General features: G+C 74.1%; 104 protein-coding genes and 1 pseudogene (1 of these 105 running past the window's edge). 59 read left to right on the top strand and 46 right to left on the bottom strand.

Going from position 1 to position 112,203, the window contains the following annotated elements; all coding sequences use genetic code 11:
* Positions 1–1,100, bottom strand: the 5' portion of a protein-coding gene (locus ACIPYS_RS03295) for a putative Ig domain-containing protein (RefSeq protein ID WP_093862542.1). It extends 451 nt beyond the left edge of the window; only the first 1,100 of its 1,551 coding nucleotides appear in the window; the start codon lies at positions 1,098–1,100; the stop codon falls past the left edge of the window.
* 226 nt (positions 1,101–1,326) lie between these two features.
* Between ACIPYS_RS03295 and ACIPYS_RS03290 the strand changes: the two are divergent.
* Positions 1,327–1,524 (top strand): annotated as a pseudogene (locus ACIPYS_RS03290) (Uma2 family endonuclease); the annotation flags it as partial.
* A gap of 55 nt (positions 1,525–1,579) precedes the next feature.
* On the opposite strand, the gene ACIPYS_RS03285 reads toward ACIPYS_RS03290, so the two are convergent.
* Complete coding sequence (locus ACIPYS_RS03285; RefSeq protein WP_400742404.1) at positions 1,580–2,389, bottom strand: hypothetical protein; 810 nt, start codon at positions 2,387–2,389, stop codon at positions 1,580–1,582.
* 224 nt (positions 2,390–2,613) lie between these two features.
* Positions 2,614–3,618 carry a hypothetical protein gene (locus ACIPYS_RS03280; RefSeq protein ID WP_159425028.1) on the bottom strand — a complete coding sequence of 335 codons (1,005 nt, stop codon included), beginning with the start codon at positions 3,616–3,618 and terminating at the stop codon, positions 2,614–2,616.
* Between the two features lie 150 nt (positions 3,619–3,768).
* Here ACIPYS_RS03280 and ACIPYS_RS03275 point away from each other — a divergent pair, with 150 nt between their 5' ends.
* Together ACIPYS_RS03275 and ACIPYS_RS03270 are read left to right on the top strand one after the other, a co-directional pair.
* A complete protein-coding gene (locus ACIPYS_RS03275; RefSeq protein ID WP_093862539.1) occupies positions 3,769–4,893 on the top strand; it encodes an esterase family protein in 1,125 nt (374 codons plus the stop codon).
* Between the two features lie 144 nt (positions 4,894–5,037).
* On the top strand, positions 5,038–7,659 hold the full coding sequence (locus ACIPYS_RS03270; protein WP_400742399.1) for an ArnT family glycosyltransferase: 2,622 nt from the start codon (positions 5,038–5,040) through the stop codon (positions 7,657–7,659).
* A 97-nt stretch (positions 7,660–7,756) separates the two neighbouring features.
* On the opposite strand, the gene ACIPYS_RS03265 is transcribed toward ACIPYS_RS03270, so the two are convergent.
* The 4 genes from ACIPYS_RS03265 to ACIPYS_RS03250 all read right to left on the bottom strand — a co-directional run bounded on the left by ACIPYS_RS03265 (position 7,757) and on the right by ACIPYS_RS03250 (position 13,079).
* Positions 7,757–9,331: an alpha/beta hydrolase gene (locus ACIPYS_RS03265; protein ID WP_400742855.1), complete on the bottom strand. Its 1,575-nt coding sequence runs from the start codon at positions 9,329–9,331 to the stop codon at positions 7,757–7,759.
* Positions 9,332–9,465: 134 nt separating this feature from the next.
* A complete protein-coding gene (locus ACIPYS_RS03260; RefSeq protein ID WP_400742396.1) occupies positions 9,466–11,124 on the bottom strand; it encodes an alpha/beta hydrolase in 1,659 nt (552 codons plus the stop codon).
* Positions 11,125–11,186: 62 nt separating this feature from the next.
* A complete protein-coding gene (locus tag ACIPYS_RS03255; protein WP_400742393.1) occupies positions 11,187–11,948 on the bottom strand; it encodes an HNH endonuclease family protein in 762 nt (253 codons plus the stop codon).
* A 216-nt stretch (positions 11,949–12,164) separates the two neighbouring features.
* Positions 12,165–13,079, bottom strand: coding sequence for an NAD-dependent epimerase/dehydratase family protein (locus ACIPYS_RS03250; protein ID WP_400742390.1), 915 nt, complete (start codon positions 13,077–13,079; stop codon positions 12,165–12,167).
* 122 nt (positions 13,080–13,201) lie between these two features.
* Between ACIPYS_RS03250 and ACIPYS_RS03245 the strand changes: the two genes are divergently transcribed.
* Positions 13,202–14,230 carry a GlxA family transcriptional regulator gene (locus tag ACIPYS_RS03245; protein ID WP_400742387.1) on the top strand — a complete coding sequence of 343 codons (1,029 nt, stop codon included), beginning with the start codon at positions 13,202–13,204 and terminating at the stop codon, positions 14,228–14,230.
* A gap of 32 nt (positions 14,231–14,262) precedes the next feature.
* On the opposite strand, the gene moaA is transcribed toward ACIPYS_RS03245, so the two are convergent.
* A complete protein-coding gene (gene moaA, locus ACIPYS_RS03240; protein ID WP_400742384.1) occupies positions 14,263–15,417 on the bottom strand; it encodes a GTP 3',8-cyclase MoaA in 1,155 nt (384 codons plus the stop codon).
* Between the two features lie 145 nt (positions 15,418–15,562).
* On the opposite strand from moaA, the gene ACIPYS_RS03235 reads away from it, so the two are divergent.
* The 5 genes from ACIPYS_RS03235 to ACIPYS_RS03215 all read left to right on the top strand — a co-directional run bounded on the left by ACIPYS_RS03235 (position 15,563) and on the right by ACIPYS_RS03215 (position 20,905).
* Positions 15,563–16,162: an NTP transferase domain-containing protein gene (locus ACIPYS_RS03235; protein ID WP_400742381.1), complete on the top strand. Its 600-nt coding sequence runs from the start codon at positions 15,563–15,565 to the stop codon at positions 16,160–16,162.
* Positions 16,163–16,419: 257 nt separating this feature from the next.
* Positions 16,420–17,292 carry a hypothetical protein gene (locus tag ACIPYS_RS03230; RefSeq protein ID WP_231977835.1) on the top strand — a complete coding sequence of 291 codons (873 nt, stop codon included), beginning with the start codon at positions 16,420–16,422 and terminating at the stop codon, positions 17,290–17,292.
* Between the two features lie 198 nt (positions 17,293–17,490).
* Complete coding sequence (locus tag ACIPYS_RS03225; protein WP_400742378.1) at positions 17,491–18,333, top strand: hypothetical protein; 843 nt, start codon at positions 17,491–17,493, stop codon at positions 18,331–18,333.
* A 215-nt stretch (positions 18,334–18,548) separates the two neighbouring features.
* Positions 18,549–19,613, top strand: coding sequence for a (2Fe-2S)-binding protein (locus ACIPYS_RS03220; protein ID WP_400742376.1), 1,065 nt, complete (start codon positions 18,549–18,551; stop codon positions 19,611–19,613).
* A 224-nt stretch (positions 19,614–19,837) separates the two neighbouring features.
* Positions 19,838–20,905, top strand: a complete 1,068-nt coding sequence (locus ACIPYS_RS03215) for a DUF2637 domain-containing protein (RefSeq protein ID WP_400742373.1) — start codon at positions 19,838–19,840, stop codon at positions 20,903–20,905.
* Positions 20,906–21,009: 104 nt separating this feature from the next.
* On the opposite strand, the gene ACIPYS_RS03210 is transcribed toward ACIPYS_RS03215, so the two are convergent.
* Together ACIPYS_RS03210 and ACIPYS_RS03205 are read right to left on the bottom strand one after the other, a co-directional pair.
* The gene (locus ACIPYS_RS03210) at positions 21,010–23,259 is read right to left on the bottom strand and encodes a SpoIIE family protein phosphatase (protein ID WP_093862531.1); all 2,250 of its coding nucleotides are present in this window, start codon (positions 23,257–23,259) and stop codon (positions 21,010–21,012) included.
* 303 nt (positions 23,260–23,562) lie between these two features.
* Positions 23,563–24,006: an ATP-binding protein gene (locus ACIPYS_RS03205; protein WP_231977833.1), complete on the bottom strand. Its 444-nt coding sequence runs from the start codon at positions 24,004–24,006 to the stop codon at positions 23,563–23,565.
* Between the two features lie 532 nt (positions 24,007–24,538).
* Here ACIPYS_RS03205 and ureA point away from each other — a divergent pair.
* Genes ureA through ACIPYS_RS03190 form a run of 3 tightly spaced genes read left to right on the top strand, consistent with a single transcriptional unit; the run spans position 24,539 to position 28,042 of the window.
* Complete coding sequence (ureA, locus tag ACIPYS_RS03200) at positions 24,539–25,249, top strand: urease subunit gamma (RefSeq protein WP_400742370.1); 711 nt, start codon at positions 24,539–24,541, stop codon at positions 25,247–25,249.
* Complete coding sequence (locus ACIPYS_RS03195; RefSeq protein ID WP_400742367.1) at positions 25,246–26,949, top strand: urease subunit alpha; 1,704 nt, start codon at positions 25,246–25,248, stop codon at positions 26,947–26,949. Before ureA ends, ACIPYS_RS03195 begins: the two co-directional genes overlap by 4 nt.
* A 49-nt stretch (positions 26,950–26,998) precedes the next feature.
* Positions 26,999–28,042, top strand: coding sequence for an agmatine/peptidylarginine deiminase (locus tag ACIPYS_RS03190; protein ID WP_093862527.1), 1,044 nt, complete (start codon positions 26,999–27,001; stop codon positions 28,040–28,042).
* Between the two features lie 195 nt (positions 28,043–28,237).
* On the opposite strand, the gene ACIPYS_RS03185 is transcribed toward ACIPYS_RS03190, so the two are convergent.
* Positions 28,238–28,735, bottom strand: a complete 498-nt coding sequence (locus tag ACIPYS_RS03185; protein ID WP_400742362.1) for a hypothetical protein — start codon at positions 28,733–28,735, stop codon at positions 28,238–28,240.
* Between the two features lie 135 nt (positions 28,736–28,870).
* Here ACIPYS_RS03185 and ACIPYS_RS03180 point away from each other — a divergent pair, with 135 nt between their 5' ends.
* From ACIPYS_RS03180 to ACIPYS_RS03170, 3 genes are all read left to right on the top strand, one after another.
* Positions 28,871–29,719, top strand: coding sequence for a helix-turn-helix transcriptional regulator (locus tag ACIPYS_RS03180; protein WP_093862525.1), 849 nt, complete (start codon positions 28,871–28,873; stop codon positions 29,717–29,719).
* An 11-nt stretch (positions 29,720–29,730) separates the two neighbouring features.
* Positions 29,731–30,306 carry a class IV adenylate cyclase gene (gene cyaB / locus ACIPYS_RS03175; RefSeq protein WP_400742358.1) on the top strand — a complete coding sequence of 192 codons (576 nt, stop codon included), beginning with the start codon at positions 29,731–29,733 and terminating at the stop codon, positions 30,304–30,306.
* 298 nt (positions 30,307–30,604) lie between these two features.
* Positions 30,605–31,213: a TetR/AcrR family transcriptional regulator gene (locus ACIPYS_RS03170; RefSeq protein WP_093862523.1), complete on the top strand. Its 609-nt coding sequence runs from the start codon at positions 30,605–30,607 to the stop codon at positions 31,211–31,213.
* A gap of 15 nt (positions 31,214–31,228) precedes the next feature.
* On the opposite strand, the gene ACIPYS_RS03165 is transcribed toward ACIPYS_RS03170, so the two are convergent.
* On the bottom strand, positions 31,229–32,926 hold the full coding sequence (locus tag ACIPYS_RS03165) for a hypothetical protein (RefSeq protein ID WP_400742354.1): 1,698 nt from the start codon (positions 32,924–32,926) through the stop codon (positions 31,229–31,231).
* Positions 32,927–33,231: 305 nt separating this feature from the next.
* Here ACIPYS_RS03165 and ACIPYS_RS03160 point away from each other — a divergent pair, with 305 nt between their 5' ends.
* From ACIPYS_RS03160 to ACIPYS_RS03150, 3 genes are all read left to right on the top strand, one after another.
* Complete coding sequence (locus tag ACIPYS_RS03160) at positions 33,232–33,780, top strand: hypothetical protein (protein ID WP_159425027.1); 549 nt, start codon at positions 33,232–33,234, stop codon at positions 33,778–33,780.
* Between the two features lie 135 nt (positions 33,781–33,915).
* The gene (locus tag ACIPYS_RS03155) at positions 33,916–34,596 is read left to right on the top strand and encodes a DUF3105 domain-containing protein (protein WP_093862520.1); all 681 of its coding nucleotides are present in this window, start codon (positions 33,916–33,918) and stop codon (positions 34,594–34,596) included.
* Complete coding sequence (locus tag ACIPYS_RS03150) at positions 34,593–35,342, top strand: DUF305 domain-containing protein (RefSeq protein ID WP_400742350.1); 750 nt, start codon at positions 34,593–34,595, stop codon at positions 35,340–35,342. The genes ACIPYS_RS03155 and ACIPYS_RS03150 overlap by 4 nt, the downstream gene beginning before the upstream one ends.
* A 144-nt stretch (positions 35,343–35,486) precedes the next feature.
* On the opposite strand, the gene ACIPYS_RS03145 is transcribed toward ACIPYS_RS03150, so the two are convergent.
* Positions 35,487–36,989 (bottom strand): MFS transporter, encoded by a 1,503-nt coding sequence (locus ACIPYS_RS03145; protein WP_400742347.1) that lies wholly within the window; start codon positions 36,987–36,989, stop codon positions 35,487–35,489.
* Positions 36,990–37,131: 142 nt separating this feature from the next.
* Between ACIPYS_RS03145 and ACIPYS_RS03140 the strand changes: the two genes are divergently transcribed.
* Together ACIPYS_RS03140 and ACIPYS_RS03135 are read left to right on the top strand one after the other, a co-directional pair.
* Positions 37,132–37,647 carry a MarR family winged helix-turn-helix transcriptional regulator gene (locus ACIPYS_RS03140; RefSeq protein WP_400742344.1) on the top strand — a complete coding sequence of 172 codons (516 nt, stop codon included), beginning with the start codon at positions 37,132–37,134 and terminating at the stop codon, positions 37,645–37,647.
* 50 nt (positions 37,648–37,697) lie between these two features.
* Positions 37,698–38,228, top strand: a complete 531-nt coding sequence (locus ACIPYS_RS03135; RefSeq protein ID WP_400742341.1) for a GNAT family N-acetyltransferase — start codon at positions 37,698–37,700, stop codon at positions 38,226–38,228.
* Between the two features lie 91 nt (positions 38,229–38,319).
* On the opposite strand, the gene ACIPYS_RS03130 is transcribed toward ACIPYS_RS03135, so the two are convergent.
* Both ACIPYS_RS03130 and ACIPYS_RS03125 read right to left on the bottom strand, forming a co-directional pair.
* Positions 38,320–38,973 carry a methylated-DNA--[protein]-cysteine S-methyltransferase gene (locus ACIPYS_RS03130; RefSeq protein WP_400742338.1) on the bottom strand — a complete coding sequence of 218 codons (654 nt, stop codon included), beginning with the start codon at positions 38,971–38,973 and terminating at the stop codon, positions 38,320–38,322.
* Entirely contained in the window at positions 38,970–40,541 is a 1,572-nt protein-coding gene (locus tag ACIPYS_RS03125) for a DNA-3-methyladenine glycosylase 2 family protein (RefSeq protein ID WP_400742335.1), read from the bottom strand. Before ACIPYS_RS03125 ends, ACIPYS_RS03130 begins: the two co-directional genes overlap by 4 nt.
* Before the next feature lie 109 nt (positions 40,542–40,650).
* Between ACIPYS_RS03125 and ACIPYS_RS03120 the strand changes: the two genes are divergently transcribed.
* Positions 40,651–41,106 carry an ASCH domain-containing protein gene (locus tag ACIPYS_RS03120; protein ID WP_231977832.1) on the top strand — a complete coding sequence of 152 codons (456 nt, stop codon included), beginning with the start codon at positions 40,651–40,653 and terminating at the stop codon, positions 41,104–41,106.
* 108 nt (positions 41,107–41,214) lie between these two features.
* Here ACIPYS_RS03120 and rsgA read toward each other — a convergent pair whose 3' ends face one another.
* Together rsgA and ACIPYS_RS03110 are read right to left on the bottom strand one after the other, a co-directional pair.
* Positions 41,215–42,375, bottom strand: coding sequence for a ribosome small subunit-dependent GTPase A (gene rsgA / locus ACIPYS_RS03115; RefSeq protein ID WP_400742331.1), 1,161 nt, complete (start codon positions 42,373–42,375; stop codon positions 41,215–41,217).
* A 397-nt stretch (positions 42,376–42,772) separates the two neighbouring features.
* Positions 42,773–44,068, bottom strand: coding sequence for a YihY/virulence factor BrkB family protein (locus ACIPYS_RS03110; protein ID WP_231977831.1), 1,296 nt, complete (start codon positions 44,066–44,068; stop codon positions 42,773–42,775).
* A gap of 298 nt (positions 44,069–44,366) precedes the next feature.
* Here ACIPYS_RS03110 and ACIPYS_RS03105 point away from each other — a divergent pair, with 298 nt between their 5' ends.
* From ACIPYS_RS03105 to ACIPYS_RS03045, 13 genes are all read left to right on the top strand, one after another.
* The gene (locus tag ACIPYS_RS03105; protein WP_310593185.1) at positions 44,367–44,450 is read left to right on the top strand and encodes a putative leader peptide; all 84 of its coding nucleotides are present in this window, start codon (positions 44,367–44,369) and stop codon (positions 44,448–44,450) included.
* A 198-nt stretch (positions 44,451–44,648) separates the two neighbouring features.
* On the top strand, positions 44,649–46,373 hold the full coding sequence (locus ACIPYS_RS03100) for a nitrite/sulfite reductase (RefSeq protein WP_093862510.1): 1,725 nt from the start codon (positions 44,649–44,651) through the stop codon (positions 46,371–46,373).
* The gene (locus tag ACIPYS_RS03095) at positions 46,370–46,549 is read left to right on the top strand and encodes a hypothetical protein (RefSeq protein WP_030391290.1); all 180 of its coding nucleotides are present in this window, start codon (positions 46,370–46,372) and stop codon (positions 46,547–46,549) included. The genes ACIPYS_RS03100 and ACIPYS_RS03095 overlap by 4 nt, the downstream gene beginning before the upstream one ends.
* Positions 46,530–47,231, top strand: coding sequence for a phosphoadenylyl-sulfate reductase (locus tag ACIPYS_RS03090; protein ID WP_400742326.1), 702 nt, complete (start codon positions 46,530–46,532; stop codon positions 47,229–47,231). Before ACIPYS_RS03095 ends, ACIPYS_RS03090 begins: the two co-directional genes overlap by 20 nt.
* A gap of 70 nt (positions 47,232–47,301) precedes the next feature.
* Positions 47,302–47,901: an adenylyl-sulfate kinase gene (gene cysC, locus ACIPYS_RS03085; protein ID WP_400742324.1), complete on the top strand. Its 600-nt coding sequence runs from the start codon at positions 47,302–47,304 to the stop codon at positions 47,899–47,901.
* Positions 47,898–48,854, top strand: a complete 957-nt coding sequence (gene cysD, locus ACIPYS_RS03080; protein WP_400742321.1) for a sulfate adenylyltransferase subunit CysD — start codon at positions 47,898–47,900, stop codon at positions 48,852–48,854. Before cysC ends, cysD begins: the two co-directional genes overlap by 4 nt.
* Complete coding sequence (locus ACIPYS_RS03075) at positions 48,854–50,200, top strand: sulfate adenylyltransferase subunit 1 (RefSeq protein ID WP_400742317.1); 1,347 nt, start codon at positions 48,854–48,856, stop codon at positions 50,198–50,200. The genes cysD and ACIPYS_RS03075 overlap by 1 nt, the downstream gene beginning before the upstream one ends.
* 254 nt (positions 50,201–50,454) lie before the next feature.
* Positions 50,455–51,636, top strand: coding sequence for an aliphatic sulfonate ABC transporter substrate-binding protein (locus ACIPYS_RS03070; protein WP_400742314.1), 1,182 nt, complete (start codon positions 50,455–50,457; stop codon positions 51,634–51,636).
* A 163-nt stretch (positions 51,637–51,799) separates the two neighbouring features.
* Positions 51,800–52,603: an ABC transporter ATP-binding protein gene (locus ACIPYS_RS03065; RefSeq protein WP_093862505.1), complete on the top strand. Its 804-nt coding sequence runs from the start codon at positions 51,800–51,802 to the stop codon at positions 52,601–52,603.
* Complete coding sequence (locus ACIPYS_RS03060) at positions 52,590–53,501, top strand: ABC transporter permease (RefSeq protein ID WP_093862504.1); 912 nt, start codon at positions 52,590–52,592, stop codon at positions 53,499–53,501. The genes ACIPYS_RS03065 and ACIPYS_RS03060 overlap by 14 nt, the downstream gene beginning before the upstream one ends.
* 10 nt (positions 53,502–53,511) lie before the next feature.
* Entirely contained in the window at positions 53,512–54,327 is an 816-nt protein-coding gene (locus ACIPYS_RS03055) for a sirohydrochlorin chelatase (protein WP_400742309.1), read from the top strand.
* A gap of 40 nt (positions 54,328–54,367) precedes the next feature.
* A complete protein-coding gene (locus ACIPYS_RS03050; RefSeq protein WP_159425026.1) occupies positions 54,368–54,595 on the top strand; it encodes a hypothetical protein in 228 nt (75 codons plus the stop codon).
* Positions 54,592–55,005 carry a type II toxin-antitoxin system VapC family toxin gene (locus ACIPYS_RS03045; protein ID WP_400742305.1) on the top strand — a complete coding sequence of 138 codons (414 nt, stop codon included), beginning with the start codon at positions 54,592–54,594 and terminating at the stop codon, positions 55,003–55,005. Before ACIPYS_RS03050 ends, ACIPYS_RS03045 begins: the two co-directional genes overlap by 4 nt.
* Before the next feature lie 35 nt (positions 55,006–55,040).
* Here the strand turns inward: ACIPYS_RS03045 and ACIPYS_RS03040 are convergent, their stop codons facing one another.
* Entirely contained in the window at positions 55,041–55,364 is a 324-nt protein-coding gene (locus tag ACIPYS_RS03040) for a DMT family transporter (RefSeq protein ID WP_400742302.1), read from the bottom strand.
* A 5-nt stretch (positions 55,365–55,369) separates the two neighbouring features.
* A complete protein-coding gene (locus ACIPYS_RS03035) occupies positions 55,370–56,038 on the bottom strand; it encodes an FMN-dependent NADH-azoreductase (protein ID WP_400742299.1) in 669 nt (222 codons plus the stop codon).
* A 145-nt stretch (positions 56,039–56,183) separates the two neighbouring features.
* Here ACIPYS_RS03035 and ACIPYS_RS03030 point away from each other — a divergent pair, with 145 nt between their 5' ends.
* Complete coding sequence (locus ACIPYS_RS03030; RefSeq protein ID WP_400742296.1) at positions 56,184–56,807, top strand: TetR/AcrR family transcriptional regulator; 624 nt, start codon at positions 56,184–56,186, stop codon at positions 56,805–56,807.
* 15 nt (positions 56,808–56,822) lie between these two features.
* Here ACIPYS_RS03030 and ACIPYS_RS03025 read toward each other — a convergent pair whose 3' ends face one another.
* The 8 genes from ACIPYS_RS03025 to ACIPYS_RS02990 all read right to left on the bottom strand — a co-directional run bounded on the left by ACIPYS_RS03025 (position 56,823) and on the right by ACIPYS_RS02990 (position 65,655).
* Complete coding sequence (locus ACIPYS_RS03025) at positions 56,823–57,581, bottom strand: ricin-type beta-trefoil lectin domain protein (RefSeq protein WP_231977829.1); 759 nt, start codon at positions 57,579–57,581, stop codon at positions 56,823–56,825.
* A gap of 54 nt (positions 57,582–57,635) precedes the next feature.
* Positions 57,636–58,394 (bottom strand): ricin-type beta-trefoil lectin domain protein, encoded by a 759-nt coding sequence (locus ACIPYS_RS03020; protein ID WP_400742292.1) that lies wholly within the window; start codon positions 58,392–58,394, stop codon positions 57,636–57,638.
* Between the two features lie 45 nt (positions 58,395–58,439).
* Positions 58,440–59,165 (bottom strand): ricin-type beta-trefoil lectin domain protein, encoded by a 726-nt coding sequence (locus ACIPYS_RS03015; protein WP_093865196.1) that lies wholly within the window; start codon positions 59,163–59,165, stop codon positions 58,440–58,442.
* Positions 59,166–59,429: 264 nt separating this feature from the next.
* Complete coding sequence (locus ACIPYS_RS03010) at positions 59,430–60,161, bottom strand: ricin-type beta-trefoil lectin domain protein (RefSeq protein ID WP_093862497.1); 732 nt, start codon at positions 60,159–60,161, stop codon at positions 59,430–59,432.
* Positions 60,162–60,338: 177 nt separating this feature from the next.
* Positions 60,339–60,887 (bottom strand): RICIN domain-containing protein, encoded by a 549-nt coding sequence (locus ACIPYS_RS03005; RefSeq protein ID WP_400742287.1) that lies wholly within the window; start codon positions 60,885–60,887, stop codon positions 60,339–60,341.
* 210 nt (positions 60,888–61,097) lie between these two features.
* Positions 61,098–62,783, bottom strand: coding sequence for a DEAD/DEAH box helicase (locus ACIPYS_RS03000; protein WP_093862495.1), 1,686 nt, complete (start codon positions 62,781–62,783; stop codon positions 61,098–61,100).
* Positions 62,784–62,940: 157 nt separating this feature from the next.
* A complete protein-coding gene (locus tag ACIPYS_RS02995; protein WP_030391310.1) occupies positions 62,941–63,147 on the bottom strand; it encodes a cold-shock protein in 207 nt (68 codons plus the stop codon).
* Between the two features lie 321 nt (positions 63,148–63,468).
* Positions 63,469–65,655 (bottom strand): MMPL family transporter, encoded by a 2,187-nt coding sequence (locus ACIPYS_RS02990; RefSeq protein WP_093862494.1) that lies wholly within the window; start codon positions 65,653–65,655, stop codon positions 63,469–63,471.
* Between the two features lie 566 nt (positions 65,656–66,221).
* Between ACIPYS_RS02990 and ACIPYS_RS02985 the strand changes: the two genes are divergently transcribed.
* The 3 genes from ACIPYS_RS02985 to ACIPYS_RS02975 all read left to right on the top strand — a co-directional run bounded on the left by ACIPYS_RS02985 (position 66,222) and on the right by ACIPYS_RS02975 (position 70,493).
* Positions 66,222–68,507: an MMPL family transporter gene (locus tag ACIPYS_RS02985; protein ID WP_400742852.1), complete on the top strand. Its 2,286-nt coding sequence runs from the start codon at positions 66,222–66,224 to the stop codon at positions 68,505–68,507.
* 134 nt (positions 68,508–68,641) lie between these two features.
* Complete coding sequence (locus tag ACIPYS_RS02980; RefSeq protein ID WP_093862493.1) at positions 68,642–69,535, top strand: phosphotransferase enzyme family protein; 894 nt, start codon at positions 68,642–68,644, stop codon at positions 69,533–69,535.
* A 97-nt stretch (positions 69,536–69,632) separates the two neighbouring features.
* Positions 69,633–70,493, top strand: a complete 861-nt coding sequence (locus ACIPYS_RS02975) for a DUF3592 domain-containing protein (protein WP_400742280.1) — start codon at positions 69,633–69,635, stop codon at positions 70,491–70,493.
* Here ACIPYS_RS02975 and ACIPYS_RS02970 read toward each other — a convergent pair.
* The 5 genes from ACIPYS_RS02970 to ACIPYS_RS02950 all read right to left on the bottom strand — a co-directional run bounded on the left by ACIPYS_RS02970 (position 70,465) and on the right by ACIPYS_RS02950 (position 75,469).
* The gene (locus ACIPYS_RS02970) at positions 70,465–71,166 is read right to left on the bottom strand and encodes an exonuclease domain-containing protein (RefSeq protein WP_400742277.1); all 702 of its coding nucleotides are present in this window, start codon (positions 71,164–71,166) and stop codon (positions 70,465–70,467) included. The genes ACIPYS_RS02975 and ACIPYS_RS02970 overlap by 29 nt on opposite strands.
* A 254-nt stretch (positions 71,167–71,420) precedes the next feature.
* The gene (locus ACIPYS_RS02965; RefSeq protein WP_400742274.1) at positions 71,421–72,053 is read right to left on the bottom strand and encodes an RICIN domain-containing protein; all 633 of its coding nucleotides are present in this window, start codon (positions 72,051–72,053) and stop codon (positions 71,421–71,423) included.
* Between the two features lie 163 nt (positions 72,054–72,216).
* Positions 72,217–73,464, bottom strand: a complete 1,248-nt coding sequence (locus tag ACIPYS_RS02960) for a Dyp-type peroxidase (protein ID WP_400742271.1) — start codon at positions 73,462–73,464, stop codon at positions 72,217–72,219.
* A 141-nt stretch (positions 73,465–73,605) separates the two neighbouring features.
* Positions 73,606–74,064, bottom strand: coding sequence for a GNAT family N-acetyltransferase (locus tag ACIPYS_RS02955; RefSeq protein ID WP_400742268.1), 459 nt, complete (start codon positions 74,062–74,064; stop codon positions 73,606–73,608).
* 124 nt (positions 74,065–74,188) lie between these two features.
* Positions 74,189–75,469, bottom strand: a complete 1,281-nt coding sequence (locus ACIPYS_RS02950; RefSeq protein ID WP_093862487.1) for an SAV2148 family HEPN domain-containing protein — start codon at positions 75,467–75,469, stop codon at positions 74,189–74,191.
* A gap of 700 nt (positions 75,470–76,169) precedes the next feature.
* Here ACIPYS_RS02950 and glgX point away from each other — a divergent pair.
* From glgX to treZ, 4 genes are all read left to right on the top strand, one after another.
* Positions 76,170–78,317 carry a glycogen debranching protein GlgX gene (glgX, locus tag ACIPYS_RS02945; RefSeq protein WP_093862486.1) on the top strand — a complete coding sequence of 716 codons (2,148 nt, stop codon included), beginning with the start codon at positions 76,170–76,172 and terminating at the stop codon, positions 78,315–78,317.
* A gap of 132 nt (positions 78,318–78,449) precedes the next feature.
* Positions 78,450–79,205, top strand: a complete 756-nt coding sequence (locus ACIPYS_RS02940) for a hypothetical protein (protein ID WP_400742263.1) — start codon at positions 78,450–78,452, stop codon at positions 79,203–79,205.
* A 99-nt stretch (positions 79,206–79,304) separates the two neighbouring features.
* Positions 79,305–81,809 (top strand): alpha-amylase family glycosyl hydrolase, encoded by a 2,505-nt coding sequence (locus ACIPYS_RS02935; RefSeq protein ID WP_400742260.1) that lies wholly within the window; start codon positions 79,305–79,307, stop codon positions 81,807–81,809.
* Positions 81,810–81,893: 84 nt separating this feature from the next.
* Positions 81,894–83,612 carry a malto-oligosyltrehalose trehalohydrolase gene (treZ, locus tag ACIPYS_RS02930; protein ID WP_400742849.1) on the top strand — a complete coding sequence of 573 codons (1,719 nt, stop codon included), beginning with the start codon at positions 81,894–81,896 and terminating at the stop codon, positions 83,610–83,612.
* A gap of 15 nt (positions 83,613–83,627) precedes the next feature.
* Here the strand turns inward: treZ and ACIPYS_RS02925 are convergent, their stop codons facing one another.
* Together ACIPYS_RS02925 and ACIPYS_RS02920 are read right to left on the bottom strand one after the other, a co-directional pair.
* Positions 83,628–84,524, bottom strand: coding sequence for a transketolase family protein (locus tag ACIPYS_RS02925; protein ID WP_093862483.1), 897 nt, complete (start codon positions 84,522–84,524; stop codon positions 83,628–83,630).
* 22 nt (positions 84,525–84,546) lie between these two features.
* The gene (locus tag ACIPYS_RS02920; RefSeq protein ID WP_093862482.1) at positions 84,547–85,251 is read right to left on the bottom strand and encodes a transketolase; all 705 of its coding nucleotides are present in this window, start codon (positions 85,249–85,251) and stop codon (positions 84,547–84,549) included.
* 55 nt (positions 85,252–85,306) lie between these two features.
* Here ACIPYS_RS02920 and soxR point away from each other — a divergent pair, with 55 nt between their 5' ends.
* From soxR to ACIPYS_RS02900, 4 genes are all read left to right on the top strand, one after another.
* Positions 85,307–85,816, top strand: coding sequence for a redox-sensitive transcriptional activator SoxR (soxR, locus tag ACIPYS_RS02915; RefSeq protein ID WP_093862481.1), 510 nt, complete (start codon positions 85,307–85,309; stop codon positions 85,814–85,816).
* 59 nt (positions 85,817–85,875) lie between these two features.
* Positions 85,876–86,745: a M23 family metallopeptidase gene (locus ACIPYS_RS02910; protein ID WP_400742256.1), complete on the top strand. Its 870-nt coding sequence runs from the start codon at positions 85,876–85,878 to the stop codon at positions 86,743–86,745.
* A gap of 40 nt (positions 86,746–86,785) precedes the next feature.
* A complete protein-coding gene (locus ACIPYS_RS02905) occupies positions 86,786–87,280 on the top strand; it encodes a cupredoxin domain-containing protein (protein WP_400742253.1) in 495 nt (164 codons plus the stop codon).
* A gap of 62 nt (positions 87,281–87,342) precedes the next feature.
* Complete coding sequence (locus tag ACIPYS_RS02900) at positions 87,343–88,080, top strand: AAA family ATPase (RefSeq protein ID WP_400742250.1); 738 nt, start codon at positions 87,343–87,345, stop codon at positions 88,078–88,080.
* 78 nt (positions 88,081–88,158) lie between these two features.
* Here the strand turns inward: ACIPYS_RS02900 and ACIPYS_RS02895 are convergent, their stop codons facing one another.
* Positions 88,159–89,010 (bottom strand): oxidoreductase, encoded by an 852-nt coding sequence (locus ACIPYS_RS02895; protein ID WP_400742247.1) that lies wholly within the window; start codon positions 89,008–89,010, stop codon positions 88,159–88,161.
* 67 nt (positions 89,011–89,077) lie between these two features.
* Between ACIPYS_RS02895 and ACIPYS_RS02890 the strand changes: the two genes are divergently transcribed.
* Positions 89,078–89,746, top strand: a complete 669-nt coding sequence (locus tag ACIPYS_RS02890) for a response regulator transcription factor (protein ID WP_093865191.1) — start codon at positions 89,078–89,080, stop codon at positions 89,744–89,746.
* A 67-nt stretch (positions 89,747–89,813) separates the two neighbouring features.
* Here the strand turns inward: ACIPYS_RS02890 and ACIPYS_RS02885 are convergent, their stop codons facing one another.
* Complete coding sequence (locus ACIPYS_RS02885) at positions 89,814–90,152, bottom strand: hypothetical protein (RefSeq protein ID WP_231977825.1); 339 nt, start codon at positions 90,150–90,152, stop codon at positions 89,814–89,816.
* Between the two features lie 263 nt (positions 90,153–90,415).
* On the bottom strand, positions 90,416–90,832 hold the full coding sequence (locus ACIPYS_RS02880; protein ID WP_093862478.1) for an ATP-binding protein: 417 nt from the start codon (positions 90,830–90,832) through the stop codon (positions 90,416–90,418).
* 225 nt (positions 90,833–91,057) lie between these two features.
* Between ACIPYS_RS02880 and ACIPYS_RS02875 the strand changes: the two genes are divergently transcribed.
* Positions 91,058–91,912 (top strand): helix-turn-helix domain-containing protein, encoded by an 855-nt coding sequence (locus ACIPYS_RS02875; RefSeq protein ID WP_400742241.1) that lies wholly within the window; start codon positions 91,058–91,060, stop codon positions 91,910–91,912.
* Positions 91,909–92,100, top strand: a complete 192-nt coding sequence (locus tag ACIPYS_RS02870; RefSeq protein ID WP_400742238.1) for a DUF397 domain-containing protein — start codon at positions 91,909–91,911, stop codon at positions 92,098–92,100. The genes ACIPYS_RS02875 and ACIPYS_RS02870 overlap by 4 nt, the downstream gene beginning before the upstream one ends.
* A gap of 131 nt (positions 92,101–92,231) precedes the next feature.
* Here ACIPYS_RS02870 and ACIPYS_RS02865 read toward each other — a convergent pair whose 3' ends face one another.
* Positions 92,232–93,131, bottom strand: coding sequence for a DUF1963 domain-containing protein (locus ACIPYS_RS02865; RefSeq protein ID WP_400742235.1), 900 nt, complete (start codon positions 93,129–93,131; stop codon positions 92,232–92,234).
* Between the two features lie 358 nt (positions 93,132–93,489).
* Positions 93,490–93,948 carry an RICIN domain-containing protein gene (locus ACIPYS_RS02860; RefSeq protein WP_093862473.1) on the bottom strand — a complete coding sequence of 153 codons (459 nt, stop codon included), beginning with the start codon at positions 93,946–93,948 and terminating at the stop codon, positions 93,490–93,492.
* Positions 93,949–94,356: 408 nt separating this feature from the next.
* Here ACIPYS_RS02860 and ACIPYS_RS02855 point away from each other — a divergent pair, with 408 nt between their 5' ends.
* Both ACIPYS_RS02855 and ACIPYS_RS02850 read left to right on the top strand, forming a co-directional pair.
* Positions 94,357–95,442, top strand: a complete 1,086-nt coding sequence (locus tag ACIPYS_RS02855; protein ID WP_400742231.1) for a DNA alkylation repair protein — start codon at positions 94,357–94,359, stop codon at positions 95,440–95,442.
* Positions 95,443–96,067: 625 nt separating this feature from the next.
* The gene (locus ACIPYS_RS02850) at positions 96,068–96,361 is read left to right on the top strand and encodes a hypothetical protein (RefSeq protein WP_400742228.1); all 294 of its coding nucleotides are present in this window, start codon (positions 96,068–96,070) and stop codon (positions 96,359–96,361) included.
* Between the two features lie 15 nt (positions 96,362–96,376).
* On the opposite strand, the gene ACIPYS_RS02845 is transcribed toward ACIPYS_RS02850, so the two are convergent.
* Positions 96,377–97,789 carry an MFS transporter gene (locus tag ACIPYS_RS02845; RefSeq protein WP_400742225.1) on the bottom strand — a complete coding sequence of 471 codons (1,413 nt, stop codon included), beginning with the start codon at positions 97,787–97,789 and terminating at the stop codon, positions 96,377–96,379.
* An 88-nt stretch (positions 97,790–97,877) separates the two neighbouring features.
* Between ACIPYS_RS02845 and ACIPYS_RS02840 the strand changes: the two genes are divergently transcribed.
* The 4 genes from ACIPYS_RS02840 to ACIPYS_RS02825 all read left to right on the top strand — a co-directional run bounded on the left by ACIPYS_RS02840 (position 97,878) and on the right by ACIPYS_RS02825 (position 101,395).
* Positions 97,878–98,273, top strand: a complete 396-nt coding sequence (locus ACIPYS_RS02840) for a MerR family transcriptional regulator (protein WP_093862469.1) — start codon at positions 97,878–97,880, stop codon at positions 98,271–98,273.
* Positions 98,274–98,545: 272 nt separating this feature from the next.
* Positions 98,546–99,280 carry a class I SAM-dependent methyltransferase gene (locus ACIPYS_RS02835; protein WP_093862468.1) on the top strand — a complete coding sequence of 245 codons (735 nt, stop codon included), beginning with the start codon at positions 98,546–98,548 and terminating at the stop codon, positions 99,278–99,280.
* A 94-nt stretch (positions 99,281–99,374) separates the two neighbouring features.
* Positions 99,375–100,391, top strand: coding sequence for a hypothetical protein (locus tag ACIPYS_RS02830; RefSeq protein ID WP_400742220.1), 1,017 nt, complete (start codon positions 99,375–99,377; stop codon positions 100,389–100,391).
* Complete coding sequence (locus ACIPYS_RS02825; protein ID WP_400742217.1) at positions 100,388–101,395, top strand: hypothetical protein; 1,008 nt, start codon at positions 100,388–100,390, stop codon at positions 101,393–101,395. Before ACIPYS_RS02830 ends, ACIPYS_RS02825 begins: the two co-directional genes overlap by 4 nt.
* Before the next feature lie 87 nt (positions 101,396–101,482).
* On the opposite strand, the gene ACIPYS_RS02820 is transcribed toward ACIPYS_RS02825, so the two are convergent.
* Positions 101,483–101,953: an SsgA family sporulation/cell division regulator gene (locus ACIPYS_RS02820; RefSeq protein WP_093862465.1), complete on the bottom strand. Its 471-nt coding sequence runs from the start codon at positions 101,951–101,953 to the stop codon at positions 101,483–101,485.
* 352 nt (positions 101,954–102,305) lie between these two features.
* Here ACIPYS_RS02820 and ACIPYS_RS02815 point away from each other — a divergent pair, with 352 nt between their 5' ends.
* Positions 102,306–103,925, top strand: a complete 1,620-nt coding sequence (locus ACIPYS_RS02815) for an alpha/beta hydrolase (RefSeq protein ID WP_093862464.1) — start codon at positions 102,306–102,308, stop codon at positions 103,923–103,925.
* Between the two features lie 186 nt (positions 103,926–104,111).
* Positions 104,112–104,519: a hypothetical protein gene (locus tag ACIPYS_RS02810; protein WP_093862463.1), complete on the top strand. Its 408-nt coding sequence runs from the start codon at positions 104,112–104,114 to the stop codon at positions 104,517–104,519.
* 4 nt (positions 104,520–104,523) lie between these two features.
* On the opposite strand, the gene ACIPYS_RS02805 is transcribed toward ACIPYS_RS02810, so the two are convergent.
* On the bottom strand, positions 104,524–105,441 hold the full coding sequence (locus ACIPYS_RS02805) for a LysR family transcriptional regulator (RefSeq protein ID WP_400742213.1): 918 nt from the start codon (positions 105,439–105,441) through the stop codon (positions 104,524–104,526).
* A 77-nt stretch (positions 105,442–105,518) separates the two neighbouring features.
* Here ACIPYS_RS02805 and ACIPYS_RS02800 point away from each other — a divergent pair, with 77 nt between their 5' ends.
* A complete protein-coding gene (locus ACIPYS_RS02800; RefSeq protein WP_400742211.1) occupies positions 105,519–106,238 on the top strand; it encodes a hypothetical protein in 720 nt (239 codons plus the stop codon).
* 39 nt (positions 106,239–106,277) lie between these two features.
* Here ACIPYS_RS02800 and coaE read toward each other — a convergent pair whose 3' ends face one another.
* Together coaE and ACIPYS_RS02790 are read right to left on the bottom strand one after the other, a co-directional pair.
* A complete protein-coding gene (gene coaE / locus ACIPYS_RS02795) occupies positions 106,278–106,871 on the bottom strand; it encodes a dephospho-CoA kinase (protein WP_400742208.1) in 594 nt (197 codons plus the stop codon).
* A 106-nt stretch (positions 106,872–106,977) separates the two neighbouring features.
* On the bottom strand, positions 106,978–107,616 hold the full coding sequence (locus tag ACIPYS_RS02790; RefSeq protein ID WP_400742205.1) for an MBL fold metallo-hydrolase: 639 nt from the start codon (positions 107,614–107,616) through the stop codon (positions 106,978–106,980).
* Between the two features lie 61 nt (positions 107,617–107,677).
* On the opposite strand from ACIPYS_RS02790, the gene ACIPYS_RS02785 reads away from it, so the two are divergent.
* A complete protein-coding gene (locus ACIPYS_RS02785) occupies positions 107,678–108,103 on the top strand; it encodes a MarR family winged helix-turn-helix transcriptional regulator (RefSeq protein ID WP_093862458.1) in 426 nt (141 codons plus the stop codon).
* Positions 108,104–108,173: 70 nt separating this feature from the next.
* Here ACIPYS_RS02785 and ACIPYS_RS02780 read toward each other — a convergent pair whose 3' ends face one another.
* Together ACIPYS_RS02780 and rpsA are read right to left on the bottom strand one after the other, a co-directional pair.
* Positions 108,174–110,405 (bottom strand): MMPL family transporter, encoded by a 2,232-nt coding sequence (locus ACIPYS_RS02780; RefSeq protein WP_159425021.1) that lies wholly within the window; start codon positions 110,403–110,405, stop codon positions 108,174–108,176.
* 267 nt (positions 110,406–110,672) lie between these two features.
* Positions 110,673–112,163 carry a 30S ribosomal protein S1 gene (gene rpsA, locus ACIPYS_RS02775; RefSeq protein WP_030307517.1) on the bottom strand — a complete coding sequence of 497 codons (1,491 nt, stop codon included), beginning with the start codon at positions 112,161–112,163 and terminating at the stop codon, positions 110,673–110,675.
* Positions 112,164–112,203 lie beyond the last annotated feature (40 nt).

Here is a 112,203-nt window from a genome sequence, read left to right as displayed (position 1 = left end):
CAGGTGCCGCCACCGCCGCCGGAGACCACCCAGGTGAAGCTGGTGCTACCGGACTTGGCCGCCGAGTCCTTCGCCGTCACGGTGACGTTGTAGGTGCCCGCGGTGCTCGCGGTGCCGCTGATGACACCGGTGGAGGCGTTGATCGACAGACCGGCCGGCAGGCCCGTCGCCGAGTAGGTGTAGGGGGTCGAACCACCGCTCGCCGTGATCCTGAGGTTCGCCGCGCCGCCCACCGCCGTCGACTGGTCGCCCGGGTTGGCGACCGAGACGGAGCCGCTGCCCGCGGGCTTCGTCAGCAGGCAGCCGCTGACGTTGAGGTCGATGACCCGGCCGCTGCCCAGGCAGGTGGTGAACCAGTAGGTCTCCTGGCCGTAGCTCTGGCCCTGGTGCACCGTGGTGGTGCCGTCGGCGGCGACCTCGCACGGGTTGTTGAGGGTGCACATCTGGCCGTCGTCGTTGCCGGTGTTGTTGATGCCGACGACCTTGCGGGTGGCGGCGTCGACGATCGGCGAACCCGAGGTGCCGTGCGTGGTGTTGCAGCCGGAGCTGTAGCGGATCGAGTCGCGCCAGCTCCAGGCGTCCTCGCGCAGGTCGGTGAAGCCGTTGACGGAGCAGTTCCAGGTCTGCTTCCAGTAGGACGACGGTATGTACATCGCCGAACCGTCGACCGGGTGGGTGTCGTTGATGGTCAGCGCGGTGGCGCCGAACTTCGAGGTGATCGACCCGAAGGTGTCGGTGAGCTGGTACAGCGCGACATCCGTGCCGGTCATCGTCGCGTACAGCACCTTGTCGGCCTGCACGGTGCCGAGCGAACCGCCGGAGGCGTTGAGCAGCGTGCCGCTGCGGCTGGCGGTCTGGTTCTGGATGACCTGGCCGGCGGGGGGCATGGTCGGCAGGCAGTGGCCGTTGGTCAGCATCAGGGCCCGGTCGGTGTCGACCGACGAGGGGTAACGCACCAGCGAGGCCGAGCAGTTGCTCAGCGCGATGGTGGACGCCAGGTCACCGGCCTGTACCGCCTGCGCGGGGGCGACTGCCACGGAGGTGAGGACCCCGGCGATGACAGCGCTCGCGGCGGACGCGGCGGCAAGTCTCTTGAGCATGGCTCTCCTTGTGGGGGATGCGGGGCGTACGACCGGTTGCGGACGCCCGCGCCGCACGAAAGTGCCATGGTCACCTCAATCGGTCAACCGATCGGGCAGAAGTCACACGCGCGAATCCACCCGAGCCACCATCAACCGGCCACCTGCAGCTCCTGGACGAATACGCACCGGGCAGCGCGATGCTCCGGGCCCACGAGGAAGGAGTGCCCCGCACGGCACACTGCCCCGGACGGCGAAGCGGCGCCGCTACTCGCAGTACGGCGCGCCGGTCCACCTCCTGGTCGACCGTCAGGAGCGGGCGTGCACACTGTTCTCCCGACCGGGTCCACTCGGGTACACGCTCGTCGAGGGGCCGCACCCGTTCGGGGTGGAGGTGCGGCTTCCGGAGCCGCTGGACGTCGTCCTGGACACCACCGAATTCTGACGGCACCGACCACGGCCCCCGAGGGCCGACCCTTCACCACCACCGCCGGGCCGGGTCAGCGCAGGTCGAGGACCGGGCGGGTGGAGAGGCAGTCGACGAGGTCCTCGCCCTCCTCGCCGTAGATGTAGGCCGCGAGGTCGGGGTGGCGGTTGGCCGTGGCGAGCGGAAGCCAGGACAGGAAGGTGCCGTAACCGCCGCAGACGGACTCGCCGCCGTCACCGCCGTGGATCAGGCCGGGCTCGGCGCTGATCTCGGACCGGTAGGTGTCGTGCGCGATGAGCAGGCCGAAGGCGTTCGGCCCGGCGTGCGGACCGGTGTCGTCGCCGTACGGGAGGCGGTCGAGCGGGCACTCGTCGCCCCAGCGGAACAGGGTTCGGGCGCCGGCGCCGCAGGCGTGCTCCCACTCGTCGGGCGTGGGCAGCCGGAGGCCCTCACGGGCGAGGAGGGCCGGCATGTCGGCGGGCGCCTCCTCGATCGGCTCGTCCTCGACGGCCATGAGCAGGGTCGGCACGGTGACCGTCCGGCGCGGGCCGAGCACCCGGGCGAGGTGGGCGTGCACGTCCGCGTCGCCGAAGCCCCGGTCGACGCTCTCCTCCCGGTAGCCCGCGAGGAGTTCGGCGGACGGCCGCCAGGACGCCGCGTCGAAGCCGAGGGTGACCCGGCCGCCCGGTATCAGCGCGAACATCCGCCCGCCCCGCTCGACCAGCACCTGGTGCAGCGGGGCCCCCAGGTGCTCGACCGTCCCGACCCGCTCGAGCCGCCCGCCCACGCCGTCGGCGGCCTGGGCGGCGATCCGGGTGGCGGCGGCGAGGTCGAGTCTGCGCCAGGCGGCGAAGGTGAGGGCGGCGAGCGGTTCGGGGGCCATGGCGGGAGTGTGGCACGGGCCACTGACAATTGACCGGGAGCGGACGGCAACCGGGCCCGCCCGCGACCGACGCCCCGCCCCCGGGGCACCGCGGCCGGGACGGACGGGCAGCGTCCGCCGGGACGGACGGGCACCCGGCGCGGGCACCGACCCGCGCGGACGTCACCCGTCGGGCCCGCCCGGGACCCGCGGGCGACGTCCGCGCGGGTCCCGGGCGGCCGGCGCTACGGCTGCGGGAAGTTCTGCTCGTCCACGTCGCTGGTCTTCGCGTTGCCGCCGACCTTCGCGGTCAGCGTGATCGACCAGATCGAGTAGGTCTTGCCGGTCTCGAAGGCCATCGTCTCGTCGAACTTGGTGTAGCTGCAGTCCTGCGTGAACATCTTCAGCGACGGGTCCCAGTCGATGCCGTCGGAGAAGAACACGTCGTACGTGCCGTCCTCGATGCCCTTGATCGAGGCCTTCTTCCCCTTGCCGACGTACAGCGAGTGGACGGCCTTGCCGGTCTTGGAGAGCGAGACGACCGAGTCGGTGGTGCCCTCGGTGTTGTCGATGTTCAGCTCGCCCTCGCCGCGCAGCCGCCCCTTGGTGACGAAGGAGCCGTTGTCGAGCGTCCGGGTCTGCGGCTGCGGGGTCTGCGGGACGGCGAAGTTGGTGGTGTAGCCGGCCGCGGTCATCTCGGCGAGGGCGCCGGGGACGGCCTTGAGGCCCTCCGAGAGGCCGACCTGGGCGAAGGCGGAACCGGTGGTGCAGTAGGTCTTCGCCTTGATGTCGGTGCGGATCTTGGTCAGGTCGGTGGCGAGCTGCGAGAACGCCGTCACCAGTTGGCGCTTGGTGGTGCCGACGCCCGCCGGGGTGTCGCTCAGCCCGAGACCGCTGCTCGCGGAGTTGGCGGCGCCGGCGGCCTCCTGGAGCGCGGCCATGAAGCCGGTCAGGTCCGCGGCGGGGTTGATCTTGCCGAGCGCGGTGCTGACCGGGTCGACGTAGCCCGCCAGGACCGGCCCGTACGGCGTGGGCGTGGGTGTGGGCGTGGGCGTCGGCGTGTACGTCGGCGCGGGCAGCGCGCTGAAGCCGTCCGACGGGCTGGACGCCGCCGAACTGCTGCCGCCGCCCGATCCGCCGTCGCTGCCCCCGGAGCACGCAGCCAGCAGCAGCGCGCTGCCGACCGCCGCGCCGACCTTGATGAAGGACCTCATGGCGTTCCCCCGGATGTTCTCTCGGTGCTCTCTCATGCACACTCCGTGCAGTCTGCTCGTCCCCGCCGACATGATCCCGACCCGACAAGAGGCGGTCAACAGGGCGCACTTGCGGCGCGTCGAAGCGTATATGGGGCGCATAAAGGAGCGCACGGAGGGGCAGCACGGGTCAACTACGATCGACGGGTGCTCAGCCTCACAGGACTCCCGCTCCAGATCGTCGCCACCGTGCTCGCGGTCGGCGTCTTCGCCGCCACGATGTGGCTCTGGCCGAAGTTCGGCGGACACGGCTGGAAGGCCTGGACGGGGCGGATCGGCGCCTTCCTCGCCACCCAGCTCGCGGTGCTCGTCGCGATGGGGCTGATCGCCAACGGCTACTTCGGCTTCTACAGCTCGTGGAGCGACCTGCTCGGCACCAACGGCAAGCCCGGCACCGTCGTCGACCACCAGCCGAACGCGGCCGCCTCCCTCTCCGTCACCGGGGAGAAGAACATGTACTCGGCGCAGGGCTCGGCCCGCGACCGCTCCGGGGTGATCCAGGAGGTCTCGGTCCGCGGTCCGCAGAGCGGCCTCAGCAGCGACGCCTTCGTCTACCTCCCGCCGCAGTACTTCCAGCCCGAGTACGCGCAGAGCAAGTTCCCGATGGCGCTGGTCCTGGCCGGGTACCCGGGCTCGGCGGAGAAGCTCATCACACTGATGCAGTACCCGGCCTCCGCCCTCACCGCCATCGAGGAGAAGAAGCTGCCGCCGACCGTCCTGGTGCTGATGCGCCCGACCCTGGTCGGCAACCGCGACACCGAGTGCATGGACGTCCCCGGCGGGCCTCAGGTCGAGACCTTCTTCACCAGCGACCTGCCCAAGGCGCTGTCCGCCGGCTACCGGATCGGCACCGACCCGGCCAACCGCGCCGTGATCGGCAACTCGACCGGCGGCTACTGCGCCCTCAAGTTCGCGCTGCGCAAGCCGGATGCGTACCGGTCCGCGATCTCGCTCTCCGGCTACTACACCGCGCCGATCGACGAGACCACCGGCGACCTGTTCGCGGGCGACGACCGGCTGAAGCAGGAGAACGACCTGGTCTGGCGGCTGCGCAACAAGCCCGCCGAGCCGGTCGCGCTGCTGCTCGCCACCAGCTACGACGAGAACAACTACGAGGGCACCCAGGCCATGGTCGGCGCGTTCAAGGCGCCGACGAAGCTGTCCACCATCACCCTCGACACCGGCGGCCACAACTTCCACACCTGGACCCGGGAGATCCCGCCCGCGCTGGAGTGGCTCGGCAAGCACCTGACGATGCCGCAGGCCGCGTAGCGGCGCACCGGTCCGGGCAACGGCACCCGGTCGGCGCAACCGCGCCGTCCCGGAGCGGCCCTCCGACCAGGGCGGGCGAGGATCACAGGCGGCTCATACCCGCGTCTCACCGTTCTCTCAGCCGGGCGCCCGAACGTAGCGCCCATGACCACGACCAGCCTCACCCCGCCGGCCGGCGAGCCCTGGCCGGAGGCCGGGGACTTCCCGCCCCCGCTGCTGCCGCCCGCCTCCGCGCCGGAGGGGGCGGCACCCGGGCGGACCGCCCACCCGCCGCTGTTCCCCGAGCTCCCGCTGCCGCCCACCGGCCCCAAGGGCCCGGCCTCCTGGGCCGGACGGCTGCGCACCCTGCCGGCCCGGGCCTGGCGGGGACGCCCGGAGGACCCGCGCTGGGTCCGGCCCTCGCTGCTCGCCCTGCTGGCCGCCACCGCCGTCCTCTACCTCTGGGGACTGTCCGCCTCCGGCTGGGCCAACTCCTTCTACTCCGCCGCCGCCCAGGCGGGCAGCCGGAGCTGGAAGGCCTTCTTCTACGGCTCCTCGGACGCCGGTAACTTCATCACCGTCGACAAGCCCCCGCTGGCCCTGTGGCCGATGGCCCTCTCGGCCCGGGTCTTCGGGCTCTCCTCCTGGTCGGTCCTGGCCCCGCAGGCGCTGATGGCCGTCGGCACGGTCGCCGCCCTGTACGCGACGGTGCGCCGGCGCTTCTCGCCGCTCGCCGGACTGCTGGCCGGCCTCGCCTTCGCGCTGACGCCGGTCGCGGCGCTGATGTTCCGCTTCAACAACCCGGACGCGCTGCTGGTCCTGCTGCTCACCCTGGCCGCCTACGGGCTGGTGCGGGCGATCGAGGCGGCGGGCACCCGGTGGCTGGTGTTCACCGGGGTGATGCTCGGTCTGGCCTTCCTCACCAAGACCCTGCAGGCGTTCCTGGTGCTGCCCGCCTTCGTCCTGGTCTACCTGGTGGTGGCGCCGACCGGGCTGTGGCGGCGGGTCCGGCAGCTGTTGGCCGGCGGACTCGCGATGGTGGTCGCAGGCGGCTGGTGGGTCGCGATCGTCGAACTGGTCCCGGCATCGGCGCGCCCGTACATCGGCGGCTCGCAGGACAACAGCTTCCTGTCCCTCACCTTCGGCTACAACGGCCTGGGCCGGCTGAACGGGGACGAGACCGGCAGTGTGGGCGGAGGCGGCCGCGGCCGGCTCCCGGCCGGGGCCGAGGCGGTCTTCGGCAACGCCCCCGGCGGTGCGCCCGCCGGAGGGCCGGGCGGCGGGATGCGCGGCGGTGGCGGCGGTGGCTGGGGCGAGACCGGCATCACCCGGCTGTTCGACGGCGACATCGGCGGGCAGATCGCCTGGCTGCTGCCCGCGGCGCTGATCCTGCTGGTGCTCGGCCTGTGGGCGACCCGTCGCCACGCCCGGACGGACACCGCGCGCGCGGCCTTCCTGGTCTGGGGCGGCTGGCTCCTGTGCACCGCGCTGACCTTCAGCTTCATGTCCGGGATCTTCCACCAGTACTACACGGTGGCGCTGGCCCCGGCGGTCGCCGCACTGGTCGGCATGGGTGCGGACGGGCTGTGGCGGGCCCGGCACCGGCTGCCGTACGCGGCGGTGCTGGCGGCGACGCTCGCCGTGACGGCGGTGTGGGCGTACGTGCTGCTCGGACGGAGCTCCGGCTTCCAGCCCTGGCTGCGGCCGACGGTGCTGGCCGGCGGGCTGCTCGCCGCGGTGGCCCTGCTGGTGGCCGGCCCGCTGGGGGCCCGGCTCGCGGCCGGCGCCCCGGCCGGAACTCCGTCGGACGCTCCGTCGGACACTGCGGCCGGTGCCGCGGCCGACGGGCGTGCCGGGGCGCGGCGGATCGCCGGACGCGTGACCGCCGTGGCGGGCCTGGTGGGCGCGGCGGCGGCGCTGGGCGGTCCGGCGGCGTACGCGCTGGAGACGGTCGGCACCCCGCACCAGGGCTCGATCGTGCTGGCCGGGCCCTCGGTGGCGGGCGGCTTCGGCCCCGGCGGCATGCGGGGGCGCGGTGCGGGCGGCGGCGCTCCGGGGCTGTGGCTCAACGGCCGGATGGTGGCACCCCCGCAGGGCGGCGGTCAGGTCGGCGGCGGCCAGGACGGTGGTCAGCCCGGCGGTGGTCAGGCCGTGCCCGGCTTCCCGCAGCAGGACGGCGGCCGGGGCACCGGCCGGGTGCCGGACGGCAACGGCGGCGGTGGCGGTGGCAACGGCGGCGGTGGCAACGGCGGCAGCGCTCAGGATCCCTCCACCGTCTTCGGCGGCCCCGGTGGTCAGGGTGGCCAGGGCGGTCAGGGTGGCCAGGGCGGTCAGGGCGGCCCCGGTGGGATGAACGGGCTGCTGAACGGTACCCGGGTGAGCGAGGAGGCGGCCGCCCTGCTGAAGCAGGACGCCGACCGGTACCGCTGGGCCGGCGCGACCTCCGGCTCGCAGAACGCCGCCAGCTACCAACTCGCCTCCGACGTCCCGGTGATGGCCCTGGGCGGCTTCAACAGCAGCGACCCCTCGCTCAGCCTGAGCGCCTTCCAGCAGTACGTGAAGGAGGGCAAGGTGCACTGGTTCATCGGCGGCGAGTCGCGCCGCACCGGCGGCGGAACCGCCGAGGCGGCGGCCGGAGCGAACGGCACGACCACCACGACCGGCCCCGGCGGCGGGTCCTCGGAGTCCATGACCGCCCAGATCGAGGAGTGGGTGGCGAGCCACTACACCGCCCGCACGGTCGGCGGGTCGACCTTCTACGACCTGACCCAGGCGCCGAGTTCCTGACGCGGCGGCTCCCGGCGGCGGGGCGTCCTCCCGGTGTCCACCGGGGAGGACGCCCCGCCGTCGCGCTACCCCGCCGTCGCGCTACCCCGCCGTCGCGCTACCCGCGGTCGCTCGCGCAGCGCGTCCCGGCGGCCGGCAGGGTGCCGTCGACGAGGTAGGCGCCCACCGCCGCCCGGACGCAGGCACTGTGCCCGTAACCGGTGTGGCCCTCGCCCTCGCGGGTGAGCAGCACCGCATTGCCCAACTGGGCCACCAGCTGCTGGGCGTTGGCGTACGAGGTCGCCGCGTCACCGGTGGAGCCGACCACCACGATCGGCGTCGCGGCCTTCGAGGCGATCGGGTGCGCCTTCTCCGCCGAACGGAACGGCCAGCTCCGGCAGTCCGGGTCGAACAGCACCGCCGCCGGCTCGTGCCGGCTGAAGAGCGGGGCCCGGGCGGCCATCCGGGCGTAGGCGTCCCGCAGTGCGTCCCCGGTCGGGACGTCGGTGGCCCCGTCGGCGCAGTAGATCGCGGTGTAGGCGTCCGTGGCGGCGCCGTAACGGCCGTCCTCGCCGCGCTTGTTGTACGAGTCGGCGTAGGCGAGCAGGTAGTCGCCGTCGCCCTGCTCCATGGCCCGGCCGATGGCCTCGGCCAGGCCGTCCCAGCCGCCCTCGTCCCCGTAGAGCACGTCCATCACGGCCGCCCAGGCGGCGGAGGAGGTGAGGACGCGGCCGCCGGTGGTGGTGAGCGGCTTCCGCTTCAGCCCGTCGAGGAAGTCGGCGGCCCGCACGGCCGCCCTGTCCTGGTCCGTCCCGAACGGGCACGACGACTGCCGGGCGCAGTGGGCGGCGAAGGCGCGCAGCGAGCGGTCGAAGCCCGCGTACTGCTCGATGTTGGTCTCAGCGATCGGCTTGGCCGGGTCGATCGCACCGTCCAGGACGAGGCGGCCGACCCGGTCGGGGAACTCCTCGGCGTAGACGCTGCCCAGATAGGTGCCGTAGGACAGGCCGAGGTAGGTGAGCTTCCGGTCGCCGAGCGCGGCGCGCAGCACGTCCATGTCGCGCGCGGTGTCGCGGGTGCCGACGTGCTCCAGCAGCTTGCCGTACTTGGCCTGGCAGGCGTCGGCGAGCAGTTTGCCGTGCTCGGGCCCGGGGGTGTCGGTGGTGACCCAGCCGTCCCGGACCTCGTCGTCCAGGCAGTTGACCGGGGCGGTGCGACCGGTGGCCCGGGGGTCGAAGCCGACGATGTCGTAGTGGTCGCGCAGCGGACCGTCGTAGTCGCGCTGTCCGCCGAGGACGGCGTCGACACCGCTGTTGCCCGGCCCGCCCGGGTTGACCAGGAGCGACCCGGCCCGCAACGCGGGCTTGGCGGCACCGACCCGGGCCACCGCCACCTCGAGGGTGGCGCCGGCCGGGTCGGCGTAGTCCAGCGGCACTTCGAGGGTCGCGCACCGTACCGACGCCGGGTCGACGCCCTCGGTCCTCGGGGCGTCCTTGCAGGCCGCCCAGGCGAGCCGCTGGCCGTAGAACGACCGGAGCGCCGGGTCCGGGGCCGACTGCGCGTCCGGCGCGGCGGCCGCCGGGGCGGGGGCGCCCGCGCCGCCGGTGGTGGTGGTACCGCCGGCGGTACAGGCCGCCAGCAGCACCACCGCGGCGACGGCGGGCAGGGCACGTCGCGAGAGCCGGGTCGTCATCGAGTCCACCGCACACGAATATCACCCGGCCATCACGCCGCTGACGGCGCCCCGCCCCTCCGTCGTCCCTCCGTCGCGTCAGTCGTGCCGGTCGCGCCGGCCGTGTCGGTCACGCCGGCCCACCGTGCGGCGGCTCACCGCGCGGCGTCGGTCGCGCAGCGCGTCCCGGCGGCCGGCACGGTGCCGTCGACGAGGTAGGCGTGCACGGCGTCCCGGACGCAGGCGCTGCGGCCGTAGCCGGTGTGGCCCTCGCCCTCGCGGGTGAGCAGCACGGCGTTGCCGAGCTGGGCGGCGAGCTTCTCGGAGTTGGCGTACGGCGTGGCCGCGTCGCCGGTGGAGCCGACCACCACGATCGGGGTCGCCGCCTTCGAGGCGATCGGGTGCGCCTTCTCCGCCGAACGGAACGGCCAGCTGCGGCAGTCCGGGTCGAACAGCGCCGCGCCCGGCTCGTGCCGGCTGATCAGCGGCGCCTTGGCGGCCATCTCGGCGTAGGCGGCGTCGAGCGCCGCCCCGGTGAGGACGTCGGTGGCCCCGTCGGCGCAGTAGATCGCCGTGTAGGCGTCGGCGGAGACGTTGTAGTGGCCGTCCTTGTCCCGCTTGTTGTACGAGTCGGTGTAGGCCAGCAGGTTGTCGCCCTTGCCCCGGACCATGGCCCAACCGATGCTGTTGGCCAGGGAGTCCCAGCCGCTCTCGTCCCCGTAGAGCCCCTCGACCACGCCGGTCCAGGCGGCCGCGGAGGTGAGCGTCCGGCCGCCGCCGGCGGCGAGCGGCTTCTGCTTCAGCCCGTCGAGGAAGTCGGCGAGCTTGCCCGCCGCCTTGTCCGGGTCCTTGCCGAGGGGGCACTGCGCCTGCTTCGCGCAGTGGGCGGCGAACGCCTGCAGCGAGCGCTCGAAGCCCGCGTACTGCTCGATGTTGTTCTGGGCGATGGGCTTGGCCGGGTCGACCGCGCCGTCCAGCACCAGCCGGCCCACCCGGTCCGGGAACTCCTCCGCGTAGACGCTGCCGAGGTAGGTGCCGTACGACAGGCCCATGTAGGTGAGCTTCTGGTCACCGAGCGCCGCGCGCAGCACGTCGACGTCCCGCACGGTGTCGCGGGTGCCGATGTGCTCCAGCAGCTTGCCGTACTTGGCCTGGCAGGCGTCGGCGAGGGCCTTGCCGTGCTCGGGGCCGAGGGCGTCCGTGGTGAGCCAGGTGTCACGGGTCTTGTCGTCCAGGCAGTTGACCGGGGCGCTGAGGCCGGAGCCGCGCGGGTCGAAGCCGACGATGTCGTAGTGGTCGCGCAGCGGGCCGTCGTAGTCCTTCTGGCCGCCCTGGACCATGGCCACCCCGCTGCCGCCCGGCCCGCCCGGGTTGACCAGGAGCGAGCCGGTCCGCTCCCCGGGCTTGGCGCCGGTGATCCGGGCCACGCCGATGTCCAGCGTCTCCCCCGACGACGGATTCGCGTAGTCCAGCGGAACCTTGAGGGTCGCGCACTGGACCGCCGACTCGTCGGTCTTCGTCGTCCGCGGGTCGTCCTTGCAGGCCGCCCAGGCGAGCTGCTGGCCGTAGAAGGACCCGAGTGCCGGGTCCGCCTGGCCGGTCGGCTTCACGGTCGGGGTCGGCGTCGGGGTGGGGGCGGCCGCCGGGGCGGTCGGGTCCGCGGACACGGTCGTAGGAGCGGCCGTAGGAGCGGCCGTCGGAGCGGTGGAGGCCGCGCCGGTGGAGCCGCCCGTGCTGCTGCAGGCGGCCAGCAGGGCGGCCGCGGCGACGGCGGGCAGGGCGCGTCGCGAGAGTCGGGTGATCGTCGAATGCACCGCACACGAATATCACCCGACCGTCATACCGCCCGACGGCACCCCTCCCCCTCGACCGGGTGTCAGCCGCCGCACTGCTGCAGCATCGCCTTCTTGTCGGCCTCCGTCACCGGCAGCTGGTACTTCAGCGACACCTGCGCGAAGCGGACCGCGTACGCGCACCGTATCTTCGGGTCGGCGGGCAGCCAGGCGGACGGGCCGGAGTCGCCCTTGGAGGCGTTCTGCGAGCCGTCGGCGGGGACGAGGTTCAGCGGATCGTTGGCGATCCGGACCCGCTTGGCCTTGTCCCACCCGCGCGCGCCCATCTGCCAGTCGTAGGACAGCGGCATCACATGGTCTATCTGGATCTTGGACGCCTGCTGCTTGCTCCAGCGCACGGTCCTGCCGGTGTACGGGTCGAGGATGGTCATCGCGGTGACCACGCACTTCGAGCCGTCCTTGTGCTCGACCGCCGAACCGTCGCGGGCCAGCAGGTCGTTGCGGGTGTCGCAGTTGTTGCCGCCGCCGGGCACGCCGTCCACGTTGTCGGTCCAGGCGGGGCCGAACTCGTTGCGGTCGTAGCCGTCCTTGGTGCCGGTCGCGGCGGTGGCGACCTTGGCGATCAGCTCCCGGCCCGCCTTCTGCTCCTCGGGCGAAGTCAGCGGCGCCAGACCGGGCTTGGTGCCGTCCGGATTGTCCAGCGGACTGGTGCCGGGGCCGACGGCGCCGGCCCCGGCGGGCACGGCCTCCTCGCTGCGCGTCCCGGCGCCGGAGCAACCGCTCAGCACCAGGGTGGATATCAGGAACACGGCGGCGGCCGACAGGGTGGGGCGACGGGTGGGCACGGTGGACTCCCCGGACGGGTGGGCGACTGACGGCGCACCAGCAGACCAGCCCGCCCGCACCCGGTCAAGCCACCACAACCCGGAGCATTTCGATCATGGCGAAGCTCACACCGGACAGCGAACGCCGTGCACCGCGCACCGGACCCGTCCCGCCCCGGTCCGTCGCACCCCGGTCACCGCCGCACCCCGCTCCGCCCCACCCCGGTCACCGCCGCACTACGGCCGCGCGCCGCCGACGATCTCCTCGAGCACCTCCTCGAACGGCGTCGCCGTCACCCCGAGCACCTCCTCCGTGCGGGTCGAGTCCAGCCGCAGCGGCCGGTCGTACAGGTAGGCCATCTCCGCCACCTCGGCGAGGACTTCGTCCCCCGACCCGGCCAGTGCGGCCGGCGCCACGGCGGTGAGCGCGGGCTCCGGCGCCCCGGCGGCCGCCGCCAGCCGCCGGGCCACCTCCCGGGCGGACGCCTCGGTGGTGCTGGGCACGTGCCAGGCCCGGCCCCAGGAGGCAGCGCTGCGGGCGGCGGCGACCAGGGTGGCGGCCACATCGCCGAGGTGGCTCCAGCTGTGCGGCGCGTCCAGGTCGGCCGGGTAGCCGACCGGCTCGCCCGCCAGCACGGCCGGTACCACCGTGAAGCCGAACAGCGAGGTGGCTCCCCGGCCGAGGAAGTCACTGGCCCTGACCTCGGTGACGCGCACCCGACCCGCCCGGTGCGCGGCGAGCGCGTCCGCCCACAGGGCCGCCCGCAGCGCGCCCTTGCGGCTGGCCGGTGCGGCGGGCAGGTCCTCGGTGAGCGGGCCGTCGACCGGCCCGTAGCCGTACACGTTGCCGAGCATGACGTAGCCCGCGCCGGTCCGTTCGGCGGCGGTCAGCAGCCCGGCGGCGAGCGGCGGGAACTCCGTGAGCCAGCGGTGGTAGGGCGGGGCGGCGCAGTTGACCAGCGAGAGCGCGCCGTCGGCCAGCGCGGTCAGGACGTCGGCGTCGGTGGCGTCGGCGGCGATCCGCTCGATGCCCGGGTGCTCGGGGCCGGTGCCGCGACGGGTGACCAGCCGGACCCGTTCGCCGGAGCCGGCGAGCAGCAGGGCGGTCGCGGTGCCGGTCGGGCCGGCGCCGGTGACGACGTGGAAGGACATGGGAGGCTCCTGGGCTGCCGTTGGGGCGGGTGGCGCCGGAGTGCCGGCGCCGTGATCAACTCTCGGTCGGGGGCCTGCCGCGCGGCAGGGCCCCGGCTGCCAAGGTTCCGGAGGTTCTGGCCATGTCCTCAGCCGTGCCGTGGTCCGACGGGGTGCCCGCCGTCCACCGGATCGCGGTCGTCGCCGTACCGCCGGTGACCGCCTTCGACCTCGCCATCCCCGACATCGTCTTCGGCTCCGCCGAGGTGGACGGCCGCCCGGCCTACCAGGTGCGGATCTGCACGGTCGAGCCGGGCCCGGTGGCGAGCACCAGCAGCCTCCACGTGATCGTCCCGCACGGCCTGGACGTGCTCGCCGGGGCCGACACCGTGCTCGTCACCGGGTCGGCCTCCCGCGCGGACGCCGACGAACGGATCCTCGCGGCGCTGCGCGCGGCGGCGGACCGGGGCGCGCGGATGGCCTCGATCTGCACCGGCGCCTTCGTACTGGCCCAGGCCGGGGTGCTGAACGGGCACAGCGCCACCACCTACTGGGTGCAGGCGGGCGCGCTGGCGCACCGCTTCCCCGAGGTCCGGGTGCTCCCCGAGGCGCTGTTCGTCGACGACGGCCCGGTACTCACCTCGGCCGGGCTGACCGCCGGCATCGACCTGTGCCTGCACATGGTGCGGACCGACCACGGCGCGGCGGTGGCCAACGCGGTGGCCCGGCTGGCGGCGGTCTCGGCGGTCCGCGAGGGCGGCCAGGGCCAGGTCCTGCCGACGCCGGTGACCGCCGCGGACGGCAGTTCGCTCGCCGCCACCCGCGCCTGGGCGCTGGCCCGGCTGGCCGAGCCGCTCACCCTGGCCGAGCTGGCCGCCCACGCGGGGGTGAGCGTGCGCACCCTCAACCGGCGCTTCCAGGCCGAGGCGGGCACCACGCCGCTGCAGTGGCTGCTCACCCAACGCCTGGAACAAGCACGGGAGTTGCTGGAGTCCACCGATCTGGCGATGGACCTGGTGGCGGCCCGGACCGGCTTCGTCACGCCCGACTCGCTGCGCCGCCACCTGCTCCAGCGGATCGGCATGACCCCGCGCGCCTACCGGGCGCACTTCGCCCGGCCGGTCCGGCCGGTCCGTCCGTCCGCCGGTCCGCGCTCCGGCACCCGTCCCTGACGCCTGCCCCCGGAGCCTCCCCCGACGTCCGGTCAGCCGCCGATGGCCGACATCGGCCGGGCGGGCCGGACGAAGTCCGCGCCACCGATGGCGTGGCCGGGCCCCTTGCGGGCGATGGTGGCCCGCCAGGCGGCCTCCACCCGGTCGTCGTCGGCGCCCTCGCGCAGCAGCGCGCGAAGGTCCGACTCCTCGGTGGCGAACAGGCAGTTGCGCAACTGCCCGTCGGCGGTGAGCCGCACCCGGTCGCACCCGCCGCAGAACGGGCGGGTGACGGAGGCGATCACCCCGACCACCGCGTCCGTCCCGGCGATCCGCCACTCCTCGGCCGGGGCGTTGCCGGACCGGCCGACCGGGTGCAGCTCGAAGCGCTCGCCGAGGCGGGCCAGGATCTCGTCCGCGGTGACCATCCGCTCGCGGTCCCAGGCGCCCTGCGCGTCCAGCGGCATCGACTCGATGAAGCGCATCCGGTAGCCGTGCCGGACGGCGAAGCCGAGCAGTTCGGCCAGTTCGTCGTCGTTGACCCCGCGTACCGGTACCGCGTTCACCTTCACCGGCGCGAGCCCGGCCGCGTGGGCGGCGGCCAGCCCGGCCAGGACGTCGGCCAGCCGGTCGCGGCGGGTGAGCGCGGCGTACCGCTCGGGGCGCAGGGTGTCCAGGCTGACGTTGACCCGGTGCAGCCCGGCCGCGCGCAGCGCCTCGGCGGTCCTGGCCAGACCGATGCCGTTGGTGGTCAGCGACACCTCCGCCCCGAGCGCGGCGATCCGCCCGACCAGGGCGGGCAGTCCGCGCCGCAGCAGCGGCTCGCCGCCGGTGAGGCGCACCGCCGTGATGCCGAGCCGGCGGACGGCGATCCGCACCAGGCGGACCACCTCGTCGTCGCTCAGCACCTCCGCCCGGGGCAGCCAGTCCAGCCCCTCGGCGGGCATGCAGTAGGTGCAGCGCAGATTGCACCGGTCGGTCAGCGACACCCGCAGATCGGTGTGCACCCGCCCGTACCGGTCCACCAGGGGGTGCGCCGCCCCGGGTCGACCCGTGACGACGCGGTCCGGCCCGACGGCGGCCGTCCCCGGCGCGGTGGTGCCCGGCGCGGTGGTGCCCGGCACGGTGGCGCCCGGCCCGGTGGCGCCCTGCACGGTGGTGCCCGACGCGCTGTTCCTCGACGCACTGTTCCTCGACGCGCTGCTCATCCGCCCAGTACAGGGGCCCTGCGGCGGGAGCACCAGCGGCCGAACCGCCGGGGCACGGCCACTCGCCGCCGTCCGCGCTCGTGCGATCGTCCAACACCCGGCGGCCGGACTGTGCCCCGGCGGCCGGGCCGGGCAGGCTGGGCCCATGGAACAGAGGGACGCGGTCACCGCGCTGGTGCTGGCGGCCGGCGGCGGACGCCGGTTGGGCGGACGACCGAAGGCACTGCTGCCGTACCGGGGGCGGCCGCTGGTGGAGCACGCCGCGGCGGCGGCCCGGGCGGGCGGCTGCCGGGAGGTGACGGTGGTGCTGGGCGCGGACCGGGAGCGGGTGCGTTCCACCGCGCATCTGCCGGGCTGCCGGCTGGTGGCCAATCCGGACTGGGAGGGCGGCATGGGCTCCTCGCTGCGGGCCGGTCTGGCCGCGCTGCCCGCCGGGTCCTCGGCGGTGCTGGTGATGCTGGTGGACACGCCGGGGGTGGGAGCGGCCGCGGTGGCCCGGCTGCTGGCCGCGCACCGGGCCGGGGCCGGGCTGGCCGCGGCGACGTACGGGGGGCGGCGCGGGCACCCGGTGCTGATCGGGGCCGGGTACCTCGCCGAGGCGGCCGCGGGCGCGCGGGGGGACGCCGGGGCCCGGGCCCTGCTGACGGCGCACGCCGGGGAGTTGGTGCCGGTCGAGTGCGCCGACATCGCCTCCCCGGACGACCTGGACACGCCCGCCGACCTCGCCCGCTGGGGAGCGGGGTGACACCCGCCCGGCACCGGACCGCCGCCGCCGCTCGGGACAGCCGCCGTCCCGACACCGGACCGCCGCCGGCCCCGCCCCCGCCGCTCGGGACGGGACTCCCGCCCGAGGGGGACCGCCCTCCTCCTCACCGGCGAGGATTCGGGCGCGCACCCCTGATTCCTCCCTGAGGATTGCCGCATTCCGCGCCGCACCCCACGGGTTTCGGGGAGCATGGGACACGTCACTCCGCCCCCGATTCGAACGGACGGTACCCCGCGATGGCCGGACTGCCCGACGACTTCACCGGACACGACCCGGCCGGGCGCGGCCCGGGGGCGGCGGGTGGCGCCCGGGCGATCCGCTGCCCCGCCTGCCGGCGGGAGCACCTCTACGAGCCGCCCTCGCTGCCGTGCCCGTGCGGCGCCTCGCTGAAGGTGCCGCTGCTGCGCGGCGGGGTGCCGGTCCAGGTCCGGTTCCGGTCCTGGGAGGACTCCTGGCTGAGCATGCGCTGCCCGCACTGCGGGCGCTCCGACCAGTGGCCGCAGCCCGAGTTCACCTGCAACTGCGGCGCCACCGTGCGGCTCCCGGTGGACCGGACCACCCGGCTGGGCGGCGGGGCGGCGGCCGGCCCGCTGGGCGCCACCGCCGGGCCGCGGGCCTCCCACCCGCACCCGGCCCGGCCCGCGCACTCCCTGGACGCGCCGCCCGCCGCCGCGCCCCCGGCCACCGGGTCCGGCGGCCAGACCGCGCAGTGGCGGCGCCGGGCGCCGTTCCGCCCGCACCCGGTGCGGACCTCGCAGGACGCGGTGTTCACCGCCGCCCGCTACCTGGAGTGGCTGGGCTTCGACGACCTGGAGCTGACGGAGGCCCAGGAACGCGACGGGGTGACGCTGCTGGGCAGCCGGATGGTCGCCCAGGTGGACACCTGGACCGAGCCGGCGGACGTGAAGTCGGTCGAGTGCCTGTGGCTGCAGACCCTGCACGCGGAGGAGATGGCCGCCGCGATGTTCACTCTTGCGGGCTATTCGCACCAGGCCACGGTGCGCGGCGAACAGCTGCTGGTGGCCCTGTTCAGCCTGGATCTGGCGGGTGTGCCGCAGCCCGCGAACGGCGCCGCCGAGGCTCTGATGGAGACCGGCTGGACGTCCTGAGGCCTCGTTCGGACCCCGACCGACCGGCCGCTGATCGTTTAGACGAAAAGCCGGCCGCGCGCAACAACCTCCGCTCGTGATCTGGTGCACAAGCTCGCCCCCGTGTTGAATTGCCGCCACAACGCGGGCCTGTGGTGTGTCGTGCCACGGACGGGGAGGGCCCGCGTCCTGCTGGATGGCGCACACAAGGAGGTGGCGTTGTCGGAGCACGGATGGGGCCCGAACGGTCAGGACGCACCGGGGCGGACGGCGCCCCCGGAGCCGGGGGACACCGTATGGCGGCTGCGGTCCCGGGCGTGCTGGCGGGAGGCCGCCGACCTGCTGCGGCCGGCCGCCGAACGCGACCCGGCGGCGGCTCTGATCAGGGCCGAACTCCTGATCGAGCAGTGCCTGTTCACCGCCACCCACTGGAACCAGGCGGAGCAGGCGCTGAGACTCGCCGAGGCCACCGTGACCACCACCGAGCAGCGCGCGGCGGCGGCCTGCGCCCGGGGCTTCCTGGCGTACGTGGCCAGCGTGCTGGGCGCGCGCGACCGTCTCGACGAGGCGCAGGCCGCGCTCGGCCGCACCTCGGCACTGCTGCCGCCGGACGCGCCGGGCCGGCCGCTGCTGGACTTCCGCCGGGGGCTGGTGGCGGAGAACCTGCTCCGCGACCCGACGGCGGCCTGGATCGCCTACCGCCGGGCCCACGAGGGGGCGGGCGAGCGCGGCGACGAACTGCTGCGCTCGTCGACCTGGCGGCACCTGGCCGCGCTGGCGCTGGCCGCCGGGGACCACGAGCGGGCCCGGGAGGGCTTCGACGCCTCGCTGCGGCTGCGCGAGCAGCTGGGCTTCACGGTCGGGGTGGCCCCGGCGCTGGCCGCGCTGGCCGAGGTGTCGGAACCGGAGGAGGCCACCCGCCTGCGGGCGGAGGCGACCCGACTGGTGCAGGCGCTCGGGGGCGTGCCGGTCTGGCTCGCACGCCAGCTCGGCGCGGGGCGCGCGCCGGGCGCTCCCCCGGACGGACGCATCGGGAGGCAGGCCGGGGGCCCGATCAGCTAAGGTGACCCTAACCTGGCCGGGTCGAGCAGTGCCCCGGCCAGGTTCGCCTTGCCGTTCCCGGGCTCCGCCAAGCCCCGGCCGGCCGGGTCCGGACGTACGGCGCGACGGCGCCACGGCGTGCCCCGCCACACCGGGCGCGCCGGCGGCGGACGGGCCCCGGCCCGGGCACGGACCGGGCGGTCCGGCGTGGCCCGGTCGACCCGATGGGGCCCACCATGAGCGCGCACAGCACCCGGTCCACCCCCGTGGCGACGGCCGTCGGCCGACCCGGCCCCGGACCTCGCCCCGGCCCCACCGGCCCGGCGACCACCCGCGGCACCGGCGGCCCCACCGCCGCCGTCCGCGGCACCACTGCCACCGGGATCCGCGGCACCGTCACCGCCGCCGGGCCGGCCGCGTACCGCCGGCTCGGCGAGGTGCTCCCCGCCCTCCGGGTGCGCTGCGCCCCGCCCCGCAGCGGCCGGGGCTGGCTCGCGGGGGCCGACCTGGTGGCCCGGCCGGCGGCGCTGCGCGAGCTGATCTCGTACGACGCCCGGCAGGCCCTGGCCCGCTACGGGCAGCCGCTGCGCCCCGACGTGGCGGCGGGCATCGGGCTGCACCGGTTCGTCTGGCCGGTCGCGCTGCTGTTCACCCTGCCGTGGTTCCTGGAGCGCCGGGTGCCGCTGCTCGTGCCCGGAGACATCGCGGTCCGCCGCCGCACCGGTGAACTGACGGTCCGCCCGGGCGCCTTCCTCTGCCTGCCGGACGATCCGGCGGCACCGGGCGCGGCCGTCCCCCCGGCCGTCCCCCCGACGGCCCCGCGCGCGGCCGTCCCCCCGGGAACGCCGTCGCCCCCGCTCCCGCCCGGCGCCCGCACCGTGACCGACGAGGCGGCCCTCGCCGCCGGGCTCCGCTCGGCGCTGGCGGACTTCCTCACCCCGGTGCTGGACGCGTTCCGCCCCGAGGTGCGACGCGGCCCGCGCACCCTGTGGGCGATGTCCACCGACGCCGTGGTCGAGGGCCTCTGGTACGCCGGGGGCCTGCTCGGCGAGGAGGAGCGCGCCCGGACGGAGCTCGCCGCACTGTTCGCGCCCGGCGTGTCCGGGGCGTCCGGGCCGAGGGAGCCGCGGGCCGCCCGCCCGGCGCCGGAGTGCGCGCCCTTCACGCCGGGCGCCGGCTTCACCGACCCCGCGTCCGGCGACACCGATCGCTCCGACCGGTGCCGGGCCAGCTGCTGCCTCGTCTACACCGCCCGGGTCGAGGCGATGTGCGCCGGCTGCCCCCGCGTCACACGGGGTTGACGGAGGTGAACGGCGGTGCGGGGCCCGGCCGGGCCCCGACCTCGGGAAACACCGGAATTCCCCATTGATATCAATATGACAATGCGACTTATCCCTCGCCAGAAATCCCTCTCGTCAGCGCATTGACAGCGAATCAGCCATTCTCCGGCCGAGCATCCGTCATGATGGTCCCCGCCATCACGGCGCAGGAATTGCGACGCAGGAAAGCGAGGCTGGTCCAGGCGATGAAATTGTCCGACATACCGCTCGGTTGGGCCGTCACCGGCGTTGCCGCGCTGCTGGTCAGCGCGCTCGTGGTGGCCCTGGCCCGGAGCCGGGGATCCGGCGGCACCGGCACCGCGGATTCCTGGGAGCGATCCGAGGAACGGCGCCGCCGCAAGGAGTCCCTGTACGGCGGGGCCTCGTACACCCTGCTGTTCTGCTGCGCGGCCGTCGCCGCCGCACTCTCCTTCCACGGCCTGGTCGGGTTCGGGGTGCAGAACCTCAACCTGTCCGGCGGCTGGGAGTACCTGGTGCCGTTCGGCCTGGACGGGGCGGCGATGTTCTGTTCCGTGCTCGCCGTGCGCGAGGCCAGCCACGGCGACGCCGCACTCGGTTCCCGGCTGCTGGTCTGGCTGTTCGCCGGCGCCTCGGCCTGGTTCAACTGGGTGCACGCCCCACGCGGTTTCGGCCACGCGGGCGCGCCGCAGTTCTTCGCGGGGATGTCCCTCTCGGCCGCCGTGCTGTTCGACCGGGCCCTCAAACAGACCCGCCGGGCCGCGCTGCGCGAACAGGGCCTGGTCCCCCGTCCGCTCCCGCAGATCCGGATCGTCCGCTGGCTGCGGGCCCCGCGGGAGACCTACGCCGCCTGGTCGCTGATGCTGCTGGAGGGCGTGCGGAGCCTGGAGGAGGCGGTCGACGAGGTCCGCGAGGACAAGCGCGAGAACGCCAGGGAGAAGGAGCGCCGCAAGCTCGCGGGGCGCCGGGAGCGGGCCGAGATCAGGGCCATCAACCGCACCCACAGCGTCTGGCGCCCGCGCGGCGGCGGCTCCGGGGCGGCGTCCCGGCAGCTGGAGCCCGGCCCGGAGTCCGCCATAGCGGGCGGCTCCGGCGGCCCCGGCGGCCCCGACCGGCCCGCGGTCGAACCGCCGGCACGGGCCGAGGCCGTGGAGGGCGCGGCGGCGCAGGCGGGCCTGCCGGCCCGGCCCGAACGGCACACCATCGACCTCACGCCCGACGACGACACCGTGGCGCTGCCCCGGCTGGACTCGCTGGAGCGCAAGCTGAAGGACCTGGAGCAGCAGTTCGGCTGAGGCCGGAGCCGGAGCCGTCGCAGGCCCCCGGGCACCACTGCCCGGGGGCCGCTCGGCCGCCGTCACTCCCCCGGCGTCACTGCGACGCCGTCACTGCGACGCCGTCACTCCGCCGTCGCCACCGTGAGCTCGAACCACATCCGCTTGCCCGACCCCCGGGGCTCCACGCCCCAGCCGTCGGCCAGCGCCTCGACCAGCATCAGCCCGCGCCCGGAGGAGGCCTGCTCCCCCGGTGTGCGGCGGGTCGGCCAGAGGTCCGACTCGTCCTCGACCTCGACCCGCAGCCGGGCCCGGCCGCCGTCCGCGGCCGGCTCCCGGTAGAGCCGGGCGGTGAACATCGCGTCCCGGTCGGTGTGCCGGATCGCGTTGGTGACCAGCTCCGAGGAGAGCAGCTCCGCGGTGTCGATCAGCTCGGCGACACCCCACCGGCGCAGCGCGTCCCGCAGCTCCGCCCGGACCTCCGCGATCCGCGCCAGATCGGCCTGCCCGATCCGGCGGCGCAGCTGCTGGGCGGCCAGGCCGCCCTCGGGGCCGTCCCAGCGCAGCAGCAGCAGCGCTATGTCGTCCTCGCGCTCACTGGAGTCGGCGGCCTGCGAGGCGATCCGGTCGGCCAGCTCCTCCAGCGGGTCGCGGCCGGTCCGGGAGGCGTCCGCGAGCGGCTCGGCGAGCACCGAGGTGAGTCGCGCGACGCCCTCGTCGAGGTCCATGTCGCGCGCCTCGACCAGGCCGTCGGTACAGAGCAGCACCGTCTCGCCCGGGTCCAGGCTGAACCGGGTGACCCGGTACTCCTCGTCGGGCGCGATGCCGAGCGGCAGCCCGCCGGCCACCGGGACGGTGCTCGCCGTGCCGTCGGCGCGCCGCACCACCGGGTCGAGGTGGCCGGCCCGTACCGCGTACACGACGCCGTAGTCGACGTTCACCTCGGCGTAGGTGCAGGTGGCGAAGTGGTCGGTGTCCAGGTCGGCCAGGAAGCGGGAGGCCCGGGCCATCACCGCGGCGGGCGGGTGGCCCTCGGCGGCGTAGGCGCGCAGGGCGATCCGCAGCTGGCCCATGATCCCGGCGGCGTGCACGTCGTGGCCCTGGACGTCGCCGATCACCAGGCCGACGTGGCCGCCGGGCAGCGGCACCACGTCGTACCAGTCGCCGCCGATCTGGAGCCCGGAGCCGGCCGCCAGGTAGCGGACGGCGGTGGTGACCCCGGGTACCGAGGGCACGGTGCGCGGCAGCATGACCCGCTGCAGGCCGGCCGCGAGCTCGTGCTCGGCGTCGTGCAGCCGGGCCCTGGCCAGGGACTGGGCGACCAGGCCGCCGAGGGTGGAGAGCAGGGTGCGCTCGTCGGCGTCCAGCTGGCGGTCGTCGTCGAAGCTGACCACGCAGACGCCGATCGCCCGGCCGCTGGCCACCAGCGGCAGGAACGCCCAGGAGCTGCGGCTGGTGCGGCGGGCCTGCTCCCAGACGTCCGGGTAGCGCTCGCGGTACTCCTCGCGGCTGGCGCAGAACACCGGGGCGCGGCCCCGGAGCGCCTCGGCGGCGGGGTGGCTCGGCGGCAGCACCGAGCGGTCGTAGCCGGCCAGTTCCTCGGGCCGGTAGCCGGAGGCGCCGAGGATCTGCACCCGGCCGGCCTCGAAGGAGGCCAGGACCAGGCCGTCCGGCGGCAGGCCGGGCAGCGGCAGCTCGGTGAAGACCCGGGCCACGTCGCGCACGGTGACCGCCTCCGAGAGGGCCCGGGCGGCCTCCTTGATGAAGCGGGAGCGCTCCTCGCGCAGCAGGGCCATCCGGTCGGCGCGATCGCGTTTGTGCAGCTCGACGGTGGCGTCCCAGACGAAGCCGACCATCCGGGAGGCCCGGCCGAAGGCGTCGGCGAGGACCCGGCCGCGGAAGCGGACGGCGCGGGTGGTGCCGTGCGGGCCGACCGTCCGGTAGTAGGCGCCGCACTGGCCGAGCTCGGCGACGGCGCGCTCGACCCGGCGGCGCACCACGGGGGCGTCCTCGGGGTGGAGCAGGGCCAGGAAGGAGGCGGAGGTGCGGTCGAAGCGGCCCTTCTCGGCGGAGTCCAGGCCGACGATGGTGCAGGCCCGCTGGTCACCCTCGAGGATGTCGCGGCGGATGTCCCAGTCGAAGGAGCCGATGCCGTTGGCCGCCATCGCCGGTTCCAGCCAGTCCGGCGTGGAGTCGCCCGGGGAGAGCGGCAGGCCGCCGGAGAGCATCGGCGCGAGCCGGCCGGCCGCGAGGCCGGGGGCGGTGCGCAGCGCATGCCGCCGGGCCGCCTGCGCGGGGGGCCTGGCCCGACCGGAGCCGGTCGTGGGCGGACCGGACGGGAGGGCCGGCCCCGGTGACTCGGGCTCTGTGGGCATGCTGCTCCTGCCGCTGCCGTGGCGGACCGCGCCGACCGTCCGGACGGGCCGCGTGGCGGTGTGATGGGTGGTGCTCGACGGTCGCGCGCCGACGGGCGGTCATCGGTCGAGACGGTAGGAGTTTCCCGCCGCTTCTCGCTCGTGGGCACACATTCCCACCATCCTGGCCAATGTTCGGCCGAGCGGCAATGGCAACGGGCCGGAAATCTTGGCACTCGCCTTCACTTACGGGCATCGTTCGGTCGCGAACGGTGCTCGTACGGCAAACGGTGGGCCGGGAAGTCAGAGTTCGGCGGCGGGAAGTCAGAGTTCGACGGTGGCCAGTTCGAACCAGGTGACCTTGCCGTCGCCGCGCAGGTGCACGCCCCAGGAGTCGGCGAGCGCCTCGACCAGCATCAGCCCCCGGCCGGAGGTGGCGTACTCCGCGTCCGGGTCGCGGCGGCGGCCGGGGAGTCCGGCCTCGCCGTCCTGGACCTCGATCCGCAGCCGCTGGTCACCGGTGAGCACCGCGTCGAAGACCGCGCCCCGGCCGGTGTGCTGCAGCGCGTTGGTGACCAGCTCGGAGGTGAGCAGCTCGGCCGTGTCGGCCAGCTCGGGCACGCCCCAGTGGCCGAGCGCGGCGCGCAGCCGGTGGCGGACCGCGCCGACCGCGACCAGGTCGGCGGCCTCCAGTGCCAGGTGGAGCCGGCGGTTCAGCGCGCACCCCGGTGCCGGTACGCCCGGCCGGGCGACGTCTGTCGCACCCACGGTGCCCGCGCCACCTGCCGTGCCCGCCGGACCGCCCTGGCCGGTTCCGGTGATCCGGAAGGCGCCCCCCGAACTCGTCCGCTGCCGCGGGAATCGCGACTGACCGTCCATCACCCCTGCCCCCACCCTCGCTCCCGGTCGCCGATCCGGGCCCCCGCCGGTCGGTCGACCCCTTTGGTACTGACCAATCATCGTCATGCCCACCTTTCGGCATTTGGAACAGTGCGCGGGCGATCACCTGGGGTGAAAGGGGCACGAGGCGGTTCGCGTGATCCAGCCGCCCCCGCCGGACAGGTTTGCGATGCGTACGGGCCGCCCCCGGGCCCCGGACGGGCTTCCGGGACCGGCGCGGACCGGCGACCGGACACCGGCGCGGGCCGCCGGCCCGGGGCGACCGGACGCGTCCCGTGTGCCGAACGGCGCGCGAGCGGCAAGGCTGGACAGGGCGGACGGCTCCGGGTTCAATGGCCCGAGGTGTTTGAACGCCGTTCTAAAAGCCCTCACCCTCTCCTGCGACCGCGAGCGAGGAACCGTGCGACTGACCCCCACCGAGCGGGACCGGCTGCTGATCTTCACGGCAGCCGAGCTGGCCCGCGCCCGCCGCGCCCGAGGCGTGCGGCTCAACATCCCCGAGGCGACCGCGCTCATCGCCGACACCGTCTGCGAGGCCGCCCGCGACGGCCTGCGCCTCGCCGAGGCCGTCGAGGCCGGCCGCTCCGTGCTCTCCGCCGCCGACGTGCTGCCCGGCGTGCCGGACGTGGTCACCGTGGTCCAGGTCGAGGCGGTCTTCGACGACGGCACCCGCCTGGCCGTGGTCGACGACCCGTTCCGCGGCGCCGGCTCGCTCGGCGAGGACGCCCCCGGCAGCGCCCTTCCCGGTGACGGCGCCGGCTACGACCCGGTCGAGGAGACCGTCCTCCTCCCCGTCCACAACACCTCCGGCGTCCCGATCTCCGTCACCTCGCACTTCCACTTCTTCGAGGCCAACCCCCGACTGGCCTTCGACCGGGCCGCCGCCTACGGCACCCACCTCGCGGTCCCGGCCGGCTCCTCGGTGCGCTTCGACCCGGGCAGCACCGTCGAGGTCGGGCTGGTCCCGATCGGCGGCGCCCGGGTCGCGATCGGCTTCGCCGGCCTGGTCGACGGCCCGCTCGACGCGCCCGGCGCCAAGGAGTCCGCCCTCGCCAAGGCCCGCGCCACCGGCTACCTGACCGGCTTCGACGACGCGGAGGTGGAGTCATGACGTCCATCACCCCGCACGACTACATCTCCGTCCACGGCCCGCGCGCCGGCGACCGGGTCAGGCTCGGCGACTCCGGGCTGGTCGTCCGGGTCGAGTCGGACTCCCAGCGGCCCGGCGACGAGTTCCTGGCCGGATTCGGCAAGACCGCCCGCGACGGCCTGCACCTCAAGCCCGCCGCCGTCCGCGACACGTGCGACGTGGTGATCAGCAACGTGCTGGTGATCGACGCCGTGCAGGGCGTGCGCAAGACCTCGATCGGCATCCGGGAGGGCCGGATCGCCTCGATCGGCCGGGCCGGCAACCCCGACACCCTGGACGGCGTGGACGTCGTGGTCGGCACCGGCACCACCATCGTCTCCGGCGAGGGCCTGATCGCCACCGCCGGCGCCGTCGACACCCACGTCCACCTGCTCTCGCCGCGGATCATGGAGGCCTCGCTCGCCTCCGGGGTCACCACGGTCATCGGCCAGGAGTTCGGCCCGGTCTGGGGCGTCGGCGTCAACTCGCCCTGGGCGCTGCGGCACGCCTTCAACGCCTTCGACGCCTGGCCGGTCAACATCGGCTTCCTCGCCCGCGGCTCCTCCTCCGACGAGGCCCCGCTGATCGAGGCCCTCGCCGAGGGCGGCGCGTCCGGCTTCAAGGTGCACGAGGACATGGGCGCGCACACCCGCGCCCTGGACACCGCACTGCGGGTGGCCGAGGAGTACGACGTCCAGGTCGCCCTGCACACCGACGGCCTCAACGAGTGCCTGTCCGTCGAGGACACCCTGCGGGTGCTCGACGGCCGGACGATCCACGCCTTCCACATCGAGGGCTGCGGCGGCGGCCACGTGCCCAACGTGCTGAAGATGGCGGGCGTGCCGAACGTCATCGGCTCCTCCACCAACCCCACCCTGCCCTTCGGCCGGGACGCCCTGGGCGAGCACTTCGGCATGATCGTCTCCGCCCACGACCTCAAGACCGACCTGCCCGGGGACGCCGCGATGGCCCGCGACCGGATCCGGGCCGGCACCATGGGCGCCGAGGACGTGCTGCACGACCTGGGCGTCATCGGCATCACCTCCTCCGACGCCCAGGGCATGGGCCGGGCCGGCGAGACCGTGCGCCGCACCTTCGCCCTGGCCGGGAAGATGAAGGCCGAACGCGGCCCGATGGAGGGCGACGGGCCCGAGGACGACAACCAGCGGGTGCTGCGCTACATCGCCAAGCTCACCGTCAATCCGGCCGTCGCCCACGGCCTCTCCCACGAGATCGGCTCGATCGAGACCGGCAAGCTCGCCGACATCGTGCTCTGGCGCCCCGACCACTTCGGTGCCAAGCCGCAGCTGGTCCTCAAGGCCGGCTTCCCCGCCTACGGCGTGGTCGGCGACCCCAACGCCTCCACCGACCGCTGCGAACCCCTCGTGCTGGGACCGCAGTTCGGCGCCCACGGCGCCACCGCCGCCGACCTCTCGGTCGCCTTCGTGGCCCGGGCGGCGGCCGACGGCGCCTACCTGGACCGCGCCGCCGACGGCCTGCCCACCCGGCGCCGGCGCGTCGGCGTCCGCAACACCCGCGGCATCGGCCCGCGCGACATGGTGCGCAACGCCCGCACCGGACAGGTCGAGGTCACACCGACCGGCCTGGTCTCGCTGGACGGCGACCCACTGCGCTCCGAACCGGCCGACAGCGTCTCGCTGAGCCGCCTCTACTTCCTCTGACCCGCACCTTCCGCACCGTCACCCACCCGTTCCACCGAAGGACCTCCCGATGACCACCCCCGCCCCCGCCTCGCTCGGCTACCGGATGCCCGCCGAGTGGCACCCGCACGACCGGACCTGGATGGCCTTCCCCACCAGCAACCCGACCTTCGACACCCCGGAGAACCTGCACACCGGCCGCGAGGCCTGGGCCGCGGTCGCCAACACGATCGTCCGGTACGAGCCGGTCACCCTGGTGGTCAACACCGGCGAGACCGAGGAGGCCCGCAAGTACGTCTCCGAGCAGGTCGAGATCGTCGAGCGCCCGCTCGACGACGCCTGGATGCGCGACATCGGCCCGTCCTTCCTGATCGACGGCAACGGCGGGCTGGCCGCCACCGACTGGATCTTCAACGGCTGGGGCGCCCAGGGCTGGGCCCGCTGGGACAAGGACCAGCACATCGCCGAGCACATCACCGAGCTGACCGGCGTCCGCCGCTTCGCCTCCCGGCTGATCAACGAGGGCGGCGGCATCCACGTCGACGGCGAGGGCACCGTGCTCGTCACCGACACCGTCCAGCTCGGCGAGGGCCGCAACTCCGACTGGACCCGCGAGGAGGTCGAGGCCGAGCTGCACGCCTTCCTCGGCACCACCAAGGCGATCTGGCTGCCGCGCGGACTCACCCGCGACTACGACGAGTTCGGCACCCGCGGCCACATCGACATCGTCGCCTCCTTCGTCCGCCCCGGCGTCGTCGTCGCCCACGTCCAGCCCGACCCGGCGCACCCCGACCACGCGGTCTGCCAGGAGCTGGTGGCGATCCTCCGGGCCTCCACCGACGCCCAGGGCCGCCCGCTGGAGGTCGTCGAACTCCCCGCCCCCACCGTCCTGCTGGACGAGGACGGCGAGCCGGTCGACTACTCCTACATCAACCACTACGTCGCCAACGGCGCCGTGGTGCTGTGCGCCTTCGACGACCCGCGCGACCAGGAGGCCGCCGCCATCCTCGCCGAGGCCTACCCGGGCCGCACGGTCGAACTGGTCGACGCCCGCGAGATCTTCGCCAACGGCGGCGGCATCCACTGCATTACTCAGCAGCAGCCGAAGGCCTGACGCCGGTGCAGGTCACCTGCACCGACGAAACGACGGTCTCCTGACTCCCCGGCCGGCGCCCCACCGGGCGCCGGCCGGGGCATCAGCGCAGGATCATCAGCAGCAGCACGCACACGATCACCGCGACCGGGACCATTGCGGCCACCGTCAACCGTGCCGTCGGGGACCGGGGCGCGCAGGACCCCGAGTTCCTCCTCAAGGGGCGCGCCGAGCATGGCCGGCCTTCCCCTGGTAGTCGCTGCGGGCCAGTTCTCTGCCGATCCAGGACCACGCGCTCGACTCGATGCCCCACCGCAGGACGTGCCCCTTCTCACGAACCGGCTCGCACGTCGCGCTGTCCATCACCACCCACAGCCCAGGGTTCCGTCCGCGTGGCGGTTCCTGCACCGGCTGGTACCGCGCGGCGTGCCTCTGTCTGGCGGTCCGACCGTCGCCGTGACGGACACGGATGACGATCCGGCCGGCCGGAAGGGTGACCGGGAAGTCCAGCGCGCCACCGTCCAGCGCGGCCTCGACGGTCTCGGTGGCCCCGGTGCCGAAGAGCATGCGAACAGCGGCGCGCTGCTGGTCCCCGAACTCCAGGTCCTTCACTGCCTGCCAGACGGCAGTCAGTGCCGCTGCTGGTGGCAGGGCCGTGGGTTCCAGGCACCCATCGACGCTGACGGTCCAGTCCTCATCTGCGGTCAAGGCCATGCGCTCTCCTTGGTGCCGAGGCGGCGGAATCCGAGCCGCGCCATCTCTGACGAGATTCGGGCAATGGGGCGCCAGGCTCGATACCCGGCCGGTAATCTCACGCTGAGATGGATTCACGGAGACTGGAATGCCGCTGTGGTGACCGCGCTCGAACCGATCCGACTTCCTGACTCCGCGTGGCAGAACTCGGAGATCCGCGGCGCCCTGAGCGGCCGCGACATCGCTGCCACCTTCCGATGGGTCCAACACCACAGCGGCGCCAGCCAGGCCCGAATTGCCGCGCAGGTCGGCATGACCCAGAGCCGGGTCAACGAGATCATGAACAGGAGACGGGAAGTCACCCGCCTCGACGTCTTCGAACGAATCGCGGACGGGCTGAACATGCCGGCCGACGCTCGACGGATGCTCGGCCTCGCCCCGCAGCGGGAGAGTCGAACTCCCGGCGCGGCATTCGACCTTGCGGCGTTCCCGGAGATCGTTCGCGTTCACTCCGACCAGGCGTCGGCAGCGGCTGAGATCCAGCGCGCGGCCCGCTCGGCGTCGGAACTCGACATCCTCGCCGTCCGGGGTCTCGGACTACTCGCGCTCCGGGACTCCCTGCTCCGCCCGCACCTCGACCGTGACGGTGACGACCCACCCCGCCTTCGGGTCCTCCTCCTCGCCCCGGACTCACCCGCGCTGGCCCGTCGGGCCGCTGAGATCGGCGAGTCGCCCGAGTCCCTGGCCAGCGGTGTACGCCTCGCCGAGGCCCGTCTGCGTGAGCTCGCGGAGCTCGGCCGCGTCGAGGTGTACCGCTACCGCACCCTGCCCGTATGGCGGGTGATCCGTCTCGACAAGACCCTCTACGTCAGCGCGTTCGACACGGATCGGGAAGGCCACGAGTCGCCGACCTATAAGGTGCTGGCCACCCCCTACGGACCGCTGTACCGGGGATGGCGGAGGACGTTCGACGCCATGGTGGACGACGCGGAGCGCGTGATCTGAGAGGGGCAGCAGTGGCGATCGAGGCAGAGCTCAAGGCCGTGGTCCGCGATCCGGAAACACTCCTGCGACTGCTGGAGGACCAGTACGGGGCCGGCCGCGCCGAGGTGTACCGCGACACCTACTACGACGCCCCCGACGGTTCACTGATGGGGGCGGACAGGGAACTGCGGATCCGCACCGTTCACAGCCCGCAGGACACCCGGACCGTCCTGACCTACAAGGGGGCCCGTGTCGATGAGGCATCCGGGTCGAAGCCCGAGGCGGAGACCCGCGTCGAGGATGCCGAGGCCGCGCACGAGATCGTCCGCGCGCTCGGGTTCGTCCCCCGGATCGCCTTCGAGAAGCGCTGCCGCAACTACGACTTCCAGCACGACGGCCGGCGGCTCCTCGCCACTCTGGTTCACGTCCCCGAGATCGACGGGACCTTCATCGAGCTGGAGACCGTCGCGGCCACCGAGGCCGACCTAGCACCAGCTCTCACTGTCGTGCGATCCGTCCTTGCCGAGCTCGGCGTCCACGGGGAGGACCTGACGACCGAGCAGTACACCGATGCCGTCGCGGCCTCCCGGCCGGTTCCGCCGCAGTAACCACTCGCCGAGGCCGGCCACACGAAGCGCGGCCCGCAAGGCAACCACCGGCCCGTCCCCGGCCGACCGAACCGGGCATCGTGATCGCCGAATCGGCGGGAGATGCCGGTGACGGGATCGGAGTGGCAAGCCCACGCGCGCCGGCGGGTCCACGGCTCCCCCTGCGGCGGCGTCGACCTCACCGACACCCGCCGGATCGAGCACCGCCTGGTCCGCATGCCCCGCGCCTCCCGCTCCGTGGCCCGCCGGGCACGGTGGGTATCGTGAAGCCCTACCGAACCCCGGAGGAGCAGCACCGATGGCCGACGCCCGCCCGCGCCGACCGGCCCGCCCGCGCGAGGAGGTGTTCGCCACCGCCCGCGCCGCGATCGCCGAGCACGGGCTCGCCAAGCTCACCATGGCCGGCCTCGGCAAGAAGCTCCAGATGAGTGCGGGCCACCTGCTCTACTACTTCGGCAGCAAGGACCAGCTGCTGCTGGAGACCCTCCGCTGGAGCGAGGAGCAGCTCGGCGCCCGCCGCCGCGAGATGCTCGCCGACGCCGCCCGCGACGTCCGGGGGCGGCTGGACGAGTACACCGCGCTCTACCTGCCGGAGGGCCCCGGGGACCCGCGCTGGATCCTCTGGGTCGAGGTGTGGGGCCGCTCCCCCGCCAGCGAGGAGCTGCGGCAGGGGCAGCTGGAGATCGAGGGCCCCTGGCAGGCCGACCTGGTCGCCCTGATCGAGGAGGGCACCGCCGCCGGCCGCTTCGGCCCCGGCGACGCCACCGAACGCGCCGTCCAGATCCGCGCCCTGCTGGACGGCCTCGCCGTCCCGATCGCCCTCGGCCTCACCGGTGCCCGCCGGAGCCGGGCGCTCCACCTCGCCGGGTCCGCCTGCGGCACCCTGCTGGCCGCCGCACCCGCCTGAGCGGACCGGGTCCGGCTACTCGGTCCAGATCGCGGCCGCGGTCCGGTCGTCGGTGTAGCCCTTGGCCCGGACCTGGACCTGGCGGAGGAAGTCCACGGTGCCCGGCGGGTGCGGGTGCGCCCAGTGCGAGGCCAGGAAGTGCGCGACCGCGGGCTCGTCCGCGACCGGACGGGACAGTCCCGGGGTGCACAGCAGCAGGATGTCGCCCGGGGTCGCCGGGACCATCCGGAAGCGGAACGGGCGCGGGCCCGGCACCGGGGACTCCGGCACCGGCGGCTGGCCGTCGGGGTGGTGCAGCAACCGCGCCGCGTACGCGTCGATCCAGTGGCCGGAGCGCAGCAGGTACAGCCCGCCCGGGCCGACCCCGAACGCCGCCCGGTACCCGGCCTCCGGGTCCAGCGAGGTGAGCAGGCAGTGCAGCGAGGCGGGGGACGGCGGCCCGTCCTCCCCGTCCTCCCGGTGCTCCGCGCCGGCCGGGGTCAGGGCACGGAGCGGGGCGACGGCGCCGAGCGCGAGCCGCTGGAGGCCGTAGCGGAGCCGGTCGCGGGCGCCGTCGCGCAGGTCTGCGGCGAGGCCCTCGCGGCTGCGGCCGACGGCGGCCGCGAGCTGACGGCAGGCCTCGGCACTCGCGGTGGCGACCGCTCCGGCGGCCGGGCCGGAGTCGTCGAACCCGCCGAGCACCGCGAGCAGCAGCCCGTCCGCGCCCTCGCCGAACCGGGTGACCAGCAGCGAGTCCCGCCGGGGCTCGCCCCGGTAGCGGGCGGAGTCGCCGCGCACGGAGGCCGCCCGCAGGGTGGTGGCGCCGTACTGGGCCCCCTCCAGCACGGTGTCGGCGACGATGCCGCCCAGCGCGCCGGGGTCGGCCTCGGGGACGGCGGTCGGCTCGGGGCCGTAGGTGGGCGGGCGTTCGCCGACGTGCGGCACGGCGGGTGCGGAGGCGGCCCGGCCGGGGCGGGGGTCCGGGCGCGGGGCGGGCGGCACGGGTGCGGACGCGGGTGCGGGTGCGGGTGCTTCGGGCGCGCGCTCGGAGGCCTCGAACGCGGCGGCTTCGGGCGCAACGACCTCGGACTCGACGGCTTCAAGCTCCACGGCTTCGGGCTCGACGGCTTCGGGCTCGACGGCTTCCGGCGCAACGACTTCCGGCGCAACGACTTCGGGCTCGGCCGGAGCGGCGACCTCGGCCGGCGACTCCAGCGACTCCACCGGCGCCGGCACCGGCTCCCGCTCCGACTCCGGCTCCGGAGCTGCCACGGCGTCGGACTCCGCCCGGGGCTCGGGCACCCGGGGGGCCGGTTCGACGGCCGTGTCCTCGGCCCCGGGCACCCCGGACAGGGTGGCCGGCCCCGCCTCCGCCCAGGCGGGGGCGGGGAAGCGGCGGGTGTCGTCGGCGCCCGGAGGCTCGTCCGCCGGGCGCTGCGGAGCGATCACGCCGACGGCGGTGTCGAACCAGTCGTCGATGCTGTCCCGTTCCAGCACCTCCTGGTCGGCCCGCGACGACCCGGGCTCCGGTACCGCCCCGGCCTCCCCGGGGTCGCCCTCGCGCTGCTGCCCGATGAGTCCCGCCGCCGTCTCGAACCAGTCGTCGACGCTGCCCTCCCCCGGTCCGGCGTGCGGGGTGTCGGGGAGGGTGCCGGCCGGGCCCGCGTAGACCGTGTCCCACCAGCCGTCGTCCGGCCGGAGCTGCTGCTGCGCGGGTGCACCCTGTTCGGTCATCTGGCGGCTCCTGATCGCTGCTGCTCGGTGCTGGTTGCTCGCTGCTTCATGCGCCGCCCCCGGGCGGGCCGGGCTCGACGTCATTGTCCCCAAGTGCAACGACGCTGTCCGGGTTTCGGCGACAACCACGCACACATCGGCCGATACCGATCACCGGGTTCGACGCCCGTTTCGCTTCTGTTCCTCCCGCAGTCGACCGAACCGCCCGGACCAGGGCGTTTCCGGGGTATTCAGGCGGCTCCGCGCTCGAAAATGAGAACCGGGGAGGGGGCTCGCTTCACTCGTTCGGCTGATTAAATGTGCGCATGACCGCGTCGGCCCCCAGCACACCCCGGCCGGGGAGGGCCGCTCTCGCGGTCCGCCCGGTGGGCGTGCTGTGGATCCTGCTGCTGGCCGGGCTGCTGACGGCGCTCCCGTGCGCGGCACACGCCAAGGCGGCCACGGCCGAACGGTCCGGCTTCCCGGTGACCGTCCCGGCCGACCCCCCGGTGGGCCCGCCGACCGGACTCGTCGCCGTTCCCCGGGCCGACGCACCCCCGCACCTCCTCGGCACCGCCGCCACCGGTCCGGCCACCACGCCCCAGACCCTCGGCGACCGCCTCCGCGCGGAGAGCCACCGGCACTGGACCTGGTGCTCGGTCGACGGCGACCCGCCGCACCGCAACAACGGCTGCTCCAGCCACCCGTACTGCGCCCAGGACGCCCAGCTCCCCAATCCGCCGCCGCACCCGCAACCCGCCGCGGCACCCCGGCCGGAGACCGCCGAGGTGCTGCCCCGGGTGGTGCCCGCCGGACTGCTGGTCGGGCCGCACCCCGTGCCCGACCTGCACGAACTCCAAGTACACCGGTCCTGAGCGGAACCCGCCGCCGGCCCCGGCCCTCCCCCGCCGCCCGAACGGGCGCCGGGCGGGCGGGACCGACGGATCCGCCCCCTCCCACCACCTCTTCAGACCGCCGTGCCCGATGCGCGGTGGGGACAAGGACACCTCATGGGTTCCGCCTCCAAGCAGTCGAACAAGGCCCAGGGCAACAAGCCGAGCGGGAAGCAGGCGAGCAACGACCGCCGCGCCCGGATCGCCGAGCTGCGCGCCGCCGAGCAGCGCCGCGACCGCCGCAACAAGATCATCGCGGGCTCGGTCGCGGGCGTCCTGGTGATCGCCGCGATAGCCACCGGCACCTGGATCGTGGTCGACGCCAACAAGGACAAGAAGGCCAAGGCCGCCGCTGCCGCCGCCCCGATCGACGGCGTCCAGACCTTCGGCGACCTGAGCCGCAACCACGTCAAGGAGAAGGTCACCTACCCGCAGACCCCGCCGGTCGGCGGTGACCACAACGCGGTCTGGCTGGACTGCATGGGCACCGTCTACGACCAGCCGGTCGAGAACGAGCGCGCCGTCCACTCGCTGGAGCACGGCGCGGTCTGGGTGACCTACAACGGCAAGGCCACCCCCGAGGACATCAAGACCCTCTCGGACAAGGTGAAGGCCACCCCGTACTCGCTGATGAGCCCCTACCCGGACGAGAAGGGCACCATCACCCTGAACGCCTGGTCGACCCAGCTCGTCGTGGACAGCGCGAGCGACCCCCGGGTGAACCAGTTCTTCACCAAGTACGTCCAGGGCAAGCAGACCCAGGAGCCGGGCGCCTCCTGCTCGATGGGGCAGATGTGACCGCCGCCGAGGCGGACGGCCACCGGGCGGACGGCCCCGGGGCGGACGGCCACCCGGCCGACGGCGCGGACGCCGCTCCGGCGCCCTCGCGACGGCGGATCTGGTGGCCGGCCGCGCTGGCCGCCGCGCTCGCCCTCGCGCTCGGGGTGCCCGCCCTGGTCGCGGGCGGCACGTCGGCCTCCGGGACCTCTTCGCTGAGCGTGCCGGCGGACGACTCCCCGGAGGCCGGGTTCGCCCGGGACATGGCGACCCACCACCAGCAGGCGGTGGACCTGTCGTTCATCGTCCGGGACCGGACCACCGACGAGCCCACCCGCACCCTGGCCTTCGACATCATCAACACCCAGGCCAACCAGCGCGGCATGATGATGGGCTGGCTCGACCAGTGGGGGCTCACCCAGCACTCGCCGGCCAAGCCGATGGCCTGGATGGCAATGGGCGGGCACGGGCACGGCGCCGACTACCAGGCGCACGACGGTTCGCTGATGCCCGGCATGGCCACCAACACCCAGCTCGCCAAGCTCCGCTCGCTGAGCGGGCGGGAGGCCGAGGTGTTCTACCTGCAGCTGATGCTGGAGCACCACAAGGGCGGGGTGGAGATGGCCCAGGGTTACGTCGACATGGCGCGCAACGAGTCGGAGAAGCGGCTCGCGCAGTCGATGGTGATCGGCCAGACCTCGGAGATCGGCCTGATCACCGACATGCTCAAGGACCGCGGCGCCGCCCCGGGCGTGCCCGCCTCCTGAGCCGCCCAGCACGACCGAAAGACCCGAACGACCCGCACACTCTGCACGACCTGCACCACGGCACAGCACGGCCGGGGCGGTGGACGGGACTCCCGTCCACCGCCCCGGCCGTTGCCGTGTCCGTACCCGCTTCCCGCTCCCCGCTCAGCGCCGCCGCACCGGCCGGGCGAGCACGACGGCGAGGCCCGCGACGACGGCGAGCGCCAGCAGGACCGACCGGCCGCCCAGCGCGGGGCCGGCCAGATGGACGCCGAGCACCGGCAGCGCGGTGCCGAGCGCCGTGCCGAGGCTGCGGGCCATGTTCACCATGCCGCCGCCGACCGCCGAGCACTCCGCCGGGATCGCCCGCATCACCAGCGCGTTGTTGGCCGGCAGCAGCAGTCCGAGACCGCCGCCGAGCACCAGCAGCGGGCCCGCCAGCAGCACCGCGGGCGCGGCCAGGGCGGGCAGCAGCGCGCAGCCGAGCAGTCCGGCCCCGGCGAGGGCCGCGCCGAAGCGGCAGCGGAGGACGTCGGACCAGCCGCGCGGCAGCAGCCCGCCGCCGACCGTCGCGGCCACCGCGAACGCGGCCGGGAGCACGGTGATCACCAGGCCGGAGCGCGCGGTCGGCAGCCCCGCCTCGGCGAGCAGCACCGGGCCGAGGACCAGCGGGCAGAACAGCAGCAGGTAGCCGATCAGCGCGACCGCGAGGCCGGGGCGGACACCGGGGGTGTTGACCAGACCGGGCGCGAGGATCGGCCGGGTGGCCCGGCGCTCCTGGCGGACCAGGGCGAGCGCGCACAGGACGGCGGCGGCCAGCAGGGCGGCCACCGCCCAGGCGGGCAGCGGCAGGCCGGAGGCGGCGGAGAGAGCGAGCAGCAGCGCGGTGGTGGAGCCGCCGAGCAGCAGCAGGCCGGCCAGGTCGAAGCGCCCGCGGTCCGGCTCGGACCCGCCACCGGGCCCGAGGAAGGTTCCGCCGACCGGCCCGACGGCAGGCCCGGCGACGGGACGCGGACGCGGGAGTGCCGGTGCGGCCTCGACCCTGGTCCGGGGCAGCAGGAACCACCCGGCCACGATGCCCACCAGGGCGACCGGCACATTGATCCAGAACACCCAGCGCCAGGAGGCGTGCGCCACCAGCAGCCCGCCGAGGCTGGGACCCAGCGCCAGGCCGAGGCCCTGCGCGGCGGCCTGCACCCCGAGCGCCCGGCGCATCGCGTGGCCGGGGACGCCGCGGGCGACCAGGGCGACGCTGTTGGCCTGCATCATCGCGCCACCGACGGCCTGGACCGCCCGGCAGGCGACCAGGGTGCCGAGACCGCCGGCGAACCCCGCCCCCAGCGAGGCCAGGCCGAAGACGGCGAAGCCGCCCAGGTACACGGTCTTGCGGCCGACCAGGTCGGAGAGCCGGCCGACCGGCGCCAGCAGCGCGACCAGGACCAGCAGATACGCGAGGGCGACCCATTCGACGGCCGCGAACCCGGCGTCGAACCGGCGCTGGAGTGCCGGGTAGACGAGCGCGGTGACGCTGGCCGTCAGCTGGCCGAGGAACGCCCCCAGGCAGACGGTCCCGACGGCGAGCCAGTGGGCGTACCGGCGGCCGGCTATGCCGCGCGGCCGGGGGCGCTCGGCGAGCAGCCGGGCGGTGAGCGTTGACGCGGCGTTCATACGAGGAAATATATCGGATGCAGATATGTTCGCTCTACGATCTGTTCTGGGTGCGACCGGTCCGTCACGGAGCGGGACCGGTCGCGCCCGACCGGTCCGCAGCCGTCAAAGGGCACCGGTACCAGGCGATACGCTGTCGGCCATGCCGTCGTCACCGTCCGTTCCCGAATCCACCACAGGCCCGCACGGCCTCGAGCCGCGGGACGCGGAGCCGACGACGATCGAACGCGCCCGCCGGCTCACCGACGCGGTCACCCGGCTCCGCCGCGCCCTGCGCAGCAGCATCCGGACCGACTACCCGTGGGAGTCCCTGCCGATGGCGCAGGTCGAACTCCTCCAGACGCTCGCCGCCGCACCGCTGCGGGTCGGCGAACTGGCCGCCCGGCAGCGGCTCGCCCCGAACACCGTGAGCGGGCTGGTCGGCAAGCTGCTGGAGGCCGGCTTCGTCGACCGCCAGGCCGACCCCGGGGACCGTCGCACCGCCCGGATCGCGCTCACCCCGGCCGGGCGCCGCCAGCTCGACGACTGGCAGCGCGCCCACGAGCGCCGGATCGCGGACGCTCTCGACACCCTCTCCGTCGCCGACCGCGACGCCGTGATGCACGCGCTGCCCGCCCTGGAGAACCTCGCCCGCGCCCTCGCCGACCCCCTGGCCTGAGCGGCGAAAACGGCTACCACCCCGGTGGTCGGCGCCACTATCGTCCGGCCATGGACACCCCCGCGCTGCGGCTCGAAGCCTGGACCGACTCCGATCTCGCCCTGCTGCGGCTGATCAACACCCCGGAGATGCGCCGGCACGTCGGCGGGCCGGAGAGCGAGGAGCGGATGCTCGTCCGCCACCGCCGCTACCTCGACTTCGTGCCCTCCGGGACCGGCTGCATGTACCGCGTGGTGCTGGAGACCGAGGAGGTGCCCGAGGGGGTGTCCGTCGGCAGCGTCGGCTACGCCGAGCGCGCGTGGCAGGGCGGCACCGTCTACGAGATGGGCTGGAACGTGCTCCCGCCCCACCGGGGCCGGGGCATCGCCGCGGCCGCGGCGCGGGCCGCCGTCAGCGCCGCGGCCCGCACCGCGCGCCACCGCCACCTGCACGCCTTCCCCTCGGTGGACCACCCCGCCTCCAACGCCGTCTGCCGCCGGGCGGGTTTCACGCTCGTCGGCGAGACCGACTTCGAGTTCCCGCCCGGCCGCTGGATGCGCAGCAACGACTGGCGGGTGGACCTGGCCGCGGTCGCCGGCTGACGGTCCCGTCCCGCCCGACCTGCGGCGTGGCCCGGTCCGGTCCTCCTCCGGGCGGGCCGGGCCCGGCGGGCGCCCCGTACCTCCCCGGCCGTCAGAACAGGGCGCCGCTCTCCAGGTCCAGCAGCCAGCGCTTGCGGTCCGTCCCGGCGGCGAAGCCGGTGAGGGCGCCGTTGGCCCCGACGACGCGGTGGCAGGGGCGGACGATGAGCAGCGGATTGGCACCGACCGCGCCGCCGACCGCGCGGACGGCCCGCGGGGACTCGCCCGCCAGTTCGGCGAGCCGGCCGTAGGTGACGGTCTCCCCGTACGGGATCCGGTCCAGCGCCTCCCAGATCCGGCGCCGGAACTCGGTGCCCACGGGGGCGAGCGGGAAGTCGAACCGGGTGCGCTCCCCGGCGAAGTACGCGGTCAGCTGGGCCACCGGCTCGGCCAGCGCCTCCGGGTCGTGCTCCCAGTCGTCGGCGGGCTCGGCGAGCGCGTACTTCTGGCCGGGGGCCGTGACGGTGGCCAGCGCGGCCGGACCGCCGTCCACGGGCCGGACACCGCTGAGCATCAGCCGCCCGAACGGGCTCTCCATGAAGGTGAAGACCGTGGTGCCGGTCCCGCCGGAGGTCCCCCCGTCCGCGGCGTTCCCGGTCGTCGTCCTGCCGGTCGTCGTCTTCGGAGCCGTCGTCCTCGGAGCCGTCGTCCTCGGGATCGTGGTCTTCGGAGTGGTCTTCGGAGTGGTCTTCTCGGTGGTGCTCATGCGGGGGTGTTCTCCGTTCGGGTGCTGAGGTCGTCGGCCGGGGCCGCCCAGAGGCGGTGCACGGCGTAGGAGCGCCACGGGGCCCAGGCGCCGGACGCGAGGGCGGCGGACTTCGGGTCCCCCGGGGCGCCGAGCCGGAGCAGTCCGTGCCTGACGCCGATGTCGCTCGGGAGGAAGACGTCGGGGTCGGCGAGCGCGCGCATCCGCAGGTAGCCGACGGTCCACGGGCCGATGCCGGGCAGGGCGAGCAGTTGAGCGGCCGCCTCCTCCCGGTCGACGCCGCCGTCGAGCCGGACGGTGCCCTCGGCGAGGGCGGCGCACAGGCCGGTGAGCGCGCGGCGCCGGGCGGCCGGCATCGCGAAGTCCTCCGGGTCGGCGGTGGCCAGCGCGGCGGCGGTCGGGAAGAGCAGCCGCAGTCCGCCGCTGGGTTCGGGCAGCGCGGTGCCGTACTTCTCGGCCAGTCGGCCGGCCAGGGTGCGGGCCGCGCCGACGGTGACCTGCTGGCCGAGGACGGCGCGCACGGCCAGTTCGTGCGGGTCGACGTGGCCCGGCGAGCGCAGCCCGGGGCGGGCCCGGACCAGCGGACCGAGCAGCGGGTCGGCGCCGAGCTGCTCGTCGACCGCGACCGGGTCGGCGTCCAGGTCGAACAGGACCCGCAGGCGCTGGACGGCGGTCGGCAGGTCGCGCAGGTCGGTGAGGAACAGCCGGCAGTCGAGCCAGCCCCGGGCAACCGGCCGGTCGGCGCCCAGGCCGTCCACCTCGGCGATGCCGGTGCCGTACGGGAGCGCGAGGGTGCGACGGTAGGTCCGCACGCCGGGGCCCGGTCCGGGCACGACCTCCTCCACCCCGGGCACGGCCCGCAGGGCGAGGAAGTCGATCAGGTGGTCGCTGTCGAGTGCGCCCCGGTAGGCGAGCCGCAGGGCGAGGCCCCCGGCCGGGGTGGCGGTGCGCCGACCGGCCGCGACCTCGGCGCGCAGCCCGCTCGGGGTGCGGTCGTAGACCTCGCGCACGGTGTCGTTGAACTGCCGGACGGAGGCGAAGCCGGCCGCGAACGCGATCTCGGTGACCGGCAGCCCGGTGGTCTGGAGCAGCAGCCGGGCGGTCTGGGCGCGGCGGGCGCGGGCCAGCGCGATCGGGCCGGCGCCGAGTTCGGCGGTGAGCTGGCGCTGGAGCTGGCGGGAGCTGTAGCCGAGGCGGTCGGCCAGACCGGCCACGCCCTCGCGGTCCACCACGCCGTCGCCGATCAGCCGCATGGCCCGGCCGACCAGGTCGGCGCGCTGGTTCCACTCGGGCGAGCCGGGGACGGAGTCGGGGCGGCAGCGGCGGCAGGCCCGGAAGCCGGCGTGCTGGGCCGCGGCGGCGCTGGGGTAGAAGGTGCAGTTGACGCGCTTCGGGGTCACGGCCGGGCAGCTCGGCCGGCAGTAGATGCCGGTCGAGGTGACGGCCGTGAAGAAGACGCCGTCGAAGCGGGCGTCCCGGCTGTCCACGGCGCGGTACCGGATGTCGTCGTCGATCACGCTGTCCAGTCTGCGGCACCGGAGGGGCCTCGACCGGCGGAAATCGGACATGGGCGTCGGCCCGGCACCCGGGCGCCGGGCCGGTGGAAAACCAGGAGCCCGCGCCCGCCCCGGCCGGATAGCCTGCGCGGGTCCCCCACCCCGACCGACAGGAGATCCCGTGTCCGAGCAGCCCTACTCCGGTCCGGACGACCCCCGGGTCACCGCGCTGCGCGTCGAGCAGTTCGCCTTCCCCGGCCCGTTGCGGGACCGGCTGGTCGAGGCCGTCCTGTCCGGGGCGAAGACCAGCACCACCGGCCTGGTCACCGAGTACGAGGCCGAGGACGAGCCGCTGCCGCTGGCCGGGACCAGGGGCGCCGTGGTGGACTCGGCCGGGCGGATCGTCGCGGTGACCGAGGTCGCCGAGGTCCGGATCGTCCGGCTCGACGAGGTCGACCTGCAGCACGCCCTCGACGAGGGCGAGGGGTACACGACGCTCGCCGAGTGGCGGTCCGGGCACGAGCGGTTCTGGCACAGCGACGAGCTGCGCGCGGCGCTCGGCGACCCGGATTTCACCGTCACGGACGACACCCGGGTGATCCTGGAGCGGTTCCGGCTGGTCGCCGACTTCCGCTGACGGCCACCGCCGCCCGGCGCCCGGCCCGCCCCCGGTAGCGGCGGCGGGCCGGACGGGCCGGTGGACAGGGGGCTCGGGCGGGCCGGGCGGAGCGGCACCGGCCCGAGGTCACCGCTTCACGGGACCTCCCGAGGCGCGCATCGACTTGGTGATGGTCTTCCACTTCTTCAACCGCTCCGAGGCGAGCCGGGCGTCCGAGCGGGAGGCGATCCACTCGTTCTCCCGCTGGAGCTTGAGATAGCTGTCCATCCGGCGCTCGGGCAGCGAGCCGTCCTCCAGGGCGGCCCGCACCGCGCAGCCGGGCTCGCCGGTGTGGCGGCAGTCGTGGAAGCGGCAGCCCTCGGCCAGCTCCTCGATGTCGGCGAACGCGAGCGCCACGCCCTCGCCACCGTAGAGGCCGACCTCACGCAGGCCGGGGGTGTCGATCAGCACCCCGCCGCCGGGCAGCAGGACGAGCTCACGGGTGGTCGTGGTGTGCCGGCCCTTCTGGTCGCCCGAGCGGGCGGCCTGGACGGTCATCACATCGACCCCGGCGAGCACATTGGTGAGGGTGGACTTGCCGACGCCGGACTGGCCGAGCACCGCGGTGGTGCCGGGCGTGCAGGCGCGCAGCACGTCGATCCCCTCGCCCGTCTCGGCGCTGACCACCAGAACGGTGACGCCGGGCGCGGCGGCCTCGACGTCGGCGCGGATGAAGTCGGCGTCGTCGACCAGGTCGGCCTTGGTGAGCACGACCAGCGGCTCGGCGCCGGACTCCCAGGCGAGGGCGAGGAAGCGCTCGATCCGGCCGAGGTCCGGCTCGGCGGCGAGCGAGGCGGCGATCACCACGGTGTCGACGTTGGCGGCGAGCACCTGGCCGTCGGAGCGCTTGCCGGCGACCTTGCGGATGATCGCGGTGGAGCGCGGCAGCAGGGCCGCGACCACGGGCACGGGCAGACCGGGCGAGAGGTCGACGGCGACCCAGTCCCCGGTGCACGGGCAGTTGATCATGTCGGCGTCGCCGACCTGCCGGGTGTCGGCCCGGACGGTGCGGAGCTCGCCCGTGCCGGGGTCGACCAGGACGGCGTCGCACCGGCCCCGGTCGATCCGGACGATCCGGGCCGGGACCAGCCCGGCCTCGGCCAGCGGCGCGAACAGTTCGTCGAGCGCGCTGGTCCAGCCGTAAGCGGCCAGCGACCCGGCGGGTGCGGCGGGCTCGAGACCGTCGGCGGCGGAGAGGGCGGAGAGGGGGGAAGAAGAGGAGAACGGAACGGAGGCAGCGTTGAACAACGCAGTGGGCCCTTCGGGAGGAAAGTGGTCCCGCCGGGCTGCTGCGGCTGCGTGCGCGAAGGGCTACGTCAGCCGGCGGCCGGCAGGGAGAGGTGGATGCGGTTGCTGCCCCGGGCAGCCGTCATGGCAATCGTGGCCACGGGACTCACCTCCTGCTTTCTCTCCTCGGACGGCGCGCGACGCCGCCCGAACCGGACGCTCACACGCTAGCGGGCCCGGTCCACCCTGCCAACCGGTTTTTCACCTGCGGTTCCGTGCCCGTCCGCGGTTCCGTGCCCGTCCGCGGTTCCGTGCCCCACCAGCGGTTCCGTGCCCGTCCGCGGTTCCGTGCCCCACCAGCGGTTCCGTGCCCGTCCGCGGTTCCGTGCCCCACCCGCGGTTCCGTGCGCCCCGGAGCTCACCGCCGGTCCCACGGCGGGCTCGGCGGGCGGCTGGGCAGCGGGTACTCGGGCGGCGGCGCGGTGGGCCGGTCGCTGTCCGGCGGCGGCGGGGCCGGCCGGTGGTGCGGGCCGCCGCCGCGCGCGGTGATCCGGCCGCGGAGGTTGTCGGCCGCGAGCACGTCGGCCCACCGCTCGGGGTACTCGGAGGGCACGTCGGCGTCCTCGCCGTCCTCCTCCCAGTACTCCTCCTCGCCGCCCTCGGCGAGGCCCAGCTCGCGGGCCCGGCGGGCCCGTTCGACGGCGCGCCGGGCGGCCACCTCGCGGACCACGGCGGCCGCGGCCTCCTCGTGCGCGCGCTCGTTCTCGGCGCGGGCGTCGGCGGTCTCCAGGGTGGGCCAGCGGCGGTCTATGGCCGCGTTCATGGCGGCGCCGATGAGCACCGCGAGCGCGACCACGAAGATCCACAGCAGGACGGCCACCGGCGCGGCCAGCGAGCCGTACACCGAGTGGCCCTCGATGGAGCTGACCAGGTAGAGGCGCAGCGCGACGCTGCAGAAGACCAGTACCACCAGGGCGACCAGCGCGCCCGGGATGTCCTCGCGCCAGGGCGTGGAGACCGGCACCGCCAGGTGGTAGAGCGTCGTCAGCGAGACGATCAGCAGCAGGATCGCGAACGGCCAGTAGGCGGCGTTGATCAGTCCGCCGCTCTCCGGCACGGCGTTGGTCACCAGCCCCGGCCCGGCCATCAGCAGCGGCAGCACCAGTGAGCCGATCACCAGCGCGCCGAGGTAGAGGCCGAGCGACATCAGCCGGGTCTTGACGATGCCGCGCTTGCCGTCGAGCCCGTACATCACGGTGATGGTGTCGATGAAGATGTAGAGCGCCCGGGAGCCGGACCAGAGCGACAGCAGGAAGCCGATCGAGACGAGGTCCGGCCTGGTCTGGTCGAAGACCTGGCGCAGCAGCGGCTGGACGACCTGGGTGATGGAGGAGTCCGAGAGCACCGTGCCGGCCGCCTTGACGATGTCGGCCTTCAGCTTGTCGATGGTGCCCGCGCCGAGGAAGTCGTCGAGGTAGCCGAGCGTGCCGGCCAGGCAGAGCAGCAGCGGTGGGATGGAGAGGAGCGTGAAGAAGGCCGCCTCCGCGGCGAGTCCGGTGACCCGGTACTCGACGCAGGTGTTGGTGGTGTCCTTGACCAGCGCCCAGACGGTCGTCCGCCAGGTGGCCTGCTTGGCCGCCCGGCGGGACCCCTTGCCCCGACGACGGGAGGGGCGCTCGGGGGTCGACCGGGTCGTTTCGCCTGCTGCTTGCACAGGGCCAACGTTATCGGGCCCGGACCGGTCGGCCCCTCTCCCGGGGCACGGGCGCGACACGGGCGGCCCGCGGACGGTGCGCGAGCGGCCCGCGGGCAGTACGCGAGTGCCGCGCGGGCACTGCGCGGGTGAGGCGCGGGCGGTGCGCGAGTGCCGCGCGGGCGCGGAAAAGAAGAGGATCCGGGGCCCGGTCGGCGGGAGCGGCGGGAACGCTCCAGCATCTCGCGATCCGAAACTCTGAGGTCCAAAATACGGACGTTAGTGGACCGCGAGTCGTGCTCCGTGCGAATCTCTTGCCATGCCGAGCGCCGGAACCACCCTAGTAGGTCGACTTCACGTCGATCTCCTTCGCGTGTCCAGCGCCATCTGTCCGGTGACCTGAGCCCAACCCCGCCGCCTCCCACCGCACCCGGCGCCACCTCACCGCCATCCCCGTCGAAGCGGATGCGCAGGCGCCCGCCCGGCCGCCGCGAATGCTCTCCCGGTCCTGAGAAACCCGCAGGTCACAGCAGCTTCGCCGGTTCGAGCACGCCCCGCGACCAACCCGGCGTCAGAGCCACCTGCCCCGAAGGACTTCACCATGGCCACCACTCCCGAGACCGCCGAACCCACGGCCGAGAGCGCCCCCGCGCGCCGCACCGCCGCGGTTCGCAAGGTGACCCGTCACCGCGGCGAGGGCCAGTGGGGCATGGGCCACTACACCCCCTTGAACGCCAACGAGCAGTTCAAGAAGGACGACGACGGTCTCAATGTGCGGACACGTATTGAGACGATCTACGCCCAGCGGGGCTTCGACTCGATCGACCCGGCCGACCTGCGCGGCCGGATGCGCTGGTGGGGGCTGTACACCCAGCGCAAGGAGGGCATCGACGGCGGCAAGACCGCGATCCTCGACCCGCACGAGCTCGACGCCGAGTACTTCATGCTCCGGGTCCGGATCGACGGCGGCCGGCTGACGGTCGCCCAGCTGCGCGCGATCGCCGAGGTCTCCGAGGAGTACGGCCGCAACACCGCCGACCTGACCGACCGGCAGAACGTCCAGTACCACTGGATCCGGATCGAGGACGTCCCGGCGATCTGGCAGAAGCTGGAGGCCGTCGGCCTGTCCACCACCGAGGCCTGCGGCGACACCCCGCGCGTCATCCTCGGCTCCCCGGTGGCCGGCATCGCCGAGGACGAGATCATCGACGGCACTCCCGCCATCGACGAGATCCAGCGCCGCTTCATCGGCAACAAGGACTTCTCGAACCTGCCGCGCAAGTTCAAGTCCGCCGTCTCCGGCTCGCCGCTCCTGGACGTCGCGCACGAGATCAACGACATCGCCTTCGTCGGCGTGGTCCACCCCGAGCACGGCCCCGGCTTCGACCTCTGGGTCGGCGGCGGCCTGTCCACCAACCCCAAGCTCGGCGTCCGGCTCGGCGCCTGGGTCCCGCTCGACGAGGTCGCCGACGTCTACGGCGGCGTCATCGGCATCTTCCGCGACTACGGCTACCGCCGGCTGCGCAACCGCGCCCGGCTGAAGTTCCTGGTCGCCGACTGGGGCACCGAGAAGTTCCGCCAGGTGCTGGAGGACGAGTACCTCAAGTACAAGCTGGTCGACGGCCCCGCCCCGGCGGAGCCCAGCGGCCGCTGGCGCGACCACGTCGGCGTGCACCGGCAGAAGGACGGCCGCTACTACGTCGGCTTCGCGCCCCGGGTCGGCCGGGTCGACGGCAAGCTGCTCGGGCAGATCGCCGACCTCGCCGAGGCCCACGGCAGCGACCGGCTGCGCACCACCGCCGAGCAGAAGATGATCGTGCTCGACATCCCCGAGGACCGGGTCGAGTCCCTGGTGGCCGGCCTGGAGGCGCTGGACCTGCGGGTCACCCCCTCGCCGTTCCGCCGCGGCACCATGGCCTGCACCGGCATCGAGTACTGCAAGCTCGCCATCGTCGAGACCAAGGAGCGCGGCCGCACGCTCATCGACGAGCTGGAGCAGCGGCTGCCCGAGTTCGCCGAGCCGCTGACCATCAACATCAACGGCTGCCCGAACGCCTGCGCCCGCATCCAGGTCGCGGACATCGGTCTCAAGGGCCAGCTGGTGACGGACGAGCAGGGCAACCAGGTCGAGGGCTACCAGGTGCACCTGGGCGGCGCGCTCGGACTGGAGGCCGGCTTCGGCCGCAAGGTCCGCGGCCTCAAGGTCACCAAGGACGGCCTGCCCGACTACGTCGAGCGCGTCCTGACCCGGTACCAGGAGGACCGCACCGAGGGCGAGCGCTTCGCCCAGTGGGCGGCCCGCGCCAGCGAGGAGCAGCTGTCGTGAGTGAGCGCGCCGCCCCCTTCTTCTGCCCCTACTGCGGGGACGAGGACCTGCGTCCGTCCGAGGCCGGGCACGGCGCCTGGGAATGCCACGGGTGCCGCCGGGCCTTCCAGTTGAAGTTCCTCGGCCTGCTGTCACCGAGCAATGGGGGTAACCGGAGTGACCGGCACGACGACTGACTTCGAGGAGCTGGCCACCAGGGCCGGCCGCGAGCTGGAGCAGGCCGAGCCGCAGGAGATCCTGCGCTGGGCCGCCAACACCTTCGGGAAGCGCTTCTGCGTCACCTCCTCGATGGAGGACGCGGTCGTCGCCCACCTGGCCTCCTCGGTGTTCCCCGGGGTGGACGTGGTGTTCCTGGACACCGGCTACCACTTCCCGGAGACCATCGGCACCCGGGACGCGGTGGCCGCGACCATGCCGGTCAACGTCATCACGCTCACCCCGGCGCTGACCGTGGCCGAGCAGGACGCCGCGTACGGGCCGGAGCTGCACGACCGCGACCCGGACCGGTGCTGCGCGCTGCGGAAGGTCGAGCCGCTCAACCGCGGCCTCGGCGGCTACGACGCCTGGGCCACCGGACTGCGCCGCGACGAGTCGCCGACCCGCGCGAACACCCCGGTGGTCTCCTGGGACCCCAGGCGTGGCAAGGTCAAGATCGCCCCGATCGCCCGCTGGACGCAGGAGGACGTGGACGCCTACGTCAACGCCAACGGCGTGCTGCTCAACCCGCTGCTGTGGGAGGGCTACACCTCGATCGGCTGCTCGCCGCTCTCCTGCACCCGCAAGCCGGGCGAGGGCGAGGACGCCAGGTCGGGCCGCTGGTCCGGCTCCGGCAAGACCGAGTGCGGCATCCACCTCTAGACCCGGTCCCCGCGGACCTCCGCGGACCACCACCGATCACCGTCGACCCCCCGTTCTAAGGACTTCCACCGTGACCACAGCCGACACCCCGGCCGCCGCCGGAGCCGCGGAGGCGGCCCCCGCGGCCGGTCCCTGCGAGCGCGGCGCCACTGTGTGGCTGACCGGGCTCCCGAGCGCGGGCAAGACCACGCTGGCCTTCGCCCTGGCCGGGCGGCTGCGCGCCGAGGGCCACAAGGTCGAGGTCCTGGACGGCGACGAGATCCGCGAGTTCCTCTCCAAGGGACTCGGCTTCAGCCGCGAGGACCGCCACACCAACGTCACCCGGATCGGCTTCGTCGCCGAGAAGCTCGCCGCCAACGGCGTCAAGGTGCTCGCCCCGGTGATCGCCCCGTTCGCGGACTCCCGCGCGGCGGTCCGCGAACGGCACACCGCCAACGGCACCGCGTTCCTGGAGATCCACGTCGCCACCCCGGTCGAGCTCTGCGCCGAGCGCGACGTCAAGGGGCTGTACGCGAAGCAGGCGGCCGGCGAGATCTCCGGCCTGACCGGCGTCGACGACCCGTACGAGGCCCCCGAGAACCCGGAGCTGCGGCTGCAGACCCAGGGCCACGAGGTGGCCGACTCCGCCGCCGAACTGCACGTCTTCCTGACCGAGAGGGGCCTGGCATGACCACCGCGACGGACAGCCTGCTCCGCGCCGAGGACCCCGAGCGCAATTCGGGGGCGCCCTTCGCGCTGTCCCACCTGGACGCGCTGGAGGCCGAGTCGGTGCACATCTTCCGCGAGGTCGCGGGGGAGTTCGAGCGCCCGGTGATCCTCTTCTCCGGCGGCAAGGACTCCATCGTCATGCTGCACCTGGCGCTCAAGGCCTTCCGGCCCGCCGCGATCCCGTTCTCGCTGCTGCACGTCGACACCGGCCACAACTTCCCCGAGGTCATCGACTACCGGGACCGGGTGGCCGCCGAGCACAACCTGCGCCTGCACGTCGCCTCGGTACAGGACTTCATCGACGACGGCCGGCTGCGCGAGCGTCCGGACGGCACCCGCAACCCGCTGCAGACCGTCCCGCTGCTCGACGCCATCGAGAAGGGCCGCTTCGACGCCGTCTTCGGCGGCGGCCGCCGCGACGAGGAGAAGGCCCGCGCCAAGGAGCGCGTCTTCTCCCTGCGCGACGAGTTCGGCGCCTGGGACCCGCGCCGCCAGCGCCCCGAGCTGTGGTCGCTCTACAACGGCCGGCACGCCGTCGGCGAACACGTGCGCGTCTTCCCGCTCTCCAACTGGACCGAACTGGACGTCTGGCAGTACATCGAGCGCGAGTCCATCGAACTCCCGGAGATCTACTACGCCCACGAGCGCGACGTCTTCGCCCGCGGCGGCATGTGGCTGACCGCCGGCGAATGGGGCGGCCCCAGGGACGACGAGCCCGTCGAGCGGCGGCTGATCCGCTACCGCACCGTCGGCGACATGTCCTGCACCGGCGCCGTCGACTCCGACGCAGCCACCATCCGGGCCGTCATCGCCGAGATCGCCGCCAGCCGCCTCACCGAGCGCGGCGCCACCCGGGCCGACGACAAGCTCTCCGAGGCCGCGATGGAAGACCGCAAGCGCGAGGGATACTTCTAATGAGCACCACCCAGACCGGCACGACCCCGACCGGCACCGCCACCTCGCTGCTGCGCTTCGCCACCGCCGGCTCCGTCGACGACGGAAAGTCCACCCTGGTCGGCCGACTGCTGCACGACTCCAAGTCCGTGCTCGCCGACCAGCTGGAGGCCGTCGAACGCGCCTCCCTCAGCCGCGGCCAGGAGGCACCCGACCTGGCGCTGCTCACCGACGGCCTGCGCGCCGAGCGCGAGCAGGGCATCACCATCGACGTCGCCTACCGCTACTTCGCCACCCCCCGGCGGCGGTTCATCCTCGCCGACACCCCCGGGCACGTGCAGTACACCCGCAACATGGTCACCGGCGCCTCCACCGCCGAACTGGCCGTCGTCCTGGTCGACGCCCGCAACGGCGTCGTCGAGCAGACCCGCCGGCACGCCGCCGTCGCCGCCCTGCTGCGCGTCCCGCACGTCGTCCTCGCCGTCAACAAGATGGACCTGGTCGACTACGCGGAGCCGGTCTTCGCCGCCATCGCCGCCGAGTTCACCGCCTACGCCGCCTCCCTCGGCATCGGCGACGTGCTCGCCGTCCCGATCTCCGCACTCGCCGGCGACAACGTCGTCGAACCCTCCGCGCACATGGACTGGTACGGCGGCCCGACCCTGCTGGAACACCTGGAGACGGTCCCCGTCGGCAGCGACCCGAGCGCCGAACCGACCCGCTTCCCGGTCCAGTACGTGATCCGCCCGCAGACCGAGGAACACCCCGACTACCGCGGCTACGCGGGCCAGCTCGCCTCCGGCGTGCTGCGGGTCGGCGACCCGGTCACCGTGCTGCCCTCCGGCCACACCACCACCGTCACCGGCATCGACGTACTCGGCCGCACCACCGACATCGCCTGGTCCCCCCAGTCGGTCACCGTGCGCCTGGCCCACGACATCGACATCTCCCGCGGCGACCTCATCGCGGCCGGCCCGGCCCCCGTCCCCACCAAGGACATCGAGGCCACCGTCAGCCACCTCAACGAGCGTCCCCTGCGCGCCGGCGACAAGGTGCTGCTCAAGCACACCACCCGCACGGTCCGGGCGCTGGTCAAGGAGATCACCTACCGGATCGACATCGACACCCTCGAGCGGCGCTCCGGCGCCGACGGCCTGAACGTCAACGACATCGGCCACGTGGTGCTGCGCACCGCCGAGCCACTGGCCCTCGACGACTACACCGACAACCGCCGGACCGGCTCGTTCCTCCTGATCGACCCGGCCGACGGCACCACCCTCACCGCCGGCATGGCGGGCGAGGCCTTCGCAACCGCCGGCAGCGCCGGCACCGACGACAGCGAACCCGACGAGGAGGACTGGGTCTGATGCCCAGCGAGGCGTTCTCGGGCATGGACAAGGAAGGCGGCCGCATCGGCAGCGGCGTCCTCGGCAGCGGCCAGGGCGGCCTGACGCGATGTGCGGGCCGACAGGGCTGAGAAGCGCCCTGTCACCGGGCCGCCGCCCCGACCGCAGGCCGGCCCGGCTTGCCCGGCACCCCGCACGGTGCCGCAAGCACAACCTTGACCGAACTTCCGCCCCGAGACCGCTTCCTGACGGTCCGTCCGCGAACAGGACTCACCATGGCACCGAACCAGGCACTGTCGCACGGCCACGACCCGCATCCGACCGTTCGCCCCCGCGCCGGCCGGATCAGACGCTCCGCAGTGACCGTCGTGGCCGGCCTCACCGCCGTCGCACTGCTCTCCGCGTGCAGCTACGGCTCCAAGAACGACGACAAGAAGACCAACACCGCCGCCCCCGCCGCCGATTCCGCCTCCAGCGGGGCCGCGGCCAAGCTCTCCGCGGACACCGTGCGGATCGGCTACTTCGCCAACCTCACCCACGGCACCCCGCTGGTCGGCCTCCAGGACGGCATATTCCAGAAGGAGCTGGGCGCCACCCAGATCAAGACCCAGGTCTTCAACGCAGGCCCGGCCGAGATCGAGGCGCTCAACGCCGGCTCCATCGACATCGGCTGGATCGGCCCCTCCCCGGCGATCAACGGCTTCACCAAGTCCGAGGGCAAGTCGCTGAAGATCATCGGCGGTTCGGCCTCCGGCGGCGTCAAGCTGGTCGCCAACCCGGACAAGGTCGCCTCGCTGGACGACCTCAAGGGCAAGAAGATCGCCACCCCGCAGCTGGGCAACACCCAGGACGTGGCGCTGCTCAACTACCTGGCCGGCAAGGGCTTCAAGGTCGACGCCCAGTCCGGCGCCGGCGACGTCAGCGTGGTCCGCTCCGACAACAAGGTCACCCCGGACGCCTACAAGCAGGGCTCCATCGACGCCGCCTGGGTGCCCGAGCCGACCGCATCCAAGCTGGTCACCCTCGGCGCCAAGGTCCTCCTCAACGAGAAGGACATCTGGCCGGACAAGAAGTTCGTGATCACCAACATCATCGTCTCGCAGAAGTTCCTCACCGAGCACCCCGACGTGGTCGAGGCCGTGCTGCGCGGCTCGGTGACCACCAACGCCTACATCAAGGCCAACCCGGACAAGGCCAAGGCCACCGCCAACGAGGCGATCAAGAAGGAGGCCGGCAACGCGCTGGAGCCGGCCATCCTCGACCCGGCCTGGGCCGACATCGACTTCCTGGACGACCCGCTGGCCGCCACCCTGCAGACCGAGGCGGACAACGCGGTCACCGCGGGCCTGCTCAAGAAGCCGAACCTGAACGGCATCTACGACCTCTCCCTGCTCAACAAGGTGCTGAAGGAGAAGGGGCAGAGCCCCGTCGCGGACGCCGGCCTCGGCGCCAAGTAGCGCCCGCCGTACCGCAGTACCGCGCCCGAACCCCGAGGTCCGGCCCCCGCCCGTCCGTACGGAACCCCGCTCGATGCCCCGAGCACGGTCGGGCGGGGCCCGGCCCCCGGCCCCGCTCCCTCGTCGCCAGATGCCAGACCACACCACGCAGGAGGTGCCCGGAATGAGCCCGGCACTGACCACCTCGAACGACGCCGGCGGCGTCGGCACCCTCGACGGTGCCCCCGCCGTCCGGATCTCGAACGTGCACAAGACCTTCGGCCGCCCCGGCGCGCAGACCCACGTCCTGGACGACATCACCCTCGACGTCGCCCCGGGCGAGTTCGTCACGCTGCTCGGCGCCTCGGGCTGCGGCAAGTCCACCCTGCTCAACCTGGTCGCCGGCCTCGACAAGCCCACCGCGGGCAGCATCGAGGTCCCCGGCGGACGCCCCGCGCTGATGTTCCAGGAGCACGCGCTCTTCCCCTGGCTCACCGCCGGCAAGAACATCGAACTCGCCCTCAAGCTCGCCGGCGTGCCCCGCGCCGACCGCCGTCCCGAGGCCGAGCGCCTGCTCGAACTCGTCCGCCTCCAGGGCTCCTACGGCAAGCGGGTGCACGAGCTCTCCGGCGGCATGCGCCAGCGCGTCGCGATGGCCCGCGCCCTCGCCCAGGGCAGCCAGGTGCTGCTGATGGACGAGCCGTTCGCCGCCCTCGACGCCATCACCCGCGACGTCCTGCACAACGAGATCACCCGGATCTGGGCCGAGCAGAAGCTGTCCGTCCTCTTCGTCACCCACAACGTGCGGGAGGCCGTCCGGCTCGCCCAGCGCGTGGTGCTGCTCTCCTCCCGCCCCGGGCGGGTCGCCCGCGAGTGGACGATCGACCTCCCGCAGCCCCGCCGGATCGAGTCCGCCGGCGTGGCGGACCTGTCCATCGAGATCACCGAAGAACTGCGTGGGGAGATCCGCCGCCATGGCCAGCACTGACACCACCACCAAGGCCGGATCGGGCCACGGCGGTACGGTCGCCGACTTCGCCGGCGTCGAGGCCGGACTGGACGCGCTCGACGCGGTCGTCACCCAGCGCAACTCCACCGCCGAAACGCTGCGGCAGAAGGTCCTGCCGCCGCTGCTCGGCGTCCTCCTGGTGCTGGCCCTCTGGCAGGGCGCCTACAGCCTGCACGTCACCTCCGCCTACAAGCTCCCCAGCCCGCTCGACGTCTGGCACGCCGCCGAGGACCTCTGGTACCAGGGCACGCTGTTCTCGATCATCTGGACCAGCGTCTGGCGCGGCCTGTCCGGCTTCGTGGTCGCCCTGCTCATCGGCACCCCGATCGGCCTGCTCGTCTCCCGGGTCAGGCCGGTGCGCGCCGCGGTCGGCCCGGTGCTCTCCGGCCTCCAGTCGCTGCCCTCGGTCGCCTGGGTTCCCGCCGCGGTCATCTGGCTCGGCATCAACGACTCGATGATGTACGCCGTCATCCTGCTCGGCGCCGTCCCCTCGATCGCCAACGGCCTGGTCGCCGGCATCGACCAGGTGCCGCCGCTGTTCCTGCGGGCCGGCCGCACCATCGGCGCCACCGGCCTCGCCGGGGCACGGCACATCCTGCTGCCGGCCGCGCTGCCCGGCTACCTCGCCGGACTCAAGCAGGGCTGGGCCTTCTCCTGGCGCTCGCTGATGGCCGCCGAACTCGTCGCCTCCTCCCCCGACCTGGGCCTCGGCCTCGGCCGGTTCCTGGAGAACCAGCGCGAGTTCTCCGACATGGCGGGCGTCCTGCTCGGCATCATCCTGATCCTGTTCGTCGGCATCGCCATCGAACTGCTGGTCTTCACCCCGGTCGAGCGCCGGGTCCTGCGCAACCGCGGCCTGCTGGCCGCCGTCAAGTGAGGCCCCCCGCATGACCGAACGACGGCTGTCCGCCGCCCCCGCCACCCCGGTGGCGGCGGGCGGCCCCGCCCTGCTCCTGATCGCCCACGGCAGCCGCGACCCCCGGCACGCCGCCGCGGTGGCCGCCCTGGTCCCGCTGCTGCACCGGCTGCGCCCCCACCTGGACGTCGCCACCGCCTACCTGGACCACTGCGCACCGCGCATCCCGCAGGTGGTGGAGCGGCTCGACGGCGCCGCGATCGCCGTCCCGCTGCTGCTCAACCGGGCCTTCCACGCCAAGCACGACATCCCCGCCGCCCTCCGCACGGCCGGCGCCGACCTGCCGCTCGCGGACGTCCTCGGGCCGTCACCCCTGCTGCTCGCCGCCCTCGACCGCCGGCTCGCCGAGGCCGCGCCGGAGCTCGCCTCCCCCGCCGCCCGCGCCCGCACCGGCGTCGTGCTCGCCGCCGCCGGCTCCTCCGACCCGGCCGCCGACGCCGTCACCAGGGCGGTCGCCGCCGAATGGCGCCGCACCCGCGGCTGGGCCGCCGTCGAGGTCGCCTACGCCTCCGCCGGCGGGCCCCGCGTCCCGGACGCCGTCGCCGCCCTGCGCCGCGCCCCGGCCGTCGAACGGGTCGCCATCTCCCCCTACCTGCTCGCCCCCGGCCTGCTCCCCGACCGCATCGCCCAGGCCGCCACCGAGGCCGCCGCCGACGTGCTGGCCGACGTGCTCGCCCCCACCCCGGAGCTCGCCCGCCTCCTCCTCACCCGCTACGACGAGGCCCACGCGGCGACCCGCATCACGATCCGCACGCCCACCCGCACTCCCCGAGCCCTCACGGCTTGAAGAGCCCCGCCCCCGGCACGGTCGGCAGTATCGTGAGGGCATGAGCGTCGCCCACGACCACTACCCCGAGCTCCATGACCTCATCGACCGGCTGGACCCGAAACAGGCCGAGGAGGTCCGCCGACACGCCCTCCGCCTGGTGGGCGAGGACGAGGCTCCACCGCGTCATCGGCTGAGCTTCACGGGAATAGGAGTGAGCGCCAACCCCGACCTGGGCTCGGAGGCGAAGCGCATCATCCGCTCCGAACTGCGGGGAGTCGACGAGTGATCCTGGTCGACACCGGCCCCTTGGTGGCCACTCTGGCCGCCACCGACGCCAACCACGCCCGATGTGTACGGTTCTTCGACAGCTACTCCGGCGACCTCCTGGTCACCCCGTACGTGGTCACCGAGGTCTGCTACATCGTCGAACGCGATATGGGCAGCAAGGCCGAGGCCGCCTTCCTCCGTGCCGTCGCAGCCGGTGAGCTCCGACAGGTCGAGACCGTCGACAGTGATCTCCTCCGGATGGCCGAACTCGTCGAGATCTACGCCGACTTCCCGCTCGGCGCCACGGATGCCTCGGTGATCGCCGTCGCCGAGAGGCTCGGCCTGACAGAGATCGCCACTCTGGACCGTCGTCACTTCAGTGTCGTCCGCCCGCTCCACACCTCGGCCTTCCACCTCCTGCCGGACTGACGGAACCACCCGTCCCCGACGCAAGGTGGGCCCGGTCACTGCGCCCCCGCCCCCAGGTGCACCGTGATCAGGCCGGCCGTGATCAGGCCGAGGCCGGCGAAGGTGGTCGGGGACGGGACCTCGTGGCGGACGGCGAGGGCGGTCAGGACGGTGCCGACGGTGCCGATGCCGGTGAAGACCGCGTAGCCGGTGCCGACCGGGAGGTCCCGCATCGCGCGGGAGAGCAGGAACACCGCGACCAGCATCAGCACGAGGCACAGCAGGCTCTGCGGGAGGCGGGTGAATCCGCGGGTCGGTTCGATCGACTGCGCCCAGGCGACCTCCACCACCCCCGCGAGCAGGAGCCAGAGCCACGGCACGGCGCTCAGTCCTCCCTCGGGATGCGGTAGCCGACCAGCTTGGTGCCCAGCTCGCCGGCCCGGTACAGCGCGTCGGCCACCGATTCGCGGTGCTGGGCGGTCCGGCCGGCGAGGGCCGGGTCGACCAGGGAGTTGACGAGCTCGGCGGCGATCACCTCGGTGTCCTCGACCGCGTAGTGGCCGCGGAAGAAGTCGGTCAGGTAGCGGCCGTTGTGGTCGTAGGGCTCGCGCGGGGTGCCCGGGCCGTAGGCGCCGCCGCGGGCGGCGACCACCACGAACTTGCGCGGGGCGAGCACCATCCGGGGGAAGGTGACCTGGTCGATCCAGGCCTTGAGCGCGGACGGGATGCCGAAGTTGTACATCGGCGCGCCGACCAGGACGGCGTCGGCGGCGACGAGTTCGTCCAGCAGCGGCCGGACGACCGCCCAGGCTTCGCGCTCCTGATCCGTGCGGACCGCCTCGGCGTAGCGGGCGATGTCGGTGATCTCCTCGCGCTGGAGGGTGTCGCAGATGGTGGTCCAGCCCTCGCGGATCGGCGGGACGGGGTCGGCGGCGAGGTCGCGGTGGGTGACCTCGCCCCCGCCGGCGCGCCAGGCGTCGGCGAAGGCGGCGCCGAGGCGGCGGGTGAAGGAATCGGTGCGCGCGCTGCTGTCGAGGTGCAGGAGGTGGGACACGGTGAACCCCCGGGGCGGTCTGGGCGGGACGGTACCGCCGACGCAAGCGGACACGGCGTCCACTTGTCGGCGCACCCAACGATAAAGGGAAGCGGACAGAGTGTCCACTTCCCTTGGGTGCACCTTCGCTCTACCGTTGCTCCTCATGACGACCGAGCCGACCGAGCTCCCCCTGGCCGACGGCCCGCCGCCGCGCGAGCGGGCCGACGCCGCCCGCAACCGGGCCAAGGTGCTGGCCGCCGCCGAGCGGCTCTTCGCCGACGGCGACCCGGCCGCCGTCACCATGGACGACATCGCCCGGGCCGCCGGCATCGGCCGCGGCACGCTCTACCGCCGCTACCCCGACCGCGCCTCGATCGCCCGCGCCCTGCTCGACGAGCACGAACGCGCCCTCCAGGAGAAGCTGCTGCGCGGCGCGCCCCCGCTCGGCCCCGGCGACCCGGGCGCCGGGGGCGACCCCGCCCCGGCCGACCGGCTGGCCGCCTTCTACGCCGCGATGGTCGAACTGCTGGAGACCCACGTCCACCTGGTGCTCGGTGCCGAGACCGGCGAGGCCCGCTACCGGACCGGCGCCCACGCGTTCTGGCGGCTGCACGTCTCCCACCTGGTGCGCGAGGCCGGCCGGCCGGACCCGGAGGTCCTGGCCGACCAGCTGCTCGCGCCGCTCGCCCCGGAGCTGTTCCGCCACCAGCGCGCGGCCGGCGTCACCCCCGAGCGGATCACGGCCGGCCTCGCCGCCCTGGCCCACGGCGTGCTGGGCCGGGGCTGAGCGAGGCCGGGAGGCTCAGGCCGGCAGGTGCCAGACCTGGTTGGCGTAGCCGTTGCAGTCCCAGATGAGCAACTGGTTGCCGTTGCTGGTGGAGAACTGGTAGTCGTCCAGGCAGCGGCCGGACTGCGGGTTGTACAGCGAGCCGTCCGCCCGCGCCTGCCACTGCTGGGCGCCGGTGCCGTTGCAGTCGTAGATCTGCACCGGGGTGCCCAGGGCGGTGTTGCCGCCCTTGACGTCAAGGCACTTGCCGAGCGCGCGGACGGTGCCGTCGGCGCCGATCCGCCACTGCTGGCCGGCGGTGCCGAGGCAGTCCCAGATCTGCACCGGCGTGCCGTTGGCCTGGTTCTGGCCCCGGACGTCGACGCACTTGTCGCCGTACCCGGTGATCCGGCCGGTCGGACCGGCCGGCGGCCTGGGTCCGAGGACGACCTGGGCGGAGTACGGCATCCCGCCCTGGATGCAGGACGCGCCCAGGGTTCCGTCACCGGCGGTCGTGGGGCTCCAGAGCGGCTTCATGGCCGGGAAGCCGTTCTCCCAGGCCTGGCACCAGCCCCCGATGCTCCAGGTCTGGTTCGGGTCGAGACCGGTACAGGTCCCGGTGGCCCCGAAGGCCACATAGCTGATCGAGCAGTTCTCGGCGGCCACGGCGTCCGCGACCGGCGCGGGCGGGGTGGCCCGCGGAGCGCTGCTCCCCGCCGCGTGGGCGACGGGCGCGGTGAGCGCGGCGGCGCCCGCGAGCAGGGCGGTGGCGAACAGGGCGGCGACTCGGCGCACGGTGATGCTCCCGGGGGGTGAGGAGGAGAGGGACGGTTCAGTGCCGAACAGCGATCAGGCCGGCAGGTGCCAGACCTGGTTGGCGGCGCCGTTGCAGTCCCAGATGCCGAGCTGGTTGCCGTTCGTGGTGGAGAAGCCCAGGTCGTCCAGGCAGCGGCCGGACTGCGGGTTGAGCAGGGAACCGTCGGGCCGGGCCTGCCACTGCTGGGCACCGGTGCCGTTGCAGTCGTAGATCTGCACCAGGGTGCCCTGGCCGGTCCGGCCGCCCTGCACGTCCAGGCACTTGCCGAGGGCGCGGACCGTCCCGTCCGCCGCCACCTTCCACTGCTGGCCGGCGGCGCCGGTGCAGTCCCAGATCTGGACCGGGGTGCTGTTGCCGTTGCTGCCGCCGCGCACGTCCACGCACTTGTCCGCGTACCCGGTGATCCGGCCGGTCGGCCCGGCCGGGGGCGTGGGGCCGAACACGATCTGGACGAAGGCCACCGTCCCGCCCATGACGCAGGACGCGCCGACCGTGCCGTCACCGACGGCCGTCGGCCCGAAGAGCGGCTTCGTGACCGGGAAACCGTTCTCCCAGGCCTGGCACCAGCCGCCGACGCTCCAGGTCTGGTTCGGGTCGAGGCCGGTACAGGTCCCGGTGGCGCCGTAGACCAAGCCGGTAATGGAACAGTTCTGCGCGGCCGCGGCGTTCGCGACCGGTGCGGGCGGGGTGGCCTGCGGGGCGGTGCTCCCCGCCGCGTGGGCGGCGGGCGCGGTGAGCGCGGCGGCCCCGGCGAGCAGGGCGGTGGCGAACAGGGCGGCGGTACGGCGCACGGGGAAGCTCCTGGGAGGTCGCGGGGGCGGGGGGAACGACACGGGTCAGGCGGGGACGTGCCACACCTGGTTGGCGGCACCGTTGCAGTCCCAGATGCCGAGCTGGTTGCCGTTCTCCGTGGAGAAGCCCAGGTCGTCCAGGCAGCGGCCGGAGGCCGGGTTGAGGATCGAGCCGTCCGCGCGGACCTGCCACTGCTGGGCACCGGTCCCGTTGCAGGTGTACAGCTGGACCTTGGTGCCGTTGCCCGTGGCCGCGCCCGTGACGTCGAGGCACTTGTTGAAGGCACGGACGGTGCCGTCCACGGCGATCTTCCACTGCTGGGCGTTGGTGCCGTTGCAGTCGTAGATCTGCACCGGCGTGCGGTCGGCACTGCTGGCGCCCTTCACGTCCACGCACTTGTCGGCGTAGCCGGTGATCGGGCCGACCGGACCGGCGGGCTGGGTGGGGAGGCGGCCGGCGTAGACGATGTGCGGGAAGCTCAGGGTGTCGTTGATCCCGCAGGAGGCGACCGAGGTGCCGTCACCGAACACCAGGCCGCCGATGGCGGTGCGGTAGAACGGCACGGTGTGGTCGACGTTCCAGGACTGGCAGGTGGCGGTGACGTACCAGCCCTGGAGCGGGTCGCTGCCGTTGCAGACGCCGTAGGCGTTCCAGGCGCCGGTGTAGGCGTAGCAGTTCCCCGCGGCCGGGGCGGCGGTGGCGGGCGAGGCGAGGGCGGCGGCCCCGCCCAGCAGGAGGGCGGAGCCGAGGAGCGCGGCGGTACGACGCATCAGGAAGGTCCTTCCGAAGACGATGAACCGGTCTGCCCGCCGGCCGGGAACCGTGATGACGGTGTACCGGTTGTGCGGGACGCGTGAAGCCTCGGGGGGATGCGTGCCCACGGTCAACAACGGGGGGAGATGATCACGCCAACGATCCGTCCACGGACGGGCACCGGTACGAACGGACGTGCGGAAGCGACGGCAGGCCGGGGCCCCGGACGATCCGTCCGGAAACCACCGGCCCGCCGCCGCACGCACGCGCGGGCGCCGGGGTCAGGCGGGGACGTGCCAGATCTGGTTCTCCAGGCCGTTGCAGTCCCAGATACCGAGCTGGTTGCCGTCGGTGGTGGAGAAGCCGAGGTTGTCCAGGCAGCGGCCGGAGGCCGGGTTGAGGATCGAGCCGTCCGCGCGGACCCGCCACTGCTGGGCGCCGGTGCGGTTGCACGTGTACAGCTGCACCTTGGTGCCGTTCGTCGTCCCGGCGGCGGCCACGTCCAGGCACTTGTTCAGGGCGCGGATCGTCCCGTCCTCGGCGATCTTCCACTGCTGGGCGGCGGTGCCGTTGCAGGCGAAGATCTGCACGGGTGTGCGGTCGGCCGAGGTGCCGTTCTTCACGTCCACACACTTGCCCGCGTAGCCGCTGATCGGCCCGACCGGGCCGTTGGGGACGAGCTCCCCGTAGTAGATGAAGGGGCTCACGATGTCTTCGGTGAGGCCGCAGGGGGCGTAGGCGGTGCCGTCGCCGAGCATCAGGGCACTGGCGGTCGGACGGCTGCGGCGAACGTGGTTGTAGTCCCAGTAGTCGCAGCTGGCCATGACCGCCCAGCTCTGTCGCGGGTCGATCCCGGAACAGGTCCCCGCGGCATTGTTGATCGCCGGGACGACATAGGCCTGGCAGCCGGCAGCCGCCGGGGCCGCGGCGGCCGGGGCGGCGAGCGGGACGGAGAACGAGGCGGCCGCGCCGAGCACGGCGGCGGCGGTCAGGAGCACGGAGGTGCGGCGCATCGGAAGGTCCTTCCGGAGACGGGGCGGCGGCCGCCCGGCCCTTCGGGTGCGGGGCCGGAGCGGCGGGCACGAGAGCCACCGGAGAGCGTCCCGGTGACGCGTGCACACGGTCAACCGGGCGGGGGTGACTATCCGCCACCCCGGCCACGCCGCGGCCTGGCCCGGCCGCGGACCCGGTCAGGAGGGAACGACGCGCCACCGCTGGTTGGCACCGCCGACGCAGTCCCAGAGGATCAGCTGGACGCCGTCCCGGCCCGTGGCCCGCGGGACGTCGAGGCAGAGGTCGGTCCAGGGGTTGCGGATCGTGCCGTCCGCCCGGAACTCCCACTGTTCCTCCAGCGTGCCGAGGCACTGGGAGAACACCACCGGGGTCTCGCGCCGCCAGCGGCCGGGTTCGGGCATCATGCAGTACCCGCGGTGCTGGAGCGTCCCGCCGACCGCGACCTTGACGACCTGGTCCGCGGCGCCCCGGCAGGGGTAGTAGAGCGCGAGGAGGAAGCGGGCGACCGAGTCGTTCCGCACCGTCAGGCACTTGTCGAGGTAGCCGACGAACGCCCCTTGGACGAACGGCCCCGGCAGGTCGCCGGCGGTGACCGCCGACGGCGCCCCGGAGGACGGCGGGGCCGCCCCGGCGGCGGTCGGGGCGGCCAGGGTGACGGCCGGGGCGGCCAGGGTGGCGGCTGCGGCCAGCAGCAGAGCGGCGAGCGGCACGGCGGTTCGGCGCACGGGAACTCCCTTTCCGGGTTCGCCGCCGAGGCCAACCGTGCGCCAGGGCGGTCGAGTTGACGGCCCACCGGTCTGCCGGGCCCGCCGGTCAGCCTTCGGGGTCGGCCGTGTGCCGTCAATGCGGATCCACGGAGTTCCCCCCAGGGGGGTATACGCCGACGGCCCGGCTCCCCCGCGTGGGGGGAGCCGGGCCGTCGGACGTCGGGTCGGTCAGTCGCCCTGGCGGCGCTGGCGGCCGGTGCCGTAGTTGGAGCCGGACTTGGAGCCGCTGCCCGGCTTCGCCCGCCCGGAGGAGCGGCCGATGAAGCCGGCCGCCTGGCGCGACGCGCCGCCGCCCTGACCGCCGCCGGCCGCGGCGCCGGTGCGCTGCTTGGGCCGGGGCCGGCGCGGGTTGCCGTTCATGTCGACGTCGGTCGGCAGCCCGGAGCGCTTGCCGGAGCGCCGGCGCGGGGCGGAGGTCTTCCCGGCGCCCCCGCCCTCGCCGCCGGCGGCCTGGGCCGGCGCGGCCGGCGCGGGCACGGCCACGGTGACCGGCACACCGCTCGGGGTGCGGGCACCGGTGATCCGGGTGAGCTCGACGTCGCCCGGGCGGATCTTCGTGGTGGTGGGACGGATCCCGGCCACCGTCATCAGCCGGCTGACCTCGCGCCGCTGGTCCGGCAGGACGAGCGTGACGACGGTGCCGGACTCGCCGGCCCGGGCGGTGCGGCCGCCGCGGTGCAGGTAGTCCTTGTGGTCGATCGGCGGGTCGACGTTGACGACCAGGTCGAGGCCGTCGATGTGGATGCCGCGGGCGGCGACGTTGGTGGCGATCAGCGCGGTGACGTGGCCGTCGCGGAACTGGTCGAGCACCCGGTTGCGCTGCGGCTGGGACTTGCCGCCGTGCAGGGCGGCCGCCTTCACGCCGTTGGCCAGCAGCTGCTTGGCGAGCCGGTCCGCGCCGTGCTTGGTGTGCACGAACATGATCACGCGCCCGTCGCGGGAGGCGATGTGGGCGGTGGTGGACGCCTTGTCCGCCGGGTCCAGCTGGAGCAGGTGGTGGTCCATGGTGGTGACCGCACCGGCCGACGGGTCCACCGAGTGGGTCACCGGGTCGTTCAGGAAGCGCTTGACCAGCCGGTCGACGTTGCGGTCCAGGGTGGCGGAGAAGAGCATCCGCTGCCCGCCCTCGGCGACCTGCTCCAGCAGCTTGGTGACCTGCGGCAGGAAGCCCATGTCGGCCATCTGGTCGGCCTCGTCGAGCACGGTGATCGCGACGTCGGAGAGGTTGACGTCGCCGCGCCCGATCAGGTCGTCCAGTCGGCCGGGGGTGGCGACCAGGACCTCGGCGCCGCGGCGCACCGCGTTGGCCTGCCGGGTGATCGACATGCCGCCGACGACGGTGGCGATCCGCAGGTTGACGGCGGTGGCGTACGGGGTGAGGGCCTCGGTGACCTGCTGGGCCAGCTCGCGGGTGGGCGTCAGCACCAGCGCCAGCGGGTGCCGGGCGTCGGCCCGGCGGCCGGCGGTGCGCGCGAGCAGCGACAGGCCGAAGGCCAGCGTCTTGCCGGAGCCGGTGCGGCCCCGGCCGAGCACGTCGCGCCCGGCGATCGAGTCGGGGAGGGTGGCGGCCTGGATCGGGAACGGCTCGGTGACGCCCTGGCGGGTCAGCGCGCTCAGGATGCCCTTGGGGAGCTCCAGCTCGGCGAAGCTCGCCGCCGGCGGGCGGGCCGGGGTGCCCTCGACCACGGTGAATTCGGCGGGCTCGGCGACCCGGGGGGCGTTGCGGCGCGGGGGCCGGGAGGAGGCGCCGGTGCGCGGGGCACCGGTACGCGGGGCGCCGCCGGTGCGGGGGGCGCCGGTGCGGGGCTTGCGGGAACGACCGCCGTCGCGGTGCGGCTGGGCAGGGGTGGTCACGGGATCTCCGTCCAGAGCGTGACAGCCCCGGGTGAGGGGCTGGTCCGGCCGTCGGAAAGGAGTTCGCCGCCCCGGCCGTTCGGCGGCATGGGCGAGGGCCCGCACCGTGCGGTGCGGGCCCTCGCTACGCGAAATCGCGCGTCAGCGGAGGCTGACGTCAGCCGATGACGCGGATGTTCTCGGCCTGCGGGCCCTTCTGGCCCTGGGTGACGTCGAACTCGACCTTCTGGCCCTCGAGCAGCTCACGGAAACCCTGAGCCGTGATGTTCGAGTAGTGGGCGAACACGTCCGGGCCGCCAGTCTCCTGCTCGATGAAGCCGAAGCCCTTTTCGCTGTTGAACCACTTCACGGTGCCGGTAGCCATAACCGTCTCCTCTAACTGGGGCATCGGAGCCCACACCTCGTGGACCCCAAGTAGCCGCGATCCCCATCCGGAGGCTGAAACACCGGACAAAACAAATGCGCCTGTTGGTTGGTACCAGCAGGCGCACACATACGTTCATGGGAACCAAAACTGCAACTGAGTCGACTCTAGCACGTCCGCACCCCGATTGACCGGGGAGTTTCTGCCGCGCAGATCACGTTTGCCGGATCGGCGGAACGGGCAAACGGCGCCCGCCGTGAGGCGGGCGCCGTTTGCCTGATTGTCTGACCAGCGGTCTCTGGCGACCGGCGGAACGGGCGGTCAGCGCCGTCCGGCCGACTCCGGCAGACCGTGGGCGCTGTGCGCGCCCGCCGGCGGAACGGCCGCGCCGTGGTCACCGGTGGCGTCGCCACCGTGACCGGGCCACCAGGCCGCCTTGCCGACCAGCGCGGTGAGCGCCGGAGTGAAGAACATCGCCATCACGAAGGCCGCCAGCGCGATGCCGAAGGCCATGCCGAAGCCGAACTCCAGCATGAAGATGTTGCCCGCGAGCATGAATGTCGCGAACGACACCGCCAGGATGAAGCCGGCCGCCGCGACGGTCGGGCCGCCGTGGCGCACCGCCTCGCGGGCCGCCTCGCGCGGGCTGCGGCCCGCCCGGGCCTCCTCGCGCAGTCGGGCGATGATCAGGATGTTGTAGTCGGTACCGATCGCGACCACGAAGAGGTAGATCAGGATCGGCAGCATGAACATCATGCCGTGCTCGCCCTTGATGTTCTGGAACAGCAGGGTCGAGGAGCCGAGGGTGGCGGTGAAGCCGAGGCCCACCGAGGCCATCAGGTACCAGGGGGCGACCACGCTGCGCAGCTGGAGGGCCAGGATCAGCAGGATCAGCAGACCCGCGATCGGGAACACCAGCTTGTAGTCGTGGCTCATCGCCAGGTTGATGTCCTTGTAGATCGCGGTGATGCCGCCGACCTTGGCATCGGTCCCGGACGGCGCCTGGGCGTGGGCGACCTCGCGCAGTTCGGTGACCGTGTCGATCGCGTCGTTGCTGGACGGCTCGTGCTTGAGCAGCACGGTGAAGTCCGCCGTCGCGCCGTCCTTGCTGAGCTGCGGCGTCGCGGGCGCGTCGGCGACGCCGGGGACGGCGCCGAGCTTGGCGGCGTAACCGGCGAACGCGCCCTGGTCGAGCTTCGCGCCGCCGTCGGCCGTCAGGTAGACGTGCGTCGGGTCCGCGGCACCGGCCGAGAAGCCGTTGACCAGCTTGTCCTGGACGACCATCGACTCCGCGGTCTTGGGCATGGAGCTGCCCGCGAGGTCGAAGGTGCCGTTGTAGTTGAGGGCGCCGGCGGTCAGGGCCAGCAGCACACCGCCGGAGGCGACGGCCACCAGGGCCGGCCGCTTCTCGACCACGCGGCCGAGCGCGGCGAACCGGGCGTCGCTCGGCTCGTGCATCCACTTCTTGCCGGGCCAGAACACGCCGCGGGCCGGGATGACCGTGAGCACGGCCGGGGCCAGGGTGAGCGAGGCGAAGGCGGTGACGACGACCGCGATGGCCAGCGCCGGGCCGAGCGCCTTGAACATGCCGAGGCTGGAGAGGACCAGCACCGCGAAGGCGACGGTGACCGCGCCGGCCGCGGAGGCGATCGCCTCGCCGACCCGGGAGACGGCGTTGACCACGGCCTCCTGCCGGGTGTCGCCCGCCCGCAGCCGCTCGCGGTAGCGGAAGGCGAGGAACAGGAAGTAGTCGGTACCGACACCGAGCACGACGACGATGAGGATCGCCGACAGCACCGGGGTGGACTTCAGGTCGAAGGCCTTGGTGGCGTAGGCGATCAGACCGTTCGCGGTCGGCATCGCGATCATCAGCGAGAGCAGCACCGGCAGGAGGCCGGCCAGCACGCTGCGGAAGATCAGACCGACGATGATCGCGACCAGGACGACACTGCTGATGCCGATGACGGCATCGGCCGCGCCGGAGGACTCCTGCTGGTCCAGCTGCTGGGCGGCCTGGCCGCCGAGCTGGTACTTCAGCGCGGTGCCCTCGGCGAGCTTCTTGCCCTCGGTACGGATCTCCTTGGCGACCTCGCCGAACTTCTCCGAGTTCTGGGTGGTCTTGTCGATCGCGATCGGCGCCAGCGCGTACTTGCCGTCCTTGGAGGTCGTCTGGTCACTGACCGGGACGATCTGCTCGACGTGCTCGATCTTCTTGTCGGTGAGGCCCTGGACGATCTTCGCCGCGGCGGCCTTGTCCTCCGCCGTCAGCGGGGCGCCGTCGTTGCGCTCGAACAGCGCGAGCGCGGAGGGCGTGAAGCTCGACGGGAACGCCTTCTCCTGCAACTGCGCGGCCTGGATGGACTCGTAGTGCTTGGGGAGGAACGCGGCCTCGTCGGTCTGGGCCGTGATCTTCGGGGCCGAGACGGCGATGGCGATCATCGCGACGACCCACGCCGCGATCACCCACCAGGCGCGACGGACGACAAAATGTCCTAGTCGGTGGAACATGCTCGTGATGCCTCCTGGGCATGGTTCACCGCAGCCCTTGGGGGACGGGACGTCGGGCGACGGATCGGATCGGCCCGACTTGTGCGGGGCACAGGTCTAGCCGGTCGGCAGGTAAGTACTCGGAGGGGCTCATCCTACGGTCACTTGCTAGCCGACCGGCAAGCAGTTTTCCCCGTGACCCGATGCCGCAGTCCGACCCCCTCGGGGACGCCGCGAAGTGTCCCCGAGCCATTTTCGCGTGCGGAGGACCGGCTTGACCTCGTACTCGGGGTGGAGACGGCTCCCCCTCAGGGTGGAGCTTGCTCCCCTGACCCCAGGAGGAGATATCAGGGTAGACGGGTAGGGAAAACCCCACCCCACCCCCGAGGAGGACCACAGGGCGCACTCCCCCGCCAGCCGGATACCCCGTCAACACGCGCTTCCCTAGGGTCGATCACGACGCCGGACCGCACCCGGCGCCCACTCCGGCGGCCGACCACCGCCGTACACCCGGCCCGCGCCCGCCACCGGCGCCGGCCGCTCTTCCTGGGGGAACCGTGAAGACCAAGCCCGGCATGGCCGCCGCCATGGGCGCCTGGAGCGCCCGGCACAGAAAAACCGCCGTCTTCGGCTGGCTGCTGTTCGTCGTCCTCGCCACCTTCCTCGGCGGCCTGCACGGCAGCACCCAGGTCGACGAGGCCGAGGCCATGCCCGGCCAGGTCTCCCGGGCCGCCGAGATCCTCGACCGGGCCGGACTGAAGTCCCCGTCCACCGAGACCGTCCTGATCCAGAGCACCGACCGGACCGCCGACGCCCCCGCCTTCCGCGCCGTCGTCGACCAGGTGATCGCCGGGGTCAACGGCACCGGCAAGGCCACCGACGTCCGCTCCCCCTACGACACCAGGGCCGTCTCCGCCGACGGCCGCTCCGCGCTCGTCCAGCTCACCGTGCGGGGCGACCACGAGGAGGCCACCGCCAACGTCGGCGCCGTGGTCGACGCCGTCGCCGCCGTCCAGAAGCAGCACCCCGACCTCACCGTGGTGGAGCTCGGCGACGCCAGCTCCGGCAAGTGGATGGACGAGCAGTTCGCCGACGACTTCGCCCGGGCCGAGTGGACGGCCGTCCCGCTCGCCCTCGGCATCCTGCTGGTCGCCTTCGGCGCGCTGGTCGCCGCCGTCCTGCCCGTCCTGCTCGCGATCACCGCCTTCGTCGCGGCCGGCGGACTCGTCGCCCTCAGCAGCGGGATCCTGCACACCAGCAACAGCGCCAGCTCGGTGATGCTGCTGGTCGGCCTCGCCGTCGGCGTCGACTACTGCCTCTTCTACCTGCGCCGCGAACGCGAGGAGCGGGCGGCCGGGCGCGACCTCGACACCTCGCTGCGGATCGCCGCCGCCACCAGCGGCCGGGCCGTGCTGGTCTCCGGCGTCACCGTGGTGATCGCCATGGCGGGCATGTTCCTCACCGGCATCGCCGAGTTCAAGGCCATGGCCTACGCCACCATCGTGGTCGTCGTCACCGCCGTGCTCGGCTCGCTCACCGTGCTGCCCGCCCTGCTCTCGATGCTCGGCGACCGGGTCGACAAGGGCCGGGTGCCCTTCCTGCACCGGCTGCGCCGCCCCGACGCCGCCACCGGCGGCGGCCGCTTCTGGAACGCCGTGCTCACCCCGGTGCTGCGCCGCCCGCTGGCCGCCGCCGCCCTGTCCGGCGCTGTGCTGATCGGCCTGGCCGCGCCGCTGCTCACCATGCACACCGCCAACCTGACCTTCCAGCAGCAGCTGCCGAAGGGCAACGAGCTGGTCGCCGTCTCGCAGAAGATCGAGGCCGCCTTCCCCGGCAGCCCCGCGCCCGCCTCCGTGGTGATCAGGGCCACCGACATCGACTCCCCCGCGATGACCGCCGCGATCGCCGACCTCCAGGCCCGCGCGCTGGCCTCCGGCCGGATGCACGGACCGGTCGACGTCACCGTCCACCCCGAGCAGAACGTGGCCACCGTCGACATCCCGCTCAACGGCAGCGGCAACGACGAGGTCAGCAACGCCGCCCTGCGCACCCTGCGCGAGGACCTCGTGCCCGCCACCGTGCTCGCGGTGCCCGGCACCGAGGCCCCGGTCACCGGCCGCACCGCCGGCTCCTACGACTTCAACGCCAAGATGACCGGGTCGATACCGGTGGTCTTCGGCTTCGTGGTCGCCTTCGCCTTCCTGCTCATGCTCACCTCCTTCCGCTCGCTGGCCGTCGCCGGCACCGCCGTGGTGCTCAACCTGCTCTCGGTCGGCGCCGCGTACGGGGTGCTGACGCTGGTCTTCCAGCACGGCGTCGGGGCCTCGCTGCTCGGCACCGCGGGCGTCGGCGCGGTCGAGTCCTGGGTGCCGCTGTTCCTCTTCGTGATCCTCTTCGGCCTGTCGATGGACTACCACGTCTTCGTGGTCTCCCGGATCAAGGAGGGCCGTGACCGGGGCCTGCCCACCCGGGTCGCGATCGCCCACGGCATCCGCTCCACGGCCGGGGTGGTCACCAGCGCGGCCGTGATCATGGTGGCGGTCTTCGCGGTCTTCGGCACCCTCTCCATGCAGGCCATGAAGCAGATGGGCGTCGGCCTCGCGGTCGCGGTGCTGATCGACGCGACGATCATCCGCGCGGTGCTGCTGCCCTCGGTGATGACCCTGCTCGACGAGCGCAACTGGTACCTGCCGCGCTGGCTCGCCTGGCTGCCCGACTTCTCCCACGGGGAGAGCGTCCCGCCGCTCGGCGCGGGTGCTCCGCCCGCCCCGGCCGCCGGCACTGCCACTGGCCATGGCACCGGCACCGGCACCGGCACCGGCACCGACGAACCGCGCGTCCCGCAGGCCCGGCACCGCCGGATCGGGGTCTGACCCTTCCCCGTCGGGCCCCCGGGCCCGCAGACCCCGGACAACCGCCGGGCCCCGCGTCGCGCGGGGCCCGGCACCCGTTTGCCAGAATGATCGCCCACCCTCACCCGGCTGTCACGAAGGAAACCGACACCCTCATGCACCGCTTCGACGAGGGGCGGGCGCGGCTGCTGCTCGCCCGTGCCTGCGAGTCCGCCGGCCTGCCCGAACCCACCGGCGCCCGGCTGCTCGCCCTCGGCGAGAACGCCGTCTTCGACCTCGGCGACCCGGCCGTGGTCGCCAAGGTCGGCCGCGCGCCCGAACTGCGCGACCGGGCCCGCCGTGAACTCGCCGTCGCCGACTGGCTGGCCGGCCACGACGTCCCGGTGGTCCGCCCGTACGACGCGGTGCCCGCCGGGCCCCGGCTCGCCGAAGGGCACCCGGTCACCTTCTGGCACCGGCTCGCCCCCGCCGAACGGCCCGCCCGCCCGGTGGACCTCGCCCCGCTGCTGCACGCCGTGCACCGGCTGCCCGAGCCGCCGTTCGCGCTCGGCCGCCGCGACCTGCTCGCCCCCGTCGAGCGCTGGCTCGCCTCCGCCGAGGGCCACGTCGACCCGGCCGACGTCGACTTCCTGCGCGACCGCCGGGACTCCTTCGCCGCCGCGGCGGCCGCGCTCGTCCCGCACCTGCCGACCGGGGTGATCCACGGCGACGCGCTGCCGCGCAACGTCCACGTCGGCCCGGACGGGCCCGTCCTGCTCGACCTGGAGTTCGTCGCGCACGACCTGCGCGAGCACGACCTGGTGGTGCTCGCGCTCAGCCACGACCGGTACGGCGTGCCGGACGCGGACTACCGGGAGTTCACCGCGGCGTACGGCTGGGACGTGCGCGAGTGGCCCGGCTTCGCGGTGCTGCGCGGGGCCAGGGAGACGGCCAGCGCCTCCTGGGTCGCCCAGCAGGCACCGGGCAACCCGGCGGCACTGGCCGAGTTCCGGCGCCGGGTGGACTCGCTGCGGACCGGCGCCACCGAGGTGCGCTGGTACCCGTTCTGACGCCCGGTCGGCCGTCCCGCGCGCGGTGGCGCGGGACGGTCACCACCGTCGCGGGCACGCCCCCGGGAGTTCGCCGGATCCCCCTACACTCCGGCCCATGGCCACCGATCGCCCCATCGCCCTCGGACCGCGCCTGAGCCGCGGCCGGATCGTCGGACTCGCCGTCACCGCCGTCCTCACCGCGGCCACCGGCTGGCTCACCGCCACCGGCGCCGTCCGGGCGTTCGCCGCCGACGCCTGCGGCCCCGAACGGCACTGCGGCGCCCTGCCCACCGTCCTCCTGCTCGTCCTCGGGCCGCTGCTCTGGCTGGCCGCCCTGGTGGCCGCCGCCACCACCGCCCACGGCGACGCCCCCACCACCGAGCCCTCGGCCACCTCCGACCGGGGCGTCCTGCTCGGCTGCCTGGCCGCCGGCCTGCTCGGCGCGGCCCTCGCCGAGGGGACCGCCCGGCCCTGGCTGCTCGCGCCCGTCCTCCCGCTCGCCCTGCTCACCGCCGCCCTGGACCGGCACGGCGCCCGGCGCTGGCGCGCCCACCGGCTGGCCGCCGGACGACAGGAGCGGCTGGACCGGGAGGGCATCACCGTCCCGGCCCTGATCACCCGCGTCACCGGCACCGGGGCGGCCGACGACGAGGACCCCGAGCTGCGCGTCACCGTCGGCTTCCGCACCGCCGACGGAGCCGACCGCACGGCCGCCACCGTCGACACCTTCCCGCCCGGCCGCGCCCCGCGCCCCGGCGACGGCGCCGAGGTCCGCTACCACCCCGACGATCCGGAGAACCTCCACGTCACCATCGCCGCCCGCACCGCCGCCCCGCAGGACGGCGGTGTCGTGTCCGCCCTCGAACGCCTCGCCGCGCTCCGGCGCGAGGGCGCCCTCGACGCCGCCGAGTTCGCCGCCGCCAAGGCCCTGCTGCTCGGGGGCGGGATCAGCGCAGAGGCCAGCGGGGGTCTATGACCGCCTCCGGGTCCTTGGCCCGGCGGAGCCAGGCCTGGAGGTCCTCGGCCCAGGCCCGGTGCCAGTCGACCTGACGGGCGTGGAGCTCGGCCACCGGGACGGCGCCGACCTGGTCCGGGTAGCGCTCGGCGAGGGCCACCGCGACCCGGACGGCGGCGAGGGCGTCACTGCCCGCCTCGTGGGCGTCGGTCAGCTCGACGCCGTACACCTCGCAGACCCGCTGCAGGGTCCGCGAGCCCTTGCGGTACTTGTCCACCGCGCGGTCGATCACCAGTGCGTCGAGCACCGGCACGACCGGCCCGCCGAGCCGCTCGGCCAGCGCCGGCAGCCCGTACCGGCGCAGCTCGGCGTCGAGCATCGAGAGGTCGAACGGGGCGTTGAACGCCACCACCGCCCGCCCCTCGGCGAGCCGGGCGCACAGCGCGCCGGCTATCTCGTCCACCGCCTCCTTGGCGGGCCGCCCCTTGGCCCGCGCCAGGTCGTCCCCGATCCCGTGGATCGCCGCCGCCTCGGCGGGGATCGGCACCCCCGGGTCGAGCAGCCACCCGGTGGCATCCAGCCGGCGGTCCCCGACGGTGTCCACGAGGGCGGCCGTGACAATCCGGTCCACGGCCGGGTCGGTACCCGTGGTCTCCAGGTCGAAGCCGACCAGTGGCTGCTGCCACCAGCTCATAGGAATGCGTCCTTCCGTCCTCCACTCGAACAGCCCCTATCATCACCCGCCCCTCCGACAATCCGGCCGCTGGGGCCCGCACCCCCGCCCGCCGGAGCCCCGCAGCACCCGCCCCCGGCCCCCGGCCGGCCGGTCACGGGCGGCCCCGGCAGCGGACCCCGCGAACGCGTCCGCGCCCCCGGCCCGCCGGTCACGGCGGGCCGGGGGCGCGGGCTCCCCGGTAGCGGACTCCTCCGGCCGTCCGACGACCGGTACTACGCGCCGACGATCCTCCACCACTGCTGCGACTGGTAGTTCTTCTGCCACAGCTGCGCCTGGGCGCCGTTGCCGGACACGTTCGTGTCCCGGTCCAGCACGGTGTTGTAGCCGTTGTTGTACCGCGAGTTGTAGATCGCGACGTCGTTGGCCCGCACGAACCACTTCTGCTGCGTGGCGCCGTTGCACTGCCACAGCTGGACCCGGGTCCCGTTGCCGCCGTTCCCGTTGGTGTCCGCGTCCAGGCACATCCCCGGGAACCGCACGCTCTCGATGCTGTAGTCGCTCCACGAGATCCACTCCTGCTGCGTGGACCCGTTGCACCCCCAGACCTGCACCTTGGTCCCGTTGCCGCCGTTGTTGGCGTCGGCGTCCAGACACTGGCCCGACGTCACCGAGTAGAGGCTGTTGATCCGGATGTAGGTGCCGGTCACGGCCTGCCGCGCACCGGCCTCGCGCTGCGGACCGTCGGCGCGGGTGTCGGCGTGGGTGTCGGCGACCGCCCGGCCCAGGGTGAGCGCGGAGGCGGGCAGGGCCGCCTCCGCGGAGGCGACGCCCGGGACCGCCACGGCGCACATCAGGGCCGTGAGCGAGGCGGCGGACAGGCCGAGGAGAGTCTTGCGTACCCGCATGGGGATCCCCCGAACGCGGAGCGGGGACCGCCGGTCCGGCCGTCCTGGTGCCGCTGCGCAACGTGGCCAGCTTGCACAGCGGCGCTCCGCCCGCGCCACGGGAGGACGTCAATCCTGTTGCGGAGATAGAACCCCATGCGGACAGGCGACTTCCGACCACGCCCTAGCCGAGCAGGGTGCGGCCGAGCCAGTCGGTGGGGTCCTGGGCGCCGGGGAGGACGTAGAAGTAGCCGCCGCCGGTGGGGCGGAGGAAGCGGGCGAGGGGCTCGTCGATCAGTCGGGTCTGGACGGTCTCGAACTGCCTGGCGATGTCGCGCTGGTAGCAGCAGAAGGCGAGGCCGAGTTCGGGGACGCCGCCCGCGTCGAGGCCCCGGTCGTAGTTGAAGGCGCGGCGCAGGATGCGGTCGGCGCGGGTGGCGTCGGTGCGGGGGTTGGCGAGGCGGATATGGGAGTCGAGGGCGATCACGGCGCCGTTCGGGTCCTGGGTGTAGTCGGGGGTGTCGCCCTCCTTGGTGCGGCCGAGCGGGGCGCCGTCGGACTTCCGGCGGCCGATGATCCGCTCCTGCTCGCCCAGGGGCAGTTCGTCCCAGGGGCCGACCAGGGTGCGGACGGCGCGGATCACCTGGTAGGTGCCGCCGACCGCCCAGGCCGGTCCGCCGGCGTCCGCGCCGACCCAGACCAGGGCGTCCATCTGCTGGGCGGAGCCGGTGTCGGGGTTCTGGATGCCGTCCTTGAAGCCCAGCAGGTTGCGGGCGGCGCCGGCCGGACGGGCCCGGTTCTGGTAGCCGTCGAGCTGCCAGCGCGGGCTGAGCGCCTTGCCGGTGCCGCGCAGCAGGTGGCGGACCGCGTGCTGGACGGTGTCGCGGCTGGTGGCGCAGACCTGGAGGGAGAGGTCGCCGTGGCATTCGGCGGGGCGCAGGCCGTCGTTGGGGAAGGTGCGCATCGCGGTGAGCCCGGCGGGGCGGGCGTCGGCGAGGCCGTAGCGGGCGTCGAAGAGGGAGGCGCCGACGCCGACGGTGACGGTGAGGTCGTCGGTGGGCAGGGCGGCGGGGCCGAGGGTGCCGCTGTCGGAGGGTGCGGCGCCGGGGCCGAGGTCGGGCGGGGTGCCGCCGTCGGTGAGGAAGCGGATCCGGTCGGTGAGGGTGCGCAGCAGGGCGGCGAGTGCGGCGCGGTCGTTGACGTGGACGTCGAGGGCGAGGAAGGTGCCGTAGCCGGGGGGCGGGTTGAGGATGCCGGCCTGGTGGACGCCGTGGAACGGGATCCGCCCGGTGGTGGCGGCGGGGGCGCCCGGGGCGGGGCCGGCGGTACCGAGGGCGAAGGCTCCGACGGCCCCGGCGCCGAGCGCGGTGCGGACGAAGCTGCGGCGCGAGGCGACGGGGGCGCCCGGGTCGCTCGTGTACTGACTGGTCAACGGGGGCCTTCCGGGGCGGCGGGTCCAGGAGCGCGGGCGGACCCGGTGCCGGGCCGCTGATCATGGATTCGACGCTAGCAACGCCCGCCCCGGACCGCCTCCGCTCGCCGCCCGAAGGGGGGAGCCGCCGAACGGGCCCGCCTACCGCTCCCCGGCGGGCCGGAGCAGGTGGACGTCGACCCCGTCCTCGCGCTCGAAGGCGAAGCCGTGCCGCTCGTAGAGGCGGCGGGCGCGGCTGCCCCGGAGCACGATCAGCCGCACCGGCTCGCCGGCCGCGTCGTTCTCGGCCAGCAGCCGGCGCAGGACTGCACCGCCGAGGCCGACGCCCTGGTGGGCCGGGTCGAGGTAGAAGTGCTCCAGGAGGCGTCCGCCCTGCTCGGCGGGGCGGACGGTGCAGCAGCCGGCCAGGACCCCGGCCACCTCGACGACGGCGGTCCAGCGGGTGGAGAAGCCCTCCCGCAGGCGCCGGCGGACCCGGTCCTCGTCGTAGCGGCCGAGGCGGACCAGGTCGGTGCGCATGACCTCGGCGCGCAGCGCCGCGAGCGGCTCGACGTCCTCGGGGCGGCCGGGGCGCAGCGTCCAGTCGGGAGTGCTGTTCATCCGGGCACTGTCGCAGCCGTCGCGCCCGCCCGGCCAGCGGTTTTCCGGCCGCCGGGAGGAGCCGCGAGGAGCCGGGAGGACCCGCGAGGAGGGGCCGCCTCCCCCGCCCGGGGGAGGCGTCGGTTCAGGAGACCGGGCGGGAGTCCGCCCAGATGCCCTCGAACTCCTCGCGGTAGACCTCCAGCAGTCCGGCGTCGGTGCCGCCGGGCTCCTGGCCGGCACCGCCGCGCAGGACCAGCGCGGGCGATTCCATGCCCCGGGCCCGGCGCAGGTACGGCTGGACGACGCCGAGGTCGCGGGTCTGCCGCCGGCCGCCGGGGGCCGTCGCTCCCGCCGGTGTGCCCTCGACCAGGTAGGCGGTGAACCGCGGGGTCTCGTCGAACACCCGGATCTCGAAGCCGCCCTGGTCCCGCAGCGCGGCGCGGACCCGGCGCACGTGCAGGATGTTCATCTGGATGGAGCGGCCCAGCTCGCCGCGTCCGAGCCCGAGTTCGCGCTCGCGGCGGCGCACGGCGCTGCTGGCCGGGTTGAGGAAGAGCAGCCGGACCCGGCAGCCCTCGCCGGCGAGCCGGACCAGCCGCTTGCCGGTGTAGTTCTGGCAGAGCATGCCGAGGCCGATGCCGAGCGCGTCGAGCCGCCGGGCGCCGTCGAGGAGGTCCTCGACCGGCAGGTCGCGCTGGAGCCGGACCCGGTCGGGGTGGACGGCGACGACGTCCGCGTACCGGCCGGCGACCAGGGACTCGACCACGTCCGCGGGCACGGCCCCGGTGCCGCCGTCGAGCAGGGCGAGCAGCCGGGCGGAGGCCCGTTCGGCCTGGGCGAGCACGGTCGGGGTGAGGACACGGTTGCGGGAGACGACGTGCCGGGCGACCTCCAGCTCGTCGAGGGCCAGCTCGATCTCCCGGCGGTCGGCCAGGTACGGCTCGAAGCAGGGCCAGTGCTGGACCATCAGTTCGCGCAGCTGCGGCAGGGTGAGGAAGACCAGCGGGTCGTCGTCGGCCGGGTCGAGCAGGTAGCCCTTGCGGCGGCTGACCTCGCGGACGGCGCCGGCCCGGTGCGCCCACTCCTCGCCGGCCGGGCCGGCCGCGGCGGTGACCCAGTCCTCGCCGTGGGCGGGCGCGTAGATCGGGTGCAGCACCTCGTCGACGAGCGAGCGGAGCCGCTGCTCGACCAGGTTGAGCCAGACGTAGGCGCGGCCGGAGAGCCTGACCCGCTGGTAGGCGTCCTCCCACTCGGCGCCGGACCAGGCGAGCGCGGGGACCTCGACCGGCCCGCCCTGGGCGGGGACGAGCGAGCGCCCGCCGGTCAGGGCGGGGCGCATGACCACCGTCGGCGCCTCGCTGCGGGCGCCGCCACGGTCGGGGCCGCCGGGCCCACCGCCACGACCGCCGGCGGGGAACACCATGCGCACCTCACCTGGTTCCTGTCGTGAGCCGCCCGGGGCCGCTCGGAGCTGTCTGTCTGACCGCCTGTCCGCCGTCCGGCCGGTCGGCCGCTCGGCGCACCGGACGACCGGACGGCCGGGGACGCACCGCCGACACACCGGGGCGCACCGCCGGTTCGCCGACGGTTCGCCTGATGGATCGCCATGAGTCCCGAACAGCCGGACGATCAAGGGTACTGCCCGCCGCGAACCGCCCGCAGCCGGTTGGGGCACGGCGGCGGCCGGGCCGCCGGGGCACCCCAACCGTCTCACCCGCCCCGCCCACCACGAAAGCCCCTCGACGGCGCCGGCCCGACCCGGGAGGACGCCTGCCCACCCAGGAGGGCCCCGCGACGCACCCCGCACCGGCCCGCGCCCACCCGGGAGGGCCCGCGACGCACCCGCGACGCACCCGCGACGGCCCCCGTTGACCGGCTCGGACCGCCGGCCACGGCCCGCGGCGACGCGCGCGGACACCCGTTCGGGCGAATACGGCACAAATGGCCCCGCCGTCGGGCGAAGCGTCGGGGAGTATGCGGACTGTGCCGCCGTGTGCCGTGGGTCACGGTGCCCGAGCGGCGCATGCCCGGCCGCGAGGCCGGGAAGAGAGTGCCTCCGAGGTCCGGGCCCGGCCGTCGGACTTTACGTCAGTTCTCCTTCTACGCAAGGAAGTCGAGGAACCATGCAGGTCTGGCCAGGGACCTCCTACCCCCTCGGTGCCACCTACGACGGGGCCGGCACCAACTTCGCCGTGTTCTCGGAGAGCGCCGACCGGATCGAGCTCTGCCTGCTCGACGAGGACGGCTCGGAGTCCTCCGTCGAACTGCGCGAGACGGACGCCTTCGTCCGGCACGCCTACCTCCCGGGCGTCCAGCCGGGCCAGCGCTACGGATTCCGCGTCCACGGCCCCTACAACCCGGGCCTGGGCCAGCGGCACAACAGCGCCAAACTGCTGCTGGACCCGTACGCCAAGGCGATGAGCGGCACCATCGACTGGGACGAGTCGGTCTACGGCTACCACTTCGGCGCCCCCGAGCGCCGCAACGACCTCGACTCCGCCCCGCACACCATGCACTCGGTGGTGATCAACCCCTACTTCGACTGGGGCACCGACCGGCCGCCCCGCACCGACTACCACCGCACGGTGCTCTACGAGGCCCATGTGAAGGGCCTGACCAAACTGCACCCGGGGATCCCCGAGGAGATCCGCGGCACCTACGCGGGCGTCGCCCACCCGGCCGTGATCGAGCACCTCGCCAAGCTCGGCGTCACCGCGATCGAGCTGATGCCGGTGCACCAGTTCGTCCGCGACCACCGGCTGCGGGACCTCGGACTGGCCAACTACTGGGGCTACAACACCGTCGGCTTCTTCGCCCCGCACTCCTCCTACTCCTCCACCGGTGACCGGGGCCAGCAGGTGCAGGAGTTCAAGTCGATGGTGAAGGCGCTGCACGCGGCCGGCATCGAGGTCATCCTCGACGTGGTCTACAACCACACCGCCGAGGGCAACCACCTGGGCCCGACGCTATCCATGCGCGGCCTCGACAACGTCTCCTACTACCGCCTCGCCCGGGACCAGCGGTTCTACGAGGACACCACCGGCACCGGCAACAGCCTGCTGATGCGCAGCCCGCACGTGCTCCAGCTGATCATGGACTCGCTGCGCTACTGGGTCACCGAGATGCACGTCGACGGCTTCCGCTTCGACCTCGCCGCCACCCTGGCCCGGCAGTTCCACGAGGTGGACCGGCTCTCCTCGTTCTTCGACCTGGTCCAGCAGGACCCGGTGGTCTCCCAGGCCAAGCTGATCGCCGAGCCCTGGGACCTCGGCGAGGGCGGCTACCAGGTCGGCAACTTCCCCCCGCTGTGGACGGAGTGGAACGGCATGTACCGCGACACCGTCCGCGACCTGTGGCGCGGCGAGAACGCCACCCTGGCCGAGTTCGGCTCCCGGCTCACCGGCTCCTCCGACCTCTACCAGGACGACGGCCGCCGCCCGATCGCCTCGATCAACTTCGTCACCTGCCACGACGGCTTCACCCTGCGCGACCTGGTCTCCTACAACGACAAGCACAACGAGGCCAACGGCGAGAACAACCGGGACGGCGAGTCCTTCAACCGCTCCTGGAACTGCGGGGTCGAGGGCCCCGGCGAGGACCCCGGCACCGAGGAGCTGCGGGCCCGCCAGCAGCGCAACTTCCTCGCCACCCTGATGCTCTCGCAGGGCGTGCCGATGCTCTCGCACGGCGACGAGCTGGGCCGCACCCAGCACGGCAACAACAACGCCTACTGCCAGGACAACCCGCTCACCTGGGTGCACTGGCCGACCGGGGACGGGCCGGACGCCCGGCTGCTGGAGTTCACCCAGGGCATGGTCTGGCTGCGCCGCGACCACCCGGTGTTCCGGCGCCGCCGCTTCTTCCACGGGCGCCCGGTCCCGGGGCGGCCCACCGGGGAGGGCGGCGGGTCCGGCGCGTACGAGGACCTCACCGACATCGCCTGGTTCACGCCCGCCGGGGAGGAGATGACCAAGCGCAACTGGGGTGCCAGCTACGCCAAGTCGCTCACCGTCTTCCTGAACGGCTACGCCATCTCGGAGCCGGACCGGCGCGGCGGGCGGATCGTCGACGACTCCTTCCTGCTGATGTTCAACGCGCACTTCGAGCCGCTGGAGTTCACCGTGCCGGCCGGGCACGGGCAGGAGTGGCAGGTCGTGGTGGACACCGCGCAGGCCCGGCTGCCCGCGCCGGGCACGGGCGCGGTGGTCAAGGCCGGGGACGCGCTGCAGCTCGTCGACCGCTCGCTGATGGTGCTGCAGCGCCCGGCCTGAGCGGCCGGGCGCACCCACCCGCGGCGTGCGGGTGCACCGAGGGCCCTTGCGCATCCGCCGTCGCACGGGCCACCGTGGTCCCCGGGGAGGCCGGAGCCTGCCCGGGGACCGGTGCGAGGGGCGGCGGGGGCGATGGCGGGCGATCGGACGACCACGGCGGAGTTCCTGCTCGGGACACTGCTCTCCGTCCCGGGCCGGGTCGCGGACGCGACGGTCCGCCGCCCGCCCCCGTACCGGTGGGTGCTCGCCCGCACCCGCACCCCCGGGGCGGAGGCCGCCCGGGCCGCCGAACGCGCCCTGGTCGAGGGGCTGGTCGAACGGCTCGGCGCGGTCGACGGGATCACCTTCGTCGTGTCGCAGGTGGACGACCGCCGGACCGCCCCCGGGCTCGGGCTCGACCCGGGCCGCCGGCTGGAGCTGGTCTGCCAGCTCGCCGCGACGGCCTACTTCGCCACCGCGCTGGAGCCGCCGGAGCTGCTGCGCCGGATCGACGCGGCCGGCGTCGCCGACTGGGGCGCGGACGGGTACGCCGACCCCCGGCTGCCGCACCGGCGCGGCTCGGTCGCCGCCGCGCTGGCGTACTACCGCGACGGCGGCCGCCACCCGGACGGTTCGCCGCGGGACCTCCCCGCACTGTTCGCGCCGGAGCCCCTGGACGCCCGCCTGAGCTGGGACGAGCCGGGCCGGACGCCGGTCGCGGAACCCACCCCGACCATGTTCAACAGCTCGTTCGCCCAGTACGCGGACGACCCGGCCGCCGCCGAGGCGGTGCGGGCCGCCCGGGCCGAACACGGCCGGATCCTGCGCCTCGGCCGCTCCGGGGCGGGCGGGCCGCAGCGCCCCGGCTACTTCACCGTGCCCCGGGGGTGGCGCCGCCGCGGCCACTGAGCGTCCGCCCCGGACACATCCGCCCCCGGCGGGCCCCGCTCACCTGTTCGGTCCAGCAACGGGTCTTGCCCCCGCGCCCCGCCGGGTAGGCATGGAGGCATGACCCACGCCGCCGAGCCCGCGCAGTCCCGCCCGGCCGCCACCCCCGCCGCCGTGCCGTCGGCCAGCTACCGCCTCCAGCTCCAGCCCGGCTTCACCCTGCACGACGCCACCGCCGCCGTCCCCTACCTGGCCGCCCTCGGCGTCTCCCACCTGCACCTCTCCCCGCTGCTGGCCGCCGTGCCCGGCTCCACCCACGGCTACGACACCGTCGACCACGGCCGGATATCCGAGCAGCTCGGCGGCGAGGAGGCGCTGCGGGCACTGGCCGCCGAGGCCCACCGGCACCACCTGCGGCTGATCGCCGACGTGGTGCCCAACCACATGGCGGTCCCCGTCCCCGAGCACCTCAACCGGCCGCTCTGGGAGGTGCTGCGGGACGGCCCCGACTCGCCGTACGCGGACTGGTTCGACATCGACTGGACCGCCCAGCCGGGACCGGTGGACGCCCCCGGACGCGGCCGGGTGCTGCTGCCGCTGCTCGGCGACCGGCTCGGCGCCGTCCTCGACCAGCTGGCCGTCGACGGCGACACGCTCCGCTACCACGACCACGTGCTGCCGCTGCGCCCCGGCACCGAGACGCTGCCGCTGCCCGAGCTGCTCGGCCGGCAGTGGTACCGCCCGGCCTGGTGGCGGCTGGCCCGCACCGAGCTGAACTACCGGCGGTTCTTCACCGTGAACGAGCTGATCGCCGTCCGGGTCGAGCGCCCCGAGGTGTTCGAGGCCACCCACGGCGTGCTGCTGCGGCTGCACCGCGAGGGCGTGCTGGACGGCTTCCGGATCGACCACCCGGACGGGCTCGCCGACCCGCGCGGCTACCTGGAACGCCTGGCCGGGGCCACCGGCGGGGCCTACACGGTGGTGGAGAAGATCCTCACCGGCGAGGAGCGGCTGCCCGCCGACTGGCCCTGCGCCGGCACCACCGGGTACGACGCGCTGCGCCGGATCGACGGGGTGCTCACCGACCACGCGGGTGCCTGCCGGCTGGCCGGGGCGTACGAGGCGTTCCTGACCGCCTCCCCCGACGGCCCGGACGGTCCGGACCCCGGCGTCCCGGACCCCGGCGAGCCGTGCGCCGACCCGCACCCGGCGCTGGCCGCCGCCCGGCGGGGACGGGCCGACATGACCGGGCCCGGCGGCGAGCTGTCCGCCGAGGTCGAGCGGCTGGTCCGGCTGGCCGTCCGGCTCGGCGCCGCCCACCCGGCGTTCGCCGACCACCCGCCGGAGCGGCTGCGCGCCGCCCTGGGCCGGCTGCTGACCGGCTACCCCGCGTACCGCCCCTACCTCCGCCCCGGGGAGCCGCTGCCGGAGGTCTCCGCCGAGCAGCTGCGCGCCGCCCGCGCGGCCGACGAGGGGCCCACCGACGCCACCGACCGGTTCGTCGCGGAGCTCGCGGCGGGCGCGCTCGGACGCGGGCCCGAGCAGGACGAGTTCGCCGTCCGGTTCGGGCAGACCGCCGCCGCCGTGGCCGCCAAGGGCGTCGAGGACACCGCCTTCTACCGCTGGAACGCGCTGCTGAGCCTCAACGAGGTCGGCGGCGAGCCCGCCCGGCCCGGGGTCCGGCCGGAGGACTTCCACGCCTGGTGCCACTACGTCGAACGGCACTGGCCGCACACCATGACGGTGCTCTCCACCCACGACACCAAGCGCAGTGCCGACGCCCGGGCCCGGCTGGCCGTGCTGGCCGAGCAACCGCGGGAGTGGGCCGCCGAGGCGGCGGCCTGGTCGACGGCCGCCGGTCGTGCCCCGGGCCACGACCCCGACAGCGACTGGCTGCTCTGGCAGACCCTGGTCGCCGGCTGGCCGCTCTCCCCGGAACGGCTGGTCGCCGCCGCGCTCAAGGCGGCCCGGGAGGCGAAGCTCCGCACCTCCTGGACCACCCAGGACGTCCGCTTCGAACGCGCCCTCGCCGAGCGCGCCCAAGGCGTCTTCGGCAACCCCGGGCTGCTGCCCCGGATCGAGGGGTACGTGGCCGGGCTCGCCCCGTACGCCCGCTCCAACACGCTCGCCGCCGCCCTGCTGCACCTCACCGTGCCCGGGGTGCCGGACCTCTACCAGGGCAGCGAGGAGCCGCTCTACACCCTGGTGGACCCGGACAACCGGCGCCCGGTCGACCTCGGGGCACTGGCCGTGCGGCTCACCGACTCGCCGACCGCGCGCACCGGCGACCTGGCCCGGGAGAAGCTGCACCTCACCACCACCGCCCTGCACCTGCGCCGCACCCGGGAGTTGGGCGACTACCGCCCGCTCACCGCCGTCGGCCCGGCCGCCGCCCACCTGCTCGCCTTCGGGCGCGGTCCGGACGTCCTCACCGCCGTCACCCGGCTGCCGTACCGGCTCGCCCGGACCGGCGGCTGGCACGACACCGTGCTGCACCTGCCCGCGGGAGAGGGCTGGACGGACGAATTGACGGACCGTCGCTTCCCGTCGGGCCCGGTCCCGGTGGACGAACTGCTGGCCGGCGACCGGCCGGTGGCGCTGCTGACCAGGAGGGGCACGTCATGAGGCACCGGACCGGGAGGAACGCGTCATGAGGCACCGGACCGGGAGGAACGCGTCATGAGGCAGCAGGCCGGGAGGGGCGACGTCATGAGGTACCGGGTCTGGGCCCCGAACGCCGCCGACCGGGTCGAGGTGGCGGTCGACGGCGCGCACCACCCGCTGGCCCGGGACACCGTCCGCGCCGGCTGGTGGCAGGGCGAGGCGCCCGCCGGGGACTACGCGTTCGTGCTGGACGGCGGGCGCCCGATGCCGGACCCGCGCTCGCCCCGGCAGCCGCACGGCCCGGACGGCCCGAGCCGGGCCGTCGACCACGCCGCGTTCAACTGGTCGCACACCGGCTGGCGCGGCCGCCCGCTGCCCGGCGCCGTGCTGTACGAGCTGCACATCGGCACCTTCACGCCCGCCGGCACCTTCGACGCGGCCGCCGAACGGCTGGACCACCTGGTCGACCTGGGCGTCGACTTCGTCGAGCTGATGCCCGTCTGCCCGTTCCCCGGCAAGCACGGCTGGGGGTACGACGGCGTGTCGCTGTGGGCCGTGCACGAGCCCTACGGCGGCCCCGAGGGCCTCAAGCGCTTCGTCGACGCCGCCCACCGCAAGGGCCTCGGCGTGGTCCTCGACGTGGTGCACAACCACCTCGGCCCGGCCGGGAACTACCTCCCTGCCTTCGGCCCCTACTTCACCGACCGGCACCACACCCCGTGGGGCTCGGCGGTCAACCTGGACGCGCCCGGCTCCGACGAGGTGCGCGCCTATCTGATCGGCAGCGCGCTCGCATGGCTGCGCGACTACCGGATCGACGGCCTGCGGCTGGACGCCGTGCACGCCCTGGCCGACGACCGGGCGGTGCACTTCCTGGAGGAACTCGCCACCGAGGTCGACCGGTTGGCGGTGGCGACCAACCGCCCGCTGTTCCTGGTCGCCGAGTCCGACCTGAACGACCCGCGCACCACCACGCCCCGCGAGGCCGGCGGGCAGGGGCTCGCCGCCCAGTGGAGCGACGACTTCCACCACTCCCTGCACTGCGCCCTGACCGGCGAGTCCCAGGGCTACTACGGGGACTTCGCCGCCGCACCGCTCGCCGCCGTGGCCCGCACCCTCACCCGGGGGTACTTCCACGACGGCGGCTGGTCCTCGTTCCGCGGCCGCCACCACGGCCGCCCGTTCCCGCCCGCCCACGGCCACCGGCTGCTCGGCTACCTCCAGACGCACGACCAGGTGGGCAACCGGGCGCTCGGCGACCGGATCTCCACCAGCCTCTCCCCCGGCCGGCTCGCCTGCGGGGCCGCGCTGGTGCTCACCTCGCCGTTCACCCCGATGCTGTTCATGGGCGAGGAGTGGGGCGCGGCCACACCCTGGCAGTACTTCACCGACCACACCGACCCCAACCTCGCCGAGGCCGTCCGCCGGGGCCGGCGGCGGGAGTTCGCCGAGCACGGCTGGGCGGCGGACTCGGTGCCGGACCCGCAGGAGCCGGCCACCGTGCTGCGCTCGGTGCTGGACTGGACCGAGCCCCGGCGCGGGCCGCACCGGGCGCTGCTGGACTGGACCCGGACCCTGATCCGGCTGCGGCGGGAGCACCCGGAGCTGACCGATCCCGACCTGGCCGCCGTCCGGGCCGAGTTCGACGAGGAGGCCGGCTGGCTGGTGGTGCACCGGGGGCCGTACCGGGTGGCGGTGAACCTGGGGCGGGCGGCGGCCGCGGTGCCGGCGGCCGGCGAAGTGGTGGCCGCGTTCGGGGGGCACCACCGCTCCGGGGACCGGCTGACCCTCGATCCGGACTCGGTCGCGGTGGTCCGCCGCTGACGGGCCCGCCCGGGGCTACTGCTTCAGGAAGCCGTCGATCCGCTCGCGCAGCCCGTGCGCGTCCAGCCCGTAGGCGGCCAGGTGCTCCGGGATCGACCCGTACTGCCGGTGCTCGGCCTGCGGCACCCCGAGGGCCAGCACCCGGTGCGGCCGGTCGGCGAGCGCCTCGTGCGCCGCGTTGGCGGAGGTGCCGGCCAGGTAGGGCTCGACCAGCACCACGTCCGCCCGCCGCCCGGTGGCCGCCCGCAGCGCGGCGCCGTCGAACGGCCGGACGGTGGCCGCGTACAGCACGGTGACGTCCAGGTTGGCGGTGGCGGCGAGCACGGCGTCCAGCATCGGGCCGACCGCGACCACAGTGCCCCGGCCTCCCTCGCGGACCACCGTGAACCGGCCCGGTTCGACCTTCACGGCCCGCTCGTTCTGGTGCGCGGACAGCCGGACGTACACCTTGCTGTCGCCGTCGGCCACCGCGTGGCGCAGCAGCCGTTCCGCCTCGTCCGGGTGGCCCGGCACGTGCACCGTCCAGTCGGGCAGGGTGTCCAGCAGGGCGACGTCCCCCGGCGACATGTGGGTGCGGCCGCCGGCCGGCCAATCGTAGGAGCCGGCCGCGCTCACCAGCACCGCCCCGACGTCCTGGTGGTTGAGGTCCAGCTTGACCTGCTCGAACGGTCGCTCGACCAGGAAGCTGGCGAAGGTGTGGGCGATCGGCCGCATCCCGGTGAGCGCCAGTCCGGCGGCGGCGCCGATCAGCAGCTGCTCGCGGATGCCGACGTTGACCAGCCGGTCCGGGTGCCGCTCGGCGGCCTTCTGGAAACCCGCGGCGCTGATGTCCGCGAGGACGAGGGCGAGCCGGGGGTCCTCGTCCAGCAGGCCGGAGGTGACGTCGATGAAGCGGTCGCGCATGGTGTCCATGGAGGTTCGGGCCCTTTCCGGCTCAGGAGTTCTTCGGCTCGACGCGGGCGACCACGACCCGCGGCCGGCCCGGGTGCGCGGCGGTGTACGCCGCGTGCAGGGCCTCGTGGTCGCGGCCGTCCACCGTCTCCGCCGACCAGCCCTCGGCGGCGAAGCGCGCCGCGATGCCGCCGCGCCAGCCGTGCGTGGCGGAGGAGTTGTCGATCACCAGGGCGTGCAGCCGGTCCAGGCCGTAGGCGCCGGCGAAGGCCACCGCCTCGTGGTTGGAGCCCTCGTCGAACTCCGCGTCGCCGAGCAGCACCCAGACCGCCGGGTCGTGCAGGCCCTGGGCGCGCAGACCGAGCGCGGTGCCCACCCCGATCGGCAGCCCGTGCCCCAGCGAGCCCGAGCTGATCTCCACCCCGGGGACGAGCAACCGGTCCGGGTGGTGGCCGAGCGGCGAGTCGTACGCGCCGAAGCTCGGCAGCACCTCCGGGTCGAGGAAGCCCTTGGCCGCCAGCACCGCGTAGTACGCCATCGGACCGTGGCCCTTGGAGAGCAGGAACCGGTCCCGGTCCTGGGCCTGCGCCGTCTCCGGGGTGACCCGCAGCACCCGGTCGTACAGGACCCACAGGGCGTCCAGGGTGGAGGTCGCGGCCGGGCCGTGCTTCTCGTCGCCGGTCATCAGCGCCATCAGGCCCGGCAGGTCGGCGAAACCGGAGGTAGCGGTTCGGGTGCTGTTCGTCATGCCTCCGATGCTGCAACCTGAAGTCGGCTTCAAGTCAAGCGCTAGAGTGTCACCCATGATCGCCAACGGGCCGAGCCGCCACGACCTGCTCACCATCGGCCAGCTCTCCGAGCGGAGCGGCCTCGCCACCTCGGCGCTGCGCTACTACGAGCGGCTGGGGCTGATCCACGCCACCCGCACCACCGGCAACCAGCGCCGCTACACCCGCGGCACCCTGCGCCGGATCGCCTTCGTCCGCGCCGCCCAGCGGGTCGGACTGTCCCTGGACGAGGCGAAGGTCGCCCTCGACCGCCTTCCCGAGCACCGCGCCCCCAGCGGCACCGAGTGGGACGGCGTCGCGCAGTCCTGGCAGAGCCGGATCGACGAGCAGATCACCGAACTGGAGCGGCTCAAGGCCAAGCTCACCGGCTGCATCGGCTGCGGGTGCCTCTCGCTCACCCGCTGCTCGCTCTACAACGCCGACGACCGCGCGGCCGCGGCCGGCCCCGGCGCCCGCTACCTGCTCACCCGCGACCCGGCCACCGGCCCCGAGCCCGCCCCGGCGGACGGGCCGGACAGCGTCTGACCCCGGACGGCGCCCCCTCGGCAGTCTTTCGGCACTCCCCTCTCGGAAGGACACCGCCCTTGTCGGCCCTACGGAAGTACCACGGCCCGGTCTTCGGCGCCGGCACCCTCTGCATCCTGCTGAACGCCCTGGTCGGCACCGGCGGCGTGGGCGCCCTCTGGCTGACCGGGGTCGCGCTGCTGGCCGTCGGCGGAGTGCTGCGGTGGTCGCTGGTGCGGTGGCAGCGGCCACGCGGCGAGCGGGAGCCGGTCGCGGTCGCCGTGCCCGTCGCGGGACGCTGGTCCGCGCTGAACGGCCCGGCCACCAAGGTCCCCAGCCACACCCACAGCCATGCCCAGACCTACGCCATCGACCTCGTCCTCGCGCCCGGCCCGGGCGAGCCGCAAGGTCCGCCGTTCCGGCCGCTCGCACCGCTCGGCCACCGCCCCGAGCGCTACCCGTCCTTCGGGCGGCCGGTGCTGGCTCCCGCCGACGGCACCGTGGTGGCCGTCGAGACGCGGATGCGGGACCACTGGTCGCGGGCCTCGCTGCCCGCGTTCGGCTACCTCTACCTGGAGGGCTTCGTCCGCGGCCTCGGCCGGCCGCGGCACCTCTGGGGCAACTTCGTCCTGCTCGACCTCGGCGACGGGGTGGTGGCCGGGTTCGCCCACCTGCGCCGGGGCTCACCGTGCGTCGCGGTCGGGGACCGGGTGCGGGCCGGGCAGCGGATCGGCGACTGCGGCAACTCGGGCAACTCCTCCGAACCGCACCTGCACTTCCAGCTGATGGACGGGCCGGACCCGGAGCTGGCGCGCGGGGTGCCGTTCCGGTGGGACTACCGGGACGACGACGGGGCGGACCGCTCGGGAGTGCCCGAGGACGCCACCACGTTCACCGCGCGCCCGGCCCGCCCGGCGCGCCCGCTGGGAGGGCCGACCGGCGCGCTCTAGCGTGGGCGGATCACCGCAGGTAGCGAGGCTGGAGCCGCTGATGACCCGCCGTTCGTTCTGTTCGTTCCGTGCTTCCCGTGCTTCCCGGACCGCCGTCGCCGCCGTGATGTCGGCCTGGCTGCTGGTCGGGGCCGCCGGCTGTTCGAGCAGCAGCGGGGGCGGGGGCGGCTCCTCCTCACCGGTCGTCTCCTCGCCGGCCGCCTCTTCGCCGGCCGCTTCCTCCCCCACCGCCTCACCTTCCGCCTCTTCCGCTTCCGCCTCCTCCGCGCCGGCCGGGGCGGTGACCGTGACGATCAAGGACTTCACGTTCGGCCCCGCCACCCTCACCGTGGCCCCGGGCACGAGCATCACGGTCACCAACCAGGACTCCGCCGGCCACACCCTCACCGCGATCGCGCCCAACGCCGGCGCGTTCGACACCGGTCTGCTGGAGCAGGGCAGGTCGGCCACGATCACCGCCCCCACCACCCCCGGCTCGTACCCGTTCCACTGCGACGTCCACCCGAACATGACGGGCACCCTCGTCGTCCAGTGACCGTTCGTGTCGGACCCACCGCCTAGCCTCGGGAGAGCACTGCCCGCAGGAAAGGCCCGCCCATGATCGTCGAACGCATACGCGTCCACCCGCAGCTCGTCGGTACCGAGGAGCGGGAGGAGTGGCCCTGGACGGTGCCGTGCGTCGGCGCGCTGCTCGGGGCGGGAGTGACGCTTCCCGCGCCGGTCACCTTCCTGGTCGGCGAGAACGGCAGCGGCAAGTCGACCCTGGCCGAGGCGGTGGCGGAGGCCTTCGGGCTGGACTCCTACGGCGGGCGCGGCGGTTCGCGCTACGCCTCGCCGCGGGCGAAGAGCGCGCTCGGCGAGCGGTTGAGCCTGGAGTACACCCCGCGCGGCCTCGCCATGGCCTCGGGCCCCCGCGCCAGGCGGCGCGGCTTCTTCCTCCGGGCCGAGACGGCGATGCGGATGATGGACGAGAAGCAGGGCTGGCCGGGCTACTGGGAGGAGCGGACCGACCTGATGAGCCACGGCGAGGGCTTCCTCACCGTGTTCGAGTCGATGTTCCGGGAGCCCGGCTTCTACGTGCTGGACGAGCCCGAGGCGGCGCTGTCGTTCACGTCGAGCCTGCGCCTGGTCGCCCTGCTCGCCGAACTGGGCCGCAACGGCGCCCAGGTGGTCTGCGCCACCCACTCCCCGATCCTGGCCTCCGTGCCGGGCGCGGCGGTCCTGGAGGTCGGCGAGCACGGGATCACGGAGACCGCATGGAAGGACCTCGCGATCGTCGACCACTGGCGCCGCTACCTGGAACGCCCGGAGGCGTACCTGCGGCACCTGCTCTGAGCCGTACTGCCGGGCGGCCGAAGGCCGGTCGTGCCGCCGAGGGCAGGTCGTGCCGCCGAGGAGCAGTCGCACCCCCGCTCAGGCGCGCAGCTCCGCCAGGTCCTCCGCACCGAGCGCGAGACCGCCCGCCGCAAGGTTCTCCTCCAGGTGGTCGAGCGACCCGGTGCCCGGAATCGCCAGCACCGACGGCGATTCCGCCAGCAGTGCGGCGAGCGCCACCTGCGACGTGGTCCCGCCCACCCGGGCGGCGACCCGGCCGAGCCGTTCGCGGTCGAGCGGGACCAGGCCCCCGCCGAGCGGGAAGTACGGCACGTACGCGATTCCCGCCGCCTCGCAGGTGGCCAGCAGCCCCGGACCGTTCTCGAACGAGTTCTGCACCGCCGCGACGGGCGCGACCGCCCGCGCCTCGGCGAGCTGGGCGGCGTCGACGTTGCTCACGCCCAGGTGCCGGATCAGCCCCTGCTCACGGAGCTCGGCGAGCGCCGCGAACCGGTCCGCGATCGACTCGGTGTCCGGCCCGGTCAGCCCGCCCACCCGCAGGTAGACCAGGTCCAGCCGGTCCAGCCCGAGGGCCCGCAGGTCCGCCTCCACCAGGCCGCGCAGCTCGCCCGGCCCCGCCTTCCCGGTCGGCACACCGTCCGGACCGGGCAGCGGGCCGACCTTGGTGGCGATCACCAGGTCGTCCCGGTACGGGGTCAGCGCCCGGCGGATCAGTTCGTTCGCGCGCACCGCGCCGCGGTTGTAGAAGCCGGCCGTGTCGATGTGGTTCACCCCGAGCTCGACGGCGCGCCGCAGCACCGCGATGCCGGTCGCCGGATCCCGCGGCGGGCCGTCGAAAGTGCCGGCGGCGAGGCGCATCGCGCCGAAGCCGAGCCGGTTGACAGGGAGGTCGCCGCCGAGGAGGAATGTCGTGGTCGTCGTGGTCGTCATGCGCCCCATGCTGTCCGCCGCCGAGAACCCCGGCGAGACCGTGGCCAGTTGCTGCCAGACTGGACGGATGAGCAACGACCAGGTGTTCTCGGTCCACGGCGACGCCGAACTGATCGCGCGCGCCGGCCATCTCTTCGAGTCCGCACGGACCGAGTTCCTGTGCGCGGCCAGGGACCTCCGCACCTGGTCCCGGCCGGAGGCGCGGGCCGCGATCCGGACCCGGATGCGGGACGCCGCCGAGCCCGGCTTCACCACCCGCAAGCTCCTCAGCCCGGTCGCCCTCGCCGACGAGGAGGCCCGCGTCCACCTCCGGGTGGTGCAGGCCGCGGGCGCCCTCGTCCGGATCAGCGGCTCACCGCTGCCGCACGAGACCATCCTCATCGACCGCCGGGTGATGATCCTCGCGGGCCGGGAGAACCCGGCCGGCCGCGAGTACACCGTGACCACGTCGCAGGCCCTGATCGACGGCGTGCACGCGCTCTTCCAGGCCGCCTGGGACAGCGCCGTCGACCTCGACGTCTACCTGTCCGGCGACGTCCCGCACCTCGACGCGGACGGCCGCACGATCCTGCGTTCCCTCGCCTCCGGGCTCACCGACGAGGTGGCGGCCCGGCGGCTCGGCGTCTCGCTGCGCACCTACCGGCGGCGGGTGGCCGAACTGATGGCCCGGCTCGAAGCCGACTCCCGCTTCCAGGCCGGCCTGCGCGCGGGGGAGTTGGGGCTGCGCCGGGCGTAGCCGTCGATGTGCGACCCGGTCGCGCCGCCGCCCCCGAGCCGGGGCGGCGGCACGGTCGGTCACGGCGTCACGGGGTGTAGCTGACCCAGCCCTGCTTGGGGGTGGTGTTCGGCGGGCAGTACACGCGGACGTTCTGGAAGGTGGTGTACGGGCCGGCGGTGCGGGTGGAGTTGTCGGTGCAGCTGATGTTCACCCACCACTTGGTGGTGCCGGTGGCCGAGCAGGAGATGTTGTAGTACCACTGGTTGCCGTCGGAGCCGAAGGTGCCGGTGCTGCAGTTGATGCTGTCGAGCCGGGTCGGCGAGCTGGTCTGCGCGCTCGCGGCCGGCGCCGTCACGACCGCTGCCGCGGCGACGCCGGCCAGCAGACAGCCGGCCAGGCTGATCCTCTTGGTGTTCCTGCGCACGATGGTTCCGTCCTCGTTGTCGGTGGTGACAGAACGTGCCGCTGAGACCCGCGGCCGGGATGTGCCTCGGTGAATATAGGGAGGGAGTGTGAAGTTCCGCATATGACAGGGGAATTGTCGTCAGGGCGGCCCTGTGCTGCCGATTCGCCTCCGCAGACCGGGGCGCGCGGCGCGTCACGAGCCTGACGGGTCACCCGTTCCGTGGAAGCCGTGCACCAACCACCGTCCCAACGGCCGGAATCCGTCGTTCCTTCGTCGTCGGACTACGGCGCGATCTCCACCCAGACGATCTTCCCCACGCCCTCGCGGGGGCAGCAACCCCATCTCTGTGCCAGCAACTTGACGAGCACCAGGCCGCGCCCGGACTCGTCCTCACCGGACGCCGCCCGCAGCACCGGCCCCCGTTCGCCGCGCGCGTCGTGCACCTCGATCCGCAGCCGCCACCGGTCGACGTCGATGACGAGGTGGATCCGGCGCCCCATCGGCGTGCCGTGCAGGACGGCGTTCGTCACGAGTTCACTGACGAGCAACTGCCCGGCATCGAAGAAGCGTTCGCCCCCGGGGGCGTCGGCGAGCAGGTTTTCGAGGAGCCGCCGCGCCTCCCCGGGCGAGCGCCGGCTGCGCGGCAGCCAGGTGGAGAGGGAGGAGGAGGGAGAGGGAGAGGAGTTGCAGGAGGACATGGCGGATTCACCTTCCGCGTGCAGGGAGTTGGGGCATGGGAATGCCCGGCGACCGGCTGCTTGATCACTCAGACGGTCCAGATCGTCACTTCGTGTAGTGTGCACCTCGCGGCCTGTTGCGTGCAAGCGCATCTCAGCTGCAATTGCAGCCTCTGCCATCATGGTTGAGGCTCAAAGAGGGGTGGCAGACTATGCAAGGACCCGAACAGGCAGGGAGTGTGACGAGTGAGCAGTCCGACCGTGCTGCGGCGTAGGCTCGGCGGCGAGCTTGGCAAGTTGCGCTCGTCACGCGACATGAGCGCCAAGGACGTGGCCGCCGCGCTCGGCTGGTCCGCCTCCAAGCTGAGCCGGATCGAGAGTGGCCTCGTGTCACTACAAGAGCGCGACGCGGCGAAGCTGTTGGCGCACTACGGGATTACTTCACCCGAAGAGGTGAAGCAGTTCCTGAAACTCACGAGGCAGAGCCGGCAACAGGGTTGGTGGCACGCCTACGGCGATGCGCTGCCCGACTGGTTTCGGGCCTACGTCGGCTTCGAGTCGGATGCCACGAAGATCGTCACATACCAGTGCGAGCTCGTCCCGGGACTCCTGCAGACCGAGGTCTACGCCAGGCACGTCATCCGAGCCATGAATCCAACGGAGTCCACACCCGAGATCGAGCGCCGTGTGGCTCTCCGGATGGATCGCCAGCAGATCCTTGATCGACAGGATCCACCCCAGTTCTGGGCCATCATCGGCGAGGCCGTGATCCGGCGCCCCGTGGGCGACGACTCGTCCATGGCTGAGCAGTTGAACCATCTCGCGACCATGGCCGACGAGCGACCCAACATCACCATCCAGATTCTTCCGTTCGCGGCAGGTGCGCACGCGGCCATGGGCTCGTCGTTCTCGGTCCTGTCGTTCAGTGACATCCCCGGCAGCGTGGCCTACTCCGAGGCAACAACGAGCAGCACCTATGCGGAACGGCCCTCCGAGGTCGCGAGACACGACGACACGTTCCTTCGCCTCATGGCCGCATCAGTACAGCCCGAGAAATCCATCACTTGGTTGAGGAAAGTTGCAGAGGAGTACGAGCGATGAAGCAGTGGCGCAAGAGCAGTTACAGCAATGGTCAGGGCGACTGTGTCGAGGTCGCCGACGAGATTCCGGACATAGTTCCCGTCCGTGACAGCAAGGACCCCCACGGACCCGCCCTCACCTTCACCACCGCCGCCTGGCGATCCTTCATCACCGCCATCAACACCGGCGAACTCCCCACCCGGCCGTGAACACTCGGCGGCTCCTGCGACCACCGCAGGAGCCGCCGACACCACGACCTCCAGGAGGGACCCCGTCGTACCTGCCAACGCAGCCCGGCGACTTCCCGCCCACCCGCACTGACATCACCGGTCGCGCCGCCTCAGGAACAGTCCCAGCGGTGGTCGACCGGACGGTCCGGGCACGACCTGCACTCGAAGATGTACACGCCGCCCGCGTCGCCGAACATCACCCGGGCGGGACTGTGCGCGGCGCGGCCCCCGGTGGCGTCGCGGCGCTCCTCGCCGGTCTCGCTGTCACGGTCCTCCAACGGAAGCCAGGTGCGGTACGACATGCCGTCGTACTCCCAGCTCTTCACCGTCAGGAGATGGTCCGTCGTCCGCCCGCAGGTCGGGCAGTCCGGCCAGCCGGGTTCCTGGGTCCAGCTCGGGTATCCGCCGAGCTTGATCCCCGGGGCCTCGGCCAGGTGGTAGCTGTACCACAGGCCGGTGCGGGCCTTCAGTTCCTCCATCCGGACGCCCACCGCTTCGCTCACCTCCTCCGGCATGTCCCAGCTCGGGTAGTCGGCCACCGGCTCGGGATGCAGCACGCACGGGGCCGGGATGCTGTCCTCGGGCGCCGTGGCGACGGTCGGCGGCACGGCGTCGAGGACCGGACCCACCGTGCCGGAACTCCGCCGGATCACCCGGGGCGTCGGCTCCGGGCAGGAGTCGACGATGAACGGGCACCAGAGCACCTGGAGCAGATCGGTCCCGGCGGGGAAGTCGAGCTGAGGGACGTCCCGGCGGTGGATCTGGACCACGGGCACCAGGGGCACCGGCCCCTGCGTCCCCGGCTGGCCCCACTCCCCGGGGTGATCCGTGCTCGGACAGATCGGCCACGGCTCGTCGGCGGGCCACAGCAGCGGCCCGCCGACCGAGCTCTCGGCCGGCGACGGGCTTCCGGCTCGGGGGTGGAGGCGTATCGCTTCGCGGCGCAGCGGCGCCAGTTCGGGGAAGAGCTGCTCCACATCCACAGGGCGTTGCGGGGTCGTGCGGGCCATCGTCGTCTCCGGGGTGCGGTGTGCGGGGCGGTGGAGTCGCCACGGGTGGCTCGGCGGGAGCGGAGCCCGTTTCCGGGCACCGGTCAGCCCGATCACGTACCGACTCGGCCGGACGCCGAATCGACTCGGCGTCCGTGGCTCCGATTCGATCACGTCCCACCGACAACCCGAACAGAACCGGTACAGGCCCGGCCGCCCGGGTGCGCAGCCCCGCGCGGAATGCGGTGGTTCCCGTACCGGGCCCCGCCGCATTGCGCGCGAAAACGCCCTCCCCGGAGATTGAGGCGCCGGGGAGGGCGTTCTTCATTCCCTTACTGGACGGGCCTTCCGTTCACGAGGCCATTGCCCCGATCGGGAATCAGTTCCACTTCTGGTAGTTGCCGCCGTTGCCGCCGATGGCGTAGACGTCGCCGTTCACGTTGCTGTCCAGGTAACGGCCGGTGGCGACGTTCCGGTAGAAGGAGCCGTTGCCGCCCCAGCTCTTGACCCACTTCTGGTAGTTGCCGCCGTTGCAGCCCAGCGTGTAGACCTTGCCGTCGCCGTTGCTGTCGAGGCAGCGGCCGGTGGCCAGGTTCTTGAAGGTGTAGGTCTCGTTGCCCTCGTCGTTGGCCCACCAGACCTGGTAGGACCCGCCGTTGGCGCCCAGGGTGTAGACGTTGCCGTTGCCGTTGCTGTCCAGGACACGGCTGGTGGCGAGGTTGGTCAGGGTGACGTAGCCGGAAGCGGCGCTGGCCGGCCCGGTGGACAGGAACGTCAGGCCGCCGGCCAGGACGGCCGTCGAGGCAGCAAGGGCAGCGGTGCGCTTGACGAGCTTCATCGCATTTCCTCCCGATGTCGACCGGCCCGTCTGACCGGTCGACGTCGAACTTATCCGCAGAATCCCTTCCATGGACCTCCGGATCTCCGGACATGTCCAGCTTCGGCCACCTGGAACTGGGTGATCCGGATTTCTCGGGCAGGAACGGAACAATTCCTGCCGGTACATCCGCGGATATCACCGGACATTCCCGGGATCGGCGCTGGACAGACCGCACCGATACGGGGATGTCATGGCAAGGCCAACACAAAGCGGACAAGGCCCGCAGATCAGATCATTCGGCACCCGAAGTCTTCGACCACGAACATGGCCGGATCCGGCGACGCCGGGCGTGGCCGGTCGTTGTCGGACCCACCGCGTACCGTTCAACAGCCACTGCAAACCCGCACGTCACCAGGAGGCCACCCCGTGCCCACGGCCGCCGAGATGATCGCCCCGGACACCGTCGCCGCGCTCGCCCGCTGCCTCGCCCGCACCGGCCCCGGCGTCACCACCGACGCCCTCGACCGCTGCCGCGCGGCCCTGGACCCGCTCGGCTTCCGCGAGCGCGTCACCGCGATCCGCGACGCCGTGCTCGCCGACCTCCCGTCCGGCTACCCGGAGTTCGAGCGGATCCTGTACGAGGCGCTGCGGGACGCGGAGTTCACCGGGTGGATGACCTTCCCCGTCGGCGAGGCCGTCGCCGTCCGCGGCCTGGACGCGTTCGAACCCGCGCTCGCACTGCTCGCCGCGCTCACCCCCCGGCACACCTCCGAGAGCGCCGTCCGACCGTTCCTCCGCGCCGACCAGGCCCGCGCGCTCGCCGCCATCACCTCGTGGACCGCCCACCCGGACCCGCACGTCCGGCGGCTCGCCAGCGAAGGCACCCGGCCGCGCCTGCCGTGGGCACCGCAACTGCCCGCCCTGATCGCCGATCCGACGCCCGCGCTGCCCCTGCTCGACGCGCTGTACCGGGACGAGTCCGAGTACGTGCGCCGCTCGGTCGCCAACCACCTCAACGACATCAGCCGCGACCACCCCGCCGTCGCCGTCGAGGCCGCCGGCCGCTGGCTCGCCGACCCGGCGCCGACCACGCCGCAGCTGGTCCGGCACGGACTGCGGACCCTGATCAAAGCGGGCCGCCCGGAGGCGCTCACCCTGTTCGGCCACCGTCCGGACGCCCCGGTGACCGTCGAGGGCCCGCACGTCCTGACCCCGGACCTCCGGCTCGGCGAGGAGCTGGTGTTCGAGTTCGCGGTGACCAACACCCATGACGAGAGCACCAGCGTGGTGATCGACTACGTCGTGCACCACGTCAAGGCCAACGGCGGCCGGACGCCCAAGGTCTTCAAGCTGACCACCCGCACCCTGGCCCCCGGCGAGACCCTGCGGGCGGTCCGGCGGCACGCCGTGAAGCCGATCAGCACCCGGCGCTACTACGCCGGTCTGCACCTGCTGGAGCTCCAGGTCAACGGCAGCCGCCACGGGGAGGGGTCGTTCACCCTGCACCTGTGACGGCCGCGTGGGCGGCCACGCCGCCGACGGTCAGTCGTGCCACCTCGGGCGGCCGCAGTGCCGAACCCTCCAGCACGAGCCGGCGTGTCCGTCGTCCGGTACTCGCAGCCGAGCCGGCCCGCCAGCAGCCGACCGAGCGTCGACTTCCCGGTGTTCGACATGCCCCCGATCAACACCACCCGCAAACCGTCGTCCGTCATACGGCCGACCCTGTCCACCGGCCCCGGCCCGCGCCCGCGCGCGGGAAGTCGACCCCGCCGACTTCCGGCGCGCAGGCTGCCCGGAGTGCGCCGGGGACCGCAGACTGCCCACCACCGCGCTCACCGGCGCGCACCGCCCACCTGCGGCTTCGCGCTGCCCGGTCCTGACCGGTCTGCCGGGCCGGTCAGCCGTACGAAGCCGTGAACCGGTACCGCCCGGCGTCCCGGTCGGGGACAGTGCGGGAAGGCGCCATGTGGAAGGAAGGACTCGTGAGCGTTGCAGTCTCCGAGCACAGTGGGCCGTGGACGGTCGCGGACGTCATCGCCCTGCCCGAGGACACCCGCCACCGGATCGAGCTCGTCGGGGGAGCGCTGCTGATGAGTCCGAGTCACGGGGTTCCGCATCAGCGCGCCGGCTCACGCCTGTGGGCGATCCTGGACGCCGTCGTCACCACCTCGAACGCCCCTTCGAGGTGTTGGAGACCGTCAACGTCATCGTGCCCGACGGGCTGCTGATCCCCGACCTGGTCGTCGCCGACGCGGAGGCCGCAGCCGGGATCCCGCACTACTGGCGCATCGAGCTCGAACCCGCGCCACGCCTCTGCCTCGGGCACCTCGAACGCGGTCTCTACGTCGACCGTCTCGTCCAGGTCGGCGAGACCGCCCGGCTCGACGACCCCTTCGCCCTGAGCCTCGACCCCGCGCGGCTGCGCCGGTAGCCGCGGGCGGCCGCATCACACCGCCGTCGACTCCGTCGCCCCTGTGCCCGACCGGGCGGGCGGGCACAGGCCGCCGCCGGTCGAGCCGGGTGCCGACTCCCGCCGGTCGGCCGACGGGACCGGCCCCGCCACCGCACCGGAAGTCGGACCCGCCGACTTCCCGCGCGCGAGGCGTCCGGACAGGAGCGGCGCCACGGCCGCGCACCCGGCCACGGCGATCATCACGAGTCCCGCCCCGACCAGCACCGCGCGCGGCCCCAGCACGGCCGTCAGCGGACCGCCCAGGGTGGCGCCCGCCGGGGAGGCCGTCATCAGCACGGAGGACCGCAGGGCCAGCACGGAGGTCAGGGCGGGCGGCGGTGTGAGGTCCTGGAACAGGCGGAGCGACAGCGCGCCGTAGGGGCCGTACACCACGCCGGCCACGGCGAACCCGGCCACCGAGACCGCGGCCGGGCCGGGCGGCGCGAACGACAGCAGGGCGACACCGTGCGCGGCGACGATCCCCAGCAGCACCCGCCGGACGGGGCCGCCGCGCAGCATGCCGACGGCCAGCGCACCCAGCACCGCCCCGACCCCGAAGGCCGCCCAGTAGGCACCGAGCAGGCCCGGCCCGGCCGCCAGCTCCTGCCCGACGAACAGCGGCAGGGCGACCTCCACCGGGCCCCAGGCCAGATTGAACAGCCAGGTCAGGGCGAGCAGCGCGAGCAGTTGCGGCCTGGCCCGCAGCACCCGCAGTCCCTCGCCGCGCGGTACGGCGTCCTGCTCCGTCCGGTCCCGCGCGGAGTCCGGGACGGGGACCGGGGCGGGGGCGGCGGACAGCCGTCCGGCACCGACCGCCAGCACCGCGAACGACAGCGCGTCCAGCCCGATCACCCAGGCCGGTGCGGCCACCGCCGTCAGCGTCCCCGCCAGCGCCGGTCCGGCGATCATCGCCACCCAGCCACTCGTACTGAGCAGCGCGTTGGCCGCCAGCCGGTGCCCGGCCGGGATCACCTCGGCCACCAGGGCGTACCGGGCGCTCGCGCCCCAGCCGTGCAGCAGCGAGGAGCCGGCCAGCAGGGCCAGCAGCAGCCAGGGCGCCAGCACCCCGGACGCCCACCCCACCGGGACCGCGCCGAGCAGCACCGCGCGCGTCCACGCGTCCGCCCGGATCAGCCGCCGGGCGGGCAGTCCGCGCAGCCACCGGCCGAGCAGCAGCGCACCGAGCGCGCCGGGCAGGACGTACGCGGCGACGGCGGCCCCGACGAACAGTCCGGCCTGCCCGGGCGGGGCCAGTTGCAGCGCGAGCCACGGCACGGCGACGGCGCTCATGCCGTCGCCGAGGTCGGACACCGCGAGCGCGGGGAGCAGCCGCCGGAACGGGCCGGGGGCGAACAGTGGACGGTAGGCCGGGGGAAGCCGCCGGACCAGTGGTGCGGATGAGATCATGCAGGCCAGGCAAGCGGTTCACGCGCGCTTGAAGTCAAGCGGAACCGGAGAGCGGGACCGGGCAGCGGAACCGGGGGCGGGGGCGCACGTGCAGGACGTCGGAATCGGGGAACTGGCCCGGCAGACCGGGCTGCGGCCCTCGGCGCTGCGGTACTACGAGAGCCTCGGCCTGCTGCCCGCCGCCCGGCGCGAGGGCGGCCGCCGGGTCTGGCCGGCGGCCGCGCTGCGCCGGGTCGCCCTGATCCGGATGTCCCAGCGGGCGGGCTTCACGCTGGCCGAGATCCGGGGGCTGCTGGACTCCTCCACCGCGCGCGGCACCACCCGCCAGTGGCGTGCCCTGGCCGAACGCAAGCTCCCCGAGCTCGACCTCGTGGTCCGCCAGACCCAGCGGCTCCGGGACGCCGTCGCGGCCTGCCTCGCCTGCGGCTGCATGAACTTCGCCGACTGCGAACTCCTCTCCGCCGGTGCGGCCGACGGCGACTGACCGGGCGGGCGGGGCGGCCGCCGGAACGTGATCGACATGTGATCCGGCGCCCCCGTCCGGCGGGCTCCGGCGGCGTGCCCGGACGCCCTTTCCCGGGCCTGCGGCACGGTGCGGCCGACCGACCGCCCCGGGGTCCGCAGGCCAGGACGGCGGCCGTCCGGCCGGGGCCGCAGCAGGGCCCAACGGCCCTTTCGGCACCGGGAATCGGAGGTGAACGCACCTCCGCCGCCTCCTACGCTGGAAGCATCCCGCCCCCTCCGGAAGGCCCGCCCTTGAACCGCACCGTCCGCTCCGTCGACGACGTCCTCGACCTGCTCGACGGACTCTTCCGCCCCGAAGCCGACCGCTGGACCGACCGGGCCGCCGACTGGTGGGACGGCTTCTACGCCGACCGGGACTCCGGGCGGCCGTTCTTCGTCGACAAGCCGGACGAGAACCTCGTCGCACTGCTCGACGCCGGCCCGCTGCCGCCCGGTGCCCGGGTACTGGACCTCGGCTGCGGGGCCGGCCGCAACGCCGTGCACCTCGCCTCGCTCGGCTTCGAGGTGGACGCCGTCGACCTCTCCGCGACCGCCCTCGCCTGGGCGCGCGAGCGCGCGGAGGCGGCGGGCGTCGCCCCGCGCTTCCACCACGGCAACATCTTCGGCACCGAACTCCCCCTCCCCCACTACGACCTGGTGTACGACTCGGGCTGCCTGCACCACCTCCCGCCGCACCGCCGGATCAGCTACCTGGCCCTGCTGGAGCGCGTCCTCGCGCCGGGCGGGCACTTCGGGCTGACCTGCTTCGCGGCCGGCGCCATGGGTTCGGAGCTGCCGGACACCGCGCTGTACCGCAACGGCCGGCTGGACGGCGGACTGGCCTTCACCCCGGACGAACTCCGGTGGATCTTCGCCGGGTTCACCGAGCTGGAGATCCGCCCGATGGTCCCGCAGGGGCCCGCGTCGCCGCTCTTCGGCCTGCCCGTGCTGCTCACCGCCCTGTTCCGCAGGCCGCTCGCCGACTGAGGCATGCGGGCGCCCCGGCCGGGAAGGAAGGAGGTGGACAGGGCCGGGTCGCACCGCCGACCGGCCGGCCGGCAGCGAGAGGGGACGGGACGCGATGTCCGCCGACGAAACGCCGTGGGACGACGCCGTCGGGCGCGGACTGGGCTTCCTCCACCGGGCGTTGGGGCCCACCGGACTCCCCTCCGCCCGGCCCGGCGCCGACCCGGAGCTGCGCCGCCCGCTCAGCGGCGCCGAGGCGCGCCGGCACCTGCTCGTCACGCACGGGGAGGACCTCGGCTTCGACCCGGACGACGAGGGCTTCTCCGCGATGTGGGGGCTCGCGCTGCTGCGGCCGGGGTCCGAACGCGCCGAGGAGCGCGAGCTGGTCGCCGCGCTGGCGTCGCAGGTCGCGCGGTACCGCGAGCCCGCGGCGCAGCGCTACCGCATCTTCCCGCCCGGCCTCCCGTTCCCCGCCGACACCGACAGCACCGCCGTCGCGGCCGTCGGCCTGGCCCGGCACGGGCTGCTCGGGGCGGCCGAACTGGACGACCTTTCGCGGGAGTTGCTGGACACCCAGATAGGCCCGGACGACGGTCCGATACCGGCCTACTGGGAGGACAGCGACCGCAGTCCCGCGCGCGGACGGCGCTACGACGCCGTGTCCGCCGCCAACATCCTGTTCGCGCTGCACCTTCCGGGCGCCGCCCACCGGCTGCCGCACCCGGCGGCCGAGGCGACCCTCCGGTACGTCGTCGAACACCTCAACGGCCCCCGCACCGGCACCCGTTACTACTCCGCCCCGGAAGCCTTCCTGCACGCCGCCGCCCGGGCCTCCACCGTGGTGCCCGAACTCGCCGGGCCGGTACGGCGGGCGGTGGGGCACGTGACCACCCAGACCGCCGAGACTCCGCTCCTGGTGGCACTGCTCGTGCTCGCCGGCGAGCACGCCGGCGAGAGCGCCGAACTGCCCGAGCTGCGCCGCCGGCTGGCCGGGACCCAGCTCGCGGACGGCTCCTGGCCGGCCGCCGGCTACTTCCGCACCGGGCGGCTGCCGCTGTACTTCGGCTCGCCGCACCTCACCACCCTGTTCGCGGTCCGCGCGCTGCGCCCGGAGACCGCCGCCCGGCCGTGAGCACGGAGGAGGACGGGACCGGTACCACCGACGGGGCAGCCGGGACCGCCGACGGGGCCACCGGAACCACCGGGACCGCCGACAGGACGCCCCGGACCGGAGGGAGCGCCGCGGTGGCGGCACTGCTGGCGCCCTTCCGGGACGTCCTGGCCGCCCCGGGCGCGCCCGCCCTGGCCGCAGCGCTGCTGACGGAGTCCCTCGCCCACTGCGGCTGCGACCGCGGCGCCTCCTGGCACGCCGGGGAGGCGGTGTTCACCACCGTGTTCGAACTGCACGCCTCCCCCGCCGACGCCGACCCCGCCGAGCATCTGACGGTCGGCCGGTACATCGCGCTGTTCTTCCTGGTGGAGGACGGCCCGCCGGAGGAGGCCCGGGCGCTGGCCGACCGCATCCGGGCCGGCACCGGGTACGGCGACGGAGAGGCCGCCAGGGCACTGCGCGTCCTGCTGGCGGACCTCCGCGACCGCGGACTGCCGACCGGGCGGCTGACGGCGCTGGTCGCCGAGTTCTGCGCGGCCACCGCGGCGGAGGCCGCCGGGCCGCCACCGCCCGGGCGGGCGCCCGTCCCCCGCGCGGAGACGATCGGCGCGCGGCCGCACATCGAGTGCTGGCGACTGCTGCGGGCCCTGCCCCCGCCCGCTCCCGGCTCGTCCGGGCACGCGTTCGCCGAGGCGACCGTGGAGGCCGTGTACCTGGCCAACGACCTGCTGTCGGCGGCCGTCGAGGAGCGCGCCGGAGGGCGCGCCGCGGCCGGGAACACCGTGCTCGCCCGGGCCCGCGCCACCGGCGACCGCGCGGGTGCCGTCGAGTCCGCCGTCACCCGCTACAACACCCTGGTCGCGACGCTCGCCGCCGAACGGCACCGGCCGCTGCCCGCCCTGCTGGGCGAACTGGTGGACGGCAATCTCCGCGGACACCTCGCCCTCGCCGGCGTCCGCTACCCGGGCCTGCCCCTGGACGTCCTCGGCCGGCTGCGCACCGTCGCGGAGACGGGGCGGCCGTAGGCCGTGTCCTTCGGACCGCGCCGGGCGGGCGGCGCGGTCCGAAGGACACGGCCCGGAGGCCCCGGGCGGCGCGGTACCGGACCGCCGTCACGGCCCGGGCGAGGCGGCGCCGCCGTCGCACAGCCTCCGCAGCAGCCCGTCCAGGTCGAGACGGGTGCGCTCCCGCCCGATCGGGACCAGGCTCTCGGTGCGGGCGAGGAAGTCCCGGACCCGCCCGGCGGGGGCCCGCAGGACGACGCTGCTCCCCTCGCCGGTGAGGGTGATGAAGACGGAGTCGAGCCGCTCGTCCACGCCGGGGTGGACCGACACACTGCCGATCCCGGACCAGCCGTGCAGTCCGGTGGCGAGCAGGTCGCGGGCGAACACCCAGGTGATGGGCGTGGCGAGGTCGGTGTGGTTGTCGAGGAAGACGGCGTAGGGATCGGCGGCGTGGTACCGCAGCCGGGCCGCGACGGAGACGGTCAGACCGGGGCAGACGGCGACCCGCAGGTCGAGCTCGACCGCGCAGCCGTCACCGGGGGCGTACTGCGCGGGGACGCGCGGGCTGTCGTACGTCATGACCGCCTCCGGGTGGGGCGCACCGCCGGAACGGCGACGCGGGCATGCAGAATCGTTTCTTCACAACCGCCACGGGCGGAAAAGTCAGGGCTCACGGCAGGAACAACGAGCCACCCGGGCTTCGGCAACCCCCGCGTCCGTCCGTCCCTCCCTGCCGTCCCTCCCTGCCGTCCCTCCCTCCGCGCCGGACCACCCGCACCGGACCACCCGCGCGGCCCAGGCCGACGGCGCGCCGCCCCGCGCCGGGTCCGCCCCGTCCCTAGGCTGACGCCGCAGCAGCCCCGAGCGCCGCCGCCCCCGCAGCGGCCCGCGCGCCCCCTCCCCGCCGCGACCCCAGGAACGGACCACCCCCATGCACCCTGTCGTACGCGGCGCCGGGGCCCTCGGCCTCGCCGCGGTCCTGGCCGCCGGCACGGCCGCCTGCGAGAGCGGCTCCGGCACCGCCGCCGCCTCGCCCACCGCTCCCGCCTCCTCGGGCTCCACCTCCGCCTCAGCCTCCGCCTCCGCGGGCGTCCCGCCGCTGCCGGCCTCGCTCACCGGCCAGCAGCTCGACTGGCAGCCCTGCCCGGCCCCCTCCACCGCCCAGGGCGGCGACGGCTCCGCCCCGGGCGCGCCCTGGCAGTGCGCCACCCTCAAGGCCCCGCTGGACTACACGAAGCCCGACGGGCAGACCATCGACCTGGCCCTGATCCGGGCCGTGGCCACCGGCACCGGCGGGCAGTCCCGGATCGGCTCGCTGATCTACAACTTCGGCGGCCCCGGCGGCTCCGGCGTCGCCACCCTGCCCGCCCTCGCCAAGGACTACGCCGACCTCAACGCCCGCTACGACCTGGTGAGTTTCGACCCGCGCGGGGTCGGCAACAGCGCGGGCGTACGGTGCCTGGACGACGCCGCCACCGACGCCTCCGCCGCCGTCGACGGTTCGCCCGACGACCAGGCCGAGACCACCGCGCTCGACGCGGCCAACACCGCCTACGTCGCCGCCTGCGAGCAGAACTCCGGGGCCGTCCTGCCCCACGTCGACACCGTCTCGGCCGCCCGCGACCTCGACCTGATGCGCCAGGTGCTCGGCGACGCGAAACTGCACTACTTCGGCATCTCCTACGGCACCGAACTCGGCGGCGTCTACGCCCACCAGTACCCGGGCAATGTCGGCCACCTGGTGATGGACGCCGTCGTCGACCCGACCAAGGACCCGGAGCAGAACGCGCTCGCCCAGGCCAAGGGCTTCCAACTCGCCCTGGAGAACTTCATGAAGGCGTGCGCCGCGCAGGCCGGACCGTCCTGCCCGACCGGCCAGGGCGGCGAGGAGGGCACCCGGCGGATCACCGACCTGCTGACCGCTCTCGACGCCGCCCCGCTTCCCACCGACGGCTCCCGCAAGCTGACCCAGGACCTCGCGGTCACCGGCATCGCCGCCGCGCTCTACAACCCGAACTCCTGGAACGCCCTCTCCGTCGGGCTCCAGGAGGCGATGCAGGGCGGCACCGGCACCACCCTGCTCGCGCTCGCCGACGCCTACACCGGCCGCGACCAGCAGGGCCACTACAGCAACCAGTCCGCCGCCAACCGGGCGATCAGCTGCGCCGACGACAGGTCCCGCTACACCGCCGCCGACGTGCAGGGGCTGCTGCCCGCGTTCCGCCAGGCCTCTCCGGTGTTCGGCGACTTCACCGCCTGGGGCCTGACCTCCTGCACCGGCTGGCCGGTGCAGGGCGGCGCCGACCTCCCCGAGGTGTCCGCGCCGGGCTCGGCGCCGATCGTCGTCATCGGCAACACCGGCGACCCGGCCACCCCGTACGAGGGCGCCGGGGCGATGGTGCGGCAACTCGGCCCGGGCGTCGGGGTCGAGGTCACCCTCCAGGGCCAGGGCCACGGCGGCTACGACTCCGGCAACGCCTGCCTCAAGCAGGCCGTCGACCAGTACCTGCTGGCCGACAAGGTGCCGGCCGAGGGCACCACCTGCGCGTAGTCCGGGTCCTGGGACCGGCCGGTCGCCGGTCGGTCCGCCCCCGTCGGGGCTGCCCGGTGCCCCCGCGGGCGACGGCCCGGAGCGGCCCGCCCCCGGCACCGTCTGCACCTGGATCCACCAACCCCCCACCCCGGACGGCGACTTCGCGGCACGGCACCCTACCGTGGGCCCCGGAAAGGGGACCACATGACCGCCCAACCGCCACCGCCGCAGGGAAACCGCCGCCTCCTCGACCCCGCGCGACCGTTCCCCGAACGGGTCGCCCGGCTGGTCCGGGACTGGGAGGACGACGGCCGGGCCCGCTACCGCCTGGTCGACGGGCGGCCGTTGCTCGCCCTCTACTGCTGGCACCTGGACGCCGCCCGGCGCGGCACCACCGAGGACGACCCGGCGACCGCGGCGTACATCGCCGCGGCCTTCGCCGCCAACGGCGGCGCCGACGGGTGGGACGCGCTGCTGCGCGAACGGGCCGACTGCGCCTGCCACGGGCAGAGTTGGCGACTGGAGAACATCTCGGTCTGTCTCGGCTGCCTGCGCTACGTGTGCTACCAGGTCGAGGGGCCCTGCTGTCCCGGCGCCCGCATCGTGGGCTGAGCCGTCACAGCGCCGGGCCGGAAGCCCCCGTGCGCACCCGCTCCCCCGTCAGGAGCCGGGCCAGCAGCGCGGCGGGCCCCTCCGGCAGCGCGCCGTGCACCAGCTCCGTCCGGTGCACCAGCCGGGGAGCCCGGACCGGCACCGCCGCCACGTCCGGCACCCCGGCCAGGGCGGTGGCGGGCAGCAGCGCCAGCCCGTGCCCGGCCGCGACCAGGGCGAGCAGCCCCCGCACGTCGGTGCCCGGGTAGCGGGCCGCGGGCCGGTAGCCCTCGACACCGGTGGCGGCACTCAGCCGGGCGGCGGTCGGGGCGAGGCCCGGGGCGTCCAGCCAGTGGGCGGCGGACAGGTCGGCGAGCGCCAGGCCGGGGCGTCCGGCGAGCGGGTGCCCGACCGGCAGGGCGACGACGAGCGGTTGTTCGGCGACGGCGACGGTGGCGAGCGGGCCGACGTCGGGCAGCGGGAGCGGGTCGCTGGGCGCGGCCGGGCCGTCGACGAGCGCGAGATCGACCTCGCCGGTCGCGACCTCGGCGGGCAGGACGTCCTGGGCCACCACCCGCACCGTCAGGTCCACCGCCGGATACGCCCGGCGCACCTCGGCGAGCGCGCGCCCCAGTTCCGCTCCGACCGCCAGCGGGGTGGCACCGACCGTGAGCCGGGCGCTCGCGGCACCCGCGAGGCGTGCGATGTCGGCGCGCGCCGCATCGATCCTCAGCAGCAGTGCGGAGGCGTGCTCCAGCAACCGTTCACCGGCACCGGTGGGCCCGACCGGACGGCGGTGGAGCACGGCGGTGCCGAGGTCCGCCTCCAGTGCCGCGATCTGCTGGGAGACGGCGGACTGGGTGTAGCCGAGTTCGCGGGCCGCCTCGGAGAACGAGCCCAGCCGGGCCACCGTGACGAAGGTGCGCAGCTGCTGCGGCTCCATCTGCCATCACATCCACTGATCGAGGGGTAAGCAATCATCGTTGGCGCTGATGCCGCGTCGGCGGTCAGGATAACCGCATGACGCATCCCTCCTCCCGCCTGGCCCTGGTCGGCGACCGCTCCGCCGCCGTCCGCTCGCACGCCCGCATCCCGGGGCTGCTCGACGCGCTCGCCGCCCGCGAGCACCTCGTCCTGGACGCCTACTGGATCCCCACCGAGGACGCCGCGGCCCCCGGCGCGCTCGACGGCTTCGACGCGGTCTGGCTGCTGCCCGGCAGTCCGTACCGCAGCGAGGACGGCGCGGTCGCCGCCGTCCGCACCGCCCGCGAGCGGCGCATCCCCTTCCTCGGCACCTGCGCCGGCTTCCAGCACGCGGTGCTGGAGTACGCCCGGAACGTCTGCGGCATCGACGGTGCCGCGCACGGCGAGAGCAACCCGGAGGAGACGGACCGGGTGATCGTGCCGCTCACCTGTTCCCTGGTGGGGCACGAGGGCGCCGTCCGGCTGACCCCCGGCTCGCTGGCCGAACGGGTGCTCGGCGCGCCGCGCACCGTGGAGCGGTACCACTGCGCGTACGGGCTGAACGACGGCTACCTGGAACGGCTGCGCGCGGGCGGTCTGCGGTTCACCGGCGCGGACGACGCGGGCGAGCAGCGGATCCTGGAGCTGCCGGAGCAGGACCACCCGTTCTTCCTGGCCTCGCTGTTCCAGCCGGAGCTGGCCGGGGACGGCACCCGGGCGCACCCGATGATCCGGGCCTTCGCGGCCGCGGCCGTGGCCCGCACCGCCGCGGCCTGAGCGGGGGCCGGCGCACGCCGGGGCCCCGGGGCCGGCGGCTCAGCGACGGGCGGCCAGCCGCTCCCACGCCTCGTCGACCCGGGGGGCCAGCTCCGCCAGCGATCCGCTGTTGTCGATCACCAGATCGGCGATCGCCAGCCGGTCCGCCCGGCTCGCCTGGGCGGCCATCCGGGCCCGGGCCTCGTCCTCGGTCATGCCGCGCAGCCGCACCAGCCGGTCGATCCTCACCTCGTCCGCCGCGTCGACGACCACGACCAGGTCGTACAGCGGGCCGAGCCCGTTCTCGGCCAGCAGCGGCACGTCGTGCACCACCACCGCGTCCGGCGCGGCCGCCGACTCCAGCTCGGCGGACCGCGCCCGGACCAGCGGGTGGACGATCGCGTTCAGCGCCTTCAGCCGCTCCGGGTCGGCGAAGACGACCGCGCCGAGGGCGGGCCGGTCCAGCGAGCCGTCCGCCGCGAGCACGCCCGGGCCGAACTCGGCGGCCACGGCCGCCAGGCCGGGCGTCCCGGGGGCGACCACCTCGCGGGCGATCACATCGGAGTCCACGATCACCGCGCCGTGGGCGGCGAGCAGCCGCGACACCTCGCTCTTGCCCGCGCCGATGCCGCCCGTCAGTCCGATCTTCAGCATGGCGTCAGGCTACCGGCGCGGACCGCCCTCCCGTCACCCCGGGCCGCCCGGTCACCCGCTCCGGCCCGGGCGCCGCCCCGGCCTCCGGCCCCCGGGCCCCTGAGACTCACCCCACGTCGAGGCTCTCGCCCTCGCCCAGGGTGCGCAGCTCCGCGCCACCCGGACCGCCCGGGCCGATCAGCCGGGTGTGCACGGCGAGGCCGACCGGGCTGAGCACCGCGTCGTGCACCGGCACCGCCTGCCGCGCCCCGGCCTCCCGGACGTAGTCGACGAGCTCGCCGACCTTGGTCCACGGCGCGGCGATCGGCAGCAGCAGGGTGTCCACCGGTCCCGGCGGGACGAGCAGCGCGTCACCGGGGTGGAACAGCCGCCCGTCGAACAGGAAGCCGATGTTCCGCACCAGCGGGATGTCCGGATGGATGACGGCGTGCCACTCGCCGTGCACCGAGACCGGGATCCCGCCGAGGTCGAAGGCGTCGCCCTCGCCGACCGCCACCACCCGCCGGCCGACCCCGTCCAGCTTCCCGGCCACGTCCTCGTTGGTCCACACCCGCAGCCCCGGGTCCGCCTCCAGGGCGGCCCGCAGCCGGGCCTCCTCGAAGTGGTCGACGTGCTCGTGGGTGATCAGGACGGCGTCCGCACCGGCCAGGGCGGCGGGGTCGGTGAACGATCCGGGGTCGACGACCACGGTCGTCCCCCCGTGCTCGAGGCGTACACAGGCATGTCCGAACTTGGTGATCCGCATGGGATGAACATACAGCAGAACTGCACAGTTCTGCTGTAGATCTTCGGGGTAGGCTTCTCCCGTGAACAGCCCGCACCCCGAGACCCTCGAACTCGCCGCCGACCTGCGCGGCGCCATCGGCGAACTGGTCCGCGCACTGCGCCCCGACGACGCGCTGCCGCAGAACCAGGCCGGCGTCCTCGGTCTGCTGGTCCGCGACGACCGCGCCCGCACCGTCGCCGAACTGGCCGTCCTCCAGCGCGTCCGGCACCAGTCGATGGCCCGCACGGTCGCGCTGCTCACCGAGGCCGGCCTGGTCACCCAGCAGCCGCACACCACCGACCGCCGCAAACTGCTGGTCACCGCCACCGAGGCCGGCCGCGCCGCCCTGTACGAGCAGCGCGCCCGCCGCGAGGCACGGATCGCCTCGGCGATCGAGGCCCGGCTCAGCCCCGACGAGCGCGAGACCCTGCGCAGCGCCGTCGCCCTGCTCCGCCGCCTGCCCTGACCGCGGGCGGGCCCGGACGCCGCCCCGCCCCCTCGCCGCACCCGCCCCCTCGCCGCACCCGCCCCGGGAGCTACGAGGCCGTGCCGACCAGTTCCTCCGCCGGACGCTGCGCCGGCAGCACGGCCGGGGCCAGCTCCGGCAGCTCGACGTGCTCGCTCAGCCCGAACCGGTCGTGCAACCGCCGCAGCGGGCGCGGCGCCCACCAGTTGAACTCGCCGAAGAAGCTCATCGCGGCCGGCACCAGCAGACAGCGGACCAGGGTCGCGTCGACCGCGACGGCGACGGCCAGCGCGATGCCCATCTGCTTGACCATCAGCATGTCGCCGAGGGCGAAGCCGGCGAAGACGATCACCATCAGCAGCGCCGCCGAGGTGATGATCCGACCGCTGCGCTGGACGCCAAGCTCCACCGCCCGGGTGCAGCTGTGCCCCTTGTCCCGCAGCTCCTTGATCCGGGCCAGCAGGAAGACCTCGTAGTCCATCGACAGCCCGAAGGCGAACGCGAACACCAGGACCGGGATGAAGGTCTCCAGCCCGCCGGTCGGACTGAAGCCGAGCAGCCCGCTGAACCAGCCGTCCTGGAACACCAGGGTCAGCGCGCCGAGCGAGGCGCCCAGCGAGAGCAGGTTCATCAGCAGGGCCTTGACCGGCATCACCACCGAGCCGGTCATCAGGAAGAGCAGGACCAGGGTCCCGAGCGCCACCAGGCCGAGCGCGATCGGCCCCCGGGTGAGCAGTTCGTCCTGGAAGTCGACCACCGAGGCCGCCCCGCCGGTCACCTGGGTGGTCAGCCCGCCCCGGTCCGCGCGCAGCTCCTTGACGACCTGCTTGGCCTCCGCGCCCTGCGGGTCGCCGTGCACCAGGACGTCGACGGTGGAGACGGTGTCGCTCACCGGGGTGACGGCCCGCACCCCGCTGACGCCGGGCAACTGGGCCACCACGTCGTCCGCGTAGGCCTGGGCGACCGTCGCACCGCTCTGCACCACCACCGTGATCGGGGCGGCCGAGGCCTGCGGGAAGCGCTGGTCGACGGTCTCGGCGACCTGCCGGCCCGCCGAGGAGGCGGGCAGCACGGCGGCACCGGAGTTGCGCATCTCGGCGTGCAGGAACGGCGCCCCGGCGGCCATCAGCACCCCGGTGCAGACCAGTGCGACCAGCACGGCCCGCTTGCGGACCCGGCGCACGGTCCGGCTGAAGAAACCCTCGTCGGGGACGGGCGCAGCGGGTGTCCTGATCCGGCGCCCGGCGAAGCCGAGCAGCGCGGGCACCAGCGTCAGCGCGGCGGCCACCGCGATCACCACGACGCTCACCCCGGCCGCGGCGACCGCCCCGAGCACCGGACTGGTGAAGACGAACAGCCCGGACAGGGCGACGGCGACGGTCAGTCCGGAGAAGGCGACGGTGCGCCCGGCGGTGGCGGCGGTCCGCTCCACGGCGGCGGAGATCGACGCTCCGTGCCCGCGTTCCTCGCGGAAACGATTCACCATGAGCAGCGCGTAGTCGATCGACAGTCCGAGCCCCAGCACGGTGGCGATCGGCAGCACACTGGTGTCGATGTCCATGATCCTGCTGAAGCCGAACATGGCCAGCAGCGCCCCGCCCACCGAGGCGACGGCCCCGATCACCGGCAGGCTCGCGGCGGCCAGGCCGCCGAACACCAGGACCATCACGATCAGGGTGAGCGGCAGGGTCACGATCTCGCCGAAGCGGGTGTCCTTCTCGGTCTGCTTCTTGACCTCGTCCTGGAGCACGAGGTCCCCGCCGACGGTCACCTTGCCACCACCGGGCCGGACTTCGGCGCCGATCGCGGCCAGCCGCTGGTTCACGGCGCCGGCCTGCGCGGAGGTGCTGCTGTCCGCCATCCGCACCGAGACCAGGCTCGCGTTGCCGTCGGCCGAGCGGAGCGCCCCGGAACCCGGGCCGGGGCCGTAGGCGTCGACCACCGAGGAGACCCCGGGCAGGGCCGCGATCTCGGCGGTGGCCCGGGTGACGGCGTCGCGCACCGCGGTGTCGTCCACGGAGCGGCCGTCCACCACGGCGGTGACGGTGCCCCGGGCCGGGTCGGCGGCGGCGACGACCGCGCTGCCCCGGTCCGCCTCGGCGGAGGCGGAGGAGGCGCCGGCCACCGTGCCCTCGAAGACCCGGCCGCCGATCAGCACGCCTATGACCAGGACGACCGCCCAGAACCCGAGGACCCAGCGCCGCTGCCGGTAGCAGAACCGGCCGAGGGCGGCGAGACGTCCGGCGACCCGGGGGTCGGCGGACGTACCGGCGTCGGGGACGAGGGGGGAAGCGGGGGTCACGGCAGAGCGACGGCGCATATGCGTGGGGTGCCTAGCGTGCGGGGCCGGGTGAGCGACCCATCGGGCAACTCCCCCCAAGGTAGGCCCCAGGTCCCGAATCACCCATAGGCATCCGATGAGCCCCTAATCACAAAAATACGGCCCATAAAGAACAGATAATGAAGGCCGAAAAACAATGGACCCCGCTCGGAAACCGAGCGGGGTCCATCGATGACGCCGGGTTCTGATCAGCCGGAGCTAATCAGCCACAGCGGCGGGGTCAGAGCTTCAGCTCTGGCCACCGGCCAGCTTCTCGCGCAGGGCGGCCAGGGCCTCGTCGGAGGCCAGGGCGCCCGAGCCCTCGTCGCTGCTGGACGAGTAGGAGCCACCGGCCGCGGCGGCAACGGCGTCGCCACCCTCGGCAGCGGCCTCCGCGTCGGCCTCGCGGCTCTTGATGACCTGGGCCTGGTGCTGCTCGAAGCGGGTCTGGGCCTCGGCGTACTGCCGCTCCCACTCCTCGCGCTGCTTCTCGAAGCCGGGCAGCCAGTCGTTCGCCTCGGGGTCGAAGCCCTCCGGGTAGATGTAGTTGCCCTGGTCGTCGTACGACGCGGCCATGCCGTAGAGGGTCGGGTCGAACTCGACCTCGGCCGGGTTGGCACCCAGCGCCTCGTTGGCCTGCTTCAGCGAGAGGCTGATGCGGCGACGCTCGAGGTCGATGTCGATGACCTTGACGAAGATCTCGTCGCCGACCTGGACGACCTGCTCCGGGATCTCGACGTGGCGCTCGGCCAGCTCGGAGATGTGGACCAGACCCTCGATGCCCTCGTCCACGCGGACGAACGCACCGAACGGAACCAGCTTGGTGACCTTACCCGGAACGACCTGGCCGATCTGGTGGGTACGGGCGAACTGCTGCCACGGGTCCTCCTGGGTCGCCTTCAGCGACAGGGAGACGCGCTCGCGGTCCATGTCCACGTCGAGAACCTCGACGGTGACCTCCTGGCCGACCTCGACAACCTCGGACGGGTGGTCGATGTGCTTCCAGGACAGCTCGGAGACGTGCACCAGGCCGTCGACGCCACCCAGGTCCACGAAGGCACCGAAGTTGACGATCGAGGAGACGACGCCGGAGCGCACCTGGCCCTTCTGCAGGGTGGTGAGGAAGGTCTGGCGGACCTCGCTCTGGGTCTGCTCCAGCCAGGCACGGCGGGACAGGACCACGTTGTTGCGGTTCTTGTCCAGCTCGATGATCTTGGCCTCGAGCTCCTTGCCCACGTAGGGCTGGAGGTCGCGGACGCGACGCATCTCGACGAGCGAGGCCGGCAGGAAGCCACGGAGGCCGATGTCGAGGATGAGACCACCCTTGACGACCTCGATGACGGTACCGGTGACGATGCCGTCCTCTTCCTTGATCTTCTCGATCGTGCCCCAGGCACGCTCGTACTGAGCGCGCTTCTTGGACAGGATGAGACGACCCTCCTTGTCCTCCTTCTGGAGAACCAGGGCCTCGATGTTGTCGCCGACGGCGACGACCTCGTGCGGGTCGACGTCGTGCTTGATCGACAGCTCGCGGGACGGGATGACGCCCTCGGTCTTGTAACCGATGTCGAGGAGGACCTCGTCACGGTCGACCTTCACGATGACGCCCTCGACGATGTCGCCATCGTTGAAGTACTTGATGGTCTCGTCGATCGCGGCCAGGAACGCCTCGGCGTCGCCGATGTCGTTCAGCGCGACCTGCGGGGTGGTGCTGAGGGAGGAGTCGGTGGGGCTCGTCATTAGGAAAAGGGCTCCGGTACGGACATGAAAGTCGTAGGTA

Origin of the sequence: Kitasatospora sp. NPDC089913, from assembly GCF_044748625.1 — a bacterium.
Taxonomy (GTDB): domain Bacteria; phylum Actinomycetota; class Actinomycetes; order Streptomycetales; family Streptomycetaceae; genus Kitasatospora.
Note: the sequence above shows the minus strand (reverse complement) of the source record. Positions and strands in the feature narration are given on the sequence as shown.

Coding starts and splice junctions, on each gene's coding strand:
- ACIPYS_RS03010 (WP_093862497.1), bottom strand. CDS start 60,161: ATGCGCCGCACCTCCGTGCTCCTGACCGCCGCCGCCGTGCTCGGCGCG.
- ACIPYS_RS03160 (WP_159425027.1), top strand. CDS start 33,232: ATGACCGCGTCGGCCCCCAGCACACCCCGGCCGGGGAGGGCCGCTCTC.
- ACIPYS_RS02995 (WP_030391310.1), bottom strand. CDS start 63,147: ATGGCTACCGGCACCGTGAAGTGGTTCAACAGCGAAAAGGGCTTCGGC.
- ACIPYS_RS03105 (WP_310593185.1), top strand. CDS start 44,367: ATGCCGAGCGCCGGAACCACCCTAGTAGGTCGACTTCACGTCGATCTC.
- ACIPYS_RS02955 (WP_400742268.1), bottom strand. CDS start 74,064: ATGAACAGCACTCCCGACTGGACGCTGCGCCCCGGCCGCCCCGAGGAC.
- ACIPYS_RS02895 (WP_400742247.1), bottom strand. CDS start 89,010: ATGACGACCACGACGACCACGACATTCCTCCTCGGCGGCGACCTCCCT.
- ACIPYS_RS03195 (WP_400742367.1), top strand. CDS start 25,246: ATGACGTCCATCACCCCGCACGACTACATCTCCGTCCACGGCCCGCGC.
- ACIPYS_RS03270 (WP_400742399.1), top strand. CDS start 5,038: ATGACCACGACCAGCCTCACCCCGCCGGCCGGCGAGCCCTGGCCGGAG.
- coaE (WP_400742208.1), bottom strand. CDS start 106,871: ATGCTGAAGATCGGACTGACGGGCGGCATCGGCGCGGGCAAGAGCGAG.
- ACIPYS_RS02900 (WP_400742250.1), top strand. CDS start 87,343: ATGATCGTCGAACGCATACGCGTCCACCCGCAGCTCGTCGGTACCGAG.
- ACIPYS_RS03135 (WP_400742341.1), top strand. CDS start 37,698: ATGGACACCCCCGCGCTGCGGCTCGAAGCCTGGACCGACTCCGATCTC.
- cysD (WP_400742321.1), top strand. CDS start 47,898: ATGACCACCGCGACGGACAGCCTGCTCCGCGCCGAGGACCCCGAGCGC.
- ACIPYS_RS02815 (WP_093862464.1), top strand. CDS start 102,306: ATGCACCCTGTCGTACGCGGCGCCGGGGCCCTCGGCCTCGCCGCGGTC.
- ACIPYS_RS03245 (WP_400742387.1), top strand. CDS start 13,202: ATGTCCTCAGCCGTGCCGTGGTCCGACGGGGTGCCCGCCGTCCACCGG.
- ACIPYS_RS02860 (WP_093862473.1), bottom strand. CDS start 93,948: ATGAAGCTCGTCAAGCGCACCGCTGCCCTTGCTGCCTCGACGGCCGTC.
- ACIPYS_RS02810 (WP_093862463.1), top strand. CDS start 104,112: ATGACCGCCCAACCGCCACCGCCGCAGGGAAACCGCCGCCTCCTCGAC.
- ACIPYS_RS02925 (WP_093862483.1), bottom strand. CDS start 84,524: ATGGACACCATGCGCGACCGCTTCATCGACGTCACCTCCGGCCTGCTG.
- ACIPYS_RS03185 (WP_400742362.1), bottom strand. CDS start 28,735: ATGGCCTTGACCGCAGATGAGGACTGGACCGTCAGCGTCGATGGGTGC.
- glgX (WP_093862486.1), top strand. CDS start 76,170: ATGCAGGTCTGGCCAGGGACCTCCTACCCCCTCGGTGCCACCTACGAC.
- ACIPYS_RS03075 (WP_400742317.1), top strand. CDS start 48,854: ATGAGCACCACCCAGACCGGCACGACCCCGACCGGCACCGCCACCTCG.
- ACIPYS_RS02805 (WP_400742213.1), bottom strand. CDS start 105,441: ATGGAGCCGCAGCAGCTGCGCACCTTCGTCACGGTGGCCCGGCTGGGC.
- ACIPYS_RS02990 (WP_093862494.1), bottom strand. CDS start 65,655: ATGTTCCACCGACTAGGACATTTTGTCGTCCGTCGCGCCTGGTGGGTG.
- soxR (WP_093862481.1), top strand. CDS start 85,307: ATGATCGCCAACGGGCCGAGCCGCCACGACCTGCTCACCATCGGCCAG.
- ACIPYS_RS03165 (WP_400742354.1), bottom strand. CDS start 32,926: ATGACCGAACAGGGTGCACCCGCGCAGCAGCAGCTCCGGCCGGACGAC.
- treZ (WP_400742849.1), top strand. CDS start 81,894: ATGAGGTACCGGGTCTGGGCCCCGAACGCCGCCGACCGGGTCGAGGTG.
- ACIPYS_RS03100 (WP_093862510.1), top strand. CDS start 44,649: ATGGCCACCACTCCCGAGACCGCCGAACCCACGGCCGAGAGCGCCCCC.
- ACIPYS_RS03250 (WP_400742390.1), bottom strand. CDS start 13,079: ATGTCCTTCCACGTCGTCACCGGCGCCGGCCCGACCGGCACCGCGACC.
- ACIPYS_RS02890 (WP_093865191.1), top strand. CDS start 89,078: ATGAGCAACGACCAGGTGTTCTCGGTCCACGGCGACGCCGAACTGATC.
- ACIPYS_RS03015 (WP_093865196.1), bottom strand. CDS start 59,165: ATGCGTCGTACCGCCGCGCTCCTCGGCTCCGCCCTCCTGCTGGGCGGG.
- ACIPYS_RS03130 (WP_400742338.1), bottom strand. CDS start 38,973: ATGAGCACCACCGAGAAGACCACTCCGAAGACCACTCCGAAGACCACG.
- ACIPYS_RS02905 (WP_400742253.1), top strand. CDS start 86,786: ATGACCCGCCGTTCGTTCTGTTCGTTCCGTGCTTCCCGTGCTTCCCGG.
- ACIPYS_RS02975 (WP_400742280.1), top strand. CDS start 69,633: ATGGCCACCGATCGCCCCATCGCCCTCGGACCGCGCCTGAGCCGCGGC.
- ACIPYS_RS03190 (WP_093862527.1), top strand. CDS start 26,999: ATGACCACCCCCGCCCCCGCCTCGCTCGGCTACCGGATGCCCGCCGAG.
- ACIPYS_RS03235 (WP_400742381.1), top strand. CDS start 15,563: ATGGAACAGAGGGACGCGGTCACCGCGCTGGTGCTGGCGGCCGGCGGC.
- ACIPYS_RS02940 (WP_400742263.1), top strand. CDS start 78,450: ATGGCGGGCGATCGGACGACCACGGCGGAGTTCCTGCTCGGGACACTG.
- ACIPYS_RS03210 (WP_093862531.1), bottom strand. CDS start 23,259: ATGCCCACAGAGCCCGAGTCACCGGGGCCGGCCCTCCCGTCCGGTCCG.
- ACIPYS_RS03285 (WP_400742404.1), bottom strand. CDS start 2,389: ATGGCCCCCGAACCGCTCGCCGCCCTCACCTTCGCCGCCTGGCGCAGA.
- ACIPYS_RS03140 (WP_400742344.1), top strand. CDS start 37,132: ATGCCGTCGTCACCGTCCGTTCCCGAATCCACCACAGGCCCGCACGGC.
- ACIPYS_RS02935 (WP_400742260.1), top strand. CDS start 79,305: ATGACCCACGCCGCCGAGCCCGCGCAGTCCCGCCCGGCCGCCACCCCC.
- ACIPYS_RS03220 (WP_400742376.1), top strand. CDS start 18,549: ATGAGCGCGCACAGCACCCGGTCCACCCCCGTGGCGACGGCCGTCGGC.
- ACIPYS_RS02845 (WP_400742225.1), bottom strand. CDS start 97,789: ATGATCTCATCCGCACCACTGGTCCGGCGGCTTCCCCCGGCCTACCGT.
- ACIPYS_RS03065 (WP_093862505.1), top strand. CDS start 51,800: ATGAGCCCGGCACTGACCACCTCGAACGACGCCGGCGGCGTCGGCACC.
- ACIPYS_RS02970 (WP_400742277.1), bottom strand. CDS start 71,166: ATGAGCTGGTGGCAGCAGCCACTGGTCGGCTTCGACCTGGAGACCACG.
- ACIPYS_RS03280 (WP_159425028.1), bottom strand. CDS start 3,618: ATGAGAGAGCACCGAGAGAACATCCGGGGGAACGCCATGAGGTCCTTC.
- ACIPYS_RS03265 (WP_400742855.1), bottom strand. CDS start 9,331: ATGACGACCCGGCTCTCGCGACGTGCCCTGCCCGCCGTCGCCGCGGTG.
- ACIPYS_RS03060 (WP_093862504.1), top strand. CDS start 52,590: ATGGCCAGCACTGACACCACCACCAAGGCCGGATCGGGCCACGGCGGT.
- ACIPYS_RS03215 (WP_400742373.1), top strand. CDS start 19,838: ATGAAATTGTCCGACATACCGCTCGGTTGGGCCGTCACCGGCGTTGCC.
- ACIPYS_RS02920 (WP_093862482.1), bottom strand. CDS start 85,251: ATGACGAACAGCACCCGAACCGCTACCTCCGGTTTCGCCGACCTGCCG.
- ACIPYS_RS02830 (WP_400742220.1), top strand. CDS start 99,375: ATGTCCGCCGACGAAACGCCGTGGGACGACGCCGTCGGGCGCGGACTG.
- ACIPYS_RS02800 (WP_400742211.1), top strand. CDS start 105,519: ATGACGCATCCCTCCTCCCGCCTGGCCCTGGTCGGCGACCGCTCCGCC.
- ACIPYS_RS02880 (WP_093862478.1), bottom strand. CDS start 90,832: ATGTCCTCCTGCAACTCCTCTCCCTCTCCCTCCTCCTCCCTCTCCACC.
- ACIPYS_RS03050 (WP_159425026.1), top strand. CDS start 54,368: ATGAGCGTCGCCCACGACCACTACCCCGAGCTCCATGACCTCATCGAC.
- ACIPYS_RS02950 (WP_093862487.1), bottom strand. CDS start 75,469: ATGGTGTTCCCCGCCGGCGGTCGTGGCGGTGGGCCCGGCGGCCCCGAC.
- ACIPYS_RS03030 (WP_400742296.1), top strand. CDS start 56,184: ATGACGACCGAGCCGACCGAGCTCCCCCTGGCCGACGGCCCGCCGCCG.
- ACIPYS_RS02790 (WP_400742205.1), bottom strand. CDS start 107,616: ATGCGGATCACCAAGTTCGGACATGCCTGTGTACGCCTCGAGCACGGG.
- ACIPYS_RS02985 (WP_400742852.1), top strand. CDS start 66,222: ATGGGCGCCTGGAGCGCCCGGCACAGAAAAACCGCCGTCTTCGGCTGG.
- ACIPYS_RS02870 (WP_400742238.1), top strand. CDS start 91,909: ATGAAGCAGTGGCGCAAGAGCAGTTACAGCAATGGTCAGGGCGACTGT.
- rpsA (WP_030307517.1), bottom strand. CDS start 112,163: ATGACGAGCCCCACCGACTCCTCCCTCAGCACCACCCCGCAGGTCGCG.
- ACIPYS_RS03145 (WP_400742347.1), bottom strand. CDS start 36,989: ATGAACGCCGCGTCAACGCTCACCGCCCGGCTGCTCGCCGAGCGCCCC.
- ACIPYS_RS03055 (WP_400742309.1), top strand. CDS start 53,512: ATGACCGAACGACGGCTGTCCGCCGCCCCCGCCACCCCGGTGGCGGCG.
- ACIPYS_RS02980 (WP_093862493.1), top strand. CDS start 68,642: ATGCACCGCTTCGACGAGGGGCGGGCGCGGCTGCTGCTCGCCCGTGCC.
- ACIPYS_RS02865 (WP_400742235.1), bottom strand. CDS start 93,131: ATGGCCCGCACGACCCCGCAACGCCCTGTGGATGTGGAGCAGCTCTTC.
- ACIPYS_RS02820 (WP_093862465.1), bottom strand. CDS start 101,953: ATGACGTACGACAGCCCGCGCGTCCCCGCGCAGTACGCCCCCGGTGAC.
- ACIPYS_RS03070 (WP_400742314.1), top strand. CDS start 50,455: ATGGCACCGAACCAGGCACTGTCGCACGGCCACGACCCGCATCCGACC.
- ACIPYS_RS03125 (WP_400742335.1), bottom strand. CDS start 40,541: ATGTCCGATTTCCGCCGGTCGAGGCCCCTCCGGTGCCGCAGACTGGAC.
- ACIPYS_RS02965 (WP_400742274.1), bottom strand. CDS start 72,053: ATGCGGGTACGCAAGACTCTCCTCGGCCTGTCCGCCGCCTCGCTCACG.
- moaA (WP_400742384.1), bottom strand. CDS start 15,417: ATGAGCAGCGCGTCGAGGAACAGTGCGTCGAGGAACAGCGCGTCGGGC.
- ACIPYS_RS03230 (WP_231977835.1), top strand. CDS start 16,420: ATGGCCGGACTGCCCGACGACTTCACCGGACACGACCCGGCCGGGCGC.
- ACIPYS_RS03170 (WP_093862523.1), top strand. CDS start 30,605: ATGGCCGACGCCCGCCCGCGCCGACCGGCCCGCCCGCGCGAGGAGGTG.
- ACIPYS_RS03155 (WP_093862520.1), top strand. CDS start 33,916: ATGGGTTCCGCCTCCAAGCAGTCGAACAAGGCCCAGGGCAACAAGCCG.